The organism is Pseudomonas aylmerensis (assembly GCF_001702265.1).
Taxonomy (GTDB): domain Bacteria; phylum Pseudomonadota; class Gammaproteobacteria; order Pseudomonadales; family Pseudomonadaceae; genus Aquipseudomonas; species Aquipseudomonas aylmerensis.
This window is the reverse complement of record NZ_MAUE01000008.1, coordinates 56,973-157,881: the sequence shown is the minus strand read 5'-3', so window position 1 is coordinate 157,881 and position 100,909 is coordinate 56,973. Positions and strand designations below refer to the sequence as shown.

The 100,909-nt window shown below is 62.3% G+C and carries 81 protein-coding genes and 4 tRNA genes (1 of these 85 running past the window's edge); 49 read left to right on the top strand and 36 right to left on the bottom strand.

The window, feature by feature from the left end; genetic code table 11:
- Positions 1 to 71: 71 nt before the first annotated feature.
- Both BBG20_RS33090 and BBG20_RS06010 read left to right on the top strand, forming a co-directional pair.
- Positions 72 to 374, top strand: a complete 303-nt coding sequence (locus tag BBG20_RS33090) for an IS3 family transposase (RefSeq protein WP_065899480.1) — start codon at positions 72 to 74, stop codon at positions 372 to 374.
- Positions 371 to 1,207 (top strand): IS3 family transposase, encoded by an 837-nt coding sequence (locus BBG20_RS06010; RefSeq protein WP_065899479.1) that lies wholly within the window; start codon positions 371 to 373, stop codon positions 1,205 to 1,207. Before BBG20_RS33090 ends, BBG20_RS06010 begins: the two co-directional genes overlap by 4 nt.
- An 839-nt stretch (positions 1,208 to 2,046) precedes the next feature.
- Here the strand turns inward: BBG20_RS06010 and copD are convergent.
- The 3 genes from copD to BBG20_RS05995 are packed head-to-tail and all read right to left on the bottom strand — an operon-like array spanning position 2,047 to position 3,735.
- Complete coding sequence (gene copD / locus BBG20_RS06005) at positions 2,047 to 2,904, bottom strand: copper homeostasis membrane protein CopD (protein ID WP_065901208.1); 858 nt, start codon at positions 2,902 to 2,904, stop codon at positions 2,047 to 2,049.
- Positions 2,905 to 2,907: 3 nt separating this feature from the next.
- Complete coding sequence (copC, locus tag BBG20_RS06000; RefSeq protein ID WP_065901205.1) at positions 2,908 to 3,273, bottom strand: copper homeostasis periplasmic binding protein CopC; 366 nt, start codon at positions 3,271 to 3,273, stop codon at positions 2,908 to 2,910.
- Between the two features lie 12 nt (positions 3,274 to 3,285).
- The gene (locus tag BBG20_RS05995) at positions 3,286 to 3,735 is read right to left on the bottom strand and encodes a GNAT family N-acetyltransferase (RefSeq protein WP_065901203.1); all 450 of its coding nucleotides are present in this window, start codon (positions 3,733 to 3,735) and stop codon (positions 3,286 to 3,288) included.
- A 143-nt stretch (positions 3,736 to 3,878) separates the two neighbouring features.
- Between BBG20_RS05995 and BBG20_RS05990 the strand changes: the two genes are divergently transcribed.
- Entirely contained in the window at positions 3,879 to 4,499 is a 621-nt protein-coding gene (locus tag BBG20_RS05990) for a TetR/AcrR family transcriptional regulator (protein ID WP_027606227.1), read from the top strand.
- Positions 4,500 to 4,590: 91 nt separating this feature from the next.
- Here BBG20_RS05990 and preA read toward each other — a convergent pair whose 3' ends face one another.
- From preA to hydA, 3 genes are all read right to left on the bottom strand, one after another.
- Positions 4,591 to 5,865: an NAD-dependent dihydropyrimidine dehydrogenase subunit PreA gene (gene preA, locus BBG20_RS05985; protein ID WP_065901202.1), complete on the bottom strand. Its 1,275-nt coding sequence runs from the start codon at positions 5,863 to 5,865 to the stop codon at positions 4,591 to 4,593.
- The gene (locus BBG20_RS05980) at positions 5,865 to 7,232 is read right to left on the bottom strand and encodes an NAD(P)-dependent oxidoreductase (RefSeq protein ID WP_065901201.1); all 1,368 of its coding nucleotides are present in this window, start codon (positions 7,230 to 7,232) and stop codon (positions 5,865 to 5,867) included. Before BBG20_RS05980 ends, preA begins: the two co-directional genes overlap by 1 nt.
- Positions 7,233 to 7,395: 163 nt before the next feature.
- Complete coding sequence (hydA, locus tag BBG20_RS05975; RefSeq protein ID WP_065901197.1) at positions 7,396 to 8,835, bottom strand: dihydropyrimidinase; 1,440 nt, start codon at positions 8,833 to 8,835, stop codon at positions 7,396 to 7,398.
- A gap of 590 nt (positions 8,836 to 9,425) precedes the next feature.
- Here hydA and BBG20_RS05970 point away from each other — a divergent pair.
- Together BBG20_RS05970 and BBG20_RS05965 are read left to right on the top strand one after the other, a co-directional pair.
- Positions 9,426 to 10,913 (top strand): NCS1 family nucleobase:cation symporter-1, encoded by a 1,488-nt coding sequence (locus tag BBG20_RS05970; RefSeq protein ID WP_065901195.1) that lies wholly within the window; start codon positions 9,426 to 9,428, stop codon positions 10,911 to 10,913.
- Between the two features lie 177 nt (positions 10,914 to 11,090).
- Positions 11,091 to 12,374: a Zn-dependent hydrolase gene (locus BBG20_RS05965; RefSeq protein ID WP_065901191.1), complete on the top strand. Its 1,284-nt coding sequence runs from the start codon at positions 11,091 to 11,093 to the stop codon at positions 12,372 to 12,374.
- Positions 12,375 to 12,847: 473 nt separating this feature from the next.
- On the opposite strand, the gene BBG20_RS05960 is transcribed toward BBG20_RS05965, so the two are convergent.
- From BBG20_RS05960 to BBG20_RS05950, 3 genes are read right to left on the bottom strand one after another with little or no spacing between them, the layout of a single operon-like run.
- The gene (locus tag BBG20_RS05960) at positions 12,848 to 14,266 is read right to left on the bottom strand and encodes an efflux transporter outer membrane subunit (protein ID WP_065901189.1); all 1,419 of its coding nucleotides are present in this window, start codon (positions 14,264 to 14,266) and stop codon (positions 12,848 to 12,850) included.
- The gene (locus BBG20_RS05955; protein ID WP_065901186.1) at positions 14,250 to 15,419 is read right to left on the bottom strand and encodes an efflux RND transporter periplasmic adaptor subunit; all 1,170 of its coding nucleotides are present in this window, start codon (positions 15,417 to 15,419) and stop codon (positions 14,250 to 14,252) included. Before BBG20_RS05955 ends, BBG20_RS05960 begins: the two co-directional genes overlap by 17 nt.
- Positions 15,409 to 18,630 (bottom strand): efflux RND transporter permease subunit, encoded by a 3,222-nt coding sequence (locus BBG20_RS05950; protein ID WP_065901183.1) that lies wholly within the window; start codon positions 18,628 to 18,630, stop codon positions 15,409 to 15,411. The genes BBG20_RS05955 and BBG20_RS05950 overlap by 11 nt, the downstream gene beginning before the upstream one ends.
- Before the next feature lie 219 nt (positions 18,631 to 18,849).
- Between BBG20_RS05950 and BBG20_RS05945 the strand changes: the two genes are divergently transcribed.
- Positions 18,850 to 19,260: a PA0061/PA0062 family lipoprotein gene (locus BBG20_RS05945; RefSeq protein WP_065901180.1), complete on the top strand. Its 411-nt coding sequence runs from the start codon at positions 18,850 to 18,852 to the stop codon at positions 19,258 to 19,260.
- On the opposite strand, the gene BBG20_RS32895 is transcribed toward BBG20_RS05945, so the two are convergent.
- Positions 19,257 to 19,418 (bottom strand): hypothetical protein, encoded by a 162-nt coding sequence (locus BBG20_RS32895; RefSeq protein WP_162946106.1) that lies wholly within the window; start codon positions 19,416 to 19,418, stop codon positions 19,257 to 19,259. The genes BBG20_RS05945 and BBG20_RS32895 overlap by 4 nt on opposite strands.
- Positions 19,419 to 19,629: 211 nt before the next feature.
- Here BBG20_RS32895 and BBG20_RS05940 point away from each other — a divergent pair, with 211 nt between their 5' ends.
- A complete protein-coding gene (locus BBG20_RS05940) occupies positions 19,630 to 20,292 on the top strand; it encodes a C39 family peptidase (RefSeq protein ID WP_065901177.1) in 663 nt (220 codons plus the stop codon).
- A 157-nt stretch (positions 20,293 to 20,449) separates the two neighbouring features.
- Here the strand turns inward: BBG20_RS05940 and pbpG are convergent, their stop codons facing one another.
- Both pbpG and folD read right to left on the bottom strand, forming a co-directional pair.
- Positions 20,450 to 21,373, bottom strand: a complete 924-nt coding sequence (gene pbpG / locus BBG20_RS05935; RefSeq protein ID WP_065901174.1) for a D-alanyl-D-alanine endopeptidase — start codon at positions 21,371 to 21,373, stop codon at positions 20,450 to 20,452.
- Between the two features lie 209 nt (positions 21,374 to 21,582).
- A complete protein-coding gene (gene folD / locus BBG20_RS05930) occupies positions 21,583 to 22,437 on the bottom strand; it encodes a bifunctional methylenetetrahydrofolate dehydrogenase/methenyltetrahydrofolate cyclohydrolase FolD (protein ID WP_065901171.1) in 855 nt (284 codons plus the stop codon).
- A gap of 275 nt (positions 22,438 to 22,712) precedes the next feature.
- Here folD and BBG20_RS05925 point away from each other — a divergent pair.
- The 11 genes from BBG20_RS05925 (at position 22,713) to BBG20_RS05875 (ending at position 32,733) form a co-directional block, all read left to right on the top strand.
- Positions 22,713 to 22,789: transfer RNA gene (locus tag BBG20_RS05925), tRNA-Arg, on the top strand.
- A gap of 32 nt (positions 22,790 to 22,821) precedes the next feature.
- A tRNA-His gene (locus tag BBG20_RS05920) sits at positions 22,822 to 22,897 on the top strand.
- A gap of 56 nt (positions 22,898 to 22,953) precedes the next feature.
- Positions 22,954 to 23,038 (top strand) — tRNA-Leu (locus BBG20_RS05915).
- A gap of 76 nt (positions 23,039 to 23,114) precedes the next feature.
- Positions 23,115 to 23,190 (top strand) — tRNA-His (locus tag BBG20_RS05910).
- A 398-nt stretch (positions 23,191 to 23,588) separates the two neighbouring features.
- The gene (gene tig / locus BBG20_RS05905) at positions 23,589 to 24,899 is read left to right on the top strand and encodes a trigger factor (protein ID WP_065901169.1); all 1,311 of its coding nucleotides are present in this window, start codon (positions 23,589 to 23,591) and stop codon (positions 24,897 to 24,899) included.
- Between the two features lie 91 nt (positions 24,900 to 24,990).
- The gene (gene clpP, locus BBG20_RS05900) at positions 24,991 to 25,626 is read left to right on the top strand and encodes an ATP-dependent Clp endopeptidase proteolytic subunit ClpP (RefSeq protein ID WP_065901167.1); all 636 of its coding nucleotides are present in this window, start codon (positions 24,991 to 24,993) and stop codon (positions 25,624 to 25,626) included.
- A gap of 112 nt (positions 25,627 to 25,738) precedes the next feature.
- Positions 25,739 to 27,022, top strand: a complete 1,284-nt coding sequence (clpX, locus tag BBG20_RS05895) for an ATP-dependent Clp protease ATP-binding subunit ClpX (protein ID WP_010209414.1) — start codon at positions 25,739 to 25,741, stop codon at positions 27,020 to 27,022.
- A 162-nt stretch (positions 27,023 to 27,184) separates the two neighbouring features.
- Positions 27,185 to 29,581 (top strand): endopeptidase La, encoded by a 2,397-nt coding sequence (gene lon, locus BBG20_RS05890; protein WP_065901165.1) that lies wholly within the window; start codon positions 27,185 to 27,187, stop codon positions 29,579 to 29,581.
- 148 nt (positions 29,582 to 29,729) lie between these two features.
- Positions 29,730 to 30,002 (top strand): HU family DNA-binding protein, encoded by a 273-nt coding sequence (locus BBG20_RS31630; protein ID WP_003174819.1) that lies wholly within the window; start codon positions 29,730 to 29,732, stop codon positions 30,000 to 30,002.
- 231 nt (positions 30,003 to 30,233) lie between these two features.
- Positions 30,234 to 32,108, top strand: a complete 1,875-nt coding sequence (locus tag BBG20_RS05880) for a SurA N-terminal domain-containing protein (protein ID WP_065901161.1) — start codon at positions 30,234 to 30,236, stop codon at positions 32,106 to 32,108.
- Between the two features lie 100 nt (positions 32,109 to 32,208).
- Positions 32,209 to 32,733 (top strand): GNAT family N-acetyltransferase, encoded by a 525-nt coding sequence (locus tag BBG20_RS05875; RefSeq protein ID WP_065901158.1) that lies wholly within the window; start codon positions 32,209 to 32,211, stop codon positions 32,731 to 32,733.
- On the opposite strand, the gene BBG20_RS05870 is transcribed toward BBG20_RS05875, so the two are convergent.
- Positions 32,680 to 33,885, bottom strand: a complete 1,206-nt coding sequence (locus BBG20_RS05870) for an MFS transporter (RefSeq protein WP_065901154.1) — start codon at positions 33,883 to 33,885, stop codon at positions 32,680 to 32,682. The two genes, BBG20_RS05875 and BBG20_RS05870, sit on opposite strands and share 54 nt — an antisense overlap.
- 119 nt (positions 33,886 to 34,004) lie before the next feature.
- On the opposite strand from BBG20_RS05870, the gene BBG20_RS05865 reads away from it, so the two are divergent.
- Positions 34,005 to 34,904, top strand: a complete 900-nt coding sequence (locus BBG20_RS05865) for a LysR family transcriptional regulator (protein WP_065901213.1) — start codon at positions 34,005 to 34,007, stop codon at positions 34,902 to 34,904.
- A gap of 89 nt (positions 34,905 to 34,993) precedes the next feature.
- A complete protein-coding gene (locus tag BBG20_RS05860; RefSeq protein ID WP_065901151.1) occupies positions 34,994 to 35,776 on the top strand; it encodes a DUF2242 domain-containing protein in 783 nt (260 codons plus the stop codon).
- A gap of 1 nt (position 35,777) precedes the next feature.
- Here the strand turns inward: BBG20_RS05860 and aceE are convergent, their stop codons facing one another.
- On the bottom strand, positions 35,778 to 38,438 hold the full coding sequence (gene aceE, locus BBG20_RS05855) for a pyruvate dehydrogenase (acetyl-transferring), homodimeric type (RefSeq protein WP_065901150.1): 2,661 nt from the start codon (positions 38,436 to 38,438) through the stop codon (positions 35,778 to 35,780).
- A 146-nt stretch (positions 38,439 to 38,584) separates the two neighbouring features.
- Here aceE and BBG20_RS05850 point away from each other — a divergent pair, with 146 nt between their 5' ends.
- Positions 38,585 to 39,055, top strand: coding sequence for a MarR family winged helix-turn-helix transcriptional regulator (locus BBG20_RS05850; RefSeq protein WP_065901148.1), 471 nt, complete (start codon positions 38,585 to 38,587; stop codon positions 39,053 to 39,055).
- Between the two features lie 37 nt (positions 39,056 to 39,092).
- Here the strand turns inward: BBG20_RS05850 and BBG20_RS05845 are convergent, their stop codons facing one another.
- The 3 genes from BBG20_RS05845 to BBG20_RS05835 form a co-directional block, all read right to left on the bottom strand.
- Positions 39,093 to 40,100, bottom strand: coding sequence for a transketolase-like TK C-terminal-containing protein (locus BBG20_RS05845; RefSeq protein ID WP_065901147.1), 1,008 nt, complete (start codon positions 40,098 to 40,100; stop codon positions 39,093 to 39,095).
- A 329-nt stretch (positions 40,101 to 40,429) separates the two neighbouring features.
- Positions 40,430 to 41,464, bottom strand: coding sequence for an AraC family transcriptional regulator (locus tag BBG20_RS05840; protein ID WP_065901145.1), 1,035 nt, complete (start codon positions 41,462 to 41,464; stop codon positions 40,430 to 40,432).
- The gene (locus tag BBG20_RS05835; RefSeq protein WP_065901143.1) at positions 41,461 to 42,591 is read right to left on the bottom strand and encodes a carbon-nitrogen hydrolase family protein; all 1,131 of its coding nucleotides are present in this window, start codon (positions 42,589 to 42,591) and stop codon (positions 41,461 to 41,463) included. Before BBG20_RS05835 ends, BBG20_RS05840 begins: the two co-directional genes overlap by 4 nt.
- A gap of 212 nt (positions 42,592 to 42,803) precedes the next feature.
- Here BBG20_RS05835 and BBG20_RS05830 point away from each other — a divergent pair, with 212 nt between their 5' ends.
- Both BBG20_RS05830 and BBG20_RS05825 read left to right on the top strand, forming a co-directional pair.
- The gene (locus BBG20_RS05830; protein ID WP_065901142.1) at positions 42,804 to 44,843 is read left to right on the top strand and encodes an NADPH-dependent 2,4-dienoyl-CoA reductase; all 2,040 of its coding nucleotides are present in this window, start codon (positions 42,804 to 42,806) and stop codon (positions 44,841 to 44,843) included.
- 57 nt (positions 44,844 to 44,900) lie between these two features.
- Entirely contained in the window at positions 44,901 to 45,815 is a 915-nt protein-coding gene (locus tag BBG20_RS05825) for a 1-aminocyclopropane-1-carboxylate deaminase/D-cysteine desulfhydrase (protein ID WP_065901141.1), read from the top strand.
- A gap of 17 nt (positions 45,816 to 45,832) precedes the next feature.
- On the opposite strand, the gene BBG20_RS05820 is transcribed toward BBG20_RS05825, so the two are convergent.
- From BBG20_RS05820 to BBG20_RS05810, 3 genes are all read right to left on the bottom strand, one after another.
- Positions 45,833 to 46,393 (bottom strand): cytochrome b, encoded by a 561-nt coding sequence (locus BBG20_RS05820; RefSeq protein ID WP_065901140.1) that lies wholly within the window; start codon positions 46,391 to 46,393, stop codon positions 45,833 to 45,835.
- Between the two features lie 170 nt (positions 46,394 to 46,563).
- A complete protein-coding gene (gene phnX, locus BBG20_RS05815) occupies positions 46,564 to 47,391 on the bottom strand; it encodes a phosphonoacetaldehyde hydrolase (protein WP_065901139.1) in 828 nt (275 codons plus the stop codon).
- Positions 47,392 to 47,441: 50 nt separating this feature from the next.
- Positions 47,442 to 48,596, bottom strand: a complete 1,155-nt coding sequence (locus BBG20_RS05810; RefSeq protein ID WP_065901137.1) for a 2-aminoethylphosphonate--pyruvate transaminase — start codon at positions 48,594 to 48,596, stop codon at positions 47,442 to 47,444.
- A gap of 112 nt (positions 48,597 to 48,708) precedes the next feature.
- Between BBG20_RS05810 and BBG20_RS05805 the strand changes: the two genes are divergently transcribed.
- Positions 48,709 to 49,569, top strand: coding sequence for a LysR substrate-binding domain-containing protein (locus BBG20_RS05805; protein WP_065901135.1), 861 nt, complete (start codon positions 48,709 to 48,711; stop codon positions 49,567 to 49,569).
- Here the strand turns inward: BBG20_RS05805 and BBG20_RS05800 are convergent.
- Complete coding sequence (locus BBG20_RS05800; protein ID WP_065901132.1) at positions 49,539 to 50,435, bottom strand: LysR substrate-binding domain-containing protein; 897 nt, start codon at positions 50,433 to 50,435, stop codon at positions 49,539 to 49,541. The two genes, BBG20_RS05805 and BBG20_RS05800, sit on opposite strands and share 31 nt — an antisense overlap.
- A gap of 257 nt (positions 50,436 to 50,692) precedes the next feature.
- On the opposite strand from BBG20_RS05800, the gene BBG20_RS05795 reads away from it, so the two are divergent.
- Together BBG20_RS05795 and BBG20_RS05790 are read left to right on the top strand one after the other, a co-directional pair.
- Entirely contained in the window at positions 50,693 to 52,018 is a 1,326-nt protein-coding gene (locus BBG20_RS05795; RefSeq protein ID WP_065901131.1) for an MFS transporter, read from the top strand.
- A 109-nt stretch (positions 52,019 to 52,127) separates the two neighbouring features.
- Complete coding sequence (locus BBG20_RS05790) at positions 52,128 to 52,835, top strand: YebC/PmpR family DNA-binding transcriptional regulator (protein WP_065901129.1); 708 nt, start codon at positions 52,128 to 52,130, stop codon at positions 52,833 to 52,835.
- Between the two features lie 85 nt (positions 52,836 to 52,920).
- On the opposite strand, the gene BBG20_RS05785 is transcribed toward BBG20_RS05790, so the two are convergent.
- Positions 52,921 to 54,225: a protein kinase gene (locus BBG20_RS05785; RefSeq protein ID WP_065901212.1), complete on the bottom strand. Its 1,305-nt coding sequence runs from the start codon at positions 54,223 to 54,225 to the stop codon at positions 52,921 to 52,923.
- Positions 54,226 to 54,264: 39 nt separating this feature from the next.
- Entirely contained in the window at positions 54,265 to 55,365 is a 1,101-nt protein-coding gene (zapE, locus tag BBG20_RS05780; protein WP_065901128.1) for a cell division protein ZapE, read from the bottom strand.
- A gap of 199 nt (positions 55,366 to 55,564) precedes the next feature.
- Between zapE and BBG20_RS05775 the strand changes: the two genes are divergently transcribed.
- The 8 genes from BBG20_RS05775 to BBG20_RS05740 all read left to right on the top strand — a co-directional run bounded on the left by BBG20_RS05775 (position 55,565) and on the right by BBG20_RS05740 (position 62,331).
- Entirely contained in the window at positions 55,565 to 55,828 is a 264-nt protein-coding gene (locus BBG20_RS05775) for a hypothetical protein (protein ID WP_065901126.1), read from the top strand.
- A 117-nt stretch (positions 55,829 to 55,945) separates the two neighbouring features.
- Positions 55,946 to 56,458, top strand: coding sequence for a Csu type fimbrial protein (locus BBG20_RS05770; RefSeq protein ID WP_106803364.1), 513 nt, complete (start codon positions 55,946 to 55,948; stop codon positions 56,456 to 56,458).
- A 101-nt stretch (positions 56,459 to 56,559) separates the two neighbouring features.
- Positions 56,560 to 57,084 carry a Csu type fimbrial protein gene (locus tag BBG20_RS05765; protein WP_065901122.1) on the top strand — a complete coding sequence of 175 codons (525 nt, stop codon included), beginning with the start codon at positions 56,560 to 56,562 and terminating at the stop codon, positions 57,082 to 57,084.
- Positions 57,085 to 57,104: 20 nt separating this feature from the next.
- Positions 57,105 to 57,641, top strand: coding sequence for a spore coat protein U domain-containing protein (locus BBG20_RS05760; RefSeq protein ID WP_065901120.1), 537 nt, complete (start codon positions 57,105 to 57,107; stop codon positions 57,639 to 57,641).
- A gap of 5 nt (positions 57,642 to 57,646) precedes the next feature.
- A complete protein-coding gene (locus tag BBG20_RS05755) occupies positions 57,647 to 58,147 on the top strand; it encodes a Csu type fimbrial protein (RefSeq protein WP_065901116.1) in 501 nt (166 codons plus the stop codon).
- Positions 58,148 to 58,195: 48 nt separating this feature from the next.
- Complete coding sequence (locus BBG20_RS05750; protein ID WP_065901113.1) at positions 58,196 to 58,972, top strand: fimbrial biogenesis chaperone; 777 nt, start codon at positions 58,196 to 58,198, stop codon at positions 58,970 to 58,972.
- Positions 58,973 to 59,030: 58 nt separating this feature from the next.
- A complete protein-coding gene (locus BBG20_RS05745; RefSeq protein WP_065901110.1) occupies positions 59,031 to 61,340 on the top strand; it encodes a fimbria/pilus outer membrane usher protein in 2,310 nt (769 codons plus the stop codon).
- Between the two features lie 16 nt (positions 61,341 to 61,356).
- Positions 61,357 to 62,331 (top strand): Csu type fimbrial protein, encoded by a 975-nt coding sequence (locus BBG20_RS05740; protein ID WP_065901108.1) that lies wholly within the window; start codon positions 61,357 to 61,359, stop codon positions 62,329 to 62,331.
- Here the strand turns inward: BBG20_RS05740 and BBG20_RS05735 are convergent.
- Both BBG20_RS05735 and BBG20_RS05730 read right to left on the bottom strand, forming a co-directional pair.
- Positions 62,328 to 63,065: an anti-sigma factor family protein gene (locus BBG20_RS05735; RefSeq protein ID WP_065901107.1), complete on the bottom strand. Its 738-nt coding sequence runs from the start codon at positions 63,063 to 63,065 to the stop codon at positions 62,328 to 62,330. The genes BBG20_RS05740 and BBG20_RS05735 overlap by 4 nt on opposite strands.
- Complete coding sequence (locus BBG20_RS05730; RefSeq protein WP_065901106.1) at positions 63,062 to 63,568, bottom strand: RNA polymerase sigma factor; 507 nt, start codon at positions 63,566 to 63,568, stop codon at positions 63,062 to 63,064. The genes BBG20_RS05735 and BBG20_RS05730 overlap by 4 nt, the downstream gene beginning before the upstream one ends.
- 198 nt (positions 63,569 to 63,766) lie before the next feature.
- Here BBG20_RS05730 and BBG20_RS05725 point away from each other — a divergent pair, with 198 nt between their 5' ends.
- From BBG20_RS05725 to BBG20_RS05710, 4 genes are all read left to right on the top strand, one after another.
- Positions 63,767 to 65,356 (top strand): amino acid adenylation domain-containing protein, encoded by a 1,590-nt coding sequence (locus BBG20_RS05725; RefSeq protein ID WP_065901104.1) that lies wholly within the window; start codon positions 63,767 to 63,769, stop codon positions 65,354 to 65,356.
- The gene (locus BBG20_RS05720) at positions 65,349 to 66,635 is read left to right on the top strand and encodes a ferredoxin reductase domain-containing protein (protein ID WP_065901101.1); all 1,287 of its coding nucleotides are present in this window, start codon (positions 65,349 to 65,351) and stop codon (positions 66,633 to 66,635) included. Before BBG20_RS05725 ends, BBG20_RS05720 begins: the two co-directional genes overlap by 8 nt.
- Before the next feature lie 124 nt (positions 66,636 to 66,759).
- Positions 66,760 to 67,842: a catalase family peroxidase gene (locus BBG20_RS05715; RefSeq protein WP_065901099.1), complete on the top strand. Its 1,083-nt coding sequence runs from the start codon at positions 66,760 to 66,762 to the stop codon at positions 67,840 to 67,842.
- Positions 67,839 to 68,378 carry a cytochrome b gene (locus BBG20_RS05710; RefSeq protein WP_065901089.1) on the top strand — a complete coding sequence of 180 codons (540 nt, stop codon included), beginning with the start codon at positions 67,839 to 67,841 and terminating at the stop codon, positions 68,376 to 68,378. The genes BBG20_RS05715 and BBG20_RS05710 overlap by 4 nt, the downstream gene beginning before the upstream one ends.
- A gap of 66 nt (positions 68,379 to 68,444) precedes the next feature.
- On the opposite strand, the gene BBG20_RS05705 is transcribed toward BBG20_RS05710, so the two are convergent.
- Together BBG20_RS05705 and BBG20_RS05700 are read right to left on the bottom strand one after the other, a co-directional pair.
- Positions 68,445 to 69,596 (bottom strand): M14 family metallopeptidase, encoded by a 1,152-nt coding sequence (locus BBG20_RS05705; protein ID WP_065901088.1) that lies wholly within the window; start codon positions 69,594 to 69,596, stop codon positions 68,445 to 68,447.
- Between the two features lie 466 nt (positions 69,597 to 70,062).
- Entirely contained in the window at positions 70,063 to 70,413 is a 351-nt protein-coding gene (locus BBG20_RS05700) for a DUF6124 family protein (RefSeq protein ID WP_065901086.1), read from the bottom strand.
- 131 nt (positions 70,414 to 70,544) lie between these two features.
- Here BBG20_RS05700 and BBG20_RS05695 point away from each other — a divergent pair, with 131 nt between their 5' ends.
- Positions 70,545 to 71,180, top strand: coding sequence for a LexA family protein (locus BBG20_RS05695; protein WP_065901083.1), 636 nt, complete (start codon positions 70,545 to 70,547; stop codon positions 71,178 to 71,180).
- On the opposite strand, the gene BBG20_RS05690 is transcribed toward BBG20_RS05695, so the two are convergent.
- The 4 genes from BBG20_RS05690 to BBG20_RS05675 are packed head-to-tail and all read right to left on the bottom strand — an operon-like array spanning position 71,177 to position 76,704.
- Positions 71,177 to 73,102 (bottom strand): acetyl/propionyl/methylcrotonyl-CoA carboxylase subunit alpha, encoded by a 1,926-nt coding sequence (locus BBG20_RS05690; RefSeq protein WP_065901081.1) that lies wholly within the window; start codon positions 73,100 to 73,102, stop codon positions 71,177 to 71,179. The two genes, BBG20_RS05695 and BBG20_RS05690, sit on opposite strands and share 4 nt — an antisense overlap.
- Positions 73,099 to 73,905: a gamma-carboxygeranoyl-CoA hydratase gene (locus BBG20_RS05685; protein ID WP_065901076.1), complete on the bottom strand. Its 807-nt coding sequence runs from the start codon at positions 73,903 to 73,905 to the stop codon at positions 73,099 to 73,101. The genes BBG20_RS05690 and BBG20_RS05685 overlap by 4 nt, the downstream gene beginning before the upstream one ends.
- A 15-nt stretch (positions 73,906 to 73,920) precedes the next feature.
- Positions 73,921 to 75,528 carry a carboxyl transferase domain-containing protein gene (locus BBG20_RS05680; protein ID WP_065901073.1) on the bottom strand — a complete coding sequence of 536 codons (1,608 nt, stop codon included), beginning with the start codon at positions 75,526 to 75,528 and terminating at the stop codon, positions 73,921 to 73,923.
- 12 nt (positions 75,529 to 75,540) lie between these two features.
- Entirely contained in the window at positions 75,541 to 76,704 is a 1,164-nt protein-coding gene (locus BBG20_RS05675; RefSeq protein WP_065901070.1) for an isovaleryl-CoA dehydrogenase, read from the bottom strand.
- A gap of 150 nt (positions 76,705 to 76,854) precedes the next feature.
- Here BBG20_RS05675 and BBG20_RS05670 point away from each other — a divergent pair, with 150 nt between their 5' ends.
- Together BBG20_RS05670 and BBG20_RS05665 are read left to right on the top strand one after the other, a co-directional pair.
- Positions 76,855 to 78,489 carry an AMP-binding protein gene (locus BBG20_RS05670; RefSeq protein WP_065901067.1) on the top strand — a complete coding sequence of 545 codons (1,635 nt, stop codon included), beginning with the start codon at positions 76,855 to 76,857 and terminating at the stop codon, positions 78,487 to 78,489.
- 81 nt (positions 78,490 to 78,570) lie between these two features.
- Positions 78,571 to 83,730 (top strand): NEL-type E3 ubiquitin ligase domain-containing protein, encoded by a 5,160-nt coding sequence (locus BBG20_RS05665; RefSeq protein WP_065901065.1) that lies wholly within the window; start codon positions 78,571 to 78,573, stop codon positions 83,728 to 83,730.
- Between the two features lie 550 nt (positions 83,731 to 84,280).
- On the opposite strand, the gene BBG20_RS05660 is transcribed toward BBG20_RS05665, so the two are convergent.
- The 3 genes from BBG20_RS05660 to BBG20_RS05650 form a co-directional block, all read right to left on the bottom strand.
- Positions 84,281 to 85,180: a hydroxymethylglutaryl-CoA lyase gene (locus tag BBG20_RS05660; RefSeq protein WP_065901063.1), complete on the bottom strand. Its 900-nt coding sequence runs from the start codon at positions 85,178 to 85,180 to the stop codon at positions 84,281 to 84,283.
- Between the two features lie 16 nt (positions 85,181 to 85,196).
- Entirely contained in the window at positions 85,197 to 85,589 is a 393-nt protein-coding gene (locus BBG20_RS05655) for a MerR family transcriptional regulator (protein WP_065901061.1), read from the bottom strand.
- A gap of 135 nt (positions 85,590 to 85,724) precedes the next feature.
- Positions 85,725 to 86,660 (bottom strand): LysR family transcriptional regulator, encoded by a 936-nt coding sequence (locus BBG20_RS05650; protein WP_017136514.1) that lies wholly within the window; start codon positions 86,658 to 86,660, stop codon positions 85,725 to 85,727.
- Positions 86,661 to 86,811: 151 nt separating this feature from the next.
- Between BBG20_RS05650 and BBG20_RS05645 the strand changes: the two genes are divergently transcribed.
- Complete coding sequence (locus BBG20_RS05645; RefSeq protein ID WP_029298342.1) at positions 86,812 to 88,041, top strand: acyl-CoA dehydrogenase; 1,230 nt, start codon at positions 86,812 to 86,814, stop codon at positions 88,039 to 88,041.
- A 192-nt stretch (positions 88,042 to 88,233) separates the two neighbouring features.
- On the opposite strand, the gene BBG20_RS05640 is transcribed toward BBG20_RS05645, so the two are convergent.
- Positions 88,234 to 89,565 carry a substrate-binding domain-containing protein gene (locus tag BBG20_RS05640; RefSeq protein WP_065901059.1) on the bottom strand — a complete coding sequence of 444 codons (1,332 nt, stop codon included), beginning with the start codon at positions 89,563 to 89,565 and terminating at the stop codon, positions 88,234 to 88,236.
- 114 nt (positions 89,566 to 89,679) lie between these two features.
- On the bottom strand, positions 89,680 to 90,492 hold the full coding sequence (gene xthA / locus BBG20_RS05635) for an exodeoxyribonuclease III (RefSeq protein WP_065901056.1): 813 nt from the start codon (positions 90,490 to 90,492) through the stop codon (positions 89,680 to 89,682).
- Between the two features lie 169 nt (positions 90,493 to 90,661).
- Here xthA and BBG20_RS05630 point away from each other — a divergent pair, with 169 nt between their 5' ends.
- From BBG20_RS05630 to BBG20_RS05600, 7 genes are all read left to right on the top strand, one after another.
- Complete coding sequence (locus BBG20_RS05630; protein ID WP_065901053.1) at positions 90,662 to 91,312, top strand: GNAT family N-acetyltransferase; 651 nt, start codon at positions 90,662 to 90,664, stop codon at positions 91,310 to 91,312.
- A gap of 64 nt (positions 91,313 to 91,376) precedes the next feature.
- Entirely contained in the window at positions 91,377 to 93,104 is a 1,728-nt protein-coding gene (locus BBG20_RS05625) for an autotransporter assembly complex protein TamA (RefSeq protein ID WP_065901050.1), read from the top strand.
- Positions 93,104 to 96,775 (top strand): translocation/assembly module TamB domain-containing protein, encoded by a 3,672-nt coding sequence (locus BBG20_RS05620; protein WP_083221337.1) that lies wholly within the window; start codon positions 93,104 to 93,106, stop codon positions 96,773 to 96,775. Before BBG20_RS05625 ends, BBG20_RS05620 begins: the two co-directional genes overlap by 1 nt.
- A 213-nt stretch (positions 96,776 to 96,988) precedes the next feature.
- Positions 96,989 to 97,462, top strand: coding sequence for a MarR family winged helix-turn-helix transcriptional regulator (locus BBG20_RS05615; protein ID WP_065901046.1), 474 nt, complete (start codon positions 96,989 to 96,991; stop codon positions 97,460 to 97,462).
- Positions 97,459 to 98,910: an efflux transporter outer membrane subunit gene (locus BBG20_RS05610; protein ID WP_065901044.1), complete on the top strand. Its 1,452-nt coding sequence runs from the start codon at positions 97,459 to 97,461 to the stop codon at positions 98,908 to 98,910. The genes BBG20_RS05615 and BBG20_RS05610 overlap by 4 nt, the downstream gene beginning before the upstream one ends.
- A 15-nt stretch (positions 98,911 to 98,925) precedes the next feature.
- Positions 98,926 to 100,146, top strand: coding sequence for an HlyD family secretion protein (locus BBG20_RS05605; RefSeq protein ID WP_065901042.1), 1,221 nt, complete (start codon positions 98,926 to 98,928; stop codon positions 100,144 to 100,146).
- Positions 100,146 to 100,909, top strand: the 5' end (the start) of a protein-coding gene (locus BBG20_RS05600) for a DHA2 family efflux MFS transporter permease subunit (protein ID WP_065901037.1). 766 nt of this gene lie beyond the right edge of the window; 764 of the gene's 1,530 nt are visible here — the first part of the coding sequence; its start codon is at positions 100,146 to 100,148; its stop codon lies beyond the right edge, outside the window. Before BBG20_RS05605 ends, BBG20_RS05600 begins: the two co-directional genes overlap by 1 nt.

The window sequence follows — 100,909 nt, the reverse complement described above, 5'->3', positions numbered from 1 at the left end:
TGAACTGGCCTAATGATTTTGGACACCTCAATCGGGCGCTATGATGGCGTCCAAATCTGAGGTGTTTGGATATGCGTAAATCTTATTCATGTGAGTTCAAACTCAAGGCTGCCAGCATGGTGCTGGACGAGGGGCAGTCGGTTCCCGAGGTCTGTGCCAGCTTGGATATTGGCCCTACGGCCTTGCGCCGCTGGGTCGATCAAGTTCGCAAGGAACGCTTGGGCTCGACTCCGGTGGGAGCCAAGGCGATTACCGCGGATCAGCGAGAGATCCAGGAACTTAAAGCCTTGCTCAGGCAAAGAGACCGGGATATCGAAATCCTAAAAAAGGCCAGTGCTCTCCTGCTTTTGGACGCCAAAGATCACTCTCGTTGATCTGTGAGCTGGGCGAGCAGTACGGCGTTAACGATTGCTGTCGTGTGTTCGGAATAAACCGCAGTAGCTTTTACGCATGGCGTCAGCGCCAAGGCAAGGTGAGCCCTAAGCGAGAGAAACTCAAGGCTATGCTGGTCAAGCACCACAGGGCGTCGAGAGAGTCTGCGGGCGCTCGTACCTTGGCTAAACAGCTGCAAGCCGGCGGGCATGATGTCGGGCGGTTCATGGCTCGCAGCTTGATGCGAGAAGCAGGCATTGTCAGCCGTCAACGCCGGCGCCATAAGTACAAGTCACCTGGCGTGGAGGCTTTGGTGGCACCGCATGTGCTCAAACGCAAGTTTGATGTTGCGACGGTCAATCAGGTGTGGTGTGGGGACGTGACGTACATCAAAGTCGGCAAGCGTTGGCTGTATTTTGCGGCGGTTCTGGACTTGTTCGCTCGCCGGATTGTGGGCTGGTCGTTTTCGATGATCTCTGATGCCACGCTGACCTGCGAAGCCCTGCGCATGGCGATTGAACTGCGCGGTCGCCCAAAAGACGTACTGTTTCACTCCGACCAAGGTTGCCAGTACACCAGCCATAAATTCAGAAATGAACTGCTGGAACATGGACTCCGACAAAGCATGAGCCGTAAAGGCGAATGCTGGGATAACGCTCCGATGGAGCGTTTCTTTGGAAGTTTGAAATCAGAGTGGGTGCCAGAAGCAGGCTACGGGTCGGAACATGAGGCCCGAGCGGATGTGCAGCGCTATGTATCGCGCTACAACATCACCAGGCCGCATAGCTACAACGACTATCGGTCACCAGTCGCCAGGGAGAAGCTGGTGGCGTGAAACCTTAATCGGTGTCCAAGATTACTTGACCAGTTCAAGCCCGCTCCCACAGGGGGGAATGGGTCGTCCATGCTTGCGGCGCAACGCCTGGCGATTTCAACCGCGCAACCACACCCCAGGCTTCACACCGCTCAAAAATGTGGGAGCGGGCTTGCCCGCGAAGGCGGTGTGTCAGTCACCGGAAATAGCGACTGAAGCAGCGCTTTCGCGAGCAAGCCCGCTCCCACAGTGGGGAATGGGTCGTCCATGCTTACGGCGCAACGCCTGGCGATTTCAACCGCGCAACCACACCCCAGGCTTCACACCGCTCAAAAATGTGGGAGCGGGCTTGCCCGCGAAGGCGGTGTGTCAGTTATCGGAGATATCGACTGAACCAGCGCTTTCGCGGGCAAGCCCGCTCCCACAGGGGGGATGCAGCGCAAGGCTTGGCGATTTCAACCGCGCAACCACGCCCCAGGCTTCACACCGCTCAAAAATGTGGGAGCGGGCTTGCTCGCGAAGGCGGTGTATCAGTCACCGGAAATATCGACTGAACCAGCGCTTTCGCGGGCAAGCCCGCTCCCACAGTGGGGAATGGGTCGTCCATGCTTGCGGCGCAACGCCTGGCGATTTCAACCGCGGAACCACACCCCAGGCTTCACACCGTTCAAAAATGTGGGAGCGGGCTTGCTCGCGAAGGCGGTGTATCAGTTACCGGAGATATCGACTGAACCAGCGCTTTCGCGAGCAAGCCCGCTCCCACCTTGGGGAATGCGGCGTCCATGCCGGCCGCGCAAGGCCCGGCAATATCCCGGGCACGCCCCACATTTGATCGAGTACGACGCGAGCTCGCCCTGGATTCAGTTGGCCATGACCATCGGCGGAAGGGTGCCCAGCAGGGAAACGGCGGCTACTGCTGAAACACCTAGTAACCATTCCAGCGTCACGCTGGCTTTCAAACTGCCCAGGTGCTGTTCGCCGCGATCAAGGCGCAATCGGTTCAGCAAGGCCAGCGCCAACATGCCCAGGACCAGCATTACCTTGATCAGCAGGATCAGCGCGAAGCCATTGAACAACGGCGTGGGCCACAGTTGCCCGGTGAGCACGCGCACGTTGATCAAGCCCGTCACCAGCAAACCGGCCACCAATCCATATCCGACGCCGCTGAAACGCCTGAGGATCGGTTCCAGGCTGGGCCGTTGTGGTTGCCTGAGGATCAACACCAGCAGCAACAATCCACCGAGCCAGGCGCCCACGCAGATCAGATGCACCACCTGGTTGAGGATCAGCAATTGGCCGCTGAGCCCATCGAGCATGGCGCCATGGCCGACCGGGGCGAGGGTCGCCAGCAGCAGGGCGGTCAACGGCAGGCGCAGGGCGGGCCAGGGTTTGAACAGCGCAATCACCAGCAACAGGTTCAGCAACAGGTGCCAGACCCACACTTGGCCAAAGAAGGTCTTGCCCAGCACCAATTGCACGGTGGCCGGTTGCAGGGCTGCCTGCCAACTGCCGGCCATGCTCGCGGTGATCAACAGCAACCACGCCACGCCGGAGCCCAGGCCCAGCCAGGCGAGGGCGCGCGTGATGCGCAATAGCTGCCGGTCCAGTGTCGGTTGCGCTCCAGCGCCTAATAGCCAGGGCCTGAATGCACAGGCCCCGAACATCAGCAGCACGACGATGAAATGCAAAAAACGGCACAGCACCAGCAGCGTTGCCATGGGTTATTGGCCGACCTTGAAGCTGTATTCACCGTTGCTCTTATGGGTGTCGACCGACACGGCATTCCACACCACTTTGTAATTGCCGGCTGCCAGCGGGGCGGCAGGGGTGACTACCAGGGTCTTCTTGTCGGCGTCGGGAGTTTCCAGGCCCTTGATCGCGACTTCGGTGCCGTCCTTGCTCAGGGAGACTTTGGTAAACGTGGCTTCGACACCTTCGCTGAAGCTCAGGCGCAGGTCGGCAGGCGCGGCGACGGTGCTGTCAGCCGCTGGCGTCGAAGTCTTGAGGTGCGCATGCGCGAACGCCGCCGAGGCGCCCAGCAGCGAGGCGAGCAGGGCGACGGCGGTCAACGTGTTCTTGATCAGCATTGTTCAGTACCTTCAGGGTTGAGGAGTCGGTAGAGCCATGTGCAGCAAGGGAAAGGGCTTGCCTTCGCCATCCAGCGGCGAGCGCGCGACCTGGATGAAACCATAGTGCAGGTAGAAGCCCACGGCCTGCGGATTCTGTTCGTTCACGTCCACCGTGAGGGTATCGTGACGGGCGCGGGCGTGGTCCAGCAACTGGCGGCCGATGCCCTGGCCACGGCGGTCGGGGTCGATAAACAACATCTCCACATTGTGTCCGCCGGTGGCGATGAAGCCGGCGATGCCGGCGTCATCCTCGAACACCCACGTGTCGAGTGCCGGCATCGGCAGGTAAGTGTCGCGCACCAGCGGCAGCAAACGCTGGATGTCATCCTCGGGGAGGAAGTCATGGGTGGCCCGCACCGAACGCTCCCACAGTGCGCCCAGCACGGGGTCGTCGGTGGCCAGGCGAGGTCGAATACTCATGGCAATGATCCTTCATAGGGATCGCGATCCTAACCAATCCTATTTATGCGCGAAAGCTTCGCGTAAGAAGTTTCATTGTGGCCTGTCGCCGCGATCTAGAGCCGATGGTAGTCTTTAAGCCAAGTTGTTGTCAGGGAGCCCTTATGGGCAATCACAAGAGTGGAATTCGTCGGGTCAACGTCGAAAAAATCCTGTTGGCGGCGGAGAAAATCTTCGCCGAAAAGGGCTATGGCAGCACCGCCATGGCCGACATCGCCGAAGAAGTGCAACTGCCGCGCTCCAACCTGCATTACTACTTCACCACCAAAAGCGAGCTGTACAGCGCTGTGCTGTTCGACCTGTTGGAAGTGTGGAAGCAGGATGCACTGAGCTTCGAGACCTTCGATGATCCGCGCGTCGTGCTCAGCAGCTACATCCGCGCCAAGATGCAACGCTCGCGCACGCGGCCGTATGGCTCGAAAGTCTGGGCCAACGAAATCATCCACGGCGCGCCGACACTGGGTGAGGCGCTGGATGAAAGCCTGTACGACTGGGCCAAGATGAAGGAAGCGAAAATTCGCCAATGGGTGGAGGACAAACGCATCCTGCCGGTGGAACCGTCGAGCCTGCTGTACATGATCTGGGCGTCGACCCAGCACTACGCCGACTTCGATCATCAGGTGAAGATTCTGAATGATCACCAGCCGCTGTCGGACATGCAGTTCGAGAAGGCGATTCAGACGGTGACCAGTGTGATTTTGCGTGGGATCGGGTTGGAGCCGTGATGATCGCTCCTACGCTGCGCGTTCCAAGCGCGGACGCAGAGCGTCCAGTCAGGCATTCCCACGCGGAGCGTGGGAACGCTCATATAAAGGGCTACACCGCCTCCCGGTAGGGGTTGCGCGGATCCTGCGTCCAATTCAGGAACGGCTTGCCCGTCTCGATCGGCACCATCTCGATGCAGTCCGCCACCGGGCAGGTGATCTGGCACAGGTTGCAGCCCACGCACTCATCGTCGATCACCTCGTATTGGTGCGTGCCATCGGCCAACTTCAAGCTCGCGATGGCCTGGTGCGAAGTGTCCTCACAGGCAATATGGCAACGCCCGCAGCCGATACAGGCGGCCTGGTCGATCTTGGCGATGACCTGATAGTTGATGTCCAGGTACTTCCAGTCCGTGGTGTTGCCCACCGCTCGCCCGGAAAATTCCTGCAGGCTCTGGTAACCCTGACTGTCCATCCACCGCGACAGCCCATCCTTCATCTCTTCAACAATGCGGAACCCGTGCAGCATCGCCGCCGTGCACACCTGCACCGCGCCGCAGCCAAGGGCGACGAACTCTGCTGCATCGCGCCAGTTGCCGATGCCGCCAATGCCGCAGATCGGCAGGCCCTGGGTCTGCGGGTCGCGGGCGATTTCGGCGACCATGTTCAGTGCAATCGGCTTCACGGCTGAACCGCAGTAGCCGCCGTGGGTGCTCTGGGTGCCGACCACCGGCAGCGCGACCATGCGCTCCAGGTCGACGCTGGTGATGGAATTGATGGTGTTGATCAGCGACACCGCGTCCGCACCCCCGCGATACGCCGCACGCGCCGCCACCCGGATGTCAGTGATGTTCGGCGTGAGCTTGACGATCACCGGCAGCGAGCAATAGGTCTTGCACCAGCGGGTCACCTGTTCCACATACTCCGGCACCTGGCCCACCGCCGCGCCCATGCCGCGTTCGGGCATGCCGTGGGGGCAGCCGAAGTTCAGCTCGATGCCGTCGCATCCGGTGGCTTCCACCAGCGGCAGGATGTTTTTCCAGGATTCTTCGACACACGGCACCATCAGCGACACGATCAGCGCGCGGTCGGGCCAGTCCTTTTTCACCTGGGTGATTTCCCGCAGGTTGATCTCCAGCGAGCGGTCGGTGATCAGTTCGATATTGTTGATACCCAGCACTTCGCGGTTGGCGCCGAAGTGCGCCGAGTAGCGTGACGACACATTGACCGCCGCCGGGTCTTCACCCAGGGTCTTCCACACCACGCCGCCCCAGCCCGCTTCGAAGGCGCGGACCACGTTGTAGGCCTTGTCGGTGGGCGGCGCGGAGGCCAGCCAGAATGGGTTGGGGGCCTTGATACCGGCGAACACAATCGAGAGATCGGCCATTACGCAGCCTCCACATTCAGCATGAGTTGGGCGTGCATGGCTTCAGCGGCCAGCTTGCCGTGTTGCACCGCCTGCACGGTGAGGTCCTGGCCGAGGCTGACGCAGTCGCCGCCGGCGTAGACCCCGGGAATGCTGGTTTGCAGCTGTTCATCGACAAAGATCCGCTCGCCCACGCGATGCAGTTGCTGGGCCAGGGGATCCTGCAGCGCACCGTTGTCGAAGCCCTGGCCGATGGCCTTGAAGATGGCATCGGCGGCCAGCTCGAAGGTTTCGCCGGTAGGCTGCAGTCGACCGTTTTCCATGCGTGTGCGCAAAAAACGCATGCCGCGTACCTGGCCCTGATCGTCCAGCAAGACGGCTTCGGGCTGCGCCCAGGTCAGCAGGCGTACCTGATTGGCCTTGGCGATGTCTTGCTCATGGTGAGTGGCGCCCATGTCAGTGAGGCCACGGCGGTACACCAGGTTGACATCGCGGGCACCGAGGCGAGCCATTTGCACGGCCATGTCGATCGCGGTATTGCCGGCGCCAAGCACGATGCAGCGGTCGGCCAGTGGCAGTTGAGTGAGGTCATCGGCCTGGCGCAGTTCGCGGATGTAGTCGGTGGCGGCGAGCAGGCCGGGGGCGTCCTCATGGGGCAGGCCCAGCTGTTTGCTTGCCGCCAGGCCGAGGCCGAGGAACACCGAGTCGAATTGCTGGTGCAGTTCGCTCAAGGTCAGGTTGTCGCCCAGGCGTTGGCCGTGACGAATTTCGATACCGCCGATCTGCAGGAGGAAATCCAGTTCCTGCTGGGCGAAGTCATCCACCAGTTTGTATTTGGCGATGCCGTATTCATTCAAGCCGCCGGCTTTTTCGCGGGCTTCGAAAATCACCACGTCATGGCCGTGCAGCGCGGCGCGATGGGCGCAGGCCAGACCGGCAGGCCCTGCGCCCACCACGGCGATGCGCTTGCCGGTCGGTGCGGCGCGCTGGAATGGGTGTTCACTGAAGTGCGCATTGTCGATGGCGTAGCGTTGCAGCAGGCCGATCAGCACCGGGGCGCACTCTTCGGCGTTGTTACGCACGCAGGCCTGCTGGCACAGGATCTCCGTGGGGCAGACCCGCGCACAGCTGCCGCCGAGGATATTCGCCGAGAGAATCTTCTGGGCCGCGCCTTGCACGTTTTCGGTGTGGATATTGCGGATGAACGACGGGATATCGATCTCGCTGGGACACGCATTCACGCACGGCGCGTCGTAGCAATACAGGCAGCGCGAAGCTTCCAGCTGGGCCTGGCGGGCGTTGAGCGGCGGCGCCAGGTCGGTGAAGTGGCTGGCGAGTGTCGGCCCATCTTCATGGGGATGGGGGAGGTGGGTCAGGGTCTGGATCACGGTAGTGGCCTCACGGTTATTGAGGTGCTGCCTCTGATGGGCAATCGTTTTTTTATTGCCTGTGCCGGCCTCTTCGCAGGCAAGCCAGCTCCCACATTTGAATGTGTTCACACTTCAGGAGATGTGGGAGCCGGGCTTGCCCGCGATCGGCCGAAGGCCGCTTTCAGCGTTTCACAGCAGTGGGCCTGGAACGCTCGGCCCGCTTGCTCAGTTGCTCGAACACCGCCGGATACGCCGGCCGCTCGACGTAGCGCCCGGCACCGCGCTCGGCGCGCAGGTCGCCATCGGCCCAGACCAGCTTGCCCTGGCTGATGGTGTGGCTCGGCACACCGCGCACGGTCTTGCCTTCGAAGATGTTGAAGTCGACCTGCTGGTGATGGGTCTTTGCCGAAATGGTCCGGGTGCCCTCGGGGTCCCACAGCACCAGGTCAGCATCGGCGCCTACACGGATCGCGCCTTTGCGCGGGTAGAGGTTGAAGATCTTCGCGGTGTTGGTAGAGGTCAGCGCGACGAAATCCTGCATCGACAGGCGCCCGGTGTTGACCCCTTCGTCCCACAGTAGCGCCATGCGGTCTTCGATACCGGCGGTGCCGTTGGGGATCTTGCTGAAGTCGTCACGGCCAGCCGCTTTCTGCTCGGCGCAGAAGCAGCAGTGGTCGGTGGCGGTGGTGTGCAGGTTGCCCGACTGCAGGCCGCGCCACAGGGCTTCCTGATGCCCGCGCGGGCGGAAGGGCGGGCTCATCACGTAGCCGGCCGCGGTCTGCCAGTCGGGATGCTGGTAGACGCTGTCGTCCAGCAGCAGGTGGCCGGCGAGCACTTCGCCGTACACCGCCTGGCCCTTGCCACGGGCGTAGGTGATTTCATCCAGCGCTTCCTGGGTGGACACATGCACCAGGTACAGCGGCGTGCCGATGGTCTCGGCGATGCGGATGGCGCGGCTCGCTGCCTCGCCTTCCACCTGGGACGGCCGCGACAGCGGATGCGCTTCCGGGCCGGTGATGCCCTGGGCCATCAGCTTGCGCTGCAAGTGGTACACCAGCTCGCCGTTTTCCGCATGCACGGTGGGCACCGCGCCGAGTTCCAGGCAGCGTTCGAAGCTGGCGACCAGGGTGTCATCGGCCGCCATGATCGCGTTCTTGTAGGCCATGAAGTGCTTGAAGCTGTTGATGCCGTGGTGGCTGACCAACTCGGCCATTTCCTCGCGCACCTGCTCGCTCCACCAGGTGATCGCCACGTGAAAGCCGTAGTCGGCGGCCGACTTTTCTGCCCAGCCGCGCCACTGGTGAAAGGCTTCCAGCAAGGACTGCTGCGGGTTGGGAATCACAAAGTCGATGATCGACGTGGTGCCCCCCGCCAGACCCGCCGCCGTGCCACTGAAAAAGTCTTCACTGGCCACGGTGCCCATGAAGGGCAGTTGCATATGGGTGTGGGGATCGATGCCGCCGGGCATCAAGTATTGGCCGCTGCCATCGAGTATCTCGGTGCCGGCGGGAATATCCAGATCAGTGCCGATAGCGCGGATTAGACCGCCTGCGCATAACACGTCGGCTCTATAACTTTCATCATGGGTAATTACGGTGGCGCCACGGATCAACAGCGACATGTCGAGTTCCTCACAGGCTTGACCGGCTTGTGCCAGTTCTAAGTGTTGTAATGCTGCTTGCCGATGGTCGGTTAATTCCTGTCATCGGTGACAGGAATAGAAACTAGCTCGAGTTTTTCGATTGAGCAAGAAGATTTTTCTTAAGCTTATAACTTAAATAAGTAACTGATTTGTAAGGATAAAATATCAAATTCACCAAAATGTAGCGGCGTCTCACCATTTTGACGCACTTGACAGGTTCGTAAATTGAGCAACATTTCTTATTGCAAATCAGACGCTTGAGATATGCCGCTTGACGGCGGTGGGAAATAAAAATAATTGTGGTGCACCAGATTGAGTCCTGATCGTTCGGGCAACTTCCACGTTATTTAGCCTGAGTAACGCGGCAAGTACCGAAGGCGCAATCGGAAAGCTGATTAACATCAGCACGTTATATAAGCGGTGTGGGTTCGGTTACGGTTGTCGGCACGCTTATTGAGTGCAGTGGCGGCTGGCCGGACCCCTGATGTCATGTTGTTCACGAGGTACTCCGGCCGCCTGCATTGAAGTGCAGGCGAGCAACAATAATTCGAAAAAACCGTGGAGCGGCCATGCAACAGAACAGATCGCAAGTCATTGAACGCAACGGCCTGTACGAACTCGACGCCGGCCCCGACGTCCTCGACAGCCCCCGCTACAACCACGACATGGCACCGACCAAGGTGCATGAGCGCACCTGGAACAAGTGGCACATCACCGCGTTGTGGGTGGGCATGTCGATCTGCGTGCCGACCTACACCCTGGGCGGCGTGCTCACCGCGTATTTCGGCTTGTCGGTGGGCGAGGCGCTGATGGCGATCCTGCTGGCCAATATCGTGGTGCTGGTCCCGCTGACCCTCAATGCGTTCCCTGGTACCAAGTACGGTATTCCGTTCCCGGTGCTGCTGCGGTCGTCCTTCGGCATCCTCGGCTCCAATGTGCCGTGTTTGATTCGCGCGCTGGTGGCCTGCGGTTGGTTCGGTATCCAGACGATGTTTGGCGGGCTGGCAATCCACCTGTTTCTCGGCTCGATTTTCGAGGGTTGGAAGTCCCTCGGCGGCACCGGTGAAGTGATCGGCTTCATGATCTTCTGGACCCTCAACCTGTGGGTGGTGCTGCGCGGCGCCGAGTCGATCAAGCGCCTGGAAACCCTGTCGGCGCCGTTGCTGGTGGCGGTGGGGATCGGCCTGCTGGTGTGGGCGATGCCGAACGTGTCGATCAGCGAGCTGATGGCGATTCCACCCAAGCGGCCTGAAGGGGCGAGCCTCACCGGTTACTTCATGGCCGGCCTCACCGCGATGGTGGGTTTCTGGGCCACGTTGTCGTTGAATATTCCCGACTTCAGCCGCTACGCCAAGAGCCAGAAGGACCAGATCCTCGGGCAGATTTTCGGCCTGCCGCTGACCATGTTCCTGTTCGCCGCCCTCGGCGTGATCATGACCGCCGCCTCGGTGAAACTGGTGGGCGTCAGCGTGTCCGACCCGGTGACCCTGATCGGCCATATCCAGAGCCCGGTGTGGGTGGCCATCGCCATGGCGTTGATCATTATCGCCACGCTATCCACCAACACGGCGGCGAACATCGTCTCGCCCACCAACGACTTCCAGAACATCGCCCCCAAGCTGATCAACCGCACCACGGCGGTGATCCTCACCGGGCTGGTTGGGCTGGCACTGATGGGCCATGAACTGCTGAAAAAGCTCGGCCTGATTGTCTCCGACGTCAGCCTGGAAACCGTGTATTCCAACTGGCTGCTGGGCTACTCGAGCCTGCTGGGCCCCATCGCCGGGATCATGGTGGTGGACTACTTCATCACCCGGCGGCAGCAGCTGGACCTGGCCGGCCTGTACCGCGACGACGTGTACCCGGCGTGGAACTGGAGTGGCTTTATCGCCTTCGGCGTGCCGGTGGTTCTGACCTTGCTGTCGCTGGGCAGCGATGCATTCAGCTGGTTCTACAGCTACGGCTGGTTCACCGGCTCGGCGTTGGGCGGTCTGCTGTATTACGGCCTGAATGCCAAGCGTGGCATCAGCCCGGTTACCGCCAAATCCCCGCTGTAGAGACGTTGAAATGCAATCCAAATGTGGCAGCGGGCGTGCTCGCGAATGCGGTCTTGCAGACGATATCTGCGGCGACTGTCACGGCCTCTTCGCGAGAGGCCCGCTTCCACATGTTTGACCCCATTCCATGGTTGGAATCGAGTCTATTCATAACAAATACAGCCTGAGGAGATCCCCATGAACGCTGCCCTCGACGTTCTGCAATCGACCCATCAGCACATCAACCGCGATCGCTTGTGGCAGTCGCTGATGGACCTGGCCAAGCTCGGCGCCACCCCCAAGGGCGGCGTGTGCCGCCTGGCCCTCACCGACCTTGACCGCAAGGCCCGCGACCTGTTCGTGCAGTGGTGCGAAGAAGCCGGCTGCACGGTAACCATCGACGGCATCGGCAATATCTTCGCCCGCCGCCCCGGGCGCAATCCCAACCTGCCACCGGTGATGACCGGCAGCCATATCGATACCCAACCCACCGGCGGCAAGTTCGATGGTTGCTTCGGCGTGCTGGCGGGTGTGGAAGTGCTGCGTACCCTCAATGATCTCAAGGTGGAAACCGAGGCGCCGCTGGAAGTGGTGGTGTGGACCAACGAGGAAGGCTCGCGCTTCCCGCCGTGCATGATGGGCTCCGGGGTGTTCGCCGAGAAATTCAGCCTGGCGGACACCCTGGCCAAGGTCGACGTGGACGGTGTCAGCGTTGGCGATGCGCTGAACGCGATTGGCTATGCCGGCACGCGGGAGGTCAGCGGCCACAAGGTCGGGGCGTATTTCGAAGCGCACATCGAACAAGGGCCGATTCTCGAGGATGAGAAAAAGACCATCGGCGTGGTGCTCGGCGCCCTCGGGCAAAAGTGGTTTGACCTGAAACTGCGCGGTGTCGAAGCGCATGCGGGGCCAACGCCGATGCACCTGCGCAAGGATGCCCTGGTCGGCGCGGCGGCAGTGGTGGCGGCGGTGAATGCGGCGGCGCTGGGGCATCAGCCGCATGCCTGCGGGACCGTCGGTTGCCTGCAGGCCTATCCGGGCTCACGCAATGTCATCCCCGGCGAAGTGCGCATGACCCTGGACTTTCGTCACCTGGAACCGGCGCGCCTGGATTCGATGATTGCCCAGGTGCGTAAAGTGATCGATGAGACCTGTGCCAAGCACGGCCTGAGTTTCGAGATGGAACCCACCGCCGACTTCCCACCGCTGTACTTCGACAAGGGCTGCGTGGACGCTGTGCGCGACGCCGCGAATGGCCTGGGCCTGTCGAACATGGACATCGTCAGCGGGGCAGGGCACGACGCAATCTTCGTCGCCGAACTCGGCCCGGCGGGGATGATCTTCGTACCGTGCGAAGGCGGGATCAGCCACAACGAAATCGAGAACGCCGCGCCGGATGACCTGGCGGCGGGCTGTGCGGTGTTGTTGCGGGCGATGGTGGCGGCCTCGGCGGCGATTGCCAGCGGCAAACTCGCTGCCTGAAAGGCCCTCTTTATAAAGTCGGCTGTTGTGGTGAGCAGGCTTGCCCTGCGTTGGGCTGCGAAGCAGCCCCAGTAAAGACGCTGAGGTTCTTGCTGAAAGAACTCATGTCTGGATTGGGGGCCGCTTCGCAGCCCAACGCAGGGCAAGCCTGCTCACCACAGGGGAGCGCTCAGGCCCCGCCTGACGCGTCACCAGCCCCACGCTCACCTGCAACAGCGGAGCAGGGCACGACACAATCTTCGTCTCCGAACTCGAAGTCGGCTGTTGTGGTGAGCAGGCTTGCCCTGCGTTGGGCTGCGAAGCAGCCCCAGTAAAGACGCTGAGGTTCTTGCTGAAAGAACTCATGTCCGGATTGGGGGCCGCTTCGCAGCCCAACGCAGGGCAAGCCTGCTCACCACAGGCAATGCAGGGCAAGCCTGCTCACCACAGGCAACACAGGGCAGTTCTGCTCACCACAGGGAAGCGATCACGGCTCAGGCGCCGGGTTGCCAGCCACCGCCTAACGCGGTCACCAATCCCACGCTCGCCTGCAACTGCCGCGTCTGCACCGCTTGCAATGTCCGCTGTGCCTGCAACGCCGCCGTCTGCGCGGTCACCACATCCAGGTAGCTCACCGCCCCCGCCTGATAGCTGTTCATTGCCAGGGCCTGGGTATGCTGCGCCGCATCTGCCGCCGCTTGCTCATCCTGTGCTTCCTGCTGCAAATCCCGCAGTTGCGCGAGGTTGTCCTCCACCTCGCGCACGGCTTTCAATACATGGCTGCGGTACTGCGCCGAGGCCTCTTCAAACTCGGCCTTGGCCTGGCGTTCATTGGCGCTCAGGCGTCCGCCATCAAAGATCGGCAGATTCACCAGCGGCCCCAGCGCCCAATACCTATTGCCAGCGGACAGCAGGTTGCCAACCCCTTGCGTCTGGCCGCCGATCAGCCCGGTCAAACTGAAATCCGGGTACCACGCTGCCTTGGCCACGCCGATATTCGCGTTGGCGGCGAACACCCGGCGTTCTGCCGCCGCGATGTCCGGACGCCGTTGCAGCAGGTGGCTCGGCAGCTGCGACGGGATCCCCGGCAGGGCAATCAACTGCTGGCTGGGCGGCAACGTGAAGTTGCTGGCCGCCACCCCCACCAACTCCCCGATGGCATGCTCGGTGAGGTTGCGTTGCCCGCGCACTTCATCCAGCTGCGCCTTGGCTTCAGCCAGTTGATTCTGCGCGCGGGTCAGGTCGAGCTCGGAGGCGATCTGCCCCTCATAACGACTGCGCGTCAGTTGCAGGGCCTGGCTGAAATCCTCCAGCGAGCTGTTGAGAATCCGGCTCTGTGCATCCAGCCCATTGAGCTGCACATACAGGCTCGCGAGTTGATGTTGCAGGCTCAGCCGCGCCACCGCGAGGTCATCGCCGGAGGCTTGCGCCTGGGCATCACCAGCCGCGACCTGGTTGCGGATCTTGCCCCATAGGTCGAGGTCGTAGCTCAGGGAAAATCCTGCCGTGTTGCTGTTGTACACCGAAGGCTGCGTGTCGCCGCGCAGTGGTCGCGAGTCGGATTGACGCTGGCGCAACGGCTGCGCACTCGCGGTGATCTGCGGCAACAGCCCCGCATGCAGTTGGCTGGCATACGCCTGGGACGCATCGAAGTGCGCCAGCGCTGCCGCCAGGTCCGGGTTGGCCTTGAGCAGTTGCTGTTGCAGGCCATCCAGGCGTGCATCGTTGTAGAGTTTCCACCATTCGGGAGCCAATTGATCGGACGGTTGCGCGCTGTGCCACGGGCCCTCGCTGGTCTGTTCGCGGTAGCCGGCCGGCAGGTCCACCGTGGGCACTGTGTAGGTGGGCGCCATCGAGCAACCTTGCAACGCCAGCAGCATCAGGGCCGCGAGGGGCTTAAGCCTTGGGCGCATGCGCACCTCCGGAGGCATCGGCGAGTTGCACCGGGTCGCCTTCGCGCAGGGCGTCGGGCGGGTTGTCGACGATGCGGTCGGCGGGTTTCAGGCCTTGATCGATCACCAGCCGTTCGCCGAGGTCGAGGCCGATGTGGATGTCCTGCAAGTGCACGTGGTTCTGTGCGTCCAGCACCGCCACCTGGGTGCCTTGGGCGCGGAAGATCAGCGCGCTGGCCGGGATGCTCACACCATGGGTATCCGCTGGAATCGGCAAGGTGGCTTCGGCGTAGTCACCGGGCAGCAATTCGCCGTTGGGGTTGTCGGCGACGAACTGCGCGAGCAGCGTGCCGGAGCGACGGTCGATGGCGGTGGAGTCACCGATCAGGCGCGCCTTGAAGTGCTCGCCAGGGTGCTCGGGCACCGTCAGTTCGGCTTCGAGTCCGGGGTGGATGACCGCCGCGTAGTTCTGCGGCACCGGCACGTAGAGGCGCAATTGGTGGGTGTCGGCGATGTTGAACAGCTCCGGATCGCTGTCGGTATCGGCCTTGATCAATTGGCCGATATCGGTATTGCGGGCGGTGATGGTGCCGGCAAACGGCGCGCGGATGGTCTTGTAGCTTTCCAGGGCCGACAGCCGAGCGAAATCGGCCGCAGCCGCCTCGGCGTTGGCTTTGGCCGCCGCGGCGTTGGAGGATTTTTCATCGGCCTCCTGGCGCGACACCGAGTGGCTCGCCAACAGGTTTTGCCAGCGCGTGGCGGTGGTTTCTGCCAGGCGTGCGTTGGCTTGTTCCTGGATCAGGCGGGCGTGGGTCTGGGCCAATTGCTGGTCGAGGTCGGGGCTGTCGATTTCGGCGAGGACTTGCCCGGCCTTGACCTGGCTGCCGATGTCGACTTTCCAGTCCTTCAAATAACCGCTGACCCGGGCATGGATCGGCGCCTTGCTCCAGGCGTCGAGGTGGGCGGGCAGGCGCAGGGTGTCACCGGCCGCGTTCTGCTGCGGCTGGAACACCATCACTTGCGGGATGGCGGCGGTTTCGGTCCACGCGGTCACCGATTGTTCGTGCATCGTGCGGGCATGCAGGCCGTTGGCGACCAACAGGGCGGCCAGTGTCAGGCCGCCGACACCCATGAGCATCAGACGCTTGCGCGAGGGTTTGTGATCAGACGACATGTGGGGTTTCTCCAGCAGCTGCGCGAGTAGGGTGACGACCGTGGACCAGGCTGAAGACCACGGGAACAAACAACAAAGTGGCAATGGTGGCGAAGATCAAGCCACCGATCACGGCCCGGCCGAGCGGGGCGTTCTGCTCCTCGGAAATGGCCAGCGGCAACATGCCGATGATCATCGCCAGGGCGGTCATGCACACCGGCCTGAAGCGCGTGTAGCCGGCCTCCATGGCCGCCTTCAGGGCGTCGCCATGTTCGGCCAGGCGTTCGCGGCAGAAACTCACCACCAGGATCGAGTTGGCGGTGGCCACGCCCATGCACAGGATGGCGCCGGTGAGGGCCGGCACCGACAGCGAGGTGCCACTGAGGAACAGCATCCATACGATCCCTGCCAGCGCCGCCGGCAACGCGGTGATGATCACGAACGGGTCGGCCCAGGACTGGAAGTTGACCACGATCAGCAGGTAGATCAGCACCACCGCGCCGAGCAGGCCGAAGCTCAGGCCGCTGAAGGCTTCATGCAGCGCGTCGATCTGCCCATGCAGGCTGATCACTGCACCCTTGGGGCGCATGGACGCGGTGTCATCCAGCACTTTCTGCACGTCGCGGGCGACGCCGCCGAGGTCGCGGCCCTGGACGTTGGCGTACAAATCCAGGGTCGGTTCGATGTTGTAGTGAGTCACCACTGCCGGGCTTTGCACGCGCGATATGCTCGCCACGCCGCCGAGGATCTGCGACTGCCCATCGGCACCGGTCACCGGCAAGGCTTCCAGCGACGGCAGGCTGTCGAGACGGTACTGCGGGGTCGCGGCGACGATCGAATACGACACGCCATTGGCCGGGTTCAGCCAGAAGGTCGGCGCGGTCTGCGAGCTGCCGGCGAGGGAGGCGACCATGCTGTTGGTGACGTCGCGCTCGGTGATGCCCAGGCCATTGGCCCGCATGCGATCAACATTCACCTGCAGCGACGGGTAACCGGTGGACTGCTGGATGCGCAGGTCAGCGATGCCCGGTACGTGTTGCAGGCGACGCTCAAGCTCCACGGCGTAGGCGCGGTTTTCTTCATCGCTGCGACCGGAGATCTTCACGTCCAGCGGCGCCGGCGCACCGAAGTTGAGAATCTGGCTGCTGATATCCGCCGGCAGGAAAGCGAAGTGGCTGCCGGGGAAACTTTGCGGCAAGGCTTCGCGCAGTTTCTTCACGAAGTCGGCGGTCGGCGCGTGATCCTTTTTCAAGGTGACCTGGATATCACCATCCTGCGGGCCGATGGTGCCGCTGCTGCTGTAGGCCATGTCGATGCCGCTCAGCGGGATGCCGATGTTGTCGACGATGGTGTCCAGTTGCTCAGCGGGGATTACTTCACGAATCCGCGCTTCAATCCGGTCGAAGGCCGCCGCGCTTTCTTCGATGCGCGTGCCCAGTGGCAAGCGCACATGCAGCGCCAGGGCGCCGGCGTCGGTGGCCGGGAAGAAGTCCTGGCCCAGGCTTGGCAGCAACAGGAACGAGGCGAGCACACAGGCCAGGAAGCCGACGATAAAGCGCTTGCGATTGCCCAGCGCCAACAACAGCAGGCCGTGGTAGGTGTCGCGGATATTCGAGAAGTGACGCTCGAATCCCTGCTGGAAATTCAACACCGCTTGCAGCGCGCGATTGCGTGGCTTGCGGTGCTGCTCACCTTCGTGGTGGTTGATGAATTGGTCTTCCGGATGATGCCCTGCGCCTTGCTCCGGCACGTGCGGCTTGAGCAGGAACATCGCCAGGGTCGGCACCAGGGTACGCGAGAGGATGAACGAACTGGCCATGGCGAAGATCACCGCCAGCGCCATTGGCCGGAACAGGTAGCCGGCGATGCCTTGCAGCAGGAACATCGGCACGAACACGATGCAGATGCACAGCAGCGAGACAAACGCCGGGCCGACGATCTGCGCAGCGCCGTCGAGAATCGCGGTCTTCACCGCCTTGCCTTGCTCCAGGTGCCAGTTGATGTTTTCGATGGTCACCGTGGCATCGTCCACCAGGATCCCCACGGCCAACGCCAGCCCGCCGAGGGTCATCACGTTGAGGGTCTGCCCGCTGACTGCCAGCAGCGCGATGGCCGACAGCACCGCCAGCGGAATCGACGCGGCGATGATCAGCGTCGAACGCCAGCTGCCGAGAAACAGCAGGATCATCGCACTGGTCAGCAGCGCGGCGATGATGCCTTCCTGGGCCACGCTGCCTACCGATTGCTTGACGAATACCGAGGCGTCACCGAGCAGCGAAGTCTTCAGCGACGGCGGCAGGGTTTCGTTGATGCGCGGCAGCATCTGGCGGATGCCGTCGATGATCGACAGCGTCGAGATGCTGCCGTTTTTCAACGCCGGCATCAGCACCGCACGGTGGCCGTCGACGCGCACGACGTTGGTCTGCGGCGGCGAACCGTCACGCACGTGGGCCACTTGGCCGATGGTAATCAGCGCGCCGTCGACAGTCTTGATCGGCAGGTCGTTGAGCTCGTCGATCGCCTTGGGACTGTTGTTGAGCAGGATCGTGTATTCGTTGGGACCGAGCTTGGCGGTGCCCACCGGGATGATCTGGTTCTGCAGCGCCAGGGCATTGCCCACGTCCTGTGCCGACAAGCCTTTGGCAGCCAGCGCCTGGGGGTCGAGGTCGAGGGTGATCTGGCGTTGCTTGCCGCCCATTGGCGTGGGCATGGCGAGGCCGGGCAGGGCGCTCAAGGGCAGGCGGATGTTGTTCTGCACCAGGTCGCGGATCTTGGCTTCCGAGAGGCTGGGGCTGGAGAACGCCATTTGCAGGATCGGCACCGTGGAGGCGCTGTAGTTGAGGATCAGCGGCGGCGTGATGCCCGGTGGCATCTGCTTCAGCACGGTTTGTGAAACCGCCGTCACTTGCGCGTTGGCCGTGCGGATGTCGACGCCCGGTTGGAAGAAAATCTTGACGATGCCCATGCCGGGCAGCGATTGCGATTCGATGTGTTCGATGTCGTTGACGGTGGTGCTCAGGGAGCGTTCGTAGGTGTAGATCACCCGGCCCGCCATGGCGTCCGGTGACAGGCCGTTGTACTGCCACACCACGGCGACCACGGGGATGCCGATATCGGGGAAAACATCAGTGGGGGTACGCAGGGCCGCCATCGGCCCGATGATGCAGATGAATATGGCCAACACGATAAACGTGTACGGCTTTTGCAGTGCGGTCTTTACCAGCCCGAGCATGCGTGAACCTCCAGAGGAGCAGGATTGCAAACCCCGGCAGTCTTGCCCGACCCACCTAACACGCACCTTTCAGCCAGGTGAAGGAACATTTAGTTAAGGGCTGAAGATCGTTTCATATGTATTCATTTGTTCTACAAAGGATGGCTGCCCAAGCTTGTAGCCCATCGGAGGCGACACCTTTCGCCGCGTATTTTTACTGATGTCCTTTGGAGCCCTGCCATGTCACTTAAACCGCTGTTATTGATTCCTGCCCTTGGTGCCGTACTGTTGTTGTCGGCGTGTGCCGGCCCGATCCCCAAGGCTGACCCGAGCGAAGCGTGGATTGGTTTGAAGGAGGAAGCGCCGAACGACCTGATGGCCGAGCGTGTGGACGGCAAGCGTGTGGATGACGGACGCTTCTTCGAGGTGACCCCGGGGGATCATCGGCTGGATGTGACGTTATTCGAGGAGGAGCCAGGCGACGACAATCAGCAGGATTGCCAGGGGCGTGTCGAATATAAAAACTTCAAGGCGGGGGAGCATTACACCCTGGTCGAGTCGAGCCTGGGCACTACCGTGCGCGCCTCGCTCAAGGATGGTCACGGCAAGGAAGTTGCCGCCACTCAGGACTTCAATTGCATGCCTGGCTAGGCGTGGCGTACCGCGGCCTTGTGAGGCTTGGCGGGCGCCGCGGGCTTGACGTGGGGGTGATGGTGCCGACGGGTGATGCGCAACACCCCCCACAACATGGCGCCGGCTACCGCCAGCCAACCGCAGATCAACAGGAAAATCGTCGTTGCAAGGCTCATTCGGGCCTCCTTTCGCCCCTCAGGGGGCACACACAGTCTTCTCAATGGACAGTCTAGCTATCTGGCGGTTGCCTGCTATTGACCAATGGTCGTGTCCAACCAACTTCTTTGCTCTATCACTGACCCTTTACTGCGCCTGTGGGCTATACCCGTGTGGCAGAGCGTCCTATGATCAGGGCCTTCAACGGCCATTGATCAAGAGAGTAAAAAATTGCGGTTACGCTCGAACGTTAAAACCTCTTTGTTGCTGGCTGTTGCCATAGGGCTTGCGGCCTGTTCCAGCCACCCATCGAAATTGCCGGGCCTGCCCGAGCGTGTCGAACTCAATGGCGTGCCGACATTTCGCAGCGAGGCTTATCAGAGCGGTCCTACGGCTTTAGCCAGCATGCTGTCGCAACAAGGCATTGTCATGACACCGGGCTTGCTGGATAAGCCGCTGCACTTGCCGGGCGGTGAAGCCGACCTTGAACGCAACATGCAGGTACTGGCGCGTGAGTACGGGCTGATGGTGTACCCGTTGGATGCCAAGCTGACGGCGGTGCTGGCGCAGGTGGCGGCGGGTTACCCGGTGATGGCGCGCATTGGCGGCGGGCTGTGGTCTGACGCGCACTACGTGGTCGTGGTCGGGTTCAACCAGCAGAAGAGCACGATACTGCTGCGCTCAGGCATGGACCGGCGGCTGTTGATGAGCTTCAGCGATTTTGAATCGAAGTGGAGCAGCGCCGGGCAGTGGGCAATCCTCACCCAGCGCCCAAGCCAGTTACCGGCGAATGTCGACGCTCAGCGCTGGCGAGATGCTGCCAACGCCACGGCCCAGGCCGGGCAGGAGCAGGCCGCGGCGCAGGCGCTCAAGGTGTTGGCGGAAAAAAAGTAACCACAGACATTCAGTGAGAACCGGCTTGCGTGGGAGTCGGGCGTGCCCGCGATGCGGGCACTGAGGGGGAGCAGTGACACTGCGGTGATGCTATCGCAGGCAAGCCAGCTCCCACACAAGCCAGCCCACACAAGCCAGCGCTCACATCAAGGTGCGGTCAACGACTGGCTTCTGCCGCGTTCGGACGGTTCTTGAGGTTTTTGTCCGCCTTGTAGCGCAGTGCCACGTCCGGCACCGAGCCGCTCTTGCCGGTCTCGACCCAATTGCGGATACGGCTGGCATCGGCGAAGTGGGTGAATTTGCCGAAGGCATCCAGGATCACCAGCGATACCGGGCGGTTACCCATGCTGGTCACCAGCACCAGGCAGTGGCCGGCCTGGTTGGTGAAGCCGGTCTTGGTCAGCTTGATGTCCCAGTTGGCGCGGTTGATCAAGTGGTCGGTGTTGGAGAAACCGAGGGTGTAGTTGGGCTTGCGGAACGCTACGGTCTTTTCCTTGGTGGTGCTCAGCTGGCTGAGCATCGGGAATTTGCGCGCATACGCCAACAGCTTGCTGAGGTCGCGGGCGGTCGACACGTTATGAATCGACAGGCCCGTCGGCTCGACGTAGTGGGTGCTGGTCATGCCCAGGGCCTTGGCCTTGGCGTTCATGGCGGCAATAAAGGCCGCGTAGCCGCCCGGATAGTGATGCGCCAGGCTCGCGGCCGCGCGGTTTTCAGAGGACATCAGGGCAATCAGCAGCATCTCCTTGCGCGGCATCTGGCTGCCGATCTTCACGCGCGAGAAGACACCTTTCATCTCCGGAGTGTCGGTGATGTTGATGTCGATGTATTCATCCATGTTCTGCTTGGCTTCAAGCACGATCAGGCCGGTCATCAGCTTGCTCACCGAGGCGATGGGCACCACCACGTCGGGGTTGCTGGAATAGATGACCTTGTTGGTCTGCAGATCCACCAGCATGGCGCTGCCGGAAGCAATTTGCAGTTTGGACGTATCACGCGGGGCCTGGGTGGTTTCGGCGGCGTGCGCGAAGGTGCCTGTGAACGCAAACAATAGGCTGACGATAGAAAGACGAATTTTCACGCGGATGAACTCGCTAAAAAAGTAAGGAAATACCGTTCTGGAACGGGTTATATGACAAATGCCGTTACATTTTAGGAGTATGGACGAGAGACTGTCGAATGTTCTTCTAAAACCAGACGAAAGTACTTAAAAACAAAGAAAAAACAGGTTTTATTGCGGGCAATAAAAAGCCCTGCGATAAGGCAGGGCTTTTTCAGCACGGCTGGTTATTAGTCGTGCAGCGACTCTGCCGCGTACAGGGTGTTTTCCAGCAGGCAGGCTCGGGTCATCGGGCCAACGCCGCCGGGGACCGGCGTAATCCAGCCGGCGCGGGGCAGGGCGGTCTCGTAGACTACGTCGCCGACCAGCTTGCCGTCTTCCTGGCGGTTGATGCCGACGTCGATGACGATCGCGCCTTCCTTGATCCACTCGCCCTTGACCAGGCCCGGCTTGCCGGCAGCGACCACGACCAGGTCCGCGCGGCCGACGTGGCCGGCAAGGTCCTTGGTGAAGCGGTGGGTGACGGTGACGGTGCAGCCGGCCAGCAGCAGCTCCATCGCCATTGGGCGGCCAACGATGTTGGAGGCGCCGACGATGACGGCGTCGAGACCATAGAGGTCGACACCGGTGCTTTCCAGCAGTGTCATGATGCCTTTGGGTGTGCACGGGCGCAGCAACGGGATGCGCTGGGCCAGGCGGCCGACGTTATACGGGTGGAAACCGTCGACGTCCTTGTCCGGGCGAATGCGCTCGAGCAATTTGGAGGCGTCCAGATGCTCAGGCAGCGGCAGTTGCAGCAGGATGCCGTCGATGCTCGGGTCATCGTTGAGACCGTCGATCAGGTCGGTAAGCGCCTGCTGGGAGGTGTCGGCAGGCAGGTCGTAGGCCTTGGAGATAAAGCCGACCTCTTCACAGTCTTTACGCTTGTGCGAGACATAAACCTGAGAGGCAGGATCGCTGCCGACCAGGATCACCGCGAGGCCAGGCGTGCGCAGGCCTTGCTGGCTACGCTCGGTGACTCGTTTGGCGATCTGCTGGCGCAGGCTGGCGGCGATTGATTTGCCGTCGATAAGTTGTGCAGTCATTACGCGTGATTAACCATCGAGAGGGGGAAGAAAAGTGCGCGCATTCTCGCATGCCAAGCCGTGAGGGCAAAGGCGCTTGGTCTGCAAATTGGCCTAACCCCTTAAATAAAATGAATTTTTTTCAAAAAAGATTTGACGGGTTTAAGGACCCTCTATACTATTCGTCGCACTTGTCGGGCACAGCCTAGCACTGGTTAAGAAGGTCGAGCAGGATTGTTGTTCTGCAAGGCTGGAAGCACTTAGTTTGTAGTCCTTATAGAGTACAGATTAATCAGGCGCCCGTAGCTCAGCTGGATAGAGCATCCGCCTTCTAAGCGGATGGTCGCAGGTTCGAGTCCTGCCGGGTGCGCCATTAGGCAGCTTTGGCACAAGTAGCGCTATATGGTGGGCGTAGCTCAGTTGGTAGAGCACGGGATTGTGACTCCCGTTGTCGAGGGTTCGATCCCCTTCGTCCACCCCATATTTTGAAAGGCGCCAGATTAATCATCTGGCGCCTTTGCTTTAAGAGCTTCAAGCGCGGATGTGGTGGAATTGGTAGACACACTGGATTTAGGTTCCAGCGCCGCGAGGCGTAAGAGTTCGAGTCTCTTCATCCGCACCAATAAAAGCTTTGTCCCTCCGTCAGGTGGGTAAGGCTCGACAAAGAAGTGGTTTGGTTTCTTTGTTAACGCAATATGGTGGGCGTAGCTCAGTTGGTAGAGCACGGGATTGTGACTCCCGTTGTCGAGGGTTCGATCCCCTTCGTCCACCCCATATTCGAAAGGCGCCAGATTTAACAGTCTGGCGCCTTTTTTGGTTTTAGCGGTTCGAATATTCGGCGGCTGCAGGTAGTGGGTCGCAAGGGCAGGCGTTTCGTCGTATTTATGTGTCTCGATGATGCCGCGCTGCCTGCTGGCCCTGTTTGAGGGTTGGCCGTCAGGGAGATGGATGACGACTTCTTCTATATATAGAAGAGGCGGCGCAGAGCCCTGGCGTGATGGGCTGTATTTGTCACCGGGGCGAGGTGCATCAGTGCCTTCGTACCGATAAATTGCCGGCTGTTTTCGGGCGTATTCTCAGTAGGGTGACTTCTTGAGTTTGACCCACTAGAATGCATGCCCTTGATTGGGGTCGGAAATGGCCGGCTAACGTCTGTGCAACGAGGAATATCCATGCAAGTTTCTGTTGAAAATACTACTGCTCTCGAGCGCCGCCTGAGCATCACCGTGCCGGCAGAGCGTATCGAGACTGCGGTCAACAAGCGTCTGCAGCAGACTGCCCAAAAGGCCAAGATCGCTGGTTTCCGTCCAGGCAAAGTGCCAATGAGCGAAATCAAACGCCGTTTTGGTGCTGATGCGCGTCAGGAAGCGGTAGGCGACGTGATCCAGGCTTCCTTCTATGAAGCGGTTGTCGAGCAAAAGCTGAACCCGGCTGGCTCGCCTTCGATCGAGCCGAAGTCCCTGGAAGCGGGCAAGGACCTGGAATACGTTGCCGTATTCGAAGTGTTCCCAGAGTTTGAAGTGGCAGGTTTCGAAGGTATCGCTATCGAGCGCCTGAGCGCTGAAGTAGCTGATTCCGACCTGGACAACATGCTGGAAATCCTGCGCAAGCAGAACACCCGTTTCGAAGTGGTCGACCGTGCTGCCCAGAACGAAGACCAGTTGAACATCGATTTCGTTGGCAAGGTTGACGGCGAAGTGTTCGCTGGCGGCTCCGCCAAGGGTACTCAGCTGGTGCTGGGTTCCAACCGCATGATCCCTGGCTTCGAAGACGGCCTGGTTGGCGCGAAGGCGGGCGAAGAGCGCGTTCTGAACCTGACTTTCCCGGCTGACTACCAGAACCTGGACCTGGCTGGCAAAGCCGCCGAGTTCACCGTGACCGTCAACAGCGTTTCCGAGCCTAAGCTGCCAGAACTGAACGAAGAATTCTTCGCTCAATTCGGTATCAAGGAAACCGGCATCGAAGGCTTCCGCACCGAAGTTCGCAAGAACATGGAGCGCGAACTGCGCCAGGCCATCAAGTCCAAGGTCAAGAACCAGGTCATGGACGGTCTGCTGGCCGCCAACCCGATCGAAGTGCCTAAGGCCCTGCTGTCCAACGAAGTGGACCGCCTGCGCGTGCAAGCTGTGCAGCAGTTCGGTGGCAACATCAAGCCTGACCAACTGCCGGCCGAGCTGTTCGAAGAACAAGCCAAGCGCCGCGTCGTGCTGGGCCTGATCGTGGCTGAAGTGGTCAAGCAGTTCGACCTCAAGCCTGACGAAGATCGCGTTCGTGAAATGATCCAGGAAATGGCTTCGGCCTACCAGGAGCCTGAGCAGGTCGTGGCTTGGTACTACAAGAACGACCAGCAGCTGAACGAAGTACGTTCGGTTGTGCTGGAAGAACAAGTTGTGGATACTGTTCTGCAGAAGGCTAAGGTGACCGACAAAGCGGTCTCTTACGAAGAAGCAGTCAAACCGGCGGAAGCAGCACAAGCCGACTGATTGTCCAACTCGTTGGAAATTCAACCATAAGCCAGCCTCGCGCTGGCTTATGCGTTTTCAAGACATGACTATTTGGGAGTAACTGCAGAGCATGTTCCGTAATTCCTATATTCAGCAGAACTCTGATATCCAGGCCGCAGGCGGCCTGGTCCCGATGGTTGTCGAGCAGTCCGCTCGTGGCGAACGCGCCTACGACATCTACTCGCGCCTGCTCAAGGAGCGAGTGATCTTTCTGGTGGGCCCGGTAGAGGACTACATGGCCAACCTGATCTGTGCGCAACTGCTGTTCCTTGAAGCGGAAAATCCGGACAAGGACATCCATCTCTACATCAACTCACCTGGCGGTTCGGTGACGGCGGGCATGTCGATCTACGACACCATGCAGTTCATCAAGCCGAATGTATCGACCACTTGCATCGGCCAGGCCTGCAGCATGGGTGCGTTCCTGCTCACCGCAGGCGCCCACGGCAAGCGTTTCTGCCTGCCGAACTCGCGCGTGATGATTCACCAGCCACTGGGCGGTTTCCAGGGCCAGGCGTCGGACATCGAAATCCACGCCAAGGAAATCCTCTTCATCCGCGAGCGTCTCAACACGCTGATGGCCAAGCACAGCGGGCGCACCCTGGAAGAAATCGAGCGCGACACCAACCGCGACAACTTCATGAGCGCCGAAGTCGCGCGTGATTACGGGTTGATCGACGCAGTGATCGAAAAGCGCCCCGCTTAATATAAGCCGCTCAAAATAGGGCTGGTCGGCATGTCCGATCATCGGCGGGCTTGAAAAAGCCCGCATAAGCCTTCATCTTGTGTTGCAAGCCTATCGGATTTGGATCGAACGAATGACTGACACCCGCAACGGCGAGGACAACGGCAAGCTGCTCTATTGCTCCTTCTGTGGCAAAAGCCAGCATGAAGTACGCAAATTGATTGCCGGCCCCTCGGTCTTTATCTGCGACGAGTGCGTCGACCTGTGCAATGACATCATCCGTGAGGAGGTGCAGGAAGCACAGGCCGAAAGCAGCGCGCATAAATTGCCTTCGCCTAAAGAAATCAGCGGCATCCTTGACCAGTATGTCATCGGTCAAGAGCGTGCAAAGAAGGTTTTGGCCGTAGCGGTGTACAACCACTACAAGCGCTTGAACCAGCGTGACAAGAAAGGCGACGAAGTCGAACTCGGCAAGAGCAACATCTTGCTGATCGGTCCTACAGGCTCGGGTAAGACCCTGCTTGCAGAAACCCTCGCTCGCCTGCTGAACGTTCCGTTCACCATCGCCGACGCAACCACCCTCACCGAGGCTGGCTACGTGGGTGAGGACGTCGAGAACATCATTCAGAAACTGCTGCAGAAATGTGACTACGACGTAGAGAAAGCCCAGATGGGTATCGTCTACATCGACGAAATCGACAAGATCTCGCGCAAGTCCGACAACCCGTCGATCACCCGGGATGTTTCCGGTGAAGGCGTGCAGCAGGCCCTGTTGAAACTGATTGAAGGCACGGTCGCTTCCGTACCGCCACAAGGTGGCCGCAAGCACCCGCAGCAGGAATTCCTCCAGGTTGATACGCGCAACATCCTGTTCATCTGTGGCGGTGCGTTCTCGGGTCTGGAGAAGGTTATCCAGCAGCGTTCCACCCGTGGCGGTATCGGTTTCAGTGCAGAAGTGCGCAGCAAGGAAGAAGGCAAGAAAGTGGGCGAGTCCCTGCGTGAAGTCGAGCCTGACGATTTGGTCAAGTTCGGTCTGATCCCGGAATTCGTCGGCCGTCTGCCAGTCCTGGCCACGTTGGACGAGCTGGATGAGGCTGCTCTGATTCAGATCCTCACCGAGCCGAAGAACGCCCTGACCAAGCAATACGCGAAGCTGTTCGAAATGGAAGGTGTAGACCTCGAGTTCCGTACCGACGCGCTCAAATCGGTGGCCAAGCGGGCACTGGAGCGCAAGACCGGTGCACGTGGCCTGCGCTCGATTCTCGAAGGCGTGTTGCTCGACACCATGTACGAAATCCCCTCGCAGTCCGAGGTGAGTAAAGTGGTGATCGATGAAAGCGTTATAGAAGGCAAGTCCAAGCCACTGTATATCTACGAAAACAGTGAGCCGGCTGCCAAGGCTGCGCCAGACGCGTAAGCGTTTCGCAGTTTCGGTACAAACAAGGGGCCTTTAGGGGCCCCTTTGTTTTTCATGAAGATTTTTTACTGCGTGTAACTGCCAGCATTGAGCTTGTTTTTTTTACACGCAGCCCCCATCTTGGTTTCAAGCTTACTTTTCAACTGTCATAGAGGCGAAATCATGAAGACAACCATCGAATTGCCTCTCCTGCCGTTGCGTGATGTCGTCGTCTATCCGCACATGGTTATCCCGCTGTTCGTGGGGCGCGAGAAGTCTATCGAAGCCCTCGAGGCCGCGATGACGGGCGACAAGCAGATCCTGCTGTTGGCCCAGAGAAATCCTGCCGATGATGATCCTGGCGAAGATGCCCTGTATCGCGTCGGTACCATTGCCACCGTACTGCAACTGCTCAAACTACCCGATGGCACCGTCAAGGTGTTGGTCGAAGGCGAGCAACGCGGTGCGGTCGAGCGCTTCATGGAGGTGGACGGCCACCTGCGCGCCGAAGTGGCGCTGATCGACGAAGTCGAAGCCCCTGAGCGCGAATCCGAAGTCTTTGTCCGCAGCCTGCTCTCGCAGTTCGAGCAGTATGTGCAGCTGGGCAAGAAAGTCCCGGCTGAAGTGCTGTCTTCGCTTAACAGCATCGATGAGCCAAGCCGCCTGGTCGACACCATGGCTGCGCACATGGCACTGAAGATCGAGCAGAAGCAGGACATTCTCGAAATCATCGACCTGCCGGCCCGTGTCGAACACGTGCTGGCGCTGCTGGATGCCGAAATCGACCTGCTGCAGGTTGAGAAGCGCATCCGTGGTCGTGTGAAGAAACAAATGGAGCGCAGCCAGCGCGAGTACTACCTGAATGAGCAGATGAAGGCCATTCAGAAGGAGCTCGGCGACAGCGAGGAAGGCCACAACGAAATCGAAGAGCTGAAAAAGCGCATCGATGCCGCCGGCCTGCCGAAAGACGCGCTGACCAAGGCCAATGCCGAGCTGAACAAGCTCAAGCAAATGTCGCCGATGTCCGCTGAAGCCACTGTGGTTCGCTCCTACATCGACTGGCTGGTGCAAGTGCCGTGGAAGGCCCAGACCAAGGTACGCCTGGACCTGGCGCGCGCCGAGGACATCCTGGATGCCGACCACTACGGCCTCGAAGAAGTCAAAGAGCGCATCCTCGAATACCTCGCCGTGCAAAAGCGCGTGAAGAAGATTCGTGGCCCGGTACTGTGCCTGGTAGGGCCGCCTGGTGTGGGTAAAACCTCCCTGGCCGAGTCCATTGCCAATGCCACCAACCGTAAATTCGTGCGCATGGCCCTCGGTGGCGTGCGTGACGAAGCGGAAATCCGTGGTCATCGCCGTACCTACATCGGTTCGATGCCAGGAAGATTGATTCAAAAGATGACGAAAGTGGGCGTGCGCAACCCGCTGTTCCTGCTCGATGAAATCGACAAGATGGGCAGCGACATGCGCGGCGATCCGGCCTCGGCATTGCTCGAAGTGCTCGACCCCGAGCAGAACCACAATTTCAACGACCATTACCTGGAAGTCGACTACGACCTTTCCGACGTGATGTTCCTGTGCACCTCCAACTCGATGAATATCCCGCCAGCGCTGCTGGACCGGATGGAGGTGATTCGTCTGCCGGGTTACACCGAAGACGAGAAGATCAACATCGCCGTCAAATACCTCGCGCCCAAGCAGATTTCGGCCAACGGCCTGAAGAAGGGCGAGATCGAATTCGAGGTCGAGACGATCCGCGACATCGTTCGTTACTACACCCGCGAGGCAGGTGTGCGCGGCCTTGAGCGCCAGATCGCGAAGATCTGCCGCAAGGCAGTCAAGGAACATGCGCTGGAAAAACGCTTCTCGGTGAAGGTCACGGCCGACTCCCTGGAGCACTTCCTGGGTGTGCGTAAATTCCGCTACGGCCTGGCCGAGCAGCAGGACCAGGTAGGGCAGGTGACTGGCCTGGCGTGGACCCAGGTGGGCGGCGAATTGCTGACCATTGAAGCAGCAGTGATCCCGGGCAAGGGCCAGTTGATCAAGACCGGTTCGCTGGGCGATGTGATGGTCGAATCGATTACCGCCGCGCAGACCGTGGTGCGCAGCCGCGCAAGGAGCCTGGGGATCCCCCTGGACTTCCACGAGAAGCACGACACCCACATCCACATGCCGGAAGGGGCTACGCCCAAAGACGGCCCTAGCGCAGGCGTAGGCATGTGCACGGCCCTGGTGTCGGCATTGACCGGTATTCCGGTGCGCGCCGATGTCGCCATGACCGGGGAAATTACCCTGCGTGGCCAGGTATTGGCTATCGGTGGTTTGAAAGAGAAATTACTCGCTGCGCACCGGGGTGGAATCAAGACCGTGATCATTCCTGAAGAGAATGTTCGCGATCTGAAGGAAATTCCTGACAACATCAAGCAGGATCTTCAGATTAAACCGGTTAAATGGATTGACGAGGTCCTGCAAATTGCGCTGCAATACGCGCCGGAGCCCTTGCCGGATGTGGCTCCGGAGATAGTCGCTAAGGACGAAAAGCGCGAGTCTGATTCCAAGGAAAGAATTAGCACGCATTAATGTGTTGAAGCCTGGGGGCTTCCTTGACAGCTTTTTAGAGCCCTTGTTATAAAGCGGCTCTTAAGTGTCTGTAGGCCATTCAGCACTGGTTTTTGCTTTCACCAAAAAACTTAGAATCATACTCAATAGATATATAAGGGGACTTAGAGTGAACAAGTCGGAACTGATTGATGCTATCGCTGCATCCGCTGATATCCCGAAAGCTGCTGCTGGCCGTGCGCTGGATGCAGTAATCGAATCCGTCACTGGCGCTCTGAAGGCCGGCGACTCCGTAGTACTGGTAGGCTTCGGTACTTTCTCTGTGACTGACCGCCCAGCTCGCACTGGCCGTAACCCACAGACTGGCAAAGCACTGCAAATCGCTGCTGCCAAGAAACCAGGTTTCAAAGCCGGTAAAGCCCTGAAAGAAGCCGTTAACTAAGCTTCGATCAAGCCTTTGCCTACCCGGGTCGGACGCAGGTCTGGCCTGGCAGCGGAGCGGCAGCTGACCCACGTATCCATCGGGTCGCCACGCCGGGGGTGTGGGTTCAAACCCCCGTCCGCTCCGCCAGTTACGAGAAGGCGCATCCTCGGATGCGCCTTTCTTCTATCCGGACTCTACCCACGCTCCACGGTTGCCAATTTTTGAAGTTCAACCGTTTCTGGGGGACGCATGCTGCAAAATATCAGGGACAATTCACAAGGCTGGATTGCCAAGACCATTATCGGGATCATCGTCGCTTTGATGGCGTTCACCGGTATCGAGGCTATTTTTCAGGCTTCGACCAACACCAAGCAGGACGTGGCCAAGGTCAACGGTGAAGAAATCACCCAGACCGAACTGAGCCAGGCTGTCGACATGCAACGTCGCCAGCTGATGCAACAGCTGGGCAAGGATTTCGATGCTTCGCTGCTCGACGAAAAACTGCTGCGCGACGCCGCCCTCAAGGGCCTGATCGATCGCAAGCTGCTGCTGCAAGGCGCGGCTGATTCCAAGTTCGGCTTCTCTGAAGCAGCACTGGACCAGGTCATCCTGCAGACACCGGAATTCCAGGTGGACGGCAAGTTCAGTGCCGAACGCTTTGACCAGGTGATCCGTCAACTGGGCTACAGCCGACTGCAGTTCCGTCAGATGCTGACCCAGGAAATGCTCATCGGCCAGGTTCGTGCAGGCATCGCCGGCAGCGGTTTCGTGACCGACGCCGAGGTGAACGCTTTTGCCCGTCTGGAGAAGCAGACCCGCGATTTCGCCACCGTCAACATCAAGGCCAACCCTGGCGCGGTGAAACTCACCGACGACGAGGTCAAGGCTTACTACGACCAGCACGCCAAGGAGTTCATGACCCCGGACCAGGTGGTCATCGACTATCTGGAGTTGAAGAAGTCGTCCTTCTTCGACCAGGTTGCGGTCAAGGACGAGGAGTTGCAGGCGGCCTATCAGAAAGAAACCGCCAACCTCGCTGAACAGCGTCGTGCGGCGCACATCCTGATTGAAGTCAACGACAAGGTCACCGACGCGCAAGCCAAGGCCAAGATCGAGGAAATCCAGGCGCGCCTGGCCAAGGGCGAGTCGTTCGAAGCCCTGGCCAAGGAGTACTCCCAGGATCCAGGTTCGGCCAACAATGGCGGCGACCTCGGCTTTGCCGGCCCTGGCGTCTACGACCCGGACTTCGAAACCGCCTTGTACGCGTTGAACAAGGACCAGGTCTCGGCGCCGGTGCGCAGCACCTTCGGTTGGCACTTGATCAAGTTGTTGGGCGTTGAAGCACCGCAAGTGCCGACGTTCGCCAGCCTGAAGGACAAGCTGACCCGCGAGCTCAAGACCCAGCAGGTCGAGCAGCGTTTTGTCGAAGCGACCAAGCAGTTGGAAGATGCGGCATTCGAAGCCTCTGACCTGGCCCAGCCAGCGTCCGACCTGAAGCTGACTGTGCACACCTCCGCGCCGTTTGGCCGTGAAGGTGGCGAAGGCGTTGCGGCCAACCGTGCCGTGGTCACCGCTGCGTTCAGCCCGGAAGTCCTGGATGAAGGTGCCAACAGCAGCGCCATCGAACTCGACCCGGAAACCATCATCGTGCTGCGTGCCAAGGAGCACCGCAAACCTGCGCAACTGCCGCTGGAAAGCGTTGCTGCGCCGATCCGTGCACAGATGATCAAGGAGCGCGCCAGCGCCGCTGCCAAGACGCATGCCGACGAGTTGATCGCCAGCCTGCGTGATGGCAAGACCCCGCTGAACCAACCGATCGATGGTCAGGCCTGGAAAGTCACTGAAGCGGCTACCCGTAGCCAGGAAGCGATTGACCCGGCCGTGCTGCAAGCCCTGTTCCGCATGCCCAAGCCTGCGGCCAAGGACAAGCCGACCTTTACCACCGTGACCCTGGCTGACGGTAGCCTGGTGATCGTGCGCTTGAACGGCGTCAATGAAGCCGCAGCCCCATCGGAAGAAGAAAAAGCGCAATACCGCCGCTTCCTCGCTTCCCGTGTCGGCCAGCAGGACTTCGCGGCGTACCGCAAGCAGTTGGAAACCAAGGCCGACATCAAGAAGTACTGATGGCGGTTTGAATAAGAAAGCCCCCGGCCAGCGATGACCGGGGGCTTTTTTTTGTGCGCTAGACTGGGGGGTCGCAATCGTCGAGCAAGGAGGTTCACGCGTGTTGATTCAGGAACAGGAGGGCTGGGTGATCCGTCGCGCCACTGAGGCGGATGTTCCTGCGGTGCTGCAGGTGTTTGACGAGGTGATTGAGTGGTTCGCACGCCTGGGCAATAACCATCAATGGGGCACTGAGCCCTGGTCGGCCTCGCCCCGTCGAGTCGCGCAAGTGTCGCAAGCCTGCGCACTGCCGGGTGCCTGGGTGGTAGAGGCCCCGACGGGGCAGATCCTGGCTGCACTGGTGCTGGGCGAGCCGATGCCTTATGTGCCAGCGGCGACCGAGCCGGAGGTGTATGTGCGATTGTTGATCGCCGCGCGCGACCCCCGTGTACGCGGCCTGGGGCGGCGCCTGTTGGCATTCGCCGATGACCAGGCGCGCGCAGCCGGTATCACGCGCCTGCGGGTGGACTGCTACGCCGGCGGCACAGGCGACCTGGTGGGTTTTTATGAGTCGTGCGGCTATACGCGAATCTCAACCTTCAACCTGGAGGGTTGGCCGGGCCAGTTGCTGGGGCGCCGCCTGTAAGGCGCCGGCCAGGGCCAGCAGCATCAGCAGTACCACCGCCCAGGCAAAGGCCGAGACGCCCCAGCCCTGCAGCAATACGCCGCCGGCCAGGCCGCCGCCGGCTATGCCGAGGTTCCACACGGTCACCAGCATCGATTGCGCAGCGTCCGCCGACGCTCCCGCTGACTTGGCGAGTGCGGTCTGCAGCAAGGCCGGCAGTCCGCCGAACGCCAGGCCCCATAAGGCCACTGCGATATAGATGACGGCGGGGACGTTGATCCAGAACGCCAGGGCCACGGCGATCAGGCCAAACAGCGCACAACTGATCAGCAGCAGTGTGCGCAACCACTGGTCAATCAGCACTCCAGCCAGCCAGATGCTCAGCAATGCCGCCAAACCAAACACCAGCAGCACGCGGTCGACGTCGGCGGTAATCCCGGCCGGCACCAACAGTGGGGCGATGTAGGTGTAGAGAATGTTGTGGGCCAGTACGTAGGTAAAGGTCACCCACAGCACCGGACGAATGCCGGGTAACCTGAGTACCTGGCGCAGGCCCAGGCGCTGCTGTGCGGGTTGGCCGGCAAAGTCCGGAAGCTGCCAGCGCGCCCACACCAGCAACACCAGCGTCAGCCCGGTCATGATCGCAAAACTCAGGCGCCAGCCGACTAGCGTGCCGAGCAGGGTACCGGCCGGTACGCCCAGGGACAGGGCCAATGGTGCGCCCAGCATCGCGATCGCGATGGCCCGGCCTTGCAGGTGCGGGGCAACCATCCGGCTGGCATAACCGGCCAGCAGTGCCCAGAGCAGCCCTGCGAAGACCCCGGCAAAAAAACGCGCTACCAGCGTCAGTCCGTAATGGCTGGACAGCGCGGTCACGCTGTTGACCAGGGCAAAGCCACCGATGGCAATCAGCAGCAATGGCCGTCGCCGCCAGCCGCGGGTCAGCAGCGTGAGCGGGATGGCCGCCAGCAACGAGCCCAAGGCGTAGAGCGTGACCAATTGGCCGACCAGCGCGGGCGACACGCCGAGGCCTTCGCCCATCTGCGGCAGGAGCCCGGCGGGCATGGCTTCGGTGAGGATGGTGATAAAACCGGCCGAGGCCAATGCGAGCAAACCGCCGAGCGGCAGTGCGTCACGCTGGGTAACGGGTGGGGAATCGGTGAGTGCGGTCATCAAACTCTATCCATGCAAAAGGGCAAGGCAGCAGAGTAGGGGGCTGTGCACGTCGGAAAAACAGGCTAAGGTTCCGAACTTATCGGACTCAGGCGTCCGCAATCAAAAAGGGCATGATCATGGACAGCTTGGGCAGCCTCTCGGTTTTCGTGCAGGTGGCGGAAACGCGCAGTTTCACCGCCGCCGGTCGCGTGCTGGGGGTGTCCTCTTCAGCAGTGGGCAAAAGCATTGCACGCATGGAGGAACGCCTCGGCGTGCGGCTGTTTCATCGCAGCACCCGCAGTATCACCTTGACCAGCGAAGGCTCGCTGTTTCTGGAGCGATCACGGCGCATTCTTGCCGAGGTGGAGGCCGCCGAGCGCGAGCTGACCGAGGCCAGCGCAACGCCGCGCGGCAAGCTGCGCATCAGCGTGCCGCAAGTGCGGGGCCTGTTGATGCCGGTGCTCAGCGACTTCATGCGCGCCTATCCGGACATCGAGCTGGATGTGGATTTTTCCGACCGCATGGTGGACGTGATCGAGGAAGGGTTCGATGCGGTGATTCGCACCGGCAAGCCGGAAGATTCGCGCTTGATGGCGCGTCACCTGGGGTATTACCAATTGGTGCTGGTGGGCACCCCGGCTTACTTCCAGCAGCATGGCACGCCGCTGCAGCCCCACCACCTGAGCGAACATGCCTGCCTGCGCCACAAGTTCTGCGCCACCGGTAAACTCGAGCACTGGCCGCTGCGCCTTGCGCCGGGCACTGCGGAGCCGACCTTGCGTACACCGTTGGTCAGCACCACCATCGAGTCGCTCAACCATGTGGTGCACGAGGGCCTGGGCATAGCCTGCCTGCCGGACTACATGGTCAACCAGGCCGTGGCGCAGGGACGCCTGCAACGGGTGCTGGATGACTACCTCGAACACCGGGGCAGTTTCTGGATGCTATGGCCATCAAGTCGCCATGCCTCGGCAAAATTACGCGTGTTTATTGATCATATGTGCGCCGGGCTTTTTCCCACGGCAGCTGTCGTGTAGGCCTGTGACGTTTTACCGACAGGAATGCGCGCGCCAAGCACGCGTTCTGTTGCACAATACCGCCCGGACTGTTTTCCTCAGGATTTTCAATGTCGACATCATTTCACTTGCGTAGCCTCGGGTTGGCGCTGGTGTTGGCGGGCGCCGCGGGCTGCTCGTCACCCAAGACCGCTATTTATGAACATGAGAATTTCGACGACTCCGGTACGTTTTCCCGGGATTATCCGGTCACCGATGTCGCGGCTTGCGAAGCCGCACGCCGGGCCTTGCTGAGCCAGGGCTACATCATCACCAGCAACGATCCGAAACTGGTGGTCGGTAACAAGAGCTTCCAGCAGACCGGCGAGACCCATCTGCAGATCAGCTTCAACGTGGTGTGCGCCGATGATGGCAAAGGCAACAACCACTCGACGATGTTCGCCAATGCCTTGCAGGATCGCTATGCGCTGAAGAAGGTCAACAACTCCGCGAGCCTGGGTGTGGGAGTGTTGGGGTCGGTGTCGATGCCAATCGGCTCCACCGATGACTCGATGGTCAAGGTCGCGAGCGAGACAGTCTCTGCGCCGAAGTTCTACGACCGTTACTTTGCGCTGGTGGACGTGTTCCTGCCGCAGGAAGTGAAGAAGGCCGAGCATATTCCCGAGAAGCCCAAGGCTGACCTCGGTGTGCCGGAACCCAAGACACCGCCAGCCGCCGAAAAGGTCGAGGCGCCGAAGGAAGAACCGGCTGTGCCAGCGGCCTCTGAGCCGGTGGTGCCGGCTCCCGAGGCTGCACCGATTGCGCCGCAGGCCGAACCTGCACCCGCAGCGACTACCCCCGACCTGCCGCCGCCGACAGAGGCGATTCCTCCTCTGCCGACGCCCGCGCAGTAACTCAGATAGCTACGGGATCGACCTTGTCGACGTTGATCCCGTAGCGTTTGATCGCTTCACTGACCTTGTCCCGACCGATCACGCCGTCATCCGCCAGCGCCTTGAGGGCCGCCAGCGCGATGAAGTGCCGGTCCACCTCGAAGAATGCGCGCAACGTTTCCCGGGTGTCCGATTGTCCGAAGCCATCGGTGCCCAGCGCGACAAAGCGTCGAGCGGGAACGAACGGGCGGATCTGATCGGCGAACAGCTTCATGTAGTCCGTTGCGACCACCACGGGGCCCGTGTGCGCTTGCAGGCATTGCTCGACGTAACTCACGCGCGGCTCACTGTCCGGATGCAGCAGGTTCCAGCGTTCAACCGCGTGCCCGTCACGGCGCAATTCGGTGAGGCTGGTCACGCTCCACACCGCGCTCTGCACGCCGAAATCCTCGGCGAGCAGGGCGGCGGCGGCGATGACCTCGCGCAGGATCGAACCACTGCCCATCAGTTGCACCTGGGCTTTGGGGCCACCGCTGAGGCGGTACATGCCTTTTAGAATGCCGTCTTCCACTCCGTCCGGCATCGCCGGGTGCGGGTAGTTTTCGTTGAGCAGGGTGATGTAGTAGTAAATGTCCTCCTGTTCGACGTACATGCGCCGCATGCCTTCGCGAATAATCACCGCCAGCTCGTAGGCAAAGGTCGGGTCGTAGGACACGCAGCACGGAATCACCGAGGACAGGATGTGGCTGTGGCCATCGTCATGCTGCAAGCCTTCACCCATCAGCGTGGTGCGCCCGGCCGTGGCGCCAAGCAGGAAGCCGCGTGCCCGTGCATCGCCGGCAGCCCACGCCAGGTCACCGACGCGCTGGAAGCCGAACATCGAATAGAAAATATAGAACGGCACGGTCATCAGGCCGTGGTTGCTGTAGGACGTACTCGCCGCGATCCATGAGGAAATGGCGCCGGATTCATTCAGGCCTTCCTGCATGATCTGTCCGTCCTTGCTCTCCTTGTAGTAGCTCAGTTGCCCGGCGTCCTGTGGGGTGTAGAGCTGGCCGACGGCCGAGTGGATGCCGATCTGGCGGAACAGGCTTTCCATGCCAAAGGTGCGTGACTCGTCCGGCACGATGGGCACGACCAGCTTGCCCAGGTGCGGGTCCTTGAGCAGGGTGCCGAGGATGCGCACGAAGGCCATGGTGGTCGAGATCGCGCGGTCACCGGTGTCCTTGAGCTGGGTGGCGAAGGCGCTCAGTTCGGGGATCTGCAACGCTTGGACCGCAGCGTGCCGCGCTGGCACGTAGCCGCCCAACGCCTGGCGCCGTGCCGCGAAGTAGCGTGCTTCCTCGCTGTCGGCGGCCGGCTTGAGGTAGGGGATTGCGTCGAGTTGATCGTCAGCCACTTCCAGGTCGAAACGGTCGCGGAAAGCCTTGACGGCGTCGGCGCCCATTTTTTTCAGCTGGTGGTTGATGTTCTGGCCTTCGCCGGCTTCGCCCATGCCGAAGCCCTTGACGGTTTTCGCCAGGATCACCGTCGGGCGTCCCGTGTGGCGAACGGCTGCCGCATAAGCGTTGTAGACCTTGTCCGGGTCATGGCCGCCGCGTGAGAGTTTCCAGATTTCGTCGTCGGACATATCCGCAACCAGTGCGAGCAACTCCGGGTATTTGCCGAAGAAGTGTTCGCGCACGTAGGCACCGTTCTGCGACTTGTAGTTCTGATAGTCGCCGTCCACGCATTCCATCATGCGTTGGCGCAGCAGGCCGCTCTGGTCTTTTTCCAGCAGCGCGTCCCAGCCGCCGCCCCAGATCACCTTGATCACGTTCCAGCCGGCGGCGCGGTACAGGCTTTCGAACTCCTGGATCACCTTGGCATTGCCACGCACGGGGCCGTCGAGGCGCTGCAGGTTGCAATTGACCACGAAGATCAGGTTGTCGAGTTTCTCGCGACCGGCCAGGGAGATGGCGGCCAGGGATTCCGGTTGGTCCATTTCGCCATCACCGAGGAATGCCCACACCTTGCGGCCCTGGTGCTGCTTGAGGCCGCGCAGTTCCAGGTAGCGCATGAAGCGCGCCTGGTAGGCCGAAGTGATCGGCCCAAGGCCCATGGACACGGTGGGGAATTGCCAGAAGTCCGGCATCAGCCGCGGGTGAGGGTAGGACGAAATACCGTCGCCACCGGCCTCGCGGCGGAAATTGTCCAGCTGGGCTTCGCTGATACGGCCTTCGAGGTAAGCGCGCCCGTAGATGCCCGGTGAGGAATGGCCCTGGATATACACGAGGTCGCCGTCGAAGGTGTCGGTACGGCCACGGAAGAAGTGGTCAAAGCCTACGTCGTACAGCACGGCGGCTGACGCATAGGTTGCTATATGCCCACCCACACCTGAGTGTTTGCCTGCACGCAACACCATGGCCATAGCGTTCCAGCGGATAAACGCGTTGGTGCGTCGCTCAATGGCGAGGTTGCCGGGGTAGGGCAACTGGCGGTCCACCGGGATGGTGTTGACGTAGGGCGTGGTGACGCGCCCGTAGAAGTCGCCATGCCGCGCCACGTCGAAATCCAGCAATTGATCGATCAGGTAGTGGGCGCGCGGGCGGCCTTCGGTGGACAGCACCGATTCGATGGACTCCAGCCACTCGCGGGTTTCCTGTGGATCGTCATCGCGGCGGACTGCGTTGTTCGGGGTCATGGGAGGCTCCAGGGTAGGCGGATTTCAAGTGTCGGTCTCCTTGTGGGAGTGCCGTCAAAAGTAATTGCAATTGCAACTACATGACCGAATCTAGCGCGGGATGAGCTACTATTGCAACCTTCTTGAAATTCCTCGGATGGTGTTGCATGTCGTCGAAAGAGCCTGATGTCTGGTTCCGTTTTGTCAGGGCCCACAGGACGGTCATCCGTGAAATCGAGCGCCGCCTGGCCGCGGCCGACTTGCCGCCCTATGCCTGGTACGACGCGCTGTGGGGCCTGGAAAGCGGCCCCGACGGTACCCGCCGCATGCACGAATTGGCCGACGTGCTGGCCATCGAGCGCTACAACCTCACTCGCCTGGTGGACCGCCTGGAAAAGGACGGCCTGGTGCTGCGTTCGCGCTCCGACGGTGATGGCCGCGCGGCGTTTGCCTCGATCACCGACGCCGGCCGGGTGCTGCGCAAAAAAATGTGGACGATCTACGAAAGCACGGTGGACGAGTTATTCCTGTCGCAGATCGAGCCGGAACAGCGCCAGGCCTTCGCCGACGCACTGGAACGCACTGCCGGGCTGGCGATGGACGCGGGCGTCCAGACCCGCAGTCGCCGCAAAACCTGACGCCCCACGAAGAAACCGTGTAGGTGCCGGCCTGCCGTCAAGCGCATTTCAATGCATAGCGATTCATCGCGGCCTGTACGTGCAGCGCGTCGATCCGCCCTTCATCCGCCAACGCCCTGAGCGCCGATACCACGATCCAATACTGACTCGGCGCCTCCGCCTGCACCGACCCCGCGCCCAACGCCACGAAGCGTGCATCCACATGCGCCCTTAACTGATCGACAATCGCTTGCGGATAGCCGGTGACGGCAACCACCGGCGCGCGACTTCCCGCCAGGCAGTCACGCAAGTGACAGCTGCGTTTGGGCGCGCCCGGATGCAGACGATTCCAGCGTTCAGCGGCCGCTGCCTCGCGGGCCAGGCGTGTGTAGCTGGGGCAACTCCAGAGCTGTGCGCTGATGTTCCAGTCCTGCTCCAGCAGGCGCGCCGCCTGCACCACCGCTTCCAATGCATGGCCCGCACCGAGCAGACGCACATCCGCGCCTTCACGCCGGATCGGGTACATGCCCTTGAGCGCATCCTCACGCGCCTGCTCCGCCATCGGCACCGCGCTTTCATGGTCGTGCAGGGCCAGGTAATAGAACCCCGGCTGGCCGTCGACGTACAACGCGCGCAAACCCGCCAGCACAATCGCCCGCGCTTCGTCGCCCGAGGCCGGGTCATATGGGGTGCAGCGCGGGTTGGTGGCCAGCCACAACGGCAGCGAAGGTTGCGCGCCCCGGGGCCAGGGCGAGGGCTGGTTCTCGATGTCGTTGCACAAGATACCGCGCTGCGCGGTCTCGTCCGACAGCGCACTCAGCTGCGCCGATGACATGGCGCTGTGCAGGTACAACAGCGGCTTTTCCCCGGTGTTGCGCGCGAACCAACTCGGCCAATTACTGACGCGTCGGGAGCGCGACTGGCCACGGATCACCCAGGCCTGGCGACTCAATTCCAGGGTGTTGGCCATGGTCATCACGGCATACAGCGGTGAGCTGCGCGCATGTTCGGTCGTGGTCAGCGCGTTGATGCACAGCTGCGCGGCGTTTGCGGTAGAGGCGGGCATGGGGGCAAGGCTCCTGGCAACAGAGGCTCGTACCCTACTGGAAATATGATTGCATTTGCAATGATTGCAATCGCACCTCAACAGCGAGGTGCTAAATCAGCCCGACGCTGCTACGTTTAATCTGCACGTGCAGGAACGTCATCGCATCGACTTTTTTTCGTCATCACGGCACTTTAGGCTGGCAGTGCAGGTCATTTATCTGCAGCCGCTTTTCAATCAAACAAGGAGTCCACGATGGACGATTACCAGGAAGAACTGCTCGAGTACCACGCGATTGAGTTGGACCCGCTGGAACCCGCAGACGATGCAACAGAGCTGTAAGACCGACTTCAGGCGGAATGCCGCTGACTGCGGCGAAATTCCCCTGGGGTCTGGTTGTTCCACCGCCTGAAGGCGCGTTGAAACGCCTGGGCCGAGGCAAAGCCGAGCAAGTAGGCGATTTCGCCGAATGCCAGTTCCGTATCGCGAATGTAGGTCATGGCCAAATCGCGACGGGTATCGTTGAGAATCGCGCGAAACTGAGTGCCTTCTTCGGCCAGTTTGCGGCGCAGCGTCCAGGTTGGCAGCTTCAAGCGTGCCGCCACTTCTTCCAGGTCGGGTTCCCGGCCGCCATTGAGCATCGGCCCGAGCAAACGGGTAATGCGCTCGCGCAGGCTGCGGGTGCGGGTCAACTGCTCCAGTTCGCGTTCACACAATTGCAGCAACAGTTGCCAGGTACTCGGGCAGTGCTGTGGATTGCGCAGCGCCAGGGTCGGTTGGCTCAAGCGCAGTTGATTGACCTCGGCCCCAAACTGGATCGGACTGTCGCCCAGCATGCTGTATTGCTCGCTGTAGTCGGGCGCTTCGAATTCGATCTCGACCTTTTGCGCCTGCACCGGTTGCTGGGCCAGGCCCGACAATTGGTGCAGCCAGCCGGCGATGATCGAGTCCACCACAAAGCGGTTATAGGCGTTGTACGGGCTGATGGAATAGAAGCGCAGCCAGGCGCCCTCGGCGTCTTCGTGAAAGCTCGATTGCCCGCGATAGTTGGAGCCGTACAACGCCTCGAAGCGTGTCAGCGTGCGGGCGGCCTCGCGCACGTTGGGCGCCTGGGCGGCGGTGACTCCGGCCAGCCCGGCCTGGCTCAGGCGGCTGAGCTGGCCCATGCGCAGGCCCAGGGCGGGGTCGCCGGTGAGCTGGATGGCCGCGTGGCCCAGGCGCATGTAGCGTGGAATCGACAAGCGTGCGCCGGCCTCGGCGAGACGCGCCGGGTCCAGGCCGTATTGCAGCAGCAGCGGCTGGGGGTCGAGGCCGTGACTGTGGATGGCGTCTGCCAGGGTGTGCACGAAGCCCACCGACAGATCCCCCAGCCGGACCGGTTTCACAGCCAGATATTCAACAGGCGTGCGCCACGGGCCTCGCCGTCGGCGTTGATCTGCCCGTTGTTGCTGAGAAAGCTGTGGCCGGCGGTGCCCAGGTCCCAGAACTGCCCGCGCAGGAATACGCTCATGCCGGCCGTGGCGTGGCTGACGGGCGACTGGCTGATCAGCGTGAGGCGACGCCACGCCTCACCTTCGCTGAGCTCTTCGGGCTTGAGGCTGATTTCGGTCGGCGTCGACACGCTTTTGAAGCCGCGCCATGGGCGATCCCAGGTATCGCGGCCGAGCACAAAGGCGGGCACCGCGATCAGTTGCGCGCCTTGCTCGTTGAGCTTGCGGTAGTTGTCCGGGTACCAGCTGTCACTGCCGACCAGCACCCCGAGGCGGCCGGCCGGGGTGTCGACCACGCTGACGACGTTTTCGTCACCCGGTTGGATAAAACCGCGTTCATCGTAGATCGGGTAGAGCTGGCGCTGCGGATCGCCAAGCGGCAAGCCGTCAGCATTGAAGACCACGCTGGCGTTATAGAGCGCCCCCGAGCCGATTTGCAGTTGTCCCTGGCTGACACTGGGGTTGGGCAGGGTGATGGAGCCGGCCACCAGGGTCACGCCAAATTCCTTGGCCAGGCCGCCGAACAGCAACTGATAGTCGCGTGCCATGCCCTTGGCCTTCATGCGCAGGTAGGCGTCGTCGGTGCGGCTGTCGCCGGTGGCGCTGATCCAGGCGCGCAGGAACAGCACGGGGTTGCTGACGGACAGCCAGTTCATCGCATCCTTCACGTGCAGGGCCTGGTACACCTCGTTCTTTTCGCCGGTGAGCATCAGCCACGTGCCGATGTGTTCCGGCAGCACCACAATGGTCTTGTCGTTGATCAGCCCCTGGTCACGGGCTTTTTGCAGGTAGGCCGCGAGCTTCAGGTGCAGGCGTTCCAGGCTCTGGTAGTCGGCGGGAAACAGCTCAGGCTGGATGCCCAGCAAGTTGCCGCGGTCGGCAGGCAGGCCTTCATTGACGGCGAGCGTGATGCGCAGGTCCGATAGGTAATGCGCCACGGGGCGCTCCTGGGTCCAGACCAGATACGCGGCGATGGCGGCAACCAGGGCCATGGTGACGGTAAAAGCTAGAAGTTTACGCATGGGGCAACAGACAACAGACCGAGTGCGGGGTTCGCCGACTAGGGTAGGGCCCATGCACCCGCTTGCCAAGGGGCACTGTGCATTTGGATCAATAACTTGTCAGTTTCAGTCATTGAGCACCGGCGGGCGGGCTCTTAGTCTGTGGGACATAAACCGATGGCACACCGTTCGAGTGCGCCACGTCCCGTGATGATCCGTTGTGGAGCTGTACCATGACCGCTGCTGCCTACCCGCACCTGCTGGCCCCGTTGGACCTGGGTTTTACCACCTTGCGCAACCGCACCCTGATGGGGTCGATGCACACCGGCCTGGAAGAAAAGCCCGGCGGCTTCGAACGCATGGCCGCTTATTTTGCCGAGCGTGCGCGTGGAGGCGTGGGCCTGATGGTCACCGGCGGCATTGGCCCGAACGATGAAGGTGGGGTGTATGCCGGCGCGGCCAAGCTGACCACCGACGAAGAGGCGCAGAAGCACAAGATCGTGACGAAGGCCGTGCACGAGGCGGGTGGCAAGATCTGCATGCAGATCCTCCACGCCGGCCGTTATGCCTACAGTCCCAAGCAGGTGGCGCCGAGCGCGATCCAGGCGCCGATCAACCCGTTCAAGCCCAAGGAGCTGGACGAGGAGGGCATCGAGAAGCAGATCCAGGATTTTGTCACCTGCTCGCTGCTGGCCCAGGTTGCCGAGTACGACGGCGTGGAAATCATGGGGTCCGAAGGCTACTTCATCAACCAGTTCCTCGCCGCGCACACCAACCAGCGTACCGACCGTTGGGGCGGCAGCTACGAAAACCGCATGCGCCTGGCGGTGGAGATTGTGCGCCGCGTGCGGGAAGCCGTCGGCCCGAACTTCATTATTATCTTCCGCCTGTCGATGCTCGACCTGGTTGAAGGCGGCAGCACCTGGGAAGAAATCGTGCAGTTGGCCAAGGCCATCGAACAGGCCGGTGCGAGCATTATCAACACCGGTATCGGCTGGCACGAAGCGCGTATCCCGACTATCGCCACCAAGGTGCCGCGTGGCGCGTTCAGCAAAGTCACCGCCAAGCTGCGTGGCGTGGTGCAGATTCCGCTGATCACCACCAACCGTATCAACACGCCGGAGATTGCCGAGCAGATCCTTGCTGAGGGCGATGCCGACATGGTCTCGATGGCGCGGCCGTTCCTGGCCGATCCGGAGTTCGTCAACAAGGCCGCCGCCGGGCGCGCGGACGAAATCAACACCTGCATCGGCTGCAACCAGGCCTGCCTGGACCACACCTTTGGCGGCAAGCTGACCACCTGCCTGGTCAACCCGCGCGCCTGCTACGAAACCGAGCTGAACTACCTGCCGGTCAAGCAGATCAAGAAGATCGCCGTGGTCGGCGCCGGTCCTGCAGGCCTGGCGGCAGCCACCGTGGCGGCCGAGCGCGGCCATCAGGTGACATTGTTCGACTCGGCCAGCGAGATCGGCGGCCAGTTCAATATCGCCAAGCGCGTGCCCGGCAAGGAAGAGTTCTTCGAAACCCTGCGCTACTTCAAGCGCAAATTGCAGACCACCCACGTCGAGCTGTGCCTCAACACCCGCGTGGATGTCGCGCAACTGGCGGCGGGCGGTTATGACGAGATCATCCTCGCTACTGGCATCGCGCCGCGCACGCCGGCGATCCCCGGCATCGACAATGCCAAGGTGTTGAGCTACCTGGACGTGATCCTCGAGCGCAAGCCGGTCGGCAAGCGCGTGGCGGTGATCGGCGCCGGCGGTATCGGTTTCGATGTGTCGGAATTCCTCGTGCACCAGGGCGTGTCCACCAGCCTGGACCGCGAAGCATTCTGGAAGGAGTGGGGCATCGACACCCAGTTGCAGGCGCGTGGCGGTGTGGCCGGTATCAAGCCGCAACCGCATGCCCCGGCACGTGAAGTGTTCCTGCTGCAGCGCAAGACCTCCAAAGTCGGCGATGGCCTCGGCAAGACCACCGGCTGGATCCACCGTACTGGCCTGAAGAACAAGCAGGTGCAGATGCTCAACAGCGTCGAGTACCTGAAGATCGATGACCAGGGCCTGCATATCCGCATCGGTGCCGAGGGCGAGCCGCAGGTGCTGGCGGTGGACAATATCGTCATCTGCGCCGGGCAAGACCCGCTGCGTGAACTGCAGGACGGCCTGGTTGCGGCCGGCCAGAACGTGCACCTGATCGGTGGCGCCGACGTGGCGGCCGAGCTGGATGCCAAGCGCGCCATCAACCAGGGCTCGCGCCTCGCCGCCGAGCTGTAAGACGACGAAAGGGGCGGTGGTAGACTACCGCCCCTTTTTGCATGCAGACCCTCCACGATGGGCCCCTTCGATTGGCTTCCCTACGCTCCGCTTGAACCTGTGCAGCTCGATTGGCTGGACGGCGTCGAGCTGGCCGTGCTGCGCCTGGACCGCATCGACCCGCTGATCAGCGGCAACAAGTGGTTCAAGCTCACCGAGCACCTCGCGCAAGGTCGGGCTGCTGGCGCCAGTGGGATCATCAGCCTGGGTGGCGCGCATTCCAACCATCTGCATGCGCTGGCGGCGGCGGGCAAGCGCTTTGGCTTTGCCACCGTCGGCCTGCTGCGTGGCCATGCGCAAGACACCCCCTCCGTCCTCGACCTCAACGCCTTCGGCATGCAGTTGCACTGGCTGGGCTATGGCGGCTATCGCGCGCGGCATGCGCCGGATTTCTGGGGGCCGTGGCGCGAGCAGTATCCACACCTGCACCCGGTGCCCGAAGGTGGCGGTGGCTTGGCGGGGGCGTTGGGCTGTGCGGTACTGGTGGAGCAGGTGCGCGCGCAATTGAGCGACATCGGCTGGGCGGATTATGACGGCTGGTGGCTGGCAGCGGGCACTGGTACCACGCTGGCGGGACTGGTGCTGGCGGAGGCGGGCGCGCATCCGGTGTATGGCGCGCTGGCGGTGCCCGATGACCACGGGGTGGCGCAGCAGGTACAGGCGCTGGTGCAGCACGGTTATCAATTGCTGCAGGCCAGCCGGGGCGGCTTTGCCAAGGTTGATCCGGAGTTGCTGGCCTTTATCGACGCCACCGAGCACGCCTGTGGCCTGCCGCTGGAGCCGCTCTACACCGGCAAGGCGTTGCTGGCGCTGAAGCAGCAGATTGAAGCCCGCCGCTTCGTCTGCGGTACGCGCCTGATCTTTGTCCACACCGGCGGCTTGCAAGGCCGCCGGGGTTTCCCATCGTTGAGCTCAGGGCATCCGCGAGTGTGATCCAGCAGTCGATGGCGTTACTGAATGCTCCCTCGCTTGCCGGGCATCATGCGCAACGCCGTGTTGTCACGCAGGATGTAATGATGAGCGATCCCCGCCAGCGCATGCAGCCCGATCAGCCAGTAGCCGATCTTGCCGAACAGCACGTGCCAGCTTTCAATCTCCTTGGCCAACCCTTTGTTTTCGGCAATCAGCGGCGGCAACTCGATGCCGTAGAACATCACCGAATGGCCTTCGGCACTGACGATCAACCAACCGGCAATCGGCATACCGATCATCAAGGCATACAGCGCCATATGCATCAGGGTGGCAAGCAGGGTTTGCCATTGCGGCGGCGCCGGCACGATTTTCGGCGCCACCCCCAGGCTGCGCGCAAACAGGCGTAGCCACACCAGCACAAACACGGTGAGGCCGAACATGAAGTGCATCTCGACGATCAGCGTCCGCGCGCCGCTGCCTTTGGGAAACTGGCCGCGCAGCTCAATGCAGGCGTAGACCACCGCCAGCAGCACCACCATCAACCAGTGCAACGCGATCGACATGGTGCTGTAACGCGTATCGGAATTTTTCCACGGCATCGCTGTGTTCCTCACTCATCAGGGCAAACCGGTGGCGAGGGAGCAAACTCCCTCGCCACCGGTACAGTTTCATCACTGGACAACATTGCGTTCTTGGGTGACGCAGTGACTTAACTGTATGCCGGTTTTGAGCGCTTTGCCTGGCGCGATTGCCGTTGTCTTGACCTCGATCAGTGGCTTTGCGGCATTTCACCGCGGGCCAGGCGCTGGTTGATGTCGGTGATCACTGCCGGCAGCTCGTTGATCGTGTCGATCAGGTAGTGCGGGCGCGAGCCTTTGAACATTGCCTCGATGCGCTTGCGTTCGCTGGCCAGCGTGGCGGCGTCGAGTGCGCGGAACTGCTCGTAGGTCAGGCCCAGCGCGTTGCCGGAGCAGGTCAGGGCCACCGTCCACATGCCGGCGCGACGGCCTTCGAGGATGCCGGGCACGGTGTCGTCGACCTTCACGCAGGCGGCGACATCATCAATGCCCAGGGCGATCACGTTGGCCAGGGCCTGGGCCGGCCATGGGCGGCCGTTGGGCACTTCGTCGGTGGCCACCACGTGGTCGGCGATGTAGCCGTTGGTGGCGGCGAGGGCGACGACCTTGTCCATCACTTGCTTGGGGTAACCGGAGCAGGAACCGATCTTGATACCTTGCACACGCAGCCGTGCGATCGTGTCGAGGGCACCGGGGATCAGCGCCGAGTGTTCGGCGATCTTCTCGATCTGCAGCGGCATGAAGCGCTGGTAGATGGCGGTCACGTCGTCATCGGTGGGCGTGCGGCCGAAGGCCTTGCGGTAGCGTTCGGCAACTTGCGGCTGGTCGCAGAGGGTGCGGATGTGGTCCCACTTGCCCATGCCCATCGGGCCACGGGCTTCTTCGATGGAGACTTGCACATCGAACTCGGCAAAGGCCTCGACGAAAATCTGCGTGGGCGCGAAGGAGCCGAAATCGACCACGGTGCCGGCCCAATCGAGGATCACGGCCTGCAGGGTGTTGGGGTTCTGATAGTTCATACACAAATCCTGTAGAAGCTGGCTTGCCAGCGATGAACGAAAATGAGGGGTTACAGAAGAACTGCGTCGCCGGTGATCGCCGACAAGCCGGCTCCTGCAGGTTCGAGCACATGCATGTCTTGCAGTGTTTGCGCGATCGCCGTGACCGCTGCCTGCATGCCTGTCGCATCGACGTGGCCGATGCAGCCCACGCGGAAGGTTTCGACCTGGGTCAATTTGCCCGGGTACAGAATGAAACCCTTGGCCTTGACCCGCTCGTAGAAGTCCTTGAACTGGTAGCGCGCATCTTGCGGGGCGTGGAAGGTGACGATGATCGGCGCCTGGATCTCGGCCGGCAGGAAGCTGCGCAGGCCGAGTGCGGCCATGCCGTCGAGCAGCGCCTGGCAGTTGTCGGCGTAGCGTTGATGGCGCGCGGGCAGGCCGCCTTCTTCGGCGTATTGCAGCAGCGCTTCATGCAGCGCCGCGACCACGTGCGTCGGCGGGGTAAAGCGCCATTGGCCGGTCTTGACCATGTAGCTGTGCTGGTCGAACAGGTCCATCGCCAGGGAGTGGCAGTTGCCCTGGGCGGCGGCGAGGGCCTGTTTTTCGGCGAAGACGAACCCCATGCCCGGCACGCCTTCCAGGCATTTGCCCGAGGCGGCGATCAGCGCATCGAACGGCACTTCACGGGCATCGATCGGCAGCGCGCCGAAGGAACTCATGGCGTCGATGATCAGGCGCTTGCCGTGGTCCTTGACCACTTGGGCGATCTCCGGCAACGGGTTGAGAATGCCGGTGCTGGTTTCGCAGTGGATCAACGCTACATGGGTGATGGCCGTGTCGGCGCGCAGCAGGCGGTCGACGTCGGCGGCGGTGGTGGGCTGGTCTTCGGCGGTTTCAAAGGTGCTGAAGTCGCGGCCGAGTACTTCGCAGATTTTTGCCAGGCGCTTGCCGTAGGCGCCGTTGATCAGCACCAGGACCTTGCCGTTACGCGGCACCAGGGTGCCGATGGCGGCTTCGACGGCGAAGGTGCCGCTGCCTTGCAGGGGCACGCAATGGTGGCTGTCGGTGCCGTGAAGGATCGCCAGCAGTTGCGAGCAGACGCTGGCAGTGAGGGCATTGAAACGGTCATCCCAGGACCCCCAATCCACCATCATCGCCTGACGCGTGCGGTTCGATGTGGTCAAGGGGCCAGGGGTCAGCAGGATCGGCTCGGCAGTGGTCATCTCAAGTCCTCGCAAGGCATCGGGGTTGAATCTACGGGGCCTAAATTGCAGTTTGGCTTGTCATCAATCAAATTGTTTGTTGTTATGCGAGCTATCAGTGAGGCCGATAGCTATGAACCTGTTCCAACTGCGCGCATTCGATGCCGTGGCCCGCGAGGGCAGTTTTACCCGTGCGGCGGCGCGGCTGTTCATCAGCCAACCGGCGGTGACCGGGCATATCAAGGCCCTGGAAGAGCATTACCAGATCCCGCTGCTGCGCCGCACCGCACGCCGCGTGGAGCTGACCGAGGAGGGCGCGCGCCTGGCCGCGATCACCCGTGCGATCTTCGGCCTGGTCGACGAAGCGCAGACGATGCTGGAGGCCAACCGGCAGTTGCTCACCGGGCGCCTGGAGGTGGCAGCGGACGGCCCGCACCTGGTCATGCCGATGATCGCCAGCCTGCGTGCGCGCTACCCCGGGATAACCGTCAACCTGCGCCTGGGCAACGCCCAGGAAACCCTGGCGGCACTGTTGTCCGAGCATGCGGATGTGGCGGTACTCACCGAGGTCGAGCCGCGCAGCGGCCTGCACCTGCAACCCTTGAGCGAGTCGCGGATCTGCGCCCTGGTGCCGGCCAGCCACCCGTGGGCGCAGCAGTCCAGGGGGATTCGCCTGGAGCAACTCGACGAGGTGATCATGGTGTTGCGCGAGCCCAGTTCCATCACCCGCCGCACCTTCGACGCGGCGTGCGCGGCGTCGGGGGTGCAGCCCAAGGTGCTGCTGGAACTCGACAGCCGTGAGGCGGTGACCGAAGCCGTCGCTGCCGAGCTGGGCGTCGGCGTGGTCTCATCGATGGAAGTCAGCCCGGACCCGCGGGTGCAGGCCGTGGCAATCCAGGGCGAGGGGCTGCGCAACCGGCACATGCTCGGCTGCATGGAGCGGCGCCGCGCATTGCGCTTGATTCAGGCGTTTTTCGAGTTGGCACCCGGCTGAAGGCTGTCGCGCACGATCTGCAGGAACGTCGCTACCACCCGCCGCGAACTTTGCTCCTTGAGGCACACCAGGGTTTCCTTCATGCGCTGGCTGCAGTCGCGGATAGGCATGGCGTACACCCGCGAGTCGGCGCCGAACTCCGCCGCCGAGACCACCCCCACGCCAATCCCCACCACCACCGCCTCACGCGCAGCCTCACGGCCTTCGACCTGGATCGCCGGACGAATGCGCAGGCCGGCCTGGCTCATTTCCTGCTCCAGCGTCTGCCGGGTGACCGAACCGATTTCGCGCAGCACCAGCGGCGTTTCATCCAGGTCGGCCAGGCAGATCGACTCACGCCCGGCCCAGGGATGATTGCGCGCGACGAAGGCGAGCAGCTGGTCGTCGGGCAACGGCAGTGACAGCAGGCGCTCATCGTCGACATCGCGGCCAAGCAAGGCCAGGTCGGCCTGGTAGTTGTACAGGCGAAACAGCGATTCGTCGGTGTTGCCGGTTTCGATCTTGACGCTGATGCCCGGGTACAGCTGGCAAAACCGTGCGATCTGCGGCAGCACGTGCACCGGGGCATCCACGGCGAGGGTGAGAGTGCCGGTGAGCAGCGCGCGTGAGTCCTGCAGCAACTCCTCGGCTTCGGCCTCGATCACAAACAGGCGCTGGGTGATGGCCAGCAGGCGCTCGCCCAGATCGGTCAGGCGCACCGAGCGCTTGTTGCGGTGAAACAACAGCACGCCGAAGCGTTCTTCGAGTTTGCGCACCTGGTCGGAAATCGCCGGCTGGGTCAGAAACAGGCGTTCGGCGGCCTGGGTGAAACTGCCGTGTACGGCCACCGCATGGAAGGCCTTGAGCTGGGCGTGGGACACCGACATCGCCGATCCTCTTACAAGCTGGGCTTATATTTGAAATACGATAAATCGATTTTACCTATTAGTCAGCCATTGCTTTGATACGCCTCAACCGCCGTAGGTTGAGTCCTACAACCACGGCGGCCATGGGACCTGGGACACAGGCCTCATCTGACCAATGCCGCCGTGTCCACGGCCCGGCATTGCAGTGCTCAACCATAAAAAGAACAGGCATTTGCTTCTCGATTCTGCCGGCACACTCACCTGAGGTCAGAACCACCATGAATATCCCAATGGGTAGCATCAAGCGTTGGCGCGTGCAGATTTTCGCCATCACCTGGCTGGCGTACGCGGCGTTCTATTTCACTCGCAAAGCGTTTTCCGTGGCCAAGCTGGGGATCGTCGATGACCCGAGTTTCCCCCTCGATAAAATGATGATGGCCAACCTGGATGGCATTTACCTGGCGGCCTATGCGGTCGGGCAGTTCACCTGGGGCATGTTGGCCGACCGCTTCGGACCGCGGGTGGTAGTGCTCGGCGGCTTGCTGATTTCCGCTGCCGCCGCGCTGGTGATGGGCACCTTTGCGACCTTGCCGATCTTTGTCACCTGCATGCTGGTCCAGGGGCTGGCGCAGTCCACCGGCTGGTCGGGGCTGTGCAAGAACCTTGGCAGTTTCTTCCCGGCGCAGCAGCGTGGGCGGGTGCTCGGGCTGTGGAGTTCGTGCTACGCGTTCGGCGGCCTGGTGGCCTCGCCCTTTGCCGGGTGGTGGGCCTACACGTTGATCGGCACGTGGCACGCGGCGTTTATCTCGAGTGCGGCGGTGGTGGGGGTGGTGGCGCTGTTGTTCTTCATCTTCCAGCGCAACACGCCCGAGGATGTCGGCTTGCCGGCAGTCGAACCCGAGCCGGTGATGACCGCCGAGGAAAGGGCGGCCGCAAAACGCATCAGCGTGTTGGAGCCACTGCGCGCGATTCTGCGCAACCGCACGGTGCTGACCTTGGGCCTGGCGTATTTTCTGCTGAAACCGGCGCGTTACGCGATCCTGTTGTGGGGCCCGGTGATCGTCTACGAACAGATGCCCTCGGTGGGCAAGGTCGGTGCGGCGATTGTGCCGACCGCGTTTGAACTGGCCGGGTTGCTTGGACCGATTCTGATCGGGCTGGCGTCCGACAAGCTCTTCGGCGCGCGGCGCATGCCCGCCTGTGTGCTCAGCCTGCTGGCGCTGACCGTGGCCCTCGCGTTGTTCATGGGCGCGCTGCACACCGGCAGTGTGATGCTGGTGATGGCCTTGCTGTTTGTCATGGGCCTGACCCTGTACGGGCCAGACTCGATGATCAGCAGCACTGCCGCCATCGACTTCGGCACCGCCAAGGCCGGCGCCACGGCGGCAGGCTTTGTCAACGGTTGCGGCTCGGTGGGCGCGGTGCTCGGCGGCTTGCTGCCGGGTTACTTCGACACGGTCACGGTGTTCATCGTGTTTGCCGGCGCGGCGCTGTTTTCTTCGCTGGTGTTGATGCCCTATTGGAACGCCAGGCCGGCGGTGCTGGCCGAGGTCGGCGATTTTGTGCCGGACCGCAACGTCGCGATCAAACCCTTGCGCACCTGACAGGCTGGCCGGTTTTTTGGTGGATTAGAGTGTTTTTGCCCTATAAACTCTGCCCCCAAAGCGCCGGCCAGTAGACGTTTCGGCGCGATGGACGAAAAGAGAGTGAGTCATGGGCGCACAGTGGAAAGTCAAACATAAAGAAGCGGCAGCCAATGCCAAGGGCAAAATCTTCGGCAAGCTGGTGAAAGAAATCACCATCGCCGCCCGCAACGGCGCCGACACCGCGACCAACGCCCACCTGCGTCTGGTGGTGGAGCAGGCCAAAAAAGCCTCGATGCCCAAGGAAACCCTGGACCGCGCCATCAAGAAGGGCGCCGGTCTGCTCGGCGAAACCGTGCAGTACCACCGCGTGACCTACGAAGGGTTTGCCCCGCACCAGGTGCCGTTGATCGTCGAGTGCGTGACCGACAACATCAACCGTACCGTGGCGGAAATCCGCGTGGCCTTCCGCAAGGGGCAACTGGGGGCTTCCGGCTCCGTGGCCTGGGACTTCAACCACGTCGGCCTGATCGAAGCTTCGCCGGACAGCCCTGACGCTGACCCGGAAATGGCCGCGATTGAAGCCGGCGCACAGGATTTCGAAGACGGCGAGGAAGAGGGCACCACCCTGTTCATCACCGAGACCACCGACCTCGACGCCGTGCAGAAAGCGCTGCCGGAGCAGGGCTTCACCGTGTTGTCGGCCAAGCTGGGCTATATCTCCAAGAACCCGGTGACGGGTTTGAGCGATGAGCAGATGGCTGAAGTCGAAGCCTTCCTCGAAGGCCTGGACAACCATGACGACGTGCAGGATATGTTCGTCGGCCTGGCGGGCTGATACAGCGTGTTGAACCCCTCCCTGTAGGAGTCCGGCTTGCCGGCAATGGCCTGTTTGAGATGGCCATCGCCGGCAAGCCGGGCTCCTACAAGGTTTGCAGCGTGGCTTGTATCGCCTCGAAACCTGGCCGGGCGAGTACGTCGGGTTGGCAGCACTGCCCCCGCAAGCCTTCCAGCACCAGGCGTGTCGTCTCGCTCAACCCTTCGTCAACCCGCTCAAGCAACTCCCCCAGCAACACACCAAACGCGCGCACTTCAATGCGCTGCAACGCGCGAGTCTCCAGGGTGTCCGCCGTGGCATGGAACGACGCCGCGCCAAAATCCCCGAGCAGGCAATCGCCCGCCGTATTCCACAGGATATTGTGGCCGTACAGGTCGCCATGGGTGATGCCGTGCCGGTGCAAGTGCGCGGCTACCGAGGCAATGCCGCGCGCCATGCGCAGCGCTACCTCGAGACTGAAACGGGTGTCGGGTGCGTAGATGTCGCGGGTGCACGAGGCCAGGCTCGGCAGGGCGGCGAGGTTGCCATAGCTCGGGTCGATCAGGTCCATCACCAGCGCGGCCTGGTCCTCTGGATGGCCACTCACGCGGCCCTGCACCTTGATCAGGTTGGGGTGCAGCCCGGCGGCGATGCAGGCCTGCATTTCGTGCAGCGGCGAGCCATCGCTGGTGATCGTGCCTTTGTACAGCTTGACGGCGACGGGCAGCGCCTGCGGTTTCCACAGCGCCTTGCGAATCACCCCGGAGGCACCTTCGCCGAGCACTTCGGCCAGTTCCAGTTCGGTCCAGGGAATGGTCGGCGTGGTGTCATCCGCGGCTATCTCCACGGCCATTTCCACTGGGTTGCCGGCATAGGCCAGCCAGGTCAGGCTCGGCAGCGTCAGCAACCATTCGGGCAGGCGCGTGAAGCGGTTGGACGCGATGCGCAGCAGTTCGAGGTTGTGGCAGTTGGCCAGGCTTGGCGGCAGGGCGCTCAACCGGTTACCGGCCAGCATCAGTTTTTGCAGCAGCGGCCGCGCGCCCAGCTCATCGGGCAATTGGTCGATGCAGTTGTCGGTGAGGATCAACCAGCGCAACAACGGTGGCAACGCGGCGGCGGGCACGCGGCTAATGCGGTTGGCCTTGAAGCCGATCATGCTCAGCTTCGCGCACAGGCCAAGGCATTCCGGCAGGTCGGTAAAGGCGTTGTCCGAGCAGAACAGCACGCGCAGGTGCGGCAGGCGGTGCAGGTCGTCGGGCAAGCTGCTCAGGGCGTTGCCGCTGAGGTTGAGGATTTCCAGGGAGTCGGCCAGCGTGAAGATTTCCGGCGGGAATTCAGTCAGCCCGCAGGACAGGTCCAGGCGTGTAATACCGGCCAATTGGCCAGCCTTGAGTTGGGCGAGGGTATGCATGAACGGCGCAGTCACTCGGCAAAGGGACGTGGAAGGCGCTCATGATACCGGGTCGGGCAGGGCTTGCGGGTTGGCCTGCTGCAATTGGTTCAGGCGGCTGGCAGTGCGCGCAAGGTCGATGGCCTGGCCTGCCAGGCACTCGGCCAGCGGCCGTTCACCGATCAGGGTCAGGTGCTTGTCCTGGTCGTAGAGCACGTCCACCAGGTTGATGAAGCGCTGCTGCACGGCAATCGGGCAATCGCCCAGTAGGGGCAGGCCGTCGATGATCCAGTCGTCGAAGTCTTTGCACAGCAGCAGGTAGTCCATCACTGCCGTGGGCTGCTCGCACAGGTCGTTGAAGGTGAAGGCGACGGTGCGCCCCTGGTGCCAGCGCACCCGTAATTGCCGGGTGCCGACCGCCAGCGTGAGCGCCGGGCAATCCGCCGCCGGCACCCCGAACGCCGCACGCTGCGCCGGGCTGCCGGGCCAGATGAACGGCCCCTGGGTGAAGCGCTGCTGGCCGTGATTGTGTGGCAGGCCCCGGTAATCCTGGGGCGCGTTGACCTCCATGACGTCCATGCGCGCGCCGATCAGCTCGATCACCGGCTTGAAGCGCTGGTGATACAGCGGGTTGGGCAACAGCCCTTCGGGCGGGTAATTGGAGGTTACCAGCACCACCACGCCGCGCTCGAACAAGGCCTTGAACAGGCGGGTGATGAGCATCGCGTCGCCGATATCGTGGACATGGAACTCGTCGAAACACAGCACGCGGCAGCCTTCTAGCAATTCATCCAGGGTGACCGCAAGGGCGTCGGGCTGCTGGCGATGGCGGAACATGCCTTGATGCAGGCGGGCGAAAAAGTCGTGGAAGTGCACCCGCTGCTTCTGCGCCAGGGGCAGCGCCTGGAAGAACCCGTCGAGCAACCAGCTTTTGCCGCGCCCCACGGCGCCGTGCAAGTACAGGCTGCGCGGCGTGTGCTGCTGTTGCAGGGCAGCGGCTATCTGCGCCATGCGCTCGATGACCTGCTGCTGGCTCGGGCTCAGGGTGTAGCCCTGGCGCCGGGCCTTGCGCTGGAAGTACGTGGACACGTCATCGGACGTGGCGGTAGCGGCGGCAGGCTTGCCGAACAGTCGGCGCAGGGCGGGGGGAAGGACAGCCAAGGGTGAGGGTTCCGTGGGGTGAATGGCGTTAGGGTGCAGCGCTCGCGCTAATTTAACCAATACAAAATGTGGCGGCCAGCGATCTCAAAAAGAGACCGGTCACCGCGCGTCGGCTGAGCGCCGAAATCGATGCAGGCACATAGCCATCTCGGATATCCTTGGCGGCGTTTCCTGCCTCGCGGTTTCCTCAAGGTCATTCATGTTCGTCATCCATCGCCTCTTGCTGGTCGTGGGCGCCTGCTGCCTGTGGGTCAACCCTGCGCAGGCGGTGGTCAGCAGCGGGCAAATCAGCGCGCAGTTGGTGATCACTGCCGGCTGTGAAGTCAGCCCGGGCAGCGCTGCGAGCCGCCCGCTCGTGCGCTGCAGCACTGCCTCCGACAGCTCCACCGAATTTACCGTCAGCACCGAGCAGGCCCCCCAGGAAGATGGCAGCCCGCGCACCTTGGTGACGCTGAACTGGTAACAAACGTACAACATTTTTGACAGTCGTATTTCTGACGCGACTGGCAGCTTTGCCCTCCACTGCTAACCTGATCCTGGTACGCCATTCCTCAAAAGGATTGAGGCCGTGAATGGATCTATGGTTTTGGCCATCGTAGGCACGCTGTGCAGCGCACAAGCGTTGGCCACACAATTGCAGGTGGAGGTGCGCGTCAATGTGATGCGTGGCTGCCAGTTGGTCGGTCTGACGCGTGACGCGGGGATCGAGCAACTCGGTGTGCTCGATTTCGGCAGCACCGCCCGTCTCGACAACCCCGCCGGCCCCTTGAGCGCTGCGCTGACCAGCACGCGCCAGCCACGCCTGGAATGCAACCCCGACACCCCTTATCAAGTGCGTATCGACGGCGGCCTGCATGGCGGCATCGGCGAGGTGCGCTACCTGGCCGGCGAGCGGCATGCCTCGCCGATTCCCTATCGTCTTTACCGCGATGCCGCCCGACGCGTGGCATTGCCAGTCAATGAGACAGTGAGCGGCACGGTGCCCGACAGTGGCTCGGTGGAGTTGCCGCTGTATGCGCGCATCGAACCCCTGGCTCAAATCCCCGCAGTGAGTCGCTACAGCGACGTGGTGAAGGTCACGGTGACCTGGTAAGCATTTTTGTGCAGTGACTGCCGGGTGGACTCGGCAGGTAAAGGAATGTCGCCCAAGGTTGGGCGGCCAACTGGTTTTATCCTGATGGAAGTGGGATCGATATGAAGCACTTCACCTGTACCGCGCTGTTGCTCAGCCCCCTGTTGTTGGTTGCGGGGGATGCCGAGGCGGTCGTCACCGGCAGCATCCAGGCGCGGCTGGTGATCCTGCCGGCCTGCCAGGTGAGCGCCGGTGCCCAGGACCTGCCTGCCAACCTGGGCCAACTCGATTTCGGCAATCAGGGCCCGACCTGGACCCGCCCGCTCAACGCCAATGTCGAGGGCAATGGCGGGGCGCTGCAAGTCACCTGCAATGCCTCGGTGCGCGGCTTTACCGTGACCATCGACGGTGGCGTCAACGGTGACGGCACCACCCGGCGCCTGAGCAATGGCCGCCAGACTATTCCCTATCGACTCACGGCCGATGCCGCCGGGACGGACATCTATCGCATTGGCCAGCAACGCAATTTCGCCGTCAGCGCCGGCAGCCTGGGACCGATCCCGGTCTATGGCGCGGTGGTGGCGAATACCAGCGCACTTCCCGCGGGCACCTACCGCGACACCCTGACGGTCACGCTGGATTGGTAACTCAACAGAGGAAAAGCACCATGCAATCACTCGCTTTGCGTCTCGCTGTACCTGTTCTGGGCCTGGCCCTGGCCGCCGGTGCGCAGGCCGCCACCACCGTGACCGGGCAGATCAGCTCCAGCCTGATCCTGACCAGCAGTTGCCTGGTCAACGGCGGTGCGGGTACCACCAACCTGAACTTCGGTAGCCTGAACTTCGGCACCACCACCAGCCTGTTCACGCAGACCGGCACACAACTGGTGGCAGCCGGCGGCGGCGCGGTGTCGATCCAATGTTCGTCCGGCACCACGCCCACGGTGACCATCCAGGGCGGCCTGCACGACGGCCAGTCCACCGGCGGCACCCGCGCGCTGTATGACGGCGTGGCCAACTTCGTGCCCTACGATCTCTACACCGACTCGGGCTTCAACAATCTCCTGGCGGCCAATGGCGTGATCAACCTGGCGGCCAGCACGGGCGCAGCGCAGACCATCAACCTGTGGGGCAAGGCGGTGGGTAAAGCCGGGCTGCCGGCGGGCACCTACACCGACACCATTGCCGTGCAATTGAGCTTCTGAGTGCGATGGCCGGGCATGGATGCGTCGCTGTGCTGCTGGCCTGTGCGTGCAGCGTGCCGCTGCCACTGGCGGCGGTCACCGGTACGAGTTTCCAGGTCAGCGCCAGCATCATTGCCGGCTGCCTGGTGGTCGGCGGTGGCAGCAATTACGGCAACCTCACGTACGGCAGCTATTCGGCGTTGTCCACCAGCACGGTGTCGACTGCGCTGGCCAGCAGTGTGCAGTTGCAATGCACGCCCGGCGTGACCCTGGCCATGAGCGTGGACGGTGGGCAGAACAACAGCAGCGGCCGGCACCTCAAGCTCAACAGCGGCACGGCGCAGGTGGCCTATCAGCTCTACCGCGATGCGGGGTTCAGCCAGGCGCTGGGGATCAGCCAGAGCGTGAATGTGGCCTACAGCAATGCGAACAACATCACGCTGCCGATCTACGGCCGGGTGGTGCTGCCGGGGAATCAGCCGGCGGGGACCTACAGCGATGTGGTGCAGGTCCAGCTGACCTTCTAGGGACATGTGAATTGAAGTGGTTTTCAATCTAAGGAGCAGAGCTTGCCTATGTGTTTACCCCCGTCCCTGCGTCAAGGGCTGCTGGCCATGGCCCTGCTGGGCGCAAGCCAGGTGCAGGCCGCCAGCTCGGTGCTGATCTGGCCCATCGACCCGGTGCTGGAGGCTGATCAACAGGCCAGTGCACTGTGGTTGGAAAACCGTGGTACTGAAACCGCCAACCTGCAGGTCCGCGTGTTTGCCTGGCGCCAGAACGGTTTCGATGATCAGTACCAGAACCAGCGTGATGTGATCGGCAGCCCGCCGGTGGCCCGTATCGAACCGGGACAGAAACAACTGGTGCGCCTGACCCGTACCAAGGACGTGCCACCGGGCCAGGAGTTGGCGTATCGCATCATCATCGATGAGATCCCCGCGCCCCGGCAGCCGGGCGCCGAGGATGGCAAGACGGCCGCGTCGATCCAGTTCCAGATGCGTTACTCGGTGCCGCTGTTCGCCTACGGCGCGGGGCTGTGGAGCAAGGAAGACCTGACGCGCCAGCGCGACCCCAAGGGCGCCGGCGTGCCGGACCTGACCTGGCGCAAAGTGGCCGAGGGCGGACGCTCCTATATCGAGATTCGCAACCAGGGCGCGGTGCATGCACGGCTGACGGATGTGGCCGTGAAGCAAGGTGGCCAGAACCGACCGGTGACCGAGGGCCTGATGGGCTACGTGTTGCCGGGCGCAACCATGCGCTGGCCAGTGCCGGAACCCTTGGCCAGTGGCCAGGAGTTACTGCTTAAAGTCAACGGTGCGCCGACGGTACAGAGCGTCAAGCCCGGCCCGTAAAAGACAGGGAGTGAGCTGAGTGTCGGCTCGTTGTATCCAAACAGTGCGATGGATCGCCATGGGGTGTTGCTGTCTGGTGTTTATCCCGCGGGTCGATGCCGGTGAGCTGCCGCCACCGCCCACCAGCCTGGAGGCCATGCCCGATGCCCAGCTGTACCTGCAATTGCTGGTCAACCAGATGGACACCGGCAAGGTCATCGTGGTCGAACAGCGGGCGGGGCAGCTGTACATGCCCGCCGCTGACCTGCAGGCGATCGGCATGAAACTGCCCGCCTCGGTGTCCGCCGAAGTGGCCCTGGACCAGTTGCCGGGGCTGCACAGCGAATACGACAGCCAGGGCCAGCGCCTGCTCTTGAGCGTGCCGCCGGACTGGCTGCCGGCGCAGTTCCTCGGCAACCGCAAGGCGTACCCGCGCACCGAGGCGATGACCAGCTTCGGCGCGATGCTCAACTATGACCTGTACCTGAACGACACCGATGAGGCCGGCACCTACCTCGCTGCCTGGAACGAAGTGCGAGTGTTCGACACCTGGGGCACCGTCTCCAACACCGGGCAATACCGCCGCAGTTTCGGCGCGAACGCCGGCAATGGGCTGGACAACGGCTACCTGCGCTATGACACCACCTGGCGCTATTCGGACGATGAAAGCCTATTGACCTACGAGGCCGGCGACCTGGTCAGCGGCGCCTTGCCGTGGAGCAATTCGGTGCGCCTGGGCGGTGTGCAGCTGTCGCGCGATTTCGGCGTGCGCCCGGACCTGGTGACCTACCCCTTGCCGCAGTTCGCCGGCGAGGCGGCGGTGCCGTCTTCGGTGGACCTGTTTATCAATGGCTTCAAGTCGTCCAGCGACAACGTGCAGCCGGGGCCCTACACCCTGACCAATATCCCGTTCATCAACGGTGCGGGCGAGGCGGTGGTGGTGACCACCGACGCCCTTGGCCGGCAGGTGTCCACCACGGTGCCGTTCTATGTCACCAGCAGCCTGCTGCAAAAGGGCCTGTCGGACTTCTCGGTGGCTGCCGGTACCTTGCGCCGCGACTACGCGCAGCAGGATTTTCGCTATGGCCAGGGTGTCACCTCCGGCAGCCTGCGGTATGGCGTCAGCGATGTGTTCACCCTGGAAAGCCACGCCGAAGCTTCCAATGACCTGACCCTGGGCGGCGTTGGCGGCAACGTACGGCTCGGCTCGTTTGGCGTGCTCAACAGTGCGGTCAGCCAGAGCCGTTTCGACGGGCGCGAGGGCCAGCAAGTCAGCCTCGGCTATCAATACAGCAGCCAGCGCTACAGCCTCTCGTACCAACGGCTGGAACGGCATGCGCAGTATGCCGACCTCACCGTGATCGACTCGCCCTACATCAGTTTGAGCAAGCGCAGCGAGCAGGTCACTGCCAGCCTCAACCTCGACAGCTGGGGCAGCCTGGGCGCCGGTTATTTTGATATCCGCGCCGCCGATGATTCGCGCACGCGCTTGCTCAACCTGACCTGGAACCGCCCGCTGTGGGGCAACAGCAGCTTTTACTTGTCGGCCAACCGCGAGATCGGCGACAGCAACTGGGCGGTGCAGGCCCAAGTCGTGATCCCGTTCGACCTCGATGGCAGCCTGAGCATGAGCATGGAGCGCAGCACCTCCGGCGAGAATCGCCAGCGGGTCAATTTCAGTCGTGCGGTGCCGGGCCCCGGCGGCGTGGGCTACAACCTCGGCTACGCACATGGCCAGGGCCCGGATTACCGCCAGGCCGATCTGACCTGGCGCCTGCAGTCGGTGCAATTGCAGGCCGGCGTCTACGGCAGCAGCGACGCCGAAACTCGCTGGGCCGACGCCAGCGGCTCGCTGGTGTGGATGGACAAGCATGTGTTTGCGGCCAACCGGATCAACGATGCCTTTGTGGTGGTGAGTACCGACGGCTACGCCAAGGTCCCGGTGCGTTATGAAAACCAACTGGTCGGCGAAACCGACCAGAGCGGCCGCCTGCTGGTGCCGTGGAGCAGCGGTTATTACCGCGGCAAATATGAAATCGATCCGCTGAACTTGCCGGCCAACGTGTTGAGCCCATCGGTGGAGCAACGGGTGGCGGTGCGTCGCGGCAGCGGCTATCTGCTGGAGTTTCCGCTGACCCGGATCAACGCCGCCAGCATTGAACTGGTGGATGAACACAATACGCCGTTGCCGCTGGGCGCGACTGTGTTGCATGAGCAGAGCGGCGTGGCGGCGGTGGTGGGCTGGGATGGCTTGGTGTACCTCGACCGGTTGGCGGCGCAGAACACCTTGCGCGTGACCCTGGGCGGCGGCGCCAGTTGCCAGGTGCAGTTTGCCCTGCCGGAATCCAGCGAGCAGGTGCCGATGATCGGGCCATTGGTTTGTCGATAGGCACAGGAGGTGTCGGGTGAAAGTGCGGGGTGTGGTAGCGGGGTTGGTGTTGAGCGGGTTGGCGTCCCAGGTTCAGGCGTTGTGTTCGGTGGTGGCGACCAATGCGGCCGGGTTCGGCCCGGTGAGTTCGATCCTGGTGCGCACCACCACGCAATCTACTTCGACCACCAACGGCGGGTTGCGCTGTACCGGTTCGCTGTTGTCGCTGCTCACCACCAATGACCACTTCTACGCCACCATCACGTCCTCAACGGCCGGCATGGTCGGCCCCACCGGCGATGTGATCGGCTACAACCTGTACGCGACCAACAATACCGGTGCTGCGTATCTAATCACCCGTGGTGTCCAGTATGACTTCGCGCGCAACGGCATCATTGACCTGCTCGGCTTGTTGGGGGGCTCTACGCCCAAGACGGTGCCGCTGTACCTGGGGACGATTACCGGCAGTAACGTTGCGGCGGGGATCTATACCGAAACCCTGAGCATCTTCTGGGATTGGAGCTACTGCTCTGGCATTGGCGCGCTGGGCATCTGCCTCGGGCGCGATACCAATTCGGGGACGACCACCTTGACGGTGAACATGACCGTCACCAACGACTGCACGATCACCGCGCCGAATATCAGCTTCGGTGGCGCGCCGGTGGTGAGTGCCTTCGGCACGGTCAACCAGACCATCAACATTTCCTGCACCAAGGGCAGCGCCTACACGGTGGGGCTCGACCCTGGCCAGAACGCCAATGCCGGACGGCGGCGGATGGTTTCAGGGGCCAATTATCTGTCCTACGACATCTTCCAGAGTGCCGGCACCACCGTGTGGGGCAGTGTCGGCGCCGCGCGCCGCGCGAGTACCAGCGCCGAGGTCAACCCCGGCAAGGGCATGGGCAGCAACGGTGCCCAGGTGTTCAACTACAACGCCAGGATCTACACCGACCAGACCACACCCCCGGCCGGCACCTATACGGATAACGTGATCCTCGACGTCGGCTTCTAGAACTTCAGCAGCGGCGGCGCGGGCTGGTCCGCCGGGCTGACCACTGCGTAGTTGTAGCCGGCGCCGGACCAGTACTGCGCCTGCAGCCCATCCGCGCTGCGACTGCCACGCGGCAAGAAGCCGTTTTCCGGACCCGGTGGGCGGATATAGAAACTGATACGCCGGCCTTGCGCGTCCTGGTACAGCACCATGGCCGCCGCGCCTTGCTCGGTAGTCAGCAGGCGCCCGCTGACGGGGGTGAAGCCTGCGGCGCTCAAGTCGGGCAGGCGGTGGGCCTGGTTGAAGTAGCGGTCCAGCCAGGCCTGCATGTTGCCGCCGTCCTGGACGTTATAGTCGGCGGGCATGATGCCGTCCTGGGCAAACAGACGGAACGCCTGCATCGCATCGGCCATCGGCAGCAACGGCGGCTGGGTGGCTTCGCGCGCCTGCCAGCCGCCGACCCCGCCGAGGCTGACGGCCACCAGCAGCACTGCCGCCGTGGCCCAATGGCGGCGCGAGCGCTGCTGGATGCGCTGGCGGATCAGCGCGGGGTCCAGGTCAGGGTTGGCCGGCTGTTGCAGGGCCCCGCCGAGGGACGCGCGCAGCAATTGCGCATCCTGTTGCCAGGCGTGGACCTGGGCCGCGACGTCGGGGTGTGCCGCCAGCCAGGTTTCAAGGACACGGCGATCGCTCTCCAGGAGCTGGTGATCGACGTAGGCGTGCAAATCGCGTTCGCTGGGGGGCAGGCTGATCATTTGAGTCTCCGCAGGGAAGGGCTGGCTATTTCACCATCGCTGAGTTGGCGCAGGGCCTGGCGCGCGCGGGACAGGCGCGACATCACCGTGCCGACCGGCACCTCGAGAATCTCGGCGACCTCCTTGTAGCTCAAGCCCTCCACCGACACCCATAACAGCAGGGCGCGCTGTTCGGTGTTGAGTTGATCGAAGGCTTGCAGGGTCGACTGGGCAATGACCGTGCGCTCCACCGACGGCTGCGCATCATCCCGACCGGTAAAGAACTCCAGCATGCGGGCGTAACGCCGGGTGCGTCGATGCGCATCGAGAAACTGCCGATAGAGGATCGAAAACAGCCACGCGCGCACGTCGCCTTCGAGGCGCTTGTCGGCCCAGCGGGTGATCGCCCGTTCCAGGGTCGACTGCACCAGGTCGTCGGCGCTGCTGGCGTTACGGGTCAGGGACACGGCAAAACGCCGCAACCTGGGGATGAGTTCACGTAACTGTTCGTCGAGTGCATGCATGGGAATGGGAGTCTAGCCAGTTGTGCTGAGGTAGACGCCGGCCGCTGTAGGTTATTCCATCCGCGTGCGAAAGAATCTTGCGCTATGTGGTTTATACGTTTCGGTATTGTTCGTAGGCCTGTAATCGCGGGCACTGCCCTCTCTCCACCCTTGTATCTGTCGGCACTCAGTCGGCAGTTAACCGCAGAGGGTGTGTCCATGACGTTTTCACCACAGGATAAATCGCAATTTTGCCGACAGGCGCTTGCGCACTGGCCCGTCGCACAGCAGGACCTGTTCGAACGCTGGGCGCGCGGCCCGTCGGCCCCACCGGGACATGGCTGTGTGCACCACGCTATCGAAAGGCAGGCGGCGCTGGCGCCCGACGCCACGGCCGCCGTGTGCCAGGGGCAGCGCATCAGCTACGCGCAACTTGACCGGCAGGCCAATCGGTTGGCCATGCGTTTGATCGAGCAGGGGGTGAAACGCGGTGACACGGTGGCGCTGTTCGTCGAGCGCTCGATCCCGATGCTGGTAGGGTTGCTGGCGGTGATGAAGGTCGGCGCGGCGTATGTGCCGCAAGACGCCAGGATCGTGCCGCCGATGCAATTGGCGATGGTCCTTGAGGCGTTGTCCAGCCGGCTGATCCTGACCCTGTCGCCACTGCTGGAGCGCCTGCCCGAGACGCACGCGTCGCAGTGCCTGTGCCTCGATGAGTTCCTGGCCGAAGTCCCCTGGATCGCCCAGGACAATCAGCCGGTGTGCGCTGCCGTCGACCCTGACGACCTGTGTTTTGTGCTGTTTACCTCGGGCACCACCGGGCGTCCCAACGGCGTCCGTGTCAGCCATCGCAATCTGTGCAACATTTTGCTCACCGAGCCCGGGCGGATGGGCATGGCGCCGGGGCGCACGGTGGGGCAGATCCTCAATATCGGCTTTGACATGGCTGCCTGGGAAATCCTCGGCTGCCTGGCCCATGGCGCGACGCTGATGATTCGCGGCAAGCACATCGCGCCAATGGCGGCGCAGTGTGACGTGCTGATCGCAACGCCGTCGATATTGGCCACCCTCGAATCTCGGCAGTGCCCTCTCCTGAAGGTGGTTGCGGTGGCGGGCGAGCCTTGCCCGCAAGGCCTGGCCGACCACTGGGCGGGCCACTGCGACTTCTACAACGGCTGTGGACCCACCGAAACCACCATCGTCAATACGCTGCACCGGCATGTGCCCGGCACGTTGCTGACCATTGGCCAGCCCACGCCCAATAACACGGTGTATGTCCTTGACGCTCAGGGGCAGGCCTGTGCACTGGGCGAGATCGGTGAAATGTGGGCCGGCGGTGCCGGTGTGACAGCAGGCTACCTGGGCAATCCCGAGCTGACCGCGCAGCGCTATCGGCCGGACCCTTTTATCGGTGCCGGCGCGCTGATGTTCCGCACCCGCGACCTTGGCCGCTGGACCCGCGACGGACAGCTCGAACACCTCGGGCGGGTGGATGACCAGGTCAAGGTGCGTGGGTTTCGCGTGGAGCTGGACGCGGTGTCCGCCACGCTGGAAGCCCGCACAGACTGCACGCGGGCGGTCACGCTGAAACTCGATGACCGCCATCTGGTGGCATTCGTGTCACCGGCCGGCGTCGATATCGATGCCTGCCGCCGGCACTGCGAGCAGCGCCTGGCCTATTACTGCGTGCCGTCGCGGATCTACGCGCTGGATCAGTTGCCGCTGACGAGCCGCGGCAAGGTGGATAAGGCGCTGCTGCTGCAATGGGCGCGTCAACGCCAGGCCGTGAAGGAGACCGGTGATGCTTGATGCCCTGACCCAGGTCGTTGTGACGCCCAAGGCGCGGTTATGGCGAAGGCTCGCCGCGCAGCCATTGTTTTCCTATTACCACCGCCTGTTTGCCCTGGTGATGCTCACCAATGCCCTTGTTGTCTGGCTAGGGCCTGGCGTGCAGGCCATGGGCGTGGACACGCTGTCGAGCATGGTCTTGATCAACCTCTCGCTGGCTACGCTGATCCGTCAGCAGTACGTGATCAATGCGCTGTTCTGGTGGGTGACGCGGGTGCCGACCCGCTGGCCGCTGTGGCTGCGTCGGCGTGTGGCGAAGGTTTACCACGTGGGTGGGCTGCACAGTGGCGCCGCGGTGGCGGCGACGGGCTGGTTCGCTGCCTTGTTCGGGGTGCAGGTCTTGCAGCAGTTGCGCGAGCCGGGCAGCGTGTCGGCCGTCTGGTTGTGGCTGAGCGCTGTGCTGATGACCTTGCTGCTAGTGATGGTTGCCATGGCGCTACCGTGGGTGCGAGGGCGCTTCCACAATGGCTTCGAACGTGTGCACCGCTTTGCCGGCTGGAGTGCATTGCTGCTGTTCTGGGGACTGGCGTGGCAGGCCTCCACCGAACAGCAGGCCAGTGGCACGTTCTGGATGCTGGGGCTACTGAGCCTGAGCATTGCCCTGCCATGGCTGCGCCTGCGCAGAGTACCGGTCGACAGTCTGCGGCCATCCCGGCATGTGGCCATCGTGCGCTTCACCCACACCACGCCGTTTACCGGCTCCTCCACCAGCATCAGCCTGAACCCGCTGTTGGAATGGCATTCGTTCGCTAATATTCCTGCGCCGGGCGAGCTCGGGTTTCGGCTGATCATTTCACGGGCAGGGGATTGGACGGGCCGGTTCATCGAGCACTTGCCGTCGCATGTGTGGGTCAAGGGAATCACCACGGCCGGCGTGGCGAATGTCGAGACGCTGTTCAAATCGGTGCTGTACGTCGCCACCGGCAGCGGCATCGGCCCGGTGCTCCCGCATTTGCTGGCGGGCAACGTGCCTGTGCGGTTGCTCTGGTCGGCACGCAGCCCGCGACAGACCTACGGTGATGCACTGGTCGACGAAATCCTGCGGGCCGAGCCCGACGCGTTGATTTGGGACACCGATGCACGCGGTCAACCGGACCTTGTGCAACTGGCCTGCGCCGCGGTGCACACCTATGACGTGGAGGCGGTGATTTGCATCGCCAACCAGCACCTGACCCGTCGCGTGGTGCAGGCGCTGGAAGCCAGGGGCATCCCAGCCTATGGCGCGATCTGGGATTCCTGACTCCCCGCGCGGTACCCCGGCAGTGCATCTGCTTTGAAAAAAACTACAGTGAACAGGGAATAAACCTACATGGGATTCGTCTCATAGCACTTTTCCCCTGCGGCCATGTGCCCTGGAGCTTTTCATGGTAGATCACTCATCACCGCCGAAACCGCCACTCAGCCGCGCCAGCCTGGTTCTCAGGCTGGCGTGTATTGGTGGCGTGGTGGCGGTTATGGCCGGGGCATTTGCCTACGTCAATGGCACCCTCGACCCACAGCGCCTGCGGCCGAAAACCCTGGTCAATGCCCTCGAAACCAACAACGGCGTGCACCCCGGATTCCGGCGTAACCACGCCAAGGGCATCTGCGTGGCGGGCTACTTCGAAAGCAGCGCCGAGGCCCGTGCCTATTCCAGCGCCCAGGTGTTCAACGCGGACAAGACCCCGGTGGTCGGCCGCTTCGCCTTGCCCAGCGGCAACCCGTATGCGCCGGACAGCAGCGTGCCGATCCGCAGTTTCGCCGTGCAGTTCAGTCAGGCCAACGGCCAGCAATGGCGCACCGGGATGAACAGCATGCCGGTGTTCCCGGTGGGCACGCCCGAGGCGTTCTACCAGATGCTCAAGGCGGGCGCGCCCGACCCGGCCACCGGCAAGCCGAACCCGGCGAGCATGCCGGCGTTTTTCGCCGCGCATCCGGAGACGGCAGCGTTCCTGGCGTGGGTCAAGACGGCCAAGCCTTCGGCCAGCTATGCCACCGAAACCTACAACGGCATCAATGCGTTTTACCTGGTAAACGCGCAGGGCAAGCGCCAGGCGGTGCGTTGGGGCGTGGTGCCGCAGAGCCAGGATGCGCCGGGGGATAGCGCGCCGGCAGGTAACGATTTCCTCGAGAAAGACCTGGTGCAACGCCTGGCTGCCGGGCCGTTGCGCTGGCAGTTGAACATGACGCTGGCCAACCCCGGCGACCCGCTGGACGATGCCAGCAAAACCTGGACTGGCGAACATACCGTGCTGAATGCCGGCACCCTGGTGTTGCAGAGCAGCCAGCCGCAGGCGGACGGCGATTGCCGTGACATCAACTTTGATCCGTTGGTATTGCCCAGCGGTATCGAAGCCTCCAACGACCCATTACTGGCCGCCCGGTCAGCGGCGTACGCCAGCTCGTACCTGCGCCGCGCCGGTGAAGTCAGCCCGCTGCACAGTGCCCCTCAGGAGTCGAAGCCATGAATGCCCAACCACGGTTTTTCGCGCCCCTGGCGCGCCTGCTGCACTGGCTGATGGCGCTGATGGTGATCGCCATGCTGTTTATCGGCGCGGGGATGGTGGCCTCGGTTTCAGAGCGGCATGAGTGGCTGATTCACCTGCACAAGCCGCTGGGTATCGCGATCCTGGCACTGGTGATCGTGCGGCTGGCGGTGCGCTTTTCCACGCGTCAACCGCCATTGCCCGCCGACTTGCCGCTGTGGCAGGTGCTGGCGGCCAAAGCCTCTCACGTGGTGTTGTATGCGTTGATGCTGGTGTTGCCGCTGCTGGGCTGGGCGATGATTTCGGCGGCGGGCGATCCGGTGATGCTCGGCAGCGCGGTGCAATTGCCGGCACTGGTCGGCGCGAACGCGCCGCTGTTTGCGCTGTTGCGCAAGGCCCACGGTTTTCTGGCTTATCTGCTGTTCCTGACGGTGCTGTTGCACCTGGCGGCAGCGTTGTTCCATGGGCTGATTCGGCGTGACGGTGTGCTGCAAAGCATGACCGGCACCCGGGACTGATGCCGTGGCTTGCCGGCGATGCGTGCTGAACCACGCGACCGCCGGCAAGCCTGGCTGCTGCGTGGGTTAGCGCAGGGTGCCGACGATATCGGCCACGGTGCTCAACACATCCTTGCCCAACTGTATCGAACGTTTGCCCGACCAGCCGGTGTGCGGGTTGGGGGCGTCGTCGTTGTCCTTGAAGGGCATTTCCAGGGTCAGTGACAGGCAGTCGTATTTCTCGCCGACCGCGTTGCAGGCCAGGGTCATGTTGGCCTCGCCGGGCAGGTCGCGGGTGTAGCCGTGAATGGTCTGGAAGTCGCGGGTCAGGGCGCTCAAGTGGCTGCGGAAGTGTTTTTCCAGGGCTTCGATGCGCGGGGTGTAGCCGGGGTTGCCTTCGCAACCGGCGGTAAACACATAGGGGATTTCTTCGTCGCCGTGGATATCCAGGAACAGGTCGACGCCGTATTTTTCCATCTGCTGCTGCACGAACAGCACTTCCGGGCTGAGTTCCTGGCTGGCGCTCTGCCAGGCCCGATTGAGGTCCTGGCCCATGGCGTTGGTGCGCAGGTGGCCGTGGAAGGCGCCGTCCGGGTTCATGTTGGGCACCAGGTACAGGTCGGCCACCGCCAGCAGTTTTTTCAGCTCGGCGTCACCGTCCTGCTGCAGGCGTTCGATGATGCCTTCCATAAACCATTCGGCCATGTGCTCACCAGGGTGCTGCTGGGCAATGATCCAGACCTTGCGTCGGCCTTCGCCGCCCTTGCCCCGACGCAGCAAGGGGATATCACGGCCTTCGACACTTTTGCCGGTGGCCAGCAATTGGGTGCCCGCACGGCTCAGGGCCTGGGCGATCAGCCCGTCATGGCGTTCACGGCTGTAGGGCTCGAAGTAGGCAATCCAGGCGTGCTTCTCGCGCGTCTCGAGGCTGATGTGCAGGATCTCGCCGTCAAAGCGTGTGGGCACACGGAACCAGTTGATATGGTCGTAGGAGGCCACCGCGTTGTAGCCGCTCCACGCATGGCGGTAGGACGACTTGCCGGCGTTGCTCAGGCGGAACGTGTGGGTGTGGCCCACGTGCATGCCTTCGGCCTTGAAGTGGAACCACTGGAAATGTTGGCTGCGCGTATCCGGGTTGATCGCCAACAGCAACTGGTAGGCATCGCTGGCGTCGAGCACCTGGATATTGCCACTGTCGAAGTCGGTGCTGATCTTGATGGAGGTCAAGGCCACGGTCATAGTCTGGTTGCCTGAGTATGAGTGTTGTGGCGGCTATCTTACACACGAGTCTGGTAAAGACTGGACGCAAAATTGTTGCGGAGGGAGGGGGGGCGTCGTCCCTGACGCCGCCGCAGCTTAGAATCTATGAGATTGATTCTCAAGCGCTATTTCGCAGAGAACTGGGCTAGAGCGCTCGCACGGCTTTCTTTTGACGATGGTCTTTTGCTACCATGCGCGCCATCGAGCAACACACAGTCTTCATTAGCCTGAAGCCATGCCAGGAAAACTGGCAAAAAAAAGACCCGGCCAAAGAGCCGGGTCAAAAACCGTGATTAGCCTGATGAGGAGATATTCCAAGAGTCCGACCTAAGGTCCCTTGGTCTATCGACTGATCTCGCGATCAGCTGGGTCCAATAATAATCATTATCATTTGCAAGTCAAATGTTTTTATCCGTGTGATAGAAATATTTTTCCTTCGCGCCGCTTACGCGCTCGCCTGAGCGTCAGGCGCTTGCAGTGATCGCTCCACCATCGCCTTCGCCATATCAATCAAATACACCACTGAAAAGGCCAGGTCGCGTTGGTTGCCCTGATGGCTGCTCGCTGATTCGTAGGCGGTGGCCGCGGCACTGCGCAACAGGTCCGAGGCGTGCACCAGGGCTTCCTCCTGGCTGATGCCCGGCTTGATGGCGAAGAACGTCCCGTCCGGAGTTGGCGTCGACATATTTTCTTTCAAGTAAAAGTCCAATGCGCGCTGTGCTGCGCCGCTGCTGCGCAGGTCGTGCAAGTCGGCATTTTCGCAAGGGTCAGGCAGGAGATACGGGCTCGTCGTCATAAGGGCGGTGCTCTGGGGTGAGTGTCTAAAACCTTGAGTTCGATGATAGTACGTATCGTATTCATGTCGTTTTATGGATTACTACAAACTGTTTATTGCCCTGGAAAATCCGTGACGTATCGTCTGGCGCCATGGATAACTGGATAGCGTTGGTCAAGGCCAACATGGAAGACCGCAAGGTCACGCAGGTCGAACTCGCCGAGCGCTTGGGCATGTCCCAGGGCGGGATCGGGCATTGGCTCAACAAGCGCCGGGTACCGAGCCTGGCGGACATGAACCGGGTGCTCGAAGAGCTTGGGCTGGAGTATCTGGAAGTGGTGCTGCAGATCCGCGAAAAGACCTCCGGGGACCGGGCAGCACCGACCCGCTACAACCCGTATTTCCGCTACCCGGTCAGCGACTGGAAAGGCCTGTGCGAACTGCGCGAAGAGCGCCCGGCCTATGGCGCCGCCCGCTTCGAGCTGACCGATTACCACGCCCGTGGCGAGGCCTTCTGGCTGCCGGTCAGCGGCGACGCCATGACCGCGCCCAGCGGTCTCAGCATCGGCGCCGGGTCAATGATCCTGGTCGACCCGGCGTTGGCGGCCGAACCGGGCAAACTGGTGGTTGCCCAATGGGCCGGCCATCCCCAGGCGACCTTCCGCCAGATGCTCGAGGAGAGCGGCCAGCGTTACCTGGTGCCGCTCAACCCCACCTACCCGAAACAGTTGCTCACCGACGCGTGTCGCATCCTGGGCGTCGTCGTGCAGGCCACGGCGAAGTTCTAGCCCGCCGCGTCGAGTTCCACCAACGCCGCGCCCTCGGCAACCATTTCGCCTTCCTGGCAGAACAGTGCCTTGACCACCCCGGCCTGGGGCGCACGGATGCTGTGCTCCATCTTCATGGCTTCCAGCACCACCAACTGCGTGCCGGCCTCCACCGTTTGGCCAACATCCACCAGCACGCGCACGATGCTGCCATTCATCGGCGCCGTCAGGCCGCCCTGATGCGACTGGTTGGCGTCGACCGCAGCGATCGGATCGAACAGGCTCACGCCGTGCACCTCACCGTCCCAGCGCAGGAACACAGTGTCTCCGCTGCGAACTGCGAGATGCGCGCGACGCACGCCCTGGTGCTCGGTCAGCAACTGCTCGCCGTGCAACTGCGCGGCATCTGCCGCCAGCGCGACCAGCCGATCCTGCCCATTGCAGCTCAAGTGCAGCGACACCTCGGCCGGCAAGCCGAGGCGCAGGCCACGGTTGTCCGCCCAAGGCCCGTCAGCCGCCGGCAGGCTGTGCATGAAAGCCGCACCTGCAGCCTGCCAGAACGCGTCGCTCAAGGCGCCGGGCACCGGCAGCAACTCCTCCTGATAGCGCGCAATGAACCCGGTATCCAGCTCGGCGGCGGCAAATGCCGGATGGCCGATAATGCGCCGCAGGAAGCTCAGGTTGGTCTTCAGCCCGCCGACGGCAAACTCATCGAGCATGCTCGACAGGCGCAGCCGCGCCTGTTCACGGTTCTCCCCCCAGGCAATCAACTTGCCGAGCATCGGGTCATAGAACGGCGAGACGTTGTCGCCCTGTTCGACGCCGCTGTCCACTCGGCGGCCCGGGCCAGGGGCCGATTCGCGGTACAGCGCCAGGTGCCCGGTGGCGGGCAGGAAATCATTCACCGGATCCTCGGCATACAGGCGCACTTCAATCGCATGGCCGATCAGCGGCACTTGTTCCTGCGTGATCGGCAGCGCCTCGCCCTGGGCCACACGAATCTGCCAGGCCACCAGGTCCAGGCCGGTAATCGCTTCCGTGACTGGATGCTCCACCTGCAGTCGCGTGTTCATCTCCATGAAGAAGAAGTCGCCACGCGCATCCAGCAAGAACTCCACGGTGCCCGCGCCGACATAGCCGATGGCCTGGGCCGCGCGCACCGCCGCCTCACCCATCGCCCGGCGTTGTTCAATGCTCAGGCCGGGTGCCGGCGCTTCTTCGACGACTTTCTGGTGGCGCCGCTGGATCGAGCAATCGCGTTCATTGAGGTACAGGCAATGCCCATGCTGGTCGGCAAACACCTGGATTTCCACATGGCGCGGCTTGAGCAGGTATTTCTCTACCAGCATCTGCGCGTTGCCGAACGACGACAGCGCCTCACGCTGGGCAGACGCCAGGGCTTCGGCCAATTGGCTGACGTCCTCGACCACCTTCATGCCCTTGCCGCCACCGCCGGCGGTGGCCTTGAGCAGCACGGGATAGCCAATGCGTTCGCAGGCGGCGCGAAAGGTGTCGAGGTCCTGGGCTTCGCCGTGATAACCGGGCACCAACGGCACACCGGCTGTTTCCATCAGGGCCTTGGCCGCCGACTTGCTGCCCATGGCGTCGATGGCCGAGGCGGGCGGGCCGAGGAAGATCAGGCCAGCGGCTTCGATCGCACGGGCAAAGCCGGCATTTTCCGACAGGAAGCCGTAGCCCGGATGGATCGCCTGGGCGCCGCTGGCCTGGGCGGCGGCGATCAGTTTGTCGATCTGCAGGTAGCTCTCGGTGGCCTTGCTGCCACCCAGGTCGACACGTATATCGGCTTCGCGGCTGTGCCGCGCATCGCGGTCGATGGCGCTGTGCACGGCGACTGTGGTCAGGCCCATGGCCTTGGCGGTGCGCATCACCCGGCAGGCAATTTCGCCACGGTTGGCCACCAGCACGGTGGTCAATGTGCTCATGAACGCGGCTCCTGTGCCTGCCAGCCTGGCTGACGTTTTTGCAGGAAGGCACGCAAGCCTTCCTGGCCTTCGGCGCTGACACGGATACGCGCAATGGCATTTTCGCAATAGCGGCGCAGGGCCGGGGTCAGTGCACCGTTGCCGACCTCGCGCAGCAGGTCCTTGCTGGCGCGCATCGCCGCCGGGCTGTTCTGCAGCAGGTTGGCGATCCACTGTTCCACTTGCCCGTCGAGTTCGCCGAGGGGATAGCTTTCCGCCAACAGGCCGATTTCCCGCGCACGCTGGCCGCCAAAACGTTCGGCAGTCAGGGCATAGCGGCGCGCAGCACGCTCGCCAATGGCCTGGACCACAAACGGGCTGATCACTGCCGGGGCCAGGCCGATGCGCACTTCGGACAGGCAGAACTGCGCGTCGTCGGCGCCGATGGCCATGTCGCAGCAACTGATCAAGCCCAGCGCGCCGCCATAGGCCGCGCCTTGCACGACTGCCAGGGTGGGGATTTTCAGCTTCGCCAGGTTGTACATCAATTCCGCCAGCTCGCGGGCGTCGTCCAGGTTGGTGTGGTAATCCAGCTCGGCCGACTGCTGCATCCAGGCCAGGTCGGCGCCGGCGCTGAAGTGCTTGCCGCGCCCGCGCAGGACCAGGAAACGCAGGGATGCATCTGCCTGGACCTGGTCGAGGGCGATGATCAACTCGCGGATCATCTCGGCATTGAACGCGTTGTTCTTGGCTTCACGACTGAGCCACAGCGTGGCAAATCCACGGCTGTCGGTGATCAGTTCGAGGGTGTTGAAGTCGCTCATGGGGTATAGCTCCATTTACATGCGGAACACGCCGAAGCGGCTCGGCTCGATCGGGGCGTTCAGTGCGGCGGACAGGGCCAGGGCCAGCACGTCGCGGGTCTGCAGCGGGTCGATGACCCCGTCGTCCCACAGGCGCGCACTGGAATAGTAGGGATGGCCCTGGGTTTCATACTGATCGAGGATCGGCTGCTTGATCGCGGCCTCTTCTTCGGCGCTGAACCCATGGCCGGCCCGCTCGGCCTGCTCGCGCTTGACCTGCACCAGCACGCCTGCCGCCTGTTCGGCGCCCATCACACCGATGCGCGCGTTGGGCCACATCCACAGGAAACGCGGGTCATAGGCGCGGCCGCACATGCCGTAGTTGCCGGCACCGAAACTGCCACCGATGATCACGGTGAACTTCGGCACCTTGGCGCAGGCCACCGCGGTGACCAGCTTGGCGCCATGCTTGGCGATGCCGCCGGCCTCGTATTTTTGCCCGACCATGAAGCCGGTGATGTTCTGCAGGAACAGCAACGGAATCCCGCGCTGGCAGGCCAGTTCGATGAAGTGCGCGCCTTTTTGTGCGGCTTCGGCGAAGAGAATCCCGTTGTTGGCGAGGATCGCAATCGGGTAGCCGTGCAAGTGCGCGAAGCCGCACACCAGCGTGGTGCCAAACAGCGCCTTGAATTCATCGAACACCGAACCGTCGACCAGCCGCGCGATCACTTCGCGCACATCGAATGGCTGCTTGGCATCGGCCGGGATCACCCCGTAGAGCTCTTCGCTGCTGTACAGCGGCGCCACGGGCGGGCGTTGGCTTACCTGACCCTGCTTGCGCCAGTTGAGGTTGGCCACGCTGCGCCGGGCCAGGGCCAGCGCGTGTTCGTCGTTGTCGGCATAGTGGTCGGCCACGCCGGAAACCTTGCAATGCACGTCGGCACCGCCGAGGTCTTCGGCGCTGACTACTTCACCGGTTGCGGCCTTCACCAGTGGCGGCCCGGCGAGGAAGATGGTCGCCTGGTTGCGCACCATGATCGCTTCGTCGGCCATCGCTGGCACATAGGCGCCGCCGGCGGTGCACGAGCCCATTACCACGGCGATCTGCGGGATGCCCTGGGCGCTCATGTTGGCCTGGTTGAAGAAGATCCGTCCGAAGTGCTCGCGGTCCGGGAATACCTCGTCCTGGCGCGGCAGGTTGGCGCCGCCGGAGTCGACCAGGTAGATGCACGGCAGGCGGTTCTGCTCGGCGATAGTCTGGGCGCGCAGGTGTTTTTTCACCGTGAGCGGGTAGTAGGAACCCCCTTTCACCGTCGCGTCGTTGGCGACGATCATGCACTCGACACCTTCGACGCGGCCGATCCCGGCGATCACCCCGGCGGCAGGCACGTCCTCGCCGTACACCTGATGGGCGGCCAGTTGGCTGAGCTCAAGGAACGGCGAGCCCGGGTCGAGCAGGCGATTGATACGCTCGCGCGGCAGCAGCTTGCCGCGCGAGGTGTGGCGTTCCTGGGCCTTGGCGCCGCCACCTTGCTGCACATGGGCGAGCAGGGTGTGCAGGGCGTCGACCTGTTGGCGCATTGCCGCGCTGTTGGCGACGAATTCCGCCGAGCGCGGGTTGAGCTGGGTGTGCAGGGTGGCCATGAGTGCGCTCCTTCAGCGGGTTTCGTTGAAGAGTTCGCGACCGATCAGCATCCGCCGAATCTCGCTGGTGCCGGCGCCGATTTCATACAGCTTGGCGTCACGCAGCAGGCGCCCGGCGGGGAATTCGTTGATATAGCCGTTGCCGCCCAGGATCTGGATCGCGTCGAGGGCCATTTGCGTGGCGCGTTCGGCGCTGTAGAGGATCACCCCGGCGGCGTCCTTGCGCGTGGTTTCGCCGCGCTCGCAAGCCTGGGCCACCGCGTAGAGGTAGGCGCGGCTGGCGTTGAGTTGGGTGTACATGTCGGCGACCTTGCCCTGGATCAGCTGGAATTCGCCGATGCTCTGGCCGAACTGCTTGCGGTCGTGGATGTACGGCACGATCAGGTCCATGCACGCCTGCATGATCCCGGTGGGGCCGCCGGAAAGCACCACGCGTTCGTAGTCGAGGCCGCTCATCAGCACTTTCACGCCGCCATTGAGCACGCCGAGAATGTTCTCCTCGGGCACTTCCACGTCATCGAAAAACAGCTCGCAGGTGTTGGAGCCGCGCATGCCCAGCTTGTCGAACTTGGTGCTGCGGCTGAAACCTTTCCAGTCGCGCTCGACGATAAATGCGGTGATGCCGTGGGGGCCTTTTTCCAGGTCGGTCTTGGCGTAGATCACATACGTGCTGGCATCGGGGCCGTTGGTGATCCAGGTCTTGCTGCCGTTGAGCACGTAGCGGTCGCCGCGTTTGTCGGCGCGCAGTTTCATCGAGACCACGTCGGAGCCGGCGTTCGGTTCGCTCATGGCCAGCGCACCGACGTGTTCGCCACTGATCAGCTTTGGCAGGTACTTGAGCTTCTGCGCGTGATTGCCGTTGCGGTTGATCTGGTTCACACACAGGTTGGAGTGAGCGCCGTAGGACAACGCCACCGACGCCGAGCCGCGGCTGATCTCCTCCATGGCGACCACGTGGGCCAGGTAACCCAGGCCGGCGCCGCCGTATTCTTCCGGCACGGTGATGCCGAGCAGGCCCATGTCACCGAACTTGCGCCACAGGTCGGCGGGGAACAGGTTGTCGATGTCGATCTGTGCCGCGCGCGGGGCGATTTCCTTGGCCACGAAGGACTGCACCTGGTCGCGCAGCATGTCGATGGTTTCACCGAGGGCGAAGTTCAGGGACGGGTAACTCATGGACAGGCACCTTAATGTGAGCTTTGTTGTTGTGTGGATGGCGCACCAGGGAAGGGCGCTCACCTTTACGTTAACGTAAGCTTGCGTTAAGGCGCTGTCAATCGTAGTTTACGTTTACGTCAACCTACAAAAAAGACAACAGGGGTCGTTATGGATCAACCGAACCAGAGCTACAGCCGTGGCACGCAGGACAAGGCCTTGCTGGCCATGACCATTGGCCAGGCCTTCGATCACACCGTCGCGCAATACCCCGATGGCGAAGCGTTGATTGTCCGCCACCAGCAGTGCCGCTACACCTGGCGGCAACTGGCCGAGGCGGTGGATCTGCATGCGCGTGCGTTCCTCGCCCTGGGCATGCAGACCGGTGATCGCCTGGGCATCTGGGCCCCCAACTGCGCCGAGTGGTGCATCAGCCAGATCGCCAGCGCCAAGCTCGGGGTGATCCTGGTGAATATCAACCCGGCCTATCGCAGCAGTGAGCTGGAGTACGTGCTCAAGCAGTCCGGCTGCCAGTGGCTGGTGTGTGCCGGGTCGTTCAAGACCTCCGATTACCATGCCATGTTGCAGGAATTGAAGCCCGACCTGCGCGGGCTTATCAGCCTCGACCCCAGCCCGCCGCCGGGATTCCTGCCCTGGGCGCAGTTGGCGGCACTCGGCGCCGGCATCCCGCCCGAACACTTGCGTACTCGCCAGGCCAGCCTGCACTTCGATCAAGCCGTCAACATCCAGTACACCTCCGGCACCACGGGCTTCCCCAAGGGGGCCACCCTCAGTCACCACAACATTCTCAATAACGGCTACATGGTCGGCGAAAGCCTGGGCCTGACCGCGCAAGATCGCCTGGTCATCCCGGTGCCGCTGTATCACTGCTTCGGCATGGTCATGGGCAACCTCGGTTGCATCACCCACGGCACCACCATGATCTACCCCAATGACGGCTTCGACCCGTTGCTGACCTTGAGCGCCGTCGCTGAAGAGCGCGCCACCGGTCTATATGGCGTACCGACGATGTTCATCGCGATGCTCGATGACCCACGCCGCGGCGAGTTCGACCTGGCGACCTTGCGCACCGGCATCATGGCCGGCGCCACGTGCCCCATCGAGGTGATGCGCCGGGTCATCAGCGAGCTGCACATGGGCGAGGTGCAGATTGCCTACGGCATGACCGAAACCAGCCCGGTGTCGCTGCAGACTGGCGCGGAGGATGACCTGGAGCGCCGCGTGACCACCGTCGGCCGCACCCAGCCGCAGCTGGAAAGCAAGATCATCGATACCGATGGCAATACGGTTGCACGCGGGGAGATCGGCGAGTTGTGCACCCGGGGCTACAGCGTGATGCTCGGTTATTGGAACAACCCCGACGCCACCCGCGAGGCTATCGACGAGGCCGGCTGGATGCACACCGGCGACCTGGCGAGCATGGACGAACACGGCTATGTGAGCATTGCCGGGCGCAACAAGGACATGATCATTCGCGGAGGGGAAAACGTCTATCCGCGCGAGCTGGAGGAGTTCTTCTTCACCCATCCGGCGGTGGCCGATGTGCAGATCATCGGTATTCCGGATGCGCGTTACGGCGAGGAGATCGTCGCCTGGGTCAAGTTCCATCCGGGGCATGTGGCCAATGCGCTGGAACTGCAGACCTGGTGCAAAGGGCGCATCGCACACTTCAAGACGCCCCGGCACTTCAAGTTCGTGGATGAGTTTCCGATGACGGTGACCGGCAAGATCCAGAAATTTCGCATGCGCGAGATCAGCATCGAGGAGCTGAACATCCGCCGCTGATGCGGGGTGCATGCCTACCGCGTCCCGCGCGCGCGTGTTGCCTAGAGTGGCGCAATATTTCGCCACTCGAAGGCTACACGCATGACAGGCAGCATCACTGACCCACCCGCCGACAGGGTGTCGGACCTGCAAAGTCCGCACCTGAGTGTCATCAAGGACAATACTCCCGACTGGTACACCGAGGCGCAGGGCAGCCGCAAAACTGAACTGGCGTCATTGGACCTGCGTATTCCCGACTGGTACAAAAAGGCCCCGCAGGCTGACAGGGACCGCCTGGGCAAGGTGCACAAGCGCAGCCGGGCGTCGTTGAACCAACTGGATCAGCTGCTCGGTGAGCTGAAGCCACCGGCAGAGTATGCCGAGCCCCTTTTGGCGGCCGCGATCGAACAAAAGTTCGGGAAACGGCTGGACCCCAGGAAGGTGTTCTATGCGCGCAAACTGGAGCAAACCAGCTGCGACGCACAGCTCACTGAGGTCTCGACCACACGCGTCAGCGAATTGGGCCCGCAGTTTTATTCTTATAAAGGTGTCAGCCTGTTGGAAGCGGCGCTGAACAACTTTGCCCCGGACCAGGCGAATGAGCCGGTGTGCGCGGACTGTCACTTGATCACCGGGTACGATTTTCACCGGTATTCAAGCGCGCTGGTGCACACCTCAGCCAATGTCAAGTCGCTCAAGCTCGACATCAAGGCCCACGCGTTCGCCCAACTGTGCAGGGACTTGGATCTGGGGCGTTCCTACTACGAATACCTGCGAGCCACCATCAACCGCCATAGTGCGCCGGCAACCCAGAATCAGCCGGCGGGCAAGTTATATAGCAGCCTGATCATCAGTCATCGAAACCAATTGGAACTGGCGGCAGAAATCGCGGTGATGAAGGGCGATATCCAGCCTGCGCAACACCAGTTGATCTGCAGCCTGCTCGTTAATCAGTCCACCGGTAAATGGTCAGAAAAGACGGTCAAGTTTTCGCCGTTGCGGCTGTGCAATCTTTATATCGAGAACATCCTGGTCATCGGGCCGGTGGAGTGGCGGGAAAACACAAGGAATGCCCAACTCCTGCCGCTGCCCTGCATGGTGTATATCCCTGGCGATCCGCTTCATCCACTCAAGCGCTATGACCACATAGCAGCCTTTACCGACCATTTGACGACACGTCTGTGCGGGGCTGAATACCGCAAATTCTTCAGCCAGTTTGTGCCGCTCGCCCATCAGGACGGTTTTTTTACCCGGCTCAAGGCCTTGCTCGACCCCGGCGCGGCGCATGCCGTGGATGAAGATTTTTCCGCCGCCAATAAAAGTCGCATCACCGACCAGGGGACGTATGCCGCCTCATGGCGGGATGTCTGGATGGACTGCGCGATGCAGCGTATCCGGCTGATCATGGACAACGCCAGTGCCGCCGTGGCCTCCACCCAATCGGTGACCGATCGGGCGTATAACGCCTGGCTCTGGTCGTGGGGCAGCACGGCGCTGGATATTCTCAATCTGGCGTCCTTCGTGGTGCCCTTCCTGGGGGAGGCCATGCTGGTCGTCGCGGCCGTGCAGATGGTCTATGAGATAGGCGAAGGCGTTGAAGCGTGGTCCGACGGCGACACCCGCACGGCCTGGGCGCACTTTTCGGCGGTGGGTCTGGATCTGGCCGGGCTGGCGGTGCCCCATGTGCTGATGGCAGCCAAAGACACGGCATTTATCAAGCGCCTGGTGCGGGTGGAACTCGGCGGGCGCACGCGTTTGCACAGTGTCAATCCGAGCCAATACCTGCACCGGATCGCCTTGCCCAAAGGGCTGCGGCCAAACGCGCAGGGGCTATATGCCCATGAGGGAAGCCTCTATCTGCCGGCAACTGACGGTGGCCACTACCAGGTCGTCACCGGCTCGGAGGGGCAATCCAGGCTTCTGCATCCCGATGGCGATTCACGTTATGCACCGCGCATCCACCATAACGGCACGGGCGCCTGGGTCCATGAGTTCGAACAACCCCTGACGTGGGACCGCAAGACCTTGCTGCGGCGCATTGGCCATACGGTCGATCACCTGAGCGATAGCCAGCTCGAGCAGGCGCGGCTATTCAGCGGGGTGTCGGATGACGAGTTGCGCCAGGTGTTCGTCGAGCACCGGGCGCCGCCGCCGCTCTTCAGGGACATGCTGCGGCGATTTGAGTGCGACGCCAGGCATCAGGCGTTTATCGACCGGTTGAGCAGCTCCGACCCCAACGTGTTCAGCCGCGTCAACTGGTACATGCAAGTGAAATTGTTGATCGATAATGGCATGTGGCCTAAATCGCGGGTGCTGCTGGCCTTTGATTCCGAGGGCGAACTGACGTGGCTTTCAGCCAAAGTCAGAAACCCAAGGGAGGTGGTCAAGTTGCAGCCTAAACATCTCGACAGTGGGGCCTTGTTTCCCGCCATGCTCGAACAAATGACTGAAACTGAAATACGCGAGTTGTTGGACGAGGACGAGGTCGAGCGCGAGATACTCGCGGAGCAGGTGATGCTGGGCATCATTACGCCCGGTGAGCGTTCGGTTGACGGTAAACCGACATTCACCGAAGAACGCATGGCGCAACTGATGCGCGCAGAACGCGCACCTGCGGTCAGGGCGGCACGGTACCGGGATCGGTTGCTGACAGCGGCTAAAAACACCCGGGCTGAGCTGTTCAATCTGGAAATGTCAGCCGGTGATATCTCCAGTGATGTCCATGTCCAGTGGCTCCAGCGCAGCTTTCCCAGCCTGCCTAAATTGGCTGCCGAAGAGATAGTCGCCCACGCCAGGCCCGAGGAATTGGCACGCTGCATCGAACCCACATCACGCTTGCCGTTGCGGTTGGCCGAAGAGGCACGCCGTTACGCTCAGCAGGCGCGCGTCATGCGCGCACAGGCGGATCTTCTGTTCGACAACGCGCTCACAATGGACGGCGTACACCTGGCGCTGCACAAGCTGGCCGCCATCCCGGGGAAGCTGGATGGGGTGTGTATTGAGCTGCGTGCCGATACGTATGAAGGGGCTGTGCTGGACCGGGTCGGCGATACGACCGCCCCCAGGCAGCTTCGTCTGATCCGCAGCGACATGAAGGAGTGGATGTTATACAGCGTGCCGCAACAAAGACTCTATTGGCGCTATGACAAGGACGCCTTTTTCAGCGCGCTGTGGCTTGCCAGCGGCGGTCGGTTCACCCGCTGGCCAGCGTTGCAATCGTCCACCAAGGCCTTGAAAGCGCAACTGGCGCACTTGCCGCTGGACGAGCAGGCAAGCCGGCGTGCGCTGGGCCTGCAACCGATCAGGCCCGGCTTCAAATCCCCGATGCGTCTGGCGGATGGGCGCATCGGTTATCCGTTGAGTCCGGTGGGCGGCGTTGCACAGCGTCCGTTTGATTGCACGATGAAAGCCATGTTGCTGTACTCCAAGCCCCTGGAGGAGGTCGAGAGCCTGCTCGGGCTTCAAGGGGCCTCGGATGCCGTGCTGTTGGCGAGGCTGGTGCACCTGGAAACCGAGTTTTCCGACCTGAATAAAGTGCTGGTCAACTGGCAGGAGGAGGACTCCGGCTATGCGAGTGCCAGGCGCAGAGTGTCGACGACGATCAAATATGCCTGGCAGCGGATTGCGTTCCAGCAATGGCTGGTAGATGGAGTACTCATCGGCCCCGGCCTCGATTTGTCCACTGAAGCGGTGGGTGAACTGCCTGCGATTACCGCCAATATGGATCATGTGGGCAATTTGAAGTTATGTGGAATGGGGCTTTCAGACGAATCGTTGCCTTTTTTGCAGGCGTTTGGTGGCTTGCGCTGGCTGGACATGAGCGAAAATAATTTAACCCAACTGCCGGTGTTTAGAGACGGCGGGGCAGGGCTGACCGCACTCAACTTGCGCAGCAATGATATCCGGCTGAACGGGCCGAGCCGATTGCGCCTGGAGAGCCTGCAGCAGTTGAAGAGTTTGAACCTTGGATACAATCGACATTTGGGTTGGTCTGCCAATCTGAGCCGCTTGCGCCAGTTGAACGAGCTGCGCCTGCCGTATACCGGCACCACCCGGTTCCCCGTCGGCGCCGAGCGTTTGCCTGCCCTGACCTTGATCGATCTGCATTCGAACCAGATCACCACGTTGCCTGAATACGCATATGAGCACCGCGAGCGCATCAATGTGCACGAAAATCCCTTGTCGGCGGCCACCCTTGCGCGCCTTGAAATGGGCGAAGAATGGGGCGATCACATCACCTCGCAGGAAGCGCGCGACCGTTGGTTGGAGGAAGTCCCGCCCGCCGAGTTGGCGCGGTACGGCGCGATCTGGGATGAGCTGTCGGGCTGCACTGGTTCGACAGATTTTTTTACCGTCTTGGCCGACACCACCCGCAGTGCCGAGTACGCCAGTCAAACTGCCCGACCCGAAATTACCCAGAGGGTCTGGGACATGCTTGAGGCTGCGAGTGAAACCGAGAGTATCCGGCAGTCGTTATTCTCGATCGCCGACGGTCGCATCACCTGTGGCGACGGCAGTTCGGTTGAATTCATGAACCTGGAAAGCGAGCTGATGGCGGCCAGGGCGCTGGAGTTGGTGCAAACGCAGAATGCGGAGGGCGCGCTGATATCCACTGCCCGCAAACTGTTCCGTCTACACCTGGTGGACGCCATTGCGCAGCGGGATGTCGTGGCCAGGGGGCCGGGCTTCACTGAGCAGGTCGAAGTGATCCTGGCTTATCGTATCGGTCTTGCAGACAGGCTGGGGTTGCCGGTCAAGTCCCGTGAGATGTTGTTCCCCCACCAGGCCAATGTCAGCGCCGCGGCGATTGATGAAGCTTATGCAACCGTGCTCAGGGAGGAGCGGGATGCCACTAAGCAGGAGGTGTTTTTTGTGGGTTGCCCGTTTTGGGAAAGGCACCTTCAAACCCATTACTCGCAAGCGTTCAACGCATTGATAGCGCCAGAACTGGCGCTGCTCGAGAAGAAAAGCACTGCGTTGGATGAACTGTCGGATCTGCAACGCGAGCAAGACAGTGCAGCAGATCAGGCGACGCAAGACGTGTGGCAGGCAAGCTATGACGCGGCGGCCGACCGGCTGGCGGGTCTGTTGGGCAAACGCCGGGATGAAATTCTGGTATCGGGCTCGATGCAAAGTGCTTTTTACGTGAGAGAGCTCAAGCAGGTGAGTGCCGCACGTCAGGCGCTGGAACAACGTGCCCGGCAAATCTTGACACGCAAGGTGCTTGATAACGCCGCAGACGAGGAGGGGACATTGCCCTGAGTGATGGTCGTGCAGAAAGCACAAAGGGGACCCGAGGGTCCCCTTTAATTTGTCGTTGCGTGCTCTTTTTTTATTATTGAGGGGCGGTCTATTGTTGTTTTTGGCAACCGTTACCCTTTACCGCTGTTTTTGGCGACCCCCATTCGGGGTCAAGAGCAAACGTATTTTTTTGAGCGCTGATCTGCTTCTTCGTTATCGATCCAACCAGTGGGTAGCTACCTGAGGTAGTTTTATTTTTCTCTAACCGGTTGCGGGTTGCGGCACGCCGTACCCTGCGAAGCACATCTTCTCCAAAAAAATCTGTTAGCTGCGTCTCTGCCGTGTTGTTTTTGTTATGTCAGAGTCGTTTCGTCTTATTTTTATTAGGTTTGGCGCTTTTTATTCTTGTTATGCCATAGAGATAGCAGAAGCCGTGCCAACTTTACAAAGCCCTTTAAAATCAATGATTTAAATTTTGTGTGGGCAACGGCCTACGGCAAATGCGACAAAATATGTTCCCGTGTTACTCGATGTGTAGCTGTGCGGTAACACATTGTCACGCCCGCGCTACTCAACTGGCGTTACGTGCCTTGGACACCCGCGAGCCGGTAGGTCGGCCCAACACTTGGCTGATGTGCTGGCCCGCGCGCATCAATGCGTCCAGATCGATACCGGTGTGGATGCCCAGGCCATTGAGCAGGTAGAGCACGTCTTCGGTGGCGACGTTACCGCTGGCGCCCTTGGCGTAGGGGCAGCCGCCGAGGCCCGCGATAGAGCTGTCGAACACATAGATACCTTCGAGCAGGCTGGCGTAGATATTGGCGATGGCCTGGCCATAGGTGTCATGGAAGTGGCCGGCCAACTTGTCGCGTGGTACCTGCGCGCCCACCACGTCGAACAATCTGCGAGTGGCGCCTGCCGTGCCGGTGCCGATGGTGTCGCCCAGGGACACTTCATAGCAGCCCATCGCATACAGTTCGCGCGCGACCGCCGCCACTTGCTCCGGCGCGATCTCGCCCTCGTACGGGCAGCCCAGCACACAGGACACATAGCCACGCACACTGATGCCGTGCTGTCTGGCCTGGGCCATCAGCGGCGCAAAGCGCTCCAGGCTTTCACTGATGGAACAGTTGATGTTGCGCTGGGAAAACGCCTCGGACGCCGCGGCAAACACTGCGACTTCCTTCACCCCGGCCGCCAGCGCATCTTCAAAGCCGCGCAGGTTCGGCGCCAGTGCGCCGTAGGTCACGCCGGGCTTGCGCTGGATCTGCGCGAACACCTCGGCAGAGCCGGCCATCTGCGGCACCCACTTGGGCGAGACAAAGCTGCCGACTTCGATATAGCTCAAGCCCGCCGCGCTGAGGGCATCCACCAGGTGAACCTTGTCGGACACGCTGATGGGCTGGGCTTCGTTCTGCAAACCGTCGCGCGGGCCGACTTCCACCAGGCGTACGTGTGAGGGGAGGGGCATGGCAGCTACCTTCTGGTTAATGACCGGCCTGGTTCATGGTCTGGGCGAGGGCCTGGGTGCAGCGCTCTTCGGCGGTGTCCAGTTCCAGTTTCATCTGTTCGATATCCAGCAACTGTTGCTCCAGTTGCTCACGGCGCTCGGCGATCTTCGCGAGCATGCTGTTGAGCTGGATATGGTTGCCGCTGGTGGGGTCGTAGAGTTCGATCAGCTCGCGACACTCGGCCAGGGAAAAGCCAATGCGCTTGCCGCGCAGGATCAGCTTCAGGCTGACCTTGTCACGCGCCGAGTAGATGCGCTCCTGGCCCCGGCGTTCCGGGGCCAGCAGGCCTTGTTCTTCATAGAAGCGAATGGCGCGGGTCGTGATGTCGAGCTCGCGGGCGAGGTCGGAGATGCTGTAGGTGATGCTCATGGGGGCGCTCAAGAAGGTCTTGGCGCTAAGCTAATGTCAGGTTGACGTTTACGTCAAGGCGGATTGCTCAGGGGGCTGCTTCGCCGCCCGACGCAGGGCAAGCCTGCTCGCCACAGCAAGTCCGCTCACCCGGGCTCAAGCCTGCTTGCCATCGAGCTTCTTCTCATGCGCGGTCACCTGCTGGCAAAGCTCGATCATCTGCTCGCGCATCCAGCGATTGGCCGGGTCCTGGTCGGTGCTTTCGTGCCAGTACAGGTGGGTTTCCACCGGCGGCACATCGTTGACCGGCAGGTTGAACCAGTGCAGTTCATGGCGACGGGCGAAACGCTCCGGCACGGTCATGACCATGTCGGTCTGCTGCAGCACCTGCGAGGCCATCAGGTAATGCTGGGAGCGCAGGGCAATCTTGCGCTGGATGCCCATCTTGCCCAGGGCCAGGTCGACGTGGCCCAGGCCGTTGCGGCGGCTGGAAATATGAATGTGGGTCAGCGACAGGTAGTCATCCAGGGTGAATTTGTCCTTGCCCGCCATCGGGTGGCCCTTGCGCATGGCACACACGTAGCGGTCCTCCATCAGCTTGACGTGGCGCACTTGCGGGTCGGTATTGAGCGGCGCATCCACGGCAAAATCCAGGCGCCCGGCCGCCAGTTCCTTGGTGGTCTCGCGGCGTTTGGACAGGAAGCTCTCGATCACCACGGTCGGCGCCAGGCGGCGCAGGCGCTGGAACAGCAGGGGCAGAATCACCGCCTCGGTGAGGTCGGTCATGCTGATGCGATAGGTCTTGGCCGCCTGCTGCGGGTTGAAGATGCGGCTCTCCTGCACCGACACCCGCAGCAACGACAGCGCATTGCGCACCGGGCCGATGATGTTCTGCGCCATCGGCGTAGGCACCATGCCTTGTGCGGTGCGCACGAACAGTGGGTCGTTGAAGGTTTCCCGAAGACGCGCCAGGGCGTTGGACACCGCCGGCTGGGTAATGCCGACAATCTGCCCGGCGCGGGTCAGGTTGGCTTCGGTGTAGATCGCGTCAAAGACGATAAACAGGTTGAGGTCGACCTTGCTCAGATTCATTTCGTTGCGCTCTTATTGTTAGGTGTCCATACGCCGATCATATATCGGTGATGAATGTTAATACACGCCGAGAATAGGCTAGGTAAATTATCAGCGCTGTTCTAGCATCGATTGCATGACCTAAACAACCTCTCAGAGAAGGGAGCTGCTCATGGATTTCGCCTATTCGCCCAAGGTTCAGGAACTGCGTGAACGCGTCACTGCGTTCATGGATGCTTACGTTTACCCGGCCGAGCCGGTGTTCGAACGCCAGGTCAGCGAAGGTGATCGCTGGCAGCCCACCGCCATCATGGAAGAGCTGAAAGCCAAGGCTAAGGCCGAAGGCCTGTGGAACCTGTTCCTGCCCGAATCCGAACTGGGCGCCGGCCTGACCAACCTTGAATACGCGCCGCTGGCCGAAATCATGGGCCGCTCGCTGCTGGGCCCGGAGCCGTTCAACTGCTCCGCCCCCGACACCGGCAACATGGAAGTGCTGGTGCGCTACGCCAATGAAGAACAGAAGCAACGCTGGCTCGAACCGCTGCTGCGCGGCGAGATTCGCTCGGCATTCGCCATGACCGAGCCGGATGTGGCCTCTTCGGACGCCACCAACATGGCCGCCCGCGCCGAGCGCCAGGGCGACGAGTGGGTGATCAACGGTAAAAAGTGGTGGACCTCCGGCGCCTGCGACCCGCGCTGCAAGATTCTGATCTTCATGGGCCTGAGCAACCCGGATGCGCCGCGCCACCAGCAACACTCGATGATCCTGGTGCCGGTGGACGCCCCCGGCGTGAAAATCGTCCGGCCACTTCCGGTGTTCGGTTACGACGACGCCCCCCACGGCCATGCCGAAGTGCTGTTTGACAACGTGCGTGTGCCGTATGAAAACGTGCTGCTCGGTGAAGGCCGTGGCTTCGAGATCGCCCAGGGGCGCCTTGGCCCGGGCCGTATCCACCACTGCATGCGCTCAATCGGCATGGCCGAGCGCGCGCTGGAACTGATGTGCAAACGCTCCGTCAGCCGCACCGCGTTCGGCAAGCCGTTGGCGCGCCTGGGTGGCAATATCGACAAGATCGCCGACTCGCGCATGGAAATCGACATGGCGCGCCTGCTGACCTTGAAGGCCGCCTACATGATGGACACCGTGGGCAATAAAGTGGCGAAAAGCGAAATCGCCCAGATCAAGGTGGTGGCCCCGAACGTCGCCTTGAAGGTGATCGACCGGGCGATCCAGATCCACGGCGGCGCTGGTGTGTCCAACGACTTCCCGCTGGCCTACATGTACGCCATGCAACGCACCCTGCGCCTGGCCGACGGCCCGGACGAAGTGCACCGTGCAGCGATCGGCAAGTTCGAGATCGGCAAATATGTGCCTAAAGAGTTGATGCGCAGCGGGCAGTAAAAAGGCCGCTCGAAACGCGCTCCATTGTGGTGAGCGGGCTTGCCCCGCGTTGGGGGGGCGAAGCCCCCCTGAAACCTGAGTACCCTATTTACCTGAAGGACCGCGGCGTTCTTGATCGGGCCTGCTGCGCAGCCCAACGCGGGGCAAGCCCGCTCACCACAGGGTGGTTACTGGGCGCTTGCTTGGCGCTTTTCAGTACACCCACACCTCCACCCGCCGATTCTTGATCCGTCCCTCGTCCGCCGTATTCGCCGCCACCGGCATCTGCGCGCCGAACCCACGGATATCGCGTAGTACCACGCCGCTCTTGACCAGCTCACGGCGCACCGCCATCGCGCGCAACTTCGACAGCAGCGCGGCGCGCTGCGGGTCGTTCTTGGCGTCGCCGAAACCCACCAGCGTCACTTGTTTATCCAGCTTTTCATGGCTTTTCAGGTACGTCACCACGCGCTGCAGATCCTGGCGCGCCTTGTTGTCGAGGCTTGCGCTGCCTTCCTCGAAACGAAAATTCACTGTCAGCCGCTGGGCCTCACGGGCGATGGCCTGATAATCCTCGGGCATCGATGGACGTGGCTGCACCGCGATCGCCTGCACCTGCTGTGCGATAAACCCGTTGGCCGCGACGATCGCCTGGCCCTTGCTGGTCTGGGTGAAGTCCACGAGCGCCTTGGCCCAGGGGTTGCGCCCGGACGGTGGCAGGTAAAAGAACAAGCGGCGCGACAGCGGGTAATCCTCGGTAGCGATCAGGCTATTGAGCGCCAGCATCGGTTGCGAATCGCCGTCGACAATCGCCACCGCCTTGGCCTGGCGCACGTAGGGCAGGCCGATGAAACCGATGCCCTGGGGATCCTGGCTGACCGCATCGGACAGCGCTTCGCTGGACTCGAAACGCTTGGCTGATGCGACGAGAGGCTTGCTGCGCCGATTCAGCACCAGTTCCTTGAACGTGTCGTAAGTGCCGGATTGATCATCGCGCGCGTACACGTGAATGGGCCCGCCGATGCCACCGAGAGCCTCCCAAGTGCTGGCTTCGCCGTTGAAGATCTGCGCCAGTTGTTCGGTATTCAACGTGTTCAGTGGGTTTTGCGGATTGAGGATGATGGCCAGGCCGTCGATGGCGATCACCTGCTCGGCGCCGGGGCCTTTCAGGTCGCCCAGGGGTTCGAGGTCCACCAGCTCGCTGTCCTTGATCGGACGCGACGACGCTGCAAGGTCGGCGCCGGCTTTTTTCAGTGCGGCAAATCCGGTGCTGGAACCGTGGGCCGCGACTTCGATGGTCACGGTCTTGCCCTGGCGCGTCTTGCCGATGACCCGCTGTTCATTGGCGCCATCGCCAGGCTCACTGTGCACGCCCTGTAAGCCTTGATGTTCCATCAAGCCCTTGACCAGCGCGGGGCCGAGCGCCGCACCGATGGTGTTGGAGCCCTGGATGCGCAAGGCGGGGCCTTGCTCGGGAACGGGGAGGGAAGCAGCGACAGCGAAGAAAGGAAAAAGGGTCAGCACTAACAGAACGCGCAGCATCATGCCGGCACCTTCTCAAGCCAAAGGGGGTGCGGCGAGATTAAGTCAGCAAGATTGCATTCATGTGACGAGCACCTGTAGGAGCCGGCAAGCCGGCTCCTACAGTGGAGCGTGTGGTCAGCTCAGTTCAAGCCAGATCGGCGCATGGTCCGACGGTTTTTCCAGCCCGCGCAATTCGTAATCCACCCCGGCATCCTTGACCCGTGGCACCAGGCCATTGGATGCGAGGATCACGTCGATGCGCAGCCCGCGCTTGGGCTCGTCTTCAAACCCGCGGCTGCGGTAGTCGAACCAGCTGAAACGGTCGGCCACGTCCGGGTTGAGGTGGCGGAAGCTGTCCACCAGGCCCCAGTTCTTCAGGCGTGCCATCCACTCGCGCTCTTCCGGCAGGAAGCTGCACTTGCCGGTTTTCAGCCAGCGTTTGGCGTTGTCGGCGCCGATGCCGATGTCGCAATCTTCCGGGGAAATATTCACATCACCCATCACCACCAGTGCCTGGTCATTGCTGAACTGGCTTTCCAGCAGTTGCTGCAAGTCTGCGTAGAAGCGCTGCTTGGCCGGGAACTTGGTGGGGTGGTCACGGCTTTCGCCCTGGGGAAAATAGCCGTTCATGATGGTGACCGGCTGGCCGTTCTCGTCGGCGAAGGTGCCCCAGATAAAGCGGCGCTGGGCGTCTTCTTCATCGCTGGCAAAGCCTTTGTGCACGCTCAAGGCTTCTTTGCGCGACAGCAGCGCCACGCCGTAGTGACCTTTTTGCCCGTGGTAGTACACGTGATAGCCCAAGGCCTGCACTTCGGCGAGGGGGAACTGGTCGTCGTGGACCTTGGTTTCCTGCAGGCCGATCACGTCGGGCTGGTGTTTTTCAATCAGCGCCGCCAGCTGATGAGGGCGGGCGCGCAGCCCGTTGATATTGAAGGAGACGATTTTCATGGTCGGCAGTCCAGTCCTGGCAAAAGGGCGATGCTAGCGGACAAGTCGGACGGGGGCCAGCGTGGCGGTAGGACAGATGCACTGCTAATGTCTGGGAACGACTGATGCTGCGTAGGTTCGTACCCATAAGAACGCCACCTTTTGAGTGGTGCCCAGGGAGATTGACTGTATGCCTGAAACCTCGACTGCCATTGCCGATATTCGCCTGCTCAACAGCGGCTATTCCCGCGAGGCCCGCTCCCTGCTGTACCAGGCCTATCGGCATGAGCCGACGTTCGCCTACATCTTTGAGGCCGAGCGCCCAGGCTATGAACAACGGGTCCGTGCCACCGTGCGCGAGCTGGTCAAGCAGCACTTTTTCCAGAAACTGCCGGCGATTGGCCTGTTCATCAACGACCGCCTGATCGGCATCGCGTTGATCGCCCCCCCGCAACGGCGCCTGGGGATCACCGAAAGCTGGGCCTGGCAGCTGCGCATGTGGTTGAGCACCGGTGTGCGCGGCACCCGTCGCTACCTCGAATACCATCAGGCGGTGTTGGCCTGCCTGCCCAGCGAATCGGTGCATGTGCTGCCGCTGCTGGGCATTCATCCGCAATTCCAGGGCAAGCATTACGGCGAGCAACTGCTGGAAGCCGTACACAATTGGTGCGCCGAAGACCCGCATTCGTCCGGTGTGGTGCTGGATACGGGGAATTCTCGCTATCTGGAGTTCTACAAGCGTCAGGGCTACGAGGAAATCGGCGAAGTCGCTATAGGACCTGTCCTTGAGCACGTTTTTTTCCACCCCAATCCGCAGGTGTTACATGCTGCAACGGCTTAAGACAGAATTATTCAGACAATTCTGAGTTCAAAGAGTCTCCCTTGCTCGTGTAGCATCCGCGCCTATGAAGTTTCCAGGAAGATTTACCAGCGGCTTGGTTCTGCTGTTCACCAGCTGCGGCGCATTCGCGCAAAGCGAATTGGACGTGCGGATCAAGCCATCAAACGACGCGTTGAAAGCCAACATCGAAGGCTATATCGGCGGGGTGGGCGATCGTGATGAAGAGGCCTTGCTGCGGTTCAGCCGTGGCGCCGAGGAGCAGGCGCGCAAAGCCGCGCAGGCACTGGGTTTCTATCAGCCACTGATCGAGAGTGATGTGAAGGGCGGCAAGAACCCGCGCCTGATCCTCACCATCGACCCCGGCGAGCCGGTGCATTTGCGCAACGTGACCATTCGGGTCGACGGTCCTGCCGCGAACCTCAAGACGTTTCGCGTGCCCGCCAGTGACGACCTCAAGTCCGGCGCCGTGCTCAACCACGGCCATTACGAAGACGCCAAGCGCCTGATCCAGAACCAGGCGTCGCGCTACGGCTTTTTCAGCGGGCGCTTTACTCGCCAGACACTCTCGGTTGACCCGCAGGCCGGCGTCGCCGATATCGAACTCATCTATGACAGTGGCCCGCGCTACACCCTGGGCAAGGTCAGCTTTGCCGGCGATACGCCGTTTGACGAAGACCTGCTGCAACGCATGGTGCCGTTCAAAAGCGGTGACCCCTACGATTCCGAACTGATCGCCGAACTCAACCAGAACCTGCAGGCCAGCGGCTTTTTCGAAGGCGTGCGCGTGGATGCCGCCCCGGCGGCCTCGAGCAAAGACGTGATCCCGGTGGCCGTCAACCTGCAAACCCGCAAGCCGCGCACCATGGGCCTGGGCTTGGGTTTCTCCACCGACGTCGGCCCGCGCGGCAAGGCCAACTGGACCCGTCACTGGGTCAACCCCCAGGGCCACAGCTATGGTTGGGAGGCCGAACTGTCGGCGCCACGCCAGAACGTCGGCCTGTGGTACGACATTCCGCTGGACCCGCCGCTCACTGATAAATTGCGCTTCGCCGGCGGTTACCAGAATGAAGAGATCGCCAATACCGACACCTTGAGTAAATTGCTCACCCTCGGCCCTGAATGGCACAGCAAGTTGCCCAGCGGCTGGACCCGCGTGATCTCGCTCAAATACCAGCGCGAAGAATATCGCCTGGGCAATGACTCCGGACTCAGCAACCTGGTCATGCCCGGCATCAGCTATTCCTACCTGCGCAGCGATAACCGCATCGACCCGCACAACGGCTACCGCCTGCAGTTCGACACCAAGGTCGCGAAGGAGGGCCTGGGCTCCGATACCAACCTGCTTTACGGCACGGCCATGGTCAAGGGTTTGACCACCCTGTGGGACAACCACCGGTTCCTGGCCCGGGCCCAGGTCGGCGGCAGCGCGACCAATGGCTACAAGTCGGTGCCGCCGTCGCTGCGCTTCTTCGCCGGTGGCGACCAGAGCGTGCGTGGTTACGAGTACCAGACGCTCTCCCCTGAGAACGACCGCGGTGACCGTATCGGCGGCCGCTACATGGTGGCCCTGAGCGCCGAGTACCAATACTCCATCGCCGAGAAATGGCGGATCGCAACCTTTATCGACCAGGGCAACTCGTTCAATTCCCTGGAGCTGCCCAGCCTCAAGACCGGTGTTGGTGTCGGCATTCGCTGGGTCTCGCCGGTGGGGCCGATCCGCCTGGACCTGGCCCATGCCCTGGAAGACCCGGGCGGCGTTCGTTTGCACTTTTCCATGGGGCCTGAGCTGTGATGCGTGGTGTGAAAATAGCGGGGCTGGCCGTACTGGCAATCCTCGCCGTGCTGTTGCTGGCACTGTGGGCAATCCTCGGCACCCAGGCCGGCAGTCGCTGGGCCCTGGGGCGTGTGCCGGGGTTGAGCGTGGAGAATTTCCAAGGCCATTTGGGCGGCCAGTGGAGCGCCGACCATCTGCTATGGGCGCAAGACGGCAGTCGTGTCGAGCTGAAGGCGCCGACCTTGGATTGGTCACCGGCGTGCCTGTTGCGCATGACCGTGTGCATCAATCGCCTGGACGTGGATCAAGTCAGCCTGCAGTTTGCGCCGAGCACCGAAGAGAGCAGCGGGCCGATTCAATTGCCGGATCTGAAGATGCCCGTTTCCATTCAATTGGGCGACGTTCGCGTCGGCAGCCTGCTGTTCAATGGCAGCGAGGAACTCAAGGGCCTGCAGCTGGCAGCGCACTGGACCGCCGCCGGGATGCAGATCGACTCGGTGCACCTGCAACGCGACGACCTGGTGCTGGACCTTGCCGGCCTGCTGCAACCCAGCGGCGACTGGCCGTTGACCGCCAGCGGTGACCTGAGCCTGCCTTACGCCCCCGGCGGTGCGCCGTGGAAAGTGGCGCTCAAGGTCGAGGGCGATTTGCTCAAGACCCTCAAGCTCGACGCCGACAGCAGCGGTTACCTGCCGGCCAAACTGCGCGGCGAGCTGCAACCCCTGGCGGAAAACCTGCCCGCGCAGTTGCACATCACCGCGGACGGCTTCAAGCCGAGCGCGGATTTGCCCGACACCCTGCAACTCAATCAACTCGACCTCAGCGCCAAGGGCGACTTGAGCAGCGGCTACCAACTGCTGGGCAAGGCCGTGCTGCCGGCGGAAAAAGGCCCGGTGGACCTGCTGTTGCAAGGCAAGGTCGACGCCAAGGGCGCGCAGATCGCCGGCCTCGACCTGAATGCCGGTGACCGCCAGAGCCTGAAGCTCACGGCGCAGCTGGACTGGCAACAAGGCTTCAGCGCCGAGGCCAGGATCGATTGGCTGGACTTCCCGTGGCATCGCCTGTACCCGCTGATCGACGAGCCGCAGGTCGTATTGCGCACCTTCAACGGTGAAGTCTCCTACAAGGACGGCAACTACCTCGGCAATCTCAAGGCCGACCTCGACGGCCCGGCTGGCAAGTTCACGGTGATCACGCCCTTCAGCGGCGACCTCAAGCAAGTGTTCCTGCCCGAGCTGAAACTCAGCGCCGGCCAAGGCAAGGCCGAAGGCCACCTCAACCTGCAGTTTGCCGACGGCATCGCCTGGGACACCGCGCTGGACCTGTCGGCGCTGAACCCGGCGTACTGGGTCGCCGAGTTGCCCGGCACCCTGGCCGGACCGCTGCGCAGCCAAGGTGAATTCAAGAACGAACAGCTCAAGCTCAACGCCGACCTCGACCTCAAGGGCCGCCTGCGCGGGCAAACCGCCGTGCTGGCCGCCAAGGCCGAAGGCGCGGGCGAGCAATGGACCCTGGCCAACCTGGATATTCGCCTGGGCGACAACCGCATCAACGGCAGCGGCAGCCTGCAGCAACGCCTGGCCGGGCAGATCGATATCAAGCTGGCGCGCCTGGCCCAGCTGTGGCCGCAGCTGCGCGGGCAGGTCAATGGCCGGCTCGACGTGGCCGGCAGCCTCCAGGCGCCGCAAGGCAAGCTCGACCTCAAGGGCCAGCAACTGGCATTCGCCGATAATCGCCTGCAAAGCCTGAGCCTGGACGCCAACCTGGACAGCGCCCAGCGCGCCAGGATCGACCTCAAGGGCAGCGGCATCCAGGCCGGCGACACCCAGGTCGGCACCCTCACGGCCAGTGCCCAAGGCGATATCAAGAGCCAGAAGGTCCAATTGGACCTGGCCGGTCCGTTGGTCAAACTGGCCCTGGCCCTGGATGGCAACCTCGATAAAGGCAACTGGCGCGGGCGCCTGGCCAGTGGCGATGTGCAAGCCGGGGGCCAGGACTGGAAGCTGCAGGCCCCGGCAAAAATCGAACGCCTGGCCGACGGCAAGCTGACATTTGCCGCGCACTGCTGGGTGTCCGGCGCGGCCAGCCTGTGCGGTGAAGACCAGCGCCTGATGCCCGAGCCGAAGCTGCGCTACCACCTCAAGCAGTTCCCCATCGACAGCCTGGCGGCGTTTTTGCCCAAGGACTTCGCGTGGCAGGGCAAGCTGAATGCCGACGTGCAACTCGACCTGCCCGACAGCGGGCCCAAAGGCGTGATCTCGGTGGATGCCAGCGGCGGCACCATGCGCGTCAGGGACAAGGACCAGTGGCTGGATTTCCCCTATGACACCCTCAAGCTGGAAACCACCCTCAACCCCAAGCGCATCGACACCCAGCTGAACTTCCGTGGCGGCCAGCTCGGCGAGCTGTTGCTGCAGGCGCAGATCAATCCACTGCCGAAAAACAAGCCGATCACCGGCAACTTCAGCCTCACTGGCCTCGACCTCGCCGTGGCGCGGCCGTTTGTGCCGATGGTGGAAAAACTCACCGGCAAGCTCAACGGCAGCGGGCGGATTTCCGGCGGATTGCTGGCACCGCAGGTCAACGGCAACGTCAACCTGGTGGGCGGTGAAGTGTCCGGGCCGCAACTGCCGGTCAGCCTTGAAGGCCTGAACGTGCAGGCGCTGATTGCCGGCGAGAGTGTGCAATTGAATGGCGCATGGCGCAGTGGCAAGGCCGGGCAGGGCAGCCTCAAGGGCCAGATCGACTGGGGCCAGGCGCTGGTGGTGGACCTCAGCCTGCAAGGCTCGCAACTGCCGGTCACGGTAGAGCCTTATGCGGTGCTGGAAGTGGCGCCCGACCTGAAGATCAGCCTGAAGAACGACAAACTGGCGATTGCCGGCAAGGTGCAGATCCCGCGCGGCGACATCACCGTGCGTGAGCTGCCGCCGTCGACGGTCAAGGTCTCGGACGACACGGTGATCGTCGGCAGCCAGACCGAGGAGGGTAAGCCGCCAATGGCGATGGCCATGGATATCGACGTCGCGGTGGGCGAGGACAAGCTCAACTTCGCCGGCTTCGGCCTGACCGCCAAGGTGCAGGGCCATGTGCACATCGGCGACAACATGGACACCCGTGGCGAGCTGTGGCTCAACGACGGCCGCTACCGCGCCTACGGGCAGCGACTCGATGTGCGTCGCGCACGCCTGCTGTTCGCCGGGCCGATCGACCAGCCCTACCTGGACATCGAAGCGGTCCGCAAGACCGACGACGTGGTCGCCGGTATCCGCCTCAGCGGCAGTGCCGAGCAGCCGACCACGCAGATCTTCTCGGAGCCGGCGATGAGCCAGGAGCAGGCGCTGTCCTACCTGGTACTGGGGCGCCCGCTGAGCAGCACGGGTGAAGACAACAACATGCTTGCCCAAGCCGCCTTGGGCCTGGGGCTGATGGGCAGCGCCGGGGTGACCTCGGACATCGCCAACAAACTCGGTATCCAGGATTTTGACCTCGACACCCAAGGCAGTGGCACCACCACGGCGGTGGTAGCCAGCGGCAAGATCACCGAGAAACTCAGCCTGCGCTACGGGGTCGGGGTGTTCGAACCGGCCAGCACCATTGCCTTGCGTTATCTGCTGAGCAAGAAGGTGTACCTGGAAGTGGCGAGCGGCGTGGCCAGCTCCCTGGATATCTTCTACAAGCGCGATTTCTGACCTTCCCCTGTTGCCGGCGATAGCGGTGTATCAGTCGATCTTTTCATTGACTGATACACCGCCATCGCCGGCAAGCCTGCGCCTGCAGTTGCGGTTTTATGCCGCCTGTCAGCTAATTAGCAAGCAAGCTAATTATTCCATTTGACATTCGCTGCCTAAGCAGTAATATCTCGTCATACATTCACTGCCTAGGCAGTAATAAGGTGACTTCCGATGAAACACTTCACCCCTGACAACTTCCACAACTGCCATCTCGGCCTGTTGCTGGGCCGCGCCGCACTGCTCAAAGACCGCATCATCGACACCCATATGGAACCCCATGGCATCACCGCCGCGCAGTTCAAGGTGCTGATCATCATGGCCCAGTACGGCGTCGACACCCCGGCGGAGCTGTGCCGCAACCTGTCGCTGGACAGCGGCTCGATGACACGCATGCTCGACCGCCTGGAGCAAAAGGGCCTGCTGGGTCGCAAGCGTTCCGAGCTGGACCGCCGCCAGGTGCAGTTGGTGCTGACCACCGAAGGCCAGCGCCTGGCGGACATGCTGCCGCACATCGGCGCCGATGCGCTGAATCAGTTGGCCGGCGCCCTGGAGCCCGGTGAGCTGCAAACCCTGGAAAAGATCCTTAAGAAAATTCTGATAGCTGCCGGTGATCCCATCACCCTGCAGCGGGTAGGTAAAGAATGAACACACGTGCCCTTAGCCTGGTGCTGGTGGCCATGAGCATGGCCGGTTGCGCCAACTTCAGCGGCCTCGACACCCAGGGCCAGCGCCTCGACGCCAATACCTTGCAGGCCGGTAAGTCCTTGAGCGGCGTGACGCTGTCGAGTGCTGCCTGGCCCACCGCCGACTGGTGGAAAAGCCTGGGCGACCCCCAGCTCGACGGCCTGATCCAGGAAGCCCTGCAGAACAACCCCGACATGCAAGTGGCCAGCGCCCGTGCCCATCAGGCCGAAGCCGCTGCCTATGCGGCGAATGCCGCTCGCATGCCGACCCTCGATGCCAGTGCCGGTGTGAGCCGCTCACGCCTGGCCAAGGATCAGGACCCGCTGGGGCAGGGCGATGCCTACGCCACCGTGCGTAATATCGGCGCCAGCTTCAATTACAACTTCGACCTCTGGGGTGGCCAGCGCGCCGCGTGGGAAGCCGCGCTGGGCCAGGCACGTGCTGCCGAAGTCGACCAGCAGGCCGCACGCCTGACACTCGCCGCCAACGTGGCCAAGGCCTACAGCGATTTGGGCCAGGCGCATATCGTGCGTGACCTGGCCAATGATGACCTCAAGCGCACCCGGCAAATGCTCGACCTGGGCAAGCGTCGGCTCAACTCCGGCATCGACAGCCAGTACCAGTACCAGCAGACCGAAAGCCTGGAAGCCAGCTCCCAGTCGCAACTGATCGATGCGGAAAAGCAACTGCAGAGCGCCAAGATCGCCCTCGCCGTGCTGCTCGGCAAAGGCCCGGACCGTGGCGGTGAGTTGACCCGTCCCAACGTGCTGAAACCCAGCGCCGTGGCGGTGCCGTCGGTATTGCCGGCCGAATTGCTCGGCCGTCGTCCGGACCTGATCGCCGCGCGTTGGCGCGTGGAGGCGGCGAGCAAGAATATCGCCGCCGGCAAGGCCAACTTCTACCCCAACCTCAACCTGAGCGCGAGCGCCGGGGCCGAGTCGTTGCTGGGTGACGCGATGTTCGGGTCGGCCAGCCGCTTCTTCAGCATCGCGCCGACGATCTCGCTGCCGATCTTCGACGGTGGCCGCCTGCGCGCCGACCTCGACGCCCGCGACGCCGACTACGACCTGGCGGTGGCCCAGTACAACAAGACCCTGGTGCAAGCCCTGGGCGATATCGGCAACACCCTGTCGCAACTGCGTGACACCGGTCGGCAGATCCAGGCCCAGCAACACGCCGCGGACATTGCCCAGCAGTCCTACGACACCGGGGTGCAGCGCTACAGCTCCGGCATCGGCAACTACCTGGATGTGCTGAGCATCGAGCAGCAGTTGCTGCAGGCCCAGCGCCAGCTGGCGACGCTGAATGCAGCGCAGATCGATCTGTCGATTCAATTGATGCAGGCCCTGGGTGGCGGCTACAGCGCCAACAACGTGGCAGCGACCACCCCAGCCACACGCACGGAATAATTTGAGGTATTTGTCATGGCCACTGCCGAAAACACCAACGCAAGCGAACAACCCAAAGCCACCGAACAACCCAAAACGGACAACAACCCGCGTAAACGCAAGATCATGCTGATCGGCCTCGCGCTGATCGTCATCCTCGGCGTGCTGGGCGTGTGGGGCTGGTATGAGCTCTACGGCCGCTTCAATGAAAGCACCGACGACGCCTATGTGAACGGCAACGTGGTCGAGATCACCCCGTTGGTCACCGGCACCGTGGTCAGCATCGGCGCCGACGACGGCGACCTGGTCCACGAAGGCCAGGTGCTGGTCAACTTCGACCCGAATGATGCCGCCGTCGGCCTGCAAAGTGCCCAGGCCAACCTGGCCCGCACCGTGCGCCAGGTGCGGGGTTTGTACAGCAATGTCGACGGGATGAAAGCCCAGGTGCTGGCGCAGCAAGCCAATGTGCAGAAGGCCCAGGACAACTACAACCGTCGTAAGAACCTCGCCGCGGGCGGTGCGATCTCCCAGGAAGAACTCTCCCACGCCCGTGACGACCTGACCTCGGCGCAAAACGCCCTGGCCAACGTGCAGCAGCAATTCAAGACCACCAGCGCGCTGGTGGACGACACCGTGATTTCGTCGCACCCGGACGTCCAGGCCGCCGCCGCGCAACTGCGCCAGGCCTACCTGACCAATGCGCGCAGCACCTTGATCGCGCCGGTCACCGGCTACGTGGCCAAGCGCACCGTGCAACTGGGCCAGCGCGTCCAGCCGGGCACTGCGCTGATGGCGGTGATTCCGCTGGACCAGCTGTGGATCGACGCCAACTTCAAGGAAACCCAACTGCGCGACATGCGCATTGGCCAGCCGGTGGATATCGAGTCGGACATCTACGGCAGTGACGTGAAATTCAGCGGCACCGTGGACAGCCTGGGCGCCGGTACCGGCAGCGCGTTTGCCCTGCTGCCGGCGCAGAACGCCACCGGTAACTGGATCAAGATCGTGCAGCGTGTACCCGTGCGTATCCACATCAACGCCGATGAGCTGGCCAAGCACCCGCTGCGAGTGGGCTTGAGCACCGTGGTCAATGTCGACCTGCACGACCAGAGCGGCCCGGTCCTGGCGCAGCAGGCGCCGCAAAAGGCTTCGTTCACCACCAACGTGTATGACCGCCAACTGGCCGAGGCTGACGCCATGATCACGCAGTTGATCCATGACAACAGCAGCGCCGCACCCAAGGCTGCGCAACGCTGATGAGCAATAACGCCTCCTTCACGCCACCCAGCCTGTTGATGGCCACTATTGGCCTGTCGCTGGCGACCTTTATGCAGGTGCTCGACACCACCATCGCCAACGTGGCGTTGCCGACCATTTCCGGCAACCTCGGCGTGAGTTCGGAGCAGGGCACCTGGGTGATCACCTCGTTTGCGGTGAGCAACGCGATTGCCTTGCCGCTGACCGGCTGGTTGAGCCGGCGCTTTGGCGAGGTGAAGTTGTTCCTGTGGGCGACCCTGCTGTTTGTGCTGGCGTCGTTCCTGTGCGGTATTTCCACCTCGATGCCCGAGCTGATCGCCTTTCGGGTCGTGCAAGGCCTGGTTGCCGGGCCGTTGTACCCGATGACCCAGACGCTGCTGATCGCGGTCTACCCGCCGGCGAGGCGCGGCATGGCCCTGGCGTTGCTGGCGATGGTCACGGTGGTGGCGCCGATTGCCGGGCCGATCCTCGGCGGCTGGATCACCGACAGCTACAGCTGGCCGTGGATCTTCTTCATCAACGTGCCCATCGGGATCTTCGCGGTGATGGTGGTGCGTTCGCAGCTAAAGAAACGCCCGGTGGTCACCAGTTACCAGCCGATGGACTATGTGGGGCTGTTGAGCCTGATCGTCGGGGTCGGCGCCTTGCAGATCATCCTCGACAAGGGCAACGACCTGGACTGGTTCGAGTCCAACTTCATCATCATCGGTGCGGCGATTTCGGTGATTGCCCTGGCGGTGTTCATCATCTGGGAACTCACCGA

Coding starts and splice junctions, on each gene's coding strand:
- BBG20_RS33090 (WP_065899480.1), top strand. CDS start 72: ATGCGTAAATCTTATTCATGTGAGTTCAAACTCAAGGCTGCCAGCATG.
- copD (WP_065901208.1), bottom strand. CDS start 2,904: ATGGCAACGCTGCTGGTGCTGTGCCGTTTTTTGCATTTCATCGTCGTG.
- copC (WP_065901205.1), bottom strand. CDS start 3,273: ATGCTGATCAAGAACACGTTGACCGCCGTCGCCCTGCTCGCCTCGCTG.
- BBG20_RS05995 (WP_065901203.1), bottom strand. CDS start 3,735: ATGAGTATTCGACCTCGCCTGGCCACCGACGACCCCGTGCTGGGCGCA.
- BBG20_RS05990 (WP_027606227.1), top strand. CDS start 3,879: ATGGGCAATCACAAGAGTGGAATTCGTCGGGTCAACGTCGAAAAAATC.
- preA (WP_065901202.1), bottom strand. CDS start 5,865: ATGGCCGATCTCTCGATTGTGTTCGCCGGTATCAAGGCCCCCAACCCA.
- hydA (WP_065901197.1), bottom strand. CDS start 8,835: ATGTCGCTGTTGATCCGTGGCGCCACCGTAATTACCCATGATGAAAGT.
- BBG20_RS05970 (WP_065901195.1), top strand. CDS start 9,426: ATGCAACAGAACAGATCGCAAGTCATTGAACGCAACGGCCTGTACGAA.
- BBG20_RS05965 (WP_065901191.1), top strand. CDS start 11,091: ATGAACGCTGCCCTCGACGTTCTGCAATCGACCCATCAGCACATCAAC.
- BBG20_RS05960 (WP_065901189.1), bottom strand. CDS start 14,266: ATGCGCCCAAGGCTTAAGCCCCTCGCGGCCCTGATGCTGCTGGCGTTG.
- BBG20_RS05955 (WP_065901186.1), bottom strand. CDS start 15,419: ATGTCGTCTGATCACAAACCCTCGCGCAAGCGTCTGATGCTCATGGGT.
- BBG20_RS05950 (WP_065901183.1), bottom strand. CDS start 18,630: ATGCTCGGGCTGGTAAAGACCGCACTGCAAAAGCCGTACACGTTTATC.
- BBG20_RS05945 (WP_065901180.1), top strand. CDS start 18,850: ATGTCACTTAAACCGCTGTTATTGATTCCTGCCCTTGGTGCCGTACTG.
- BBG20_RS32895 (WP_162946106.1), bottom strand. CDS start 19,418: ATGAGCCTTGCAACGACGATTTTCCTGTTGATCTGCGGTTGGCTGGCG.
- folD (WP_065901171.1), bottom strand. CDS start 22,437: ATGACTGCACAACTTATCGACGGCAAATCAATCGCCGCCAGCCTGCGC.
- tig (WP_065901169.1), top strand. CDS start 23,589: ATGCAAGTTTCTGTTGAAAATACTACTGCTCTCGAGCGCCGCCTGAGC.
- clpP (WP_065901167.1), top strand. CDS start 24,991: ATGTTCCGTAATTCCTATATTCAGCAGAACTCTGATATCCAGGCCGCA.
- clpX (WP_010209414.1), top strand. CDS start 25,739: ATGACTGACACCCGCAACGGCGAGGACAACGGCAAGCTGCTCTATTGC.
- lon (WP_065901165.1), top strand. CDS start 27,185: ATGAAGACAACCATCGAATTGCCTCTCCTGCCGTTGCGTGATGTCGTC.
- BBG20_RS05880 (WP_065901161.1), top strand. CDS start 30,234: ATGCTGCAAAATATCAGGGACAATTCACAAGGCTGGATTGCCAAGACC.
- BBG20_RS05870 (WP_065901154.1), bottom strand. CDS start 33,885: ATGACCGCACTCACCGATTCCCCACCCGTTACCCAGCGTGACGCACTG.
- BBG20_RS05865 (WP_065901213.1), top strand. CDS start 34,005: ATGGACAGCTTGGGCAGCCTCTCGGTTTTCGTGCAGGTGGCGGAAACG.
- BBG20_RS05860 (WP_065901151.1), top strand. CDS start 34,994: ATGTCGACATCATTTCACTTGCGTAGCCTCGGGTTGGCGCTGGTGTTG.
- aceE (WP_065901150.1), bottom strand. CDS start 38,438: ATGACCCCGAACAACGCAGTCCGCCGCGATGACGATCCACAGGAAACC.
- BBG20_RS05850 (WP_065901148.1), top strand. CDS start 38,585: ATGTCGTCGAAAGAGCCTGATGTCTGGTTCCGTTTTGTCAGGGCCCAC.
- BBG20_RS05845 (WP_065901147.1), bottom strand. CDS start 40,100: ATGCCCGCCTCTACCGCAAACGCCGCGCAGCTGTGCATCAACGCGCTG.
- BBG20_RS05835 (WP_065901143.1), bottom strand. CDS start 42,591: ATGCGTAAACTTCTAGCTTTTACCGTCACCATGGCCCTGGTTGCCGCC.
- BBG20_RS05830 (WP_065901142.1), top strand. CDS start 42,804: ATGACCGCTGCTGCCTACCCGCACCTGCTGGCCCCGTTGGACCTGGGT.
- BBG20_RS05825 (WP_065901141.1), top strand. CDS start 44,901: ATGGGCCCCTTCGATTGGCTTCCCTACGCTCCGCTTGAACCTGTGCAG.
- BBG20_RS05820 (WP_065901140.1), bottom strand. CDS start 46,393: ATGCCGTGGAAAAATTCCGATACGCGTTACAGCACCATGTCGATCGCG.
- phnX (WP_065901139.1), bottom strand. CDS start 47,391: ATGAACTATCAGAACCCCAACACCCTGCAGGCCGTGATCCTCGATTGG.
- BBG20_RS05810 (WP_065901137.1), bottom strand. CDS start 48,596: ATGACCACTGCCGAGCCGATCCTGCTGACCCCTGGCCCCTTGACCACA.
- BBG20_RS05805 (WP_065901135.1), top strand. CDS start 48,709: ATGAACCTGTTCCAACTGCGCGCATTCGATGCCGTGGCCCGCGAGGGC.
- BBG20_RS05800 (WP_065901132.1), bottom strand. CDS start 50,435: ATGTCGGTGTCCCACGCCCAGCTCAAGGCCTTCCATGCGGTGGCCGTA.
- BBG20_RS05795 (WP_065901131.1), top strand. CDS start 50,693: ATGAATATCCCAATGGGTAGCATCAAGCGTTGGCGCGTGCAGATTTTC.
- BBG20_RS05790 (WP_065901129.1), top strand. CDS start 52,128: ATGGGCGCACAGTGGAAAGTCAAACATAAAGAAGCGGCAGCCAATGCC.
- BBG20_RS05785 (WP_065901212.1), bottom strand. CDS start 54,225: ATGCATACCCTCGCCCAACTCAAGGCTGGCCAATTGGCCGGTATTACA.
- BBG20_RS05775 (WP_065901126.1), top strand. CDS start 55,565: ATGTTCGTCATCCATCGCCTCTTGCTGGTCGTGGGCGCCTGCTGCCTG.
- BBG20_RS05770 (WP_106803364.1), top strand. CDS start 55,946: ATGGTTTTGGCCATCGTAGGCACGCTGTGCAGCGCACAAGCGTTGGCC.
- BBG20_RS05765 (WP_065901122.1), top strand. CDS start 56,560: ATGAAGCACTTCACCTGTACCGCGCTGTTGCTCAGCCCCCTGTTGTTG.
- BBG20_RS05760 (WP_065901120.1), top strand. CDS start 57,105: ATGCAATCACTCGCTTTGCGTCTCGCTGTACCTGTTCTGGGCCTGGCC.
- BBG20_RS05755 (WP_065901116.1), top strand. CDS start 57,647: ATGGCCGGGCATGGATGCGTCGCTGTGCTGCTGGCCTGTGCGTGCAGC.
- BBG20_RS05750 (WP_065901113.1), top strand. CDS start 58,196: ATGTGTTTACCCCCGTCCCTGCGTCAAGGGCTGCTGGCCATGGCCCTG.
- BBG20_RS05745 (WP_065901110.1), top strand. CDS start 59,031: ATGGGGTGTTGCTGTCTGGTGTTTATCCCGCGGGTCGATGCCGGTGAG.
- BBG20_RS05735 (WP_065901107.1), bottom strand. CDS start 63,065: ATGATCAGCCTGCCCCCCAGCGAACGCGATTTGCACGCCTACGTCGAT.
- BBG20_RS05730 (WP_065901106.1), bottom strand. CDS start 63,568: ATGCATGCACTCGACGAACAGTTACGTGAACTCATCCCCAGGTTGCGG.
- BBG20_RS05725 (WP_065901104.1), top strand. CDS start 63,767: ATGACGTTTTCACCACAGGATAAATCGCAATTTTGCCGACAGGCGCTT.
- BBG20_RS05720 (WP_065901101.1), top strand. CDS start 65,349: ATGCTTGATGCCCTGACCCAGGTCGTTGTGACGCCCAAGGCGCGGTTA.
- BBG20_RS05715 (WP_065901099.1), top strand. CDS start 66,760: ATGGTAGATCACTCATCACCGCCGAAACCGCCACTCAGCCGCGCCAGC.
- BBG20_RS05710 (WP_065901089.1), top strand. CDS start 67,839: ATGAATGCCCAACCACGGTTTTTCGCGCCCCTGGCGCGCCTGCTGCAC.
- BBG20_RS05705 (WP_065901088.1), bottom strand. CDS start 69,596: ATGACCGTGGCCTTGACCTCCATCAAGATCAGCACCGACTTCGACAGT.
- BBG20_RS05700 (WP_065901086.1), bottom strand. CDS start 70,413: ATGACGACGAGCCCGTATCTCCTGCCTGACCCTTGCGAAAATGCCGAC.
- BBG20_RS05695 (WP_065901083.1), top strand. CDS start 70,545: ATGGATAACTGGATAGCGTTGGTCAAGGCCAACATGGAAGACCGCAAG.
- BBG20_RS05690 (WP_065901081.1), bottom strand. CDS start 73,102: ATGAGCACATTGACCACCGTGCTGGTGGCCAACCGTGGCGAAATTGCC.
- BBG20_RS05685 (WP_065901076.1), bottom strand. CDS start 73,905: ATGAGCGACTTCAACACCCTCGAACTGATCACCGACAGCCGTGGATTT.
- BBG20_RS05680 (WP_065901073.1), bottom strand. CDS start 75,528: ATGGCCACCCTGCACACCCAGCTCAACCCGCGCTCGGCGGAATTCGTC.
- BBG20_RS05675 (WP_065901070.1), bottom strand. CDS start 76,704: ATGAGTTACCCGTCCCTGAACTTCGCCCTCGGTGAAACCATCGACATG.
- BBG20_RS05670 (WP_065901067.1), top strand. CDS start 76,855: ATGGATCAACCGAACCAGAGCTACAGCCGTGGCACGCAGGACAAGGCC.
- BBG20_RS05665 (WP_065901065.1), top strand. CDS start 78,571: ATGACAGGCAGCATCACTGACCCACCCGCCGACAGGGTGTCGGACCTG.
- BBG20_RS05660 (WP_065901063.1), bottom strand. CDS start 85,180: ATGCCCCTCCCCTCACACGTACGCCTGGTGGAAGTCGGCCCGCGCGAC.
- BBG20_RS05655 (WP_065901061.1), bottom strand. CDS start 85,589: ATGAGCATCACCTACAGCATCTCCGACCTCGCCCGCGAGCTCGACATC.
- BBG20_RS05650 (WP_017136514.1), bottom strand. CDS start 86,660: ATGAATCTGAGCAAGGTCGACCTCAACCTGTTTATCGTCTTTGACGCG.
- BBG20_RS05645 (WP_029298342.1), top strand. CDS start 86,812: ATGGATTTCGCCTATTCGCCCAAGGTTCAGGAACTGCGTGAACGCGTC.
- BBG20_RS05640 (WP_065901059.1), bottom strand. CDS start 89,565: ATGATGCTGCGCGTTCTGTTAGTGCTGACCCTTTTTCCTTTCTTCGCT.
- xthA (WP_065901056.1), bottom strand. CDS start 90,492: ATGAAAATCGTCTCCTTCAATATCAACGGGCTGCGCGCCCGCCCTCAT.
- BBG20_RS05630 (WP_065901053.1), top strand. CDS start 90,662: ATGCCTGAAACCTCGACTGCCATTGCCGATATTCGCCTGCTCAACAGC.
- BBG20_RS05625 (WP_065901050.1), top strand. CDS start 91,377: ATGAAGTTTCCAGGAAGATTTACCAGCGGCTTGGTTCTGCTGTTCACC.
- BBG20_RS05620 (WP_083221337.1), top strand. CDS start 93,104: ATGCGTGGTGTGAAAATAGCGGGGCTGGCCGTACTGGCAATCCTCGCC.
- BBG20_RS05615 (WP_065901046.1), top strand. CDS start 96,989: ATGAAACACTTCACCCCTGACAACTTCCACAACTGCCATCTCGGCCTG.
- BBG20_RS05610 (WP_065901044.1), top strand. CDS start 97,459: ATGAACACACGTGCCCTTAGCCTGGTGCTGGTGGCCATGAGCATGGCC.
- BBG20_RS05605 (WP_065901042.1), top strand. CDS start 98,926: ATGGCCACTGCCGAAAACACCAACGCAAGCGAACAACCCAAAGCCACC.